The following is a 115343-nucleotide window of genomic DNA, read 5'->3' on the forward strand; positions in this document are numbered from 1 at the left end:
GCGAAATCGCTGACCGAAATCAAGTTTCTTGCGGGTCCATTGAGCACAAAATGGGCATTCATGGTAATGCGACTTGTGTGATGAATTTTGATGGCGCGAAAGGTTTTCTTATTGGAGAGCCAAACCGTGGTTTAAACTGCATGTTTACTTTTATGAACGCTGCTCGTTTGGGGACCGCATTGCAAGGTTTAGCGCACGCTGAATGGGCATTACAAAATTCTGTGGCGTATGCAAAAGACCGTTTGCAGATGCGTGCCTTATCTGGGCCTAAAGCACCTGACAAAGCCGCTGACCCTATTATAGTGCATCCAGATGTTCGCCGTATGTTATTGACTCAAAAAGCGTTTGCTGAAGGTGGACGAGTCTCTAATTCATTATTGTTCTATGCTGGTTGATACCATGAAGCGAGGTACCGCAGAAGAAAAAGCAGAAGCAGATGAATTAATGTCGTTGCTGACTCCGATTGCTAAAGCTTTTTTAACAGAGACAGGTTTTGAAGCGGCAAACCAAGGGTTACAAGTGTTTGGTGGTCATGGTTTTATCGCAGAGTGGGGGATGGAGCAAAACGTACGAGATTGCCGTATTTCTATGTTGTATGAGGGTACAACGGGCATTCAGGCGCTGGATTTACTAGGACGAAAAGTATTGATGACCCAAGGCGCCACATTACGACGCTTTACCAAAATCATTCATAAGTTCTGTAAAGAGCACAAGGGTGATAAGCGCCTTAAATCTTATATCACCGTTCTCGATAAATTGAATGGTGAGTGGGGCGATGTGACGATGAAAATTGGTATGAAAGCGATGCGCAATAAAGATGAAGTCGGTGCGGCGTCGGTGGATTACTTGATGTTCTCAGGCTATGTTGTTTTAGCGTACTTCTGGGCGCGTATGGCCGTCACGGCGCAAGCCAAATTAGATGCAGGCACAGATGAAGTGGGCTTCTATACCGCCAAATTACAGACAGCTACCTTTTATTATGAGCGTTTGTTGCCACGTACGCATGCCCATGTTGAGGCGATGTTGTCAGGCGCTGATAACTTATTGGCAATGGACGAAGAAAACTTCGTTTTCTTAAATGCATAATATGTAGCAAATTACGCCTCGCTCAGCTTTGCTTCAGTAGGAAGTTGGCTGAGCGAGACTCAATATTTTTGACGGGTTGAAAAGGGGAATATGATGAGCGAAGCAAAAGCAGTATTTGAATCTATGTTAGGTCGATTTGATGCCGATGAAGCCGATGACATGGAGGCGACATTTCAATTTGACTTAGACGATGCGGACAGCTATCACTTAACTATCGCGGATGGCGAATGTGAAATGGGAGAAGGGGAACATGATGATCCTACGGTGACTCTAAGTATGGATTTAGATACCCTAAAAGCTGTCATGAGTGGTGAACTAGACGGTATGGCGGCTTTTATGCAAGGTAAAATTAGAGCCGATGGTGACATTATGTTAGCAACCAAGTTGACGCAAATCTTTCCTATTTAGGTTTGATTGGATGCGCTTGAATGCTCTGAAGCTCAACGGCAGTTTGCACAGTTGAGCTTTTGCGTTTACTTATTCTCCTAAATAAAAAAAACAAATGGAGCGTTTATTATGTCAATGGATACTACTCGTCATAGCACGGCCGATGTTGGAAAAGTACACTGGAAGTTACTTGCCAACGTCGCTTAATCCTAATGGCTATCAGTCGTTAACGGATGTCCTTGCTGCGGCTGTCAGCAAATATGCTGACCTACCTGCTTTTACGAGCGTTGGTAGAACATTAACGTATCGTGAGTTGAATGAAAAATCCGATCAGTTTGCCGCATATCTTCAACACGAAACGGATTTGATGCCTGGGGATCGCATTGCGATTCAATTGCCTAACGTAATTCAATATCCAGTCGTTCTTTTTGGAGCGATGAAAGCAGGGCTGATCGTGGTGAATACGAACCCTTTGTATACTCCAAAGGAGCTTGAACACCAATTTAATGATTCTGGCGTTAAAGCCTTGGTCGTGTTTGCAAACATGGCACATAACGTCGAAAAAATCTTAGCCAAAACCTCGATCAAACATGTCATTATTACTGAAATTGCTGATTTTCACTCGCCGTTAAAACGTTTGTTGGTCAACTCAGTTGTTAAATATGTTAAAAAAATGGTGCCAGCGTACCATCTTCCTAATGCGCTTGCGTTAAATGACGTACTGGCAAAAGGTAAAGATAAGCAGGTTGCTAAAGTCGCTTGTAAACCAGAGCAAATTGCGGTGTTGCAATATACTGGAGGGACGACAGGCGTTGCTAAGGGCGCCATGCTGACGCATGCTAATTTGATCGCTAATATGAACCAATTAAGCTCGCGTTTAAGTTCGATTGTTGAGCCTAAAGTTGAGGCTCTATATTGCACCGCTTCCGCTGTACCATATCTATGCCTTCTTAATCCATGGTTTGACATTGTTAGAAAATGGAGCGCACAGCGTATTAATCCCAAATCCACGAGACTTGCCCGGTTTTATTAAAGAACTAAAAAAATGGCCATTTACAGGCTTTGTTGGTTTAAATACTTTGTTTGTCGGGCTTTGTAATAAAGCCGATTTTCGTGCGTTGGATTTTTCACACTTAAAACTTACCTGTTCAGGCGGTATGCCGCTCACCCATGCGGCAGCCGATGAATGGCAAAAAGTGACTGGATGCAAAGTGGTAGAAGGGTATGGTTTAACAGAAACCTCTCCTGTTGTGTCTTTTAATCCTATTGGTAAAGAACGTATTGGTACGATTGGTGTGCCAGTGGCTGAAACAGAAATCAAAATTCAAGATCAAAACGGTGAAGCATTACCGCAAGGAGAAGCGGGCATGCTGTGCGTGCGTGGTCCACAGGTGATGAAAGGCTATTGGAATCGCGAAGAAGCGACGCGCGATGTCATGACTGAGGATGGCTTTTTAATTACAGGTGACATTGCGGTGCAGCATCCAGATGGCTATTTGCAAATTGTGGATCGAGCTAAAGATATGATCATTGTCTCAGGTTTCAATGTGTACCCAACAGAAGTAGAAGATTGCCTTTCTTCTCACCCATCCATTCTTGAGTCGGCAGCGATTGGCGTGCCAGACGATAAAACGGGTGAAGCGGTTAAAGCTTTTGTGGTGTTAAGAGCCAATGTTGATTCATTGGACGAAAAAGCACTACGGGCATACTGTAAAGAGAACTTAGCTGCTTACAAAGTGCCTAAGTTTGTTGAAGTGCGTAAAGAGTTACCTAAGACGAACGTTGGGAAAGTGTTGCGTCGTGCCTTGCGTGAAGAAAAGCAAGTCTAAGGCTTGCTCAAATACAGGTCAGGAGGGCAATAATGACACAAATGAAGCGCAAGCTAATGCATAGACGTTGTATCGAATCCTATGGTTTTTTGCGCGAGGATGGACTGTGGGATATTGAAGCAACTATGCAGGATTTGAAGACTTACGATGTCAATCGTGAATTTGATGATAGCTTGGTCCCAGAGGGCAGTCCTTTTCACGACATTAGTGTGTGTTTGACATTGGATGACACCTTTTTAATCAAGGAGGTGTCGGTTTCCATGGAGGCTTTCCCTTTTCCAAACTGCGCAGGTGCGATGCCAAGCTTTTCTGTTTTAAAGGGCACACGCATTGGGCCTGGTTGGAATCGTTGGCTCAAGCAAACCTTTAGTGGAAAAGTGGGTTGTACTCATGTGTTGGAGTTGTTTCCCGTGATTGCAACGACTGCTTTTCAAACTATGTGGCAACCTCTAGGAGAGAAGTACCCACAGCACGTCCCTGAAGCCTTGATTAAATTAGTGAATTCTTGTCATGGCTGGTCTGAAGACGGGCCTATGGTGCGTAAATTGGTTGAGGAACAGGTGCTTGATTTACCATCAGAGGAGCGCCAGTAATGAGTGATTTTGTTACTGAAAGTATTGAGTCAGGTATACAAGTTTTGTGTTTGAACCGAACCGATAAAAAAAACGCCATTACCTTAGACATGTACCAAGCATTGACGAATGCATTGCGTAGCGCAGAACACAACGATCAAGTAAAAGTTACCTTGTTATATGGCCTTGGAGGGGATTTCTCTTCGGGGAATGATATTAATGAATTTGTACAAATCGCCCAAACACCTGAAAAAATGGAAGCGATTATGGCTTTCTTACAGGTATTGAGTAGCTATAAAAAACCCCTTATTGCAGGTGTGGAAGGTCGTGCGGTTGGTGTGGGGGCGACCATGCTGTTGCATTGTGATTTGGTACTGGCCTCCCGCGAAGCGCGGTTACAGTTTCCATTTGTGCAGTTAGGCTTGGTGCCAGAAGCCGCATCCAGTCATCTGTTGCCTCAGTTGGTTGGCTATCAAAAAGCTTTTGAAATACTTGTGTTAGGAGATGTGGTTGGTGCAACACAGGCCCATGAAATGAGGCTAGTAAATCACTTATGCGAAGAAGGAGAAGCCTACAAGTTGGCTTTATTCTATGCTCAAAGAATCGCCGCTTTACCTGTTGAAGCGGTGGCTTTAAGTAAAGATTTACTGAAATTTAGAGGGCAAAATGATGTGCAGATGGCATTGATGCGAGAAGGGCGTATTTTCAAGGATCGATTACGATCTACTGAGGCACATCAAGCCTTTGCCGCATTTTTATCGCGCAATAAATAAGTGGCGTGTAGCGTATGACAGAAAGCTTCACTTTTTAGTGGGGCTTTTTTTTATCTTAGGCGCTAGACTGAAAGATCTAGAGGAGGGAGGAAAATCAGTCTTTTTTGTTAGCTAAAAATATTGTGAGGTTTATGTCTGAATATTTTTGTCAGTTAACTGGCGCTTTTTTGTTATTGATGAAAAGCATTCCCAAACTACTATAGAGGGTAAGTAAAGCGTTCTATTGATAGGGAATGTTTGCATGATATGGATCTGGCAATATGGGTCAGTCTAATGCATGAAAGAAAGCTTAATAATAAATACGAGGGGCTTATGAAAATCTTAGTATCTGTAAAGCGAGTGATAGATTACAACGTCAAAGTTCGCGTCAAAGCCGATCATACGGCGGTCGATCTTACCAATGTCAAAATGTCCATGAACCCTTTTTGTGAAATCGCTGTGGAAGAGGCCATTCGTCTAAAAGAGAAAGGCGTCGCCTCTGACGTTGTGGTGGTCTCTGTGGGGTCGAAATCTTGCCAAGAAACCTTACGCACGGCATTGGCTTTGGGGGCTGACCGCGCGATTCAAGTAGAAACTGAAGACGGTTTAGACTCTTTATCGGTTGCCAAGTTAATTGCTAAGGTGGCCCAAGAAGAAGCCGCTGATTTAGTGATTATGGGTAAACAATCTATCGATTCGGATAATAATCAAACAGGCCAAATGCTGGCGGCTTTATTGGATTACCCGCAAGCAACGTTTGCCTCCGAAGTGGTGATTGAAAACGGTGAAGCGCAAGTAACTCGTGAAATTGACGGTGGTTTGCAGACATTGGCGATTACTTTACCTGCGGTGATTACTACGGATCTGCGTTTGAATGAACCACGTTTTGCTTCTTTGCCTAATATTATGAAAGCGAAGAAAAAGCCATTGGATGTCAAAACTCCTGCCGATCTTGGTATAGAAGTTGGCTCTAATGTCAGCATCGTATCGGTTACGCCTCCGCCACAACGTGCTGGTGGTATCAAAGTGGACTTCTGTAGCGGAATTGGTAGACAAACTTAAAAATGAAGCGAAGGTGGTGTCATGAGCATTTTAATCCTTGCCGAACACGATAATAAATCTTTAAAACCTGCGACATTAAATACCGTGACCGCAGCCACTCAGATTGGTGCCGATGTGCATTTATTGGTGGTTGGTTTCGAATGCCAAACCGTTGTTGAGCAAGCGTCGCAAGTGGCTGGTGTCAGTAAAGTATTGGTGGCTGATAATGCCGTTTATGAGCATCAATTGGCTGAAAATGTCTCCAAATTAGTCGTTGATATAGCCAGTGGCTACGGTCATATCTTAGCGCCTGCAACCACGACAGGGAAAAATACCTTGCCACGTGTGGCTGCGCTTTTAAACGTGGCGCAGTTGTCTGACGTTATTAAAGTCGAATCCGCAGACACCTTTGTTCGTCCAATTTACGCAGGTAACGCCATTGCTACGGTAAAAACTACGGATACGGTAAAAGTATTGACGGTTCGTTCAACCGGTTTTGATGCGGCAGCAAGCACAGGTGGCAACGCTGAGCGTGAAGTACTTTCGCAAGTGATTGCCTCTGATCGCAGTCGCTTTGTGAAGGAACAGCTAGCCGAATCTGACCGACCTGAATTGACGGCCGCCAGTGTGATTATTTCAGGTGGTCGTGGTATGGGGAATGGTGAAAACTTCAAATTATTGGAAGGCGTCGCAGACAAACTTGGCGCTGCCATTGGTGCATCACGTGCTGCTGTGGATGCTGGTTTTGTACCTAACGATTTACAAGTTGGCCAAACAGGTAAAACCGTTGCGCCGGATCTTTATATTGCCGTTGGTATATCTGGTGCGATTCAGCATTTGGCGGGCATGAAAGATTCCAAGGTGATTGTTGCCATCAACAAAGACGAAGACGCGCCCATTTTTCAAGTAGCGGATTATGGCTTAGTAGCGGATTTGTTTGATGCTGTGCCTGAGCTTGAAAAAAGCTTGTGATTTTTAGAAAACAGTCAGTTTAGCTGAGTCATCTTACGTCTAAACTGCCTTTAAACACCGGATGACGGTGAACGAAAATACCATCGTCATCAAAATAAAAATAATGGGAGACCAGCATGATTTTCGAAGGACAAGCAATCAAGGTTGCAGTCGATGATGCCGGCGTGGCAACTGTCACTCTGGATTTGGTCGGTGAATCGGTCAATAAGTTCAATAGTCTTACCTTGAATGAATTGGCCGAAGCCGTTACTGCACTCAAACACATTGATGATTTGCAAGGCGTTATTTTTGCCAGTGCGAAAGACGTTTTTGTCGTAGGAGCAGACATAACTGAGTTTACTACTTGGTTTGAACTCGAAGAGGATGAATTGTCCGATAAACTTCGCCTTGCTCATACTATTTTCAACGACATTTCGAATCTATGTTGCCCAACGGTTGCTGCCATTAATGGTATTGCGCTTGGCGGTGGTATGGAGTTGGTGTTGGCCTGTGATTATCGAGTGATGGCGGATTCTGCGAAAATTGGTTTGCCAGAAACACAATTGGGTATCTACCCAGGTTGGGGTGGGACGGTTCGTTTGCCTCGTTTAATCGGCGCGGATAATGCTTGCGAATGGATTTGTGGTGGCGCTCAAAAACGCAGCGAAGAGGCGTTCAAAGATGGTGCGGTTGATGCAGTAGTCCCGGCAGCAAAAGTCAATGAGTCGGCACGTCATCTTATCCAACAAGTGCTCGATGGTAAGTTGGATTACCATGCACGTCGTGATGAATTGCGTGCTCCTATGGTGTTTTCACCTATTGAAAAAATGATGATCTTCGAGTCCGTTCGTGGTGTGGTTGGGGCTAAGGCGGGTAAACATTATCCTGCGCCTATGGCTGCCATCAAGACTATCGAAAAGGGCATTAGTCAGGATATGGAAAAAGCCATAGAGACAGAGATAAAAGGCTTTGTTAAATTGGCCAAAGGCCCTGTGGCTAAAGCGCTTGTGAATCTTTTCTTAAGTGATCAACAGATTAAGAAAACCGCAGGTAAGTACGCAAAAAATGCCACGCCAGTCAAACAAGCTGCTGTTCTGGGAGCTGGGATTATGGGGGGGTGGCTTATCAGTCCGCCTCTAAAGGCACGTCAATCATCATGAAAGATATTCGCCCTGAAGCCTTAGAGTTAGGTTTGAGTGAAGCGAATAAACTGTTTAATGGTCAGGTAGAACGCGGACGTTTAACAACAGATCAAGCCTTTAAAGCCATGAATGGTATTATTCCAGCGTTAAGTTATGGTGAATTTGAGCACGTTGATTTGGTCGTCGAAGCCGTTGTTGAAAACGTTAAAATCAAAAAATCAGTATTGGCGGAAGTTGAGACCAAAATTTCGGATGACGCCATTTTAACATCGAATACTTCAACCATTTCTATTACAGAATTGGCGAAAGATTTAAAACGTCCAGAAAACTTCTGTGGTATGCATTTCTTTAACCCTGTACATCGTATGCCATTGGTAGAAGTGATTCGAGGTGAAAAAACCAGCGATGCGGCCATTGCGAAAACCGTAGCCTATGCTCAAGCCATGGGCAAAACACCTGTCGTAGTCAATGACTGCCCAGGTTTCCTTGTAAACCGTGTATTGTTCCCTTACTTCGCTGGTTTTTCCTTGATGATGCAAGAAGGCGCTGATTTCCAAGTAGTAGATAAAACCATGGAGAAATTCGGTTGGCCAATGGGTCCGGCTTATTTGCTTGATGTGGTGGGAATTGACACGGCGTATCATGCCGATCAAGTGATGGCAGAAGGCTTCCCTGATCGTATGAAGCATGAAGGCACCAATGCCGTAGATCGTCTATTTGAATTGAAGCGTTTTGGTCAAAAGAATGGTCATGGCTTCTATCGTTACGAGGCAGATCGTAAAGGTAAGCCGAAGAAAGTTTTTAACGATGAAATTAATGACTTGCTTGCGCCTGTAGTGAGCTCTCATGCTGAATTGACAGAAGACGATATTGTGGCTCGTATGATGATTCCACTTTGTATCGAAACGGTGCGTTGTCTAGAAGAAAACATAGTCGCGTCAGCTGCAGAAGCGGATATGGGGTTAATTTATGGTATTGGTTTCCCTCCATACCTTGGTGGTGCCTTGCATTACCTAGACCAAATGGGACTGCAGGCTTTTTGTGATCTTGCAGACAAATACAGCCACTTAGGTAAGTTGTACGAGCCAACCGCGAAGATGCGTGACATGGCCAGTAACAACGACACTTTTTACGGCGCATAACTTCCCATAGGTTAGAGGAGAATTTTCATGAAACTGAATCCAAATGATGTCGTTATTATCGACGCCGTTCGCTCACCAATGGGTAAAACGAAAAATGGCGTATTCCGTAATGTACGAGCAGAAAATTTATCGGCAGCGTTAGTCAAAGCTTTGTTTAAGCGCAATCCAACGGTAGATCAAAAAGATGTGGAGGATCTTATCTGGGGGTGTGTGAACCAAACTCTAGAACAAGGCTTTAATATGGCTCGTGCCGTGTCTTTGTTGGCTGGATTGCCGATTACGAGCGCCGCTCAGACGGTGAACCGCTTATGTGGTTCGTCTATGTCTGCCATTCATACGGCGGCTCAAGCGATCATGACAGGCCAAGGTGATGTGTTTGTTGTTGGGGGTGTCGAGCACATGGGCCACGTGGGGATGATGCACGGCGTGGACGTTAACCCCGCACTGTCCAAACATATGGCAAAAGCCTCGATGATGATGGGGGTAACGGCGGAAATGTTAGGGAAAATGCACGGTGTGAGCCGTGAGGCGCAAGATGCTTTTGCCGTGCGCTCCCATCGTTTAGCCCATGAAGCGACGCTACAAGGTCGTTTTGCCAATGAGATTGTTTCTATAGAGGGTCATGATGCGGAAGGGAATAAGATCCTAGTGGAAGTGGATGAAGTTATTCGCCCAGAAACTTCGCTGGAATCTTTAGCAAGTTTGGCTCCTGTATTTATGCCAAAAGTCGGTACTGTGACCGCGGGTACTTCTTCTGCTTTGTCTGACGGTGCATCAGCTATGTTGATGATGTCGGCGAAGAAAGCACAAGAGTTAGGTTTAACGCCGATTGCCAAAGTACGTAGCATGGCGGTAGCGGGTTGTGATCCGGCGATTATGGGTTATGGTCCTGTTCCAGCAACGAAAAAAGCGCTAAAACGCGCGGGTTTGACGATTGCCGATATTGATATTGTCGAGCTAAACGAAGCCTTCGCTGCCCAGTCTATTCCAGTATTAAAAGATCTTGGTTTGCTGGATCTTGTTGATGATAAGGTGAATTTGAACGGTGGCGCGATTGCGTTGGGTCATCCACTTGGCTGCTCTGGGACGCGTATCTCAACAACTCTGCTCAATGTGATGCGCGAGAAAGACGCGACGATTGGCCTTGCGACCATGTGTATTGGTATGGGGCAAGGTATAGCAACGGTATTTGAGCGTGTGTAAGCCGTTTATTTTTACTTGCTTCGTGATGTCGTAAAAGGCTGCGATTAATCCTTAATGGTAATGTCTGTCTTTAGCCCCACCTAAATGTGGGGCTTTTTTTGCTCTGGCGTTTTGTATTAAGTTGACGGATGATAAGCGCAATTTATTAGGTGACAGCAATAGGATCGGAAGAGGGCTTTCTCGTGAAAATAGCGGTATTAGATGATTATCAAGATGCAGTCAAAGATCTTTCATGTTTTCGCATTTTGCAAGGCCATGATGTGCATGTGTTTAATGAAACCTTTAGCAAGACGGATGATTTAATCGATAAGTTAAAGGATTTTGAGGCACTTGTTCTGATACGGGAACGCACGGTGATTACGGAAGCTTTATTGGCCAGCTTGCCTAATTTGAAATTGATTAGTCAAACGGGAAAAATCAGTAATCACATTGATGCCAAACTTTGTCATAAGTACGGTGTGGCGGTGGCTGAGGGGGTGGGTTCGCCTGTTGCCCCTTCTGAGTTATGTTGGGGGTTAATTATGTCAGCCTGTCGACACATTCCTGAGTATGTTGCGCAATTTTCGCAAGGGAACTGGCAACAGTCTGGCTCTTTGGGGTTAGGACGAGTGTTGAATGGTTCTGTCCTAGGGATTTGGGGCTACGGAAAAATTGGACAGCGAATCGCACAATATGCCAAGGCTTTTGGTATGAAGGTGTTGGTTTGGGGTAGTGAAAGTTCTAGATCGTTAGCGCAACAACATGGATTTACTGCGGCAGCATCCAAAGCCGAATTTTTCCAAAGTGCAGATATTGTCACGCTGCATTTACGACTTAACGATGCGACCAAAGCGATTGTGACTCAGAAGGATTTGGCATTAATGAAGCCAGACTCTTTATTGGTAAACACCAGTCGAGCTGAGTTGATTGAAAGCGATGCCTTGTATCGTGAAATGTTGTCTAACCCGAGCAAACGTGCTGCAGTGGATGTTTTTGAAATAGAGCCTGCGACGGCTGCTAATCAACTGTTGTTATCTCTACCAAATGTGCTTTGTACACCGCACATAGGATACGTTGAAAAGGCCAGCTACGAATTATATTTTAATATAGCCTTTGAAAATGTCGTAGCTTTTGCCAATGGGAAGCCACAAAATATAGTATTGGTGTGAAACGTGAAATCGTTTCTTTTTTTGGTGATTTTTTAAACGCATAGGATAGAAATTATGAAATCTTGTTTGTCTGCATTGGTTGCGATAGTGCCTCTTATGGTTTCTTCTACGCAATTGGCGGCAGAGGACACCACCGAGTTACCCGTTTGTGAAAGTAAGGACATCACATCTTTTTCTTACATGGAAAACCTTCAGCCTAATTCTGATGTGGATGTGGGAGCGATTTATAAATCCAAAACACAAGAAGTGATCACTTTTGGTAAAAAGAACAAACTAGAAGAATTCCAAATAATAAGCCAAGACGCATCGTTTACGCCCAATAATTTTGGCGCTCAAATCAATATGAATTACACGGTGAGCTACAAGCCTAATTATGATGCATTCAATGCTTTTCGTAAGTTTGCCGACATGAGTACCGTTTCCACTTATCGCGTTGGCATGGAGAACTGCCCAACAGATAAGCCATAATGAATAAAATGACCTTGCTCTTTAACTGCGGTTAAAGAGCAAGGCTGTCTTTTTTAAGACGGTTCGTTTCTTACTCTCAGTAAAACATTACACTTTAAAATTTCCGACTTCGTTATTGAGTGTTTTATATAAATCCGTTATTTGTTTTGACTGTTTATTGATAAGGCTTGAGACGTCTTTTACGCCATCGGTCTGTTCTTTTAACAGCATGAGACTTTGATTGATATTATTAGACAATGCGGCTTGTTCATCGGTGGCTTGGGCTGTTTGGGATGCCAGCTGTTGTACTTTTTCAAATGAATGGTTCAAAGCATCAAATATGTTGATGACGTTATCAAAATTTGATGCTGTATTATCGGCATTGTTACGGCTGTTCTGAGTGGAAGTAGAGGATTCTCTGACATTACGTTTAAGCTGTTCTATGATGGTTTCTATTTCATCTGTGCTGTTTTGTGTTCGGGTCGCGAGCGTTCTCACTTCGTCTGCAACAACGGCAAATCCTCGACCTTGTTCACCTGCGCGTGCGGCTTCAATCGCAGCATTTAAAGCCAGTAAGTTAGTTTGCTCGGCAATATTTCGAATCACTTCGAGGACGGAAGATATATTTTCAGAGCTTTTCTCTAACTCTTGTGCTCTTTGTAATGACTTTTCAATATCATCAATTAAGCTAGAAATGGCTTTATGGGATGTGTTTACGGCTTGAATTCCTTGATTGGTTAATTGGCTAGACGTCGTTGCTTCCGTCGCGGTATCTCTTGCTACTTGCGCCATTTGTTGATTTGATAGATTCATTTCTTGGCCAGCGCTGATCATGGAGGTCGAAGCATTTACCAATGCTTGAGTGATATCGCTTGTCGTTTCAGAGGCATTTTTTAACTCGGCGGTCATGTTGCCTAGTGACGATGATTGTTTGTGTATATTGCTGATAATAGACCTAAGTTGCTCAACAAAATTATCGAACTCTTTGGCTAGATCCCCAAGTTCGTCTTTTGCACTTGAGTTTATTCGCTGAGTTAAATCACCGTCTCCTTCGGCAATCTCTTTAATTCGACGTCCCATGTTTTCCACATTGTTGGTGATTTTAAGTGGAATAAAATAACCAAAAATGAGCGCAAGAATAAAGGCGATTGATGTCACTATCATGGCTATTTTTTGGTTACGAGCAATGTTTTGTTTGGTTTGATCTTCAATGTGTCTTGAGTGGTTTCTGACCGATTCTCCCGCTTTGTCCAAAAGTGTGCGAATGGCGGCAAATTTCTCATCCGCTACTATGATTTCTTGAGGAAGTTTCTGTGAGGTTTGAATATTGGGGGAGTTTAGTTGAATTAGACTCTCTTGATACCATTCATCAAAAAGTACATCAAATTTACTATAGGGTTTCGTTAGTTCTGATTCATTAATAAGGTGACCACGATAAGCTCTGAACCTTTCTAAGGTTTGAGCCGCATTGAGTTTAAACTCTTCTTTGTTTTTTTCTTTATCCCCAACCCCATTAATGATTTTTTGTTGCGCTAGTCGTGCTTGATATAGGTCTCTGTCTGCATTTAATACCTCAGTGATGGCTTCTACGTAGTTATTAAGCTCCGAAGCTGAGTTTATTTGATCTTTTACATTGTTGGTGTGTGTGTGCAGATTTTCTCCCGCTTCATCAAGCATATTACGGATAGTATGGAATTTCTGATCTAGCTCTATCATTGCCTGTGAAAATTGAATGCTGCCTTTTGATGTGGCAAGTAGACTTTTGCTGGATGAAACCCATTCATCATAAAGTGAATTGAAAGATTCGAACGGTGTTAGCAGATCTTTTGGCTCATCGGCAAGGTACTGTCGATAAAGTTGGAAACGATCAAAAACTTGTTGGGCATTTTCGTTAAAGTCTGCTTCATTCTCTTGCTTTGGTCCTTCCCCATCGAGCATTTTCTCTTGTGCAAGTCGTGCTTGATAAATATCACGATCTGCATTGAGTACTTCTGAAATTGCCTCAAAATAGTGTTCTGCCTGTAATTTCATACTGCTCTTTTGCATGGTGCTCATGAGCATCATAAAAATAAACAGCGCGATTAAAATGACGGAGAGAAAGATGATGGGAAGCATCATCTTGATTCGAATAGAATGGATGCGCATTTATATAGTCCCTTACAATCTGATAAGTTCTTTACAGTCTAGGAAAGGATATTTGCAAGCGCAAAAATATAAATGAAGATTTTTTGTTATAGAGCAAAATTTATCGCGGGATGTCGTATTTGATACTGAAAATCCAGGGTAGATGAACAGAGAATAGGCTCATATTATCTACCCTGAAAGATTTTTCTACTCCATTTCATCAGTAATCCAAGGTGGAGAAATGATCTTAGAGGGCTGACGTTGCATGATGATTTTACCTTGACGAACGGACAGTAATACATCGCCTTGCTGACGTAAAACGCTGTAATCATCGTGCCCATCCAGCATTATAAAGTTTGCGGCATTGCCAACTTCTATTCCGTAACCTTGTAAGCACAAGGTACGAGCACTGTTGTCAGTGATCATGTCTAATGCCCGAGCGTAGTCTTGATATCCCATCATTTGGCAGATATGCATGGCGTAATCTAAGGTGCGAAGCAACTTACCATTGCCTAATGAATACCAAGGATCAAAGATAGAGTCCTGTCCTAGGCAGACGTTGATATTGGCTTCTCTAAGTTCTTTGACTCTCGTGACGCCACGGCGTTTTGGGTAGCTGTCAAAACGACCTTGCAAGTGAATGCTTTCCGTCGGGCAGGATATAAAGTTAATACCGGCGTTTTTTAATAAACGGAATAGCTTCGAGCAATAGGCGTTATCATAAGAATGCATCGCGGTGGTGTGGCTTGCAGTGACTTTGGATCCCATATCATGGAATAACGCTTCACAGGCAAGGAATTCTAAAAAACGAGAATTGGGATCATCGATTTCGTCGCAATGCACATCGATTAATCGATCGTACTTTTTGGCCAATTCTATAATCAGTTTGACAGATTTTTCACCCAATTCTCGAGTGTATTCGAAGTGCGGAATGCCACCAACCACATCGGCGCCAATGTCCAACGCTTCTTCCATCAGTTTTAAGCCATTGGGGTAAGACAACATGCCGTCTTGGGGAAAGGCTACCACCTGTAAATCAATTTTGTCTTTTAGCTCATCACGAAGCGCGCAAAGCGTGCGAACACCGACTAGGGTCGGGTCAGTGGTATCCGCATGAGTTCGAATAGCCTGTACGCCGTTTTGTACCAAAAGCTCTATGGTGGATAAGGCGCGACGTCGAATATCCGCTTCATTCAACATTGGCTTACGCTGACTCCAGCGTTCGATGCCTTCGAATAAGGTGCCGCTTTGGTTCCATTCTGGTTCACCAGCGGTTAACGCTGCGTCCAGATGAATATGTGGCTCGACGAAAGGAGCGCAAACGAGTTTTCCATTTGCATCAATATGGTTTTCTACTGAGACTAACCTATCGTTCTGAGGTGTTATCTTGCTGAAAATACCCTTTTCAATCTGAATAGAGAAAAGCTCTGAGCGGTGACGTAAACGAGCATTGATAATATGCATGATGCTTTCCTAAATCGTGAGTTAAGTCATGTTTATCTTAGTAAAGCATGCTTTATGTTGAATGAGTACTACTGCGTTTTCGTCATGTCGTGACATGGGAAATTAAGTCTTTTCTGTCTTAGCCTATTGGAATATTAGGTTTTATTTATTAGCAACTTGATCTATGAAGGGCTATAACTATTAGGACAAGAGAGAAGGGGCTGTGATTTTTCGTTATAAAGCTCACATAAAATGCAAAGAAAGTCAGTCAGGATAACAGGAGAATAATATGTCTAGTGAAGGTAAGTGTCCTTTTAACCACGGTGCAACGAGCGCAACAAGCGCTTGGCAATTTGCAGGTCGTGGGACCTCTAATAAAGATTGGTGGCCTAACCAGCTAAACCTAAAGATTTTGCATCAGCACTCAGCGAAATCTAATCCTATGGGTGAGGATTTTGATTACGCTAAAGAATTTAACAGTTTGGATTTAGACGCTGTGCGTCAGGATTTGTATGCTTTGATGACGGACTCACAAGATTGGTGGCCAGCAGATTATGGTCATTATGGTCCATTCTTCATCCGTATGGCATGGCATAGCGCGGGTACTTATCGTACAGCGGATGGCCGCGGTGGTGCGTCATCTGGTACACAACGTTTTGCGCCATTAAACAGCTGGCCTGATAACGTCAATTTAGACAAAGCTCGCCGGTTGCTTTGGCCTATCAAGCAAAAATATGGCCGTAAGATTTCTTGGGCAGATTTAATGATTTTAGCGGGCAACTGTGCATTGGAATCCATGGGATTTGAAACCTTTGGTTTTGCTGGTGGCCGTGTTGATGTGTGGGAGCCAGAAGATGATATTTACTGGGGCGCCGAAAAAGAGTGGTTAGAATTAAGTGGCGGTGAAAAAAGTCGTTACTCAGGTGACCGAGAGCTTGAAAACCCATTAGCAGCGGTACAAATGGGTTTAATTTACGTTAACCCAGAAGGTCCAGATGGTAAGCCTGATCCGTTAGCGTCAGCGCGTGATATTCGTGATACGTTTGCGCGTATGGCGATGAATGATGAGGAGACTGTTGCCTTAGTCGCGGGTGGTCATACATTTGGTAAAACTCATGGTGCAGGTGATGCTGCTCAAGTTGGGGTAGATCCTGAAGCCGCTGATATTACTGAGCAAGGTTTTGGCTGGCGTAACAGTCAGGGTCAAGGTAACGGCGTAGATACCATTTCAAGTGGCTTAGAAGGCGCGTGGACACCTAACCCAATTCAGTGGGATAACGGCTACTTTGACACCTTGCTTGGTTACGATTGGGAGCTGACTAAGAGCTCCTGCCGGTGCCACGCAGTGGAAACCTAAAAATGGTGCCTTAGCGGATGCTGTGCCGGATGCTCATGATGCATCGAAACGTCATGCTCCGATGATGTCTACAGCGGATATGGCATTAAAAGTAGATCCGATTTACGCGGAAATTTCTAAGCGTTTCCACGAAAATCCAGATCAGCTTGCGGATGCGTTTGCACGTGCATGGTTTAAGTTAACACACCGTGATATGGGACCAGTGTCTCGTTATTTAGGGCCTTTGGTTCCTCAAGAAGAGTTGATTTGGCAAGATCCGATTCCAGCAGTCAGCCATGAATTGGTCAATGAGCAAGATATTGCAGGTTTGAAGGCGAAAATATTAGCGTCAGGTTTGAGTGTCTCTCAGCTGGTGTCAACAGCGTGGGCGTCAGCGTCTACTTATCGTGGTTCGGATATGCGTGGTGGTGCAAACGGTGCTCGTATTCGTTTAGCACCGCAAAAAGACTGGGCTGTCAATCAGCCTGAGCAACTTGCTAATGTCTTGGCAACATTAGAAGCCATTCAAGTTGAGTTTAATAAAGCGCAGTCTGGCAATAAGCAAATTTCTCTTGCAGATCTTATTGTGTTGGCAGGTTCTGTTGGTATCGAGAAAGCGGCGAAAGCCGCAGATTTGGACGTGACAGTGCCGTTTACTCCTGGTCGTGGTGATGCCACTCAAGAGCAAACGGATGTGGACTCTTTTGCTGTTCTTGAGCCTATTGCGGATGGTTTCCGTAACTACCAAAAAGGCCGCTACACAGTGTCAACGGAAGAGTTGTTGTTAGACAAAGCGCAGCTGCTCACACTATCAGCACCAGAATTAACGGTGTTAGTAGGCGGATTGCGAGTACTAGGGGCTAATGTCGCACAATCCTCTCATGGGGTGTTGACACAGCAGCCAGAAACGTTAAGCAATGATTTCTTTGTGAATCTATTGGATATGGGAACGAAATGGTTCGCCACTTCTGAAAAAGAAGATGAGTTCCAAGGCCGTGATCGTAAAACGGGGAAAATTAAATGGACAGCCACGCGCGCCGATTTGGTGTTTGGTTCCAATTCTCAACTTCGTGCTATCGCTGAAGTATACGCTTGCTCCGATTCACAAGAACGCTTTGTGAAAGACTTTGTTGCTGCATGGACGAAAGTAATGGAGCTGGATCGTTTTGATCTAGTGTAATTTCTTGAGGGTATTTTGCCCTCTGGTTTAGTGTTGCCAACAGCCAGCCTCCGCTTTCTTTAGGATTGCGGGGGCTTTTTATTATTGGTTTAAACTTTAGTGACTACAAAAAACAACGGTTAAAAGGTGGTGCTTTGTAGAGCATTAAGATAAATTCCCTCAAATGCAATAATTATGGCGATTGTGTCGTTACTAAAGCTGACTAAACTTTGCAGGAAGCAGGATGTCGCTTGCTTAAATTTTTATTTGATAGGTAGAGCTTATGAAGGTATCCCATAAAGTTGTTTTATGTGCTTCCGTTGTCGTTGTGTTGGCGTTCTCGATTTACTCTTGGTTGCAATACTCAAGTCTTCGCGCCGCACTGTTTGAAAAAACCATGACCAGCACGCAAGAAAGTAGTAAAGCGTTGGCGTTACAGGTGGATAATTGGCTTAAAAATAAAATGGATTTAATCGAGTCAATCTCACAAACAATCGATGCCGATTTCAGTCCTGAGACCATTCAAAAAGCCTTTGATTTACCCATTTACCAAAAAGAATTTTTATTACTATTTGGTGGTTTGGACAGTGGTGGCCCTCGTTTTACGAACGATCCTAATTGGAACCCACCTGGTTGGGATGCTCGCAAGCGTCCTTGGTATGATATGGGGAAAAATCACAAGCAAGCTGTGTTGACCGAGCCTTATGTTTCTACAGAAGGGGATATTCTAATTTCTGTGATAGCCGATTTTTCGGACCGGGGGCAATTTAAAGGGGCATTTGGCGGAGATCTGAGTCTCAAAACTGTATCAGATGCGGTGAACACCCTGAATTTCAACGAGACCGGTTATGCCTTTTTGCTAAATAAATCTGGCAAGATCATCAGTCATCCCAATGCTGATTTGAATGGCAAATCTATAGCGGACTTATTGCAAGGAGGCGTGCCAGCCTTGAGTAATGGGTTGTTGCCAAATACGCTAGCAGATGGCACATCGGTTTATGTGTCGTTTAGTCCATTACCGAATTTATACGGGGCTGATTGGTACATTGGCGTGGTACTGGATGAGGCTAAATTATTTGCTGACGTGCGCTCCTTTGGCTGGATAGCCTTATGGAGTACCTTGATTGCCGGTTTGCTAGTTTCGATTATCTTGTATGTTGTGGTTACTCGTCTGTTGGAACCTTTGCGAGCTTTGCGTGAGTCTCTACAGGAGATCAATGGCGGAGAAGGGGATTTAACCAAGCGATTAGACATTATCAGCAATGATGAATTTGGTGCCGTATCGAGTGAGTTTAATAAGTTTGTTGATTATTTACAGCAAATGATACGTGAGGTAAAAGGGCGGTCTTTACGTGTCCGTGAAAATACTGATAAAACGGCGGCTTCCTCTGCACGTTCATCCTCAGAGCTTTATACTCAGTTAAACGAACTGGATCAATTAGCGACGGCGATGCATGAAATGTCAGCCACGGCTCATGATGTGGCGGATAACGCTCAAACGGCAGCCAGTCGCGCTAATCATGCCGATGCAGCAGCGAAAGAAGGCTCTCTTGTGGTGGAACGTACGACGGCTTCGATTTCACAGTTGACCGATAAAATGGGCGGTGTAGTCACGACCATCAATGAGTTAGTCGTATACAGCAATAATATCGAATCTATTTTGACGGTGATAACCGATATTGCTGATCAAACGAACTTATTGGCTTTGAACGCCGCGATTGAAGCGGCCAGAGCGGGCGAGCAAGGTCGAGGGTTTGCCGTTGTTGCGGATGAGGTGAGAACATTAGCATCGAAAACACAAGAATCGACCGAACAAATTCAGAAAATGATTCAGCAACTTCAAAATGGCGTGAGAGGGGCTGAGAAAGTCATTCTTGAAAGTCGAGAAAGTGCCAACGCTACTCAGCACATTGCGAATCAGGCGAAAGCATCGTTAGAAGCCATTCGTGCCAGTATTAACGAAATTAATGAAATGACGGTACAAATAGCGGCAGCAGCGGAAGAGCAAAGTGCAACGTCGAACGAAATTAATCGTAACACGACGAATATTCGTGACATCAGTCAGTCAGTTTCTGATGCGGCGACTGAACAATCTGCTTTGTGTGAAACCATGGTAGAAATTACTATTGAGCAAGCAAAATCCTTGGATAAGTTTAGGGTGTAACGCGAGTTCGATCTGTTTAAGGTGGGTTGGGCTTTTGTCCCCAGCCTGCCTTTTTTATTGCGCTTTCGTTGATGTTTCTATCGCTCTTTACTCTTTTACACTTCCTTTGCTATATCATTTTACTTAATAATTAATCCTGAACACCTTTTTGTCATCTTGTTTTCTTATACTGGGTTTTGTATCTGAAGTTATTTTTAATACCATATTGACGAGCACAATAGTCGTGAAAAAGTTTCATTATGAAGTTTGAAGGTCTTAACGCCATCGCCCTTTTGGAGGGGATAAAAGGCGTATTGGCGTTATTTCTTGTGGTTAGTGTGAATGTTTTGGCAGGACGGGATCTTCATCAATTGGCTGAGCAGTTGATGGCTCAGTGGTCTATTTCCACGACCAATCATTATGTGTCTTTAGTCCTTAGTATGATCGAAAGTGTTACTCACAAGAGCCTAGTGTTGGTGACAGCAATCGCGCTGCTGTATGCCTGTTTTCGTTTTGTCATGGCCTATGGGCTTTGGCATCGACTACGCTGGACCGAATGGTTCGCTTTTATTAGTGGCTCACTTTACATTCCCTTTGAACTGTACGCCCTCTACCAGACTCCCAGTTTTATTCACGTCTCAATACTCTTGTTTAACCTCGTTGTGGTTATGTATTTGTATTGGGTTCTAAAGCGTGGTGCCAAGTCACCTAAAAAGACCTAACTAGGTCTGCACGAGATTTATTGGAATAAATATTTCAATAATTTAAGGTTCTATCTTTAAATTCATATCCCCTATCTTTTTGTTTTTAATGGGTTTGTTTGTTGTTGTCGTTGATGTTTTTTTATTTTTAACGAAGACTTTTAATAATTTCCCACAAAAATACACTTTATCTATTGAATTAAATGAAATAAATATTCTATTATGGTTTCATTGTTGGAATATCACAGACGATAGTGAGACGATCATGACGGTAAAGAAAATGCGTGTGGGGTTGGTGGGGTCTGGCTATATGGGCAAAGCCCATGCGATAGCCTACCGCAATGCGATAGCAGCATTTGCTATTCCACAAGGTCAATTACAGTGTGAGATGCTAGCGGACGCGACATCAGAGTTGGCAGAAATGAAGGCGCTGGAATTGGGCTTCAATCGCTCTACAGGGGATTGGAAGTGCTTGATTAATGATCCCGATGTTGACGTTGTGGATATTTGTGCACCGAATTTTTTACATAAGGAAATAGCGTTAGCCGCTATTGCCGCAGGTAAGCATGTTTACAGTGAAAAACCGTTAGCATTGAACGCGGATGACGCCAAGGAAATGACTGAAGCGGCCGAGCGTGCTGGTGTTAAAACACTAGTGGGCTTTAATTATATCAAGAACCCAACGGTGCAATTTGCTAAGCAATTAATCGCTCGTGGTGATATTGGTGAGGTGGTGCATTTTCGCGGTGTGTTTAATGAAGATTATCTTGCCGATGCTAATTTGCCATTTAGCTGGCGTTTGCAGAAGCGGTTTGCAGGAACCGGTGCGTTGAATGACTTGGCCTCGCATCTTGTGCAACTGGCGACACATTTGGTGGCTCCCATCATATCGTTGTGTGCCGATCTCAAAGTGGTTCATCAATATCGTCCTATATATCAAGCGTCAAACGATGACAAAGCAAGCGTTGGTGAAGTAGAAAACGACGATCAGGCTCATATGATGGTGCGCTTTGCTAATGGTGCTCAAGGTACGTTAGAAGCATCACGAATCGCATGGGGAAGAAAAAATGGTTTGTCATTTGAAGTCACAGGAACCAAGGGAAGCTTGATTTTTGATCAAGAAACCTTATCAGAGTTGTCTTTGTATATTGCTGAAGGCCATCCTCAAACTCAAGGTTTTAAGCGTATTTTAGTGGGACCTGAGCACCCTGATTATCAGGCATTTTGTGTGTCTGCAGGTCATGGCCTGGGCTTCAATGACATGAAAGCCGTTGAAATTCGAGACTTATTTCAAGGTATGGTTAACGACGCACCCCTATGGCCAGATTTTCGAGCCGCCACTCAGGTCAATATTATTCTCGACAGCGTGGTGGAGTCTTTTGAAAAAAGAGCCTGGGTTGACGTAGAGCAATACGATGTCAGGGCGCAGCCTTAACCATAGGTTCAGCAAGATTAAGCGACAATAATCATTATTGAGGTTTTTATGTCACATTTACTGAGTAAAAACAGACTAAGCAAAAAACACCATGTTAATGGTGAAACACAAACCCAGTTAGTGACGCCAGAAAGTGCCCATTGGCGTTATGTGGGATTTGAAGCGCACCAGCTTAAAGCTGGTGGGTCGGTTGTTATTCAAACCGGAACCGATGAAGTATGCGCGGTGATTTTGTCTGGTAAAGTCAACGCGAGCACTCAAAAAGAAGCATGGGAAAATATTGGCGACCGCATGAGTGTGTTTGAACAGAAAGCCCCTTATTCTGTGTATTCCCCAGCACACGATGAAATTCGGATCGAAGCCATTACCGATGTGGAAGTGGCATTTTGTAAGGCGCCAGGTAAGGGCGGCTTTCAAGCTAAGTTGATCACGCCTGAGCAATGCCAATACGAAACGCGAGGCGTAGCCAGCAACACTCGTCATGTGTGCAATATCTTATTTGGCAACGAACCCGCTGACAGCTTGCTGGTGTGTGAAGTGATTACACCAAGTGGCGGCTGGTCGAGTTATCCACCTCATAAGCATGATACCGATGCGGCGCCTGCGGAAACACAATTGGAAGAAACCTATTACCATAAGATTGATCCACCACAAGGCTTTGTCTTTCAACGAGTTTATACCGATGACAGAAGCATCGATGAAACCATGGCGGTGGAAAATGGTGATCTGGTCATGGTGCCAAAAGGCTATCATCCGGTTGGCGTACCCCATGGATATCAGTCCTATTATTTGAATGTCATGGCGGGGCCAAGTCGGAACTGGATTTTTCATAATGATCCGGATCATGCTTGGATTATTGAACGAGATAAAAAATTATAAATGATTTTAATTTTTGGGCGACTACTGTGCTCGCCAATACTTTGTTAACAATATCTACAAGTCTAATAGTCGCCTTGTATAAAAAATAAACCTAAGGATAAAACTATGCTTAATTTTGCGTTATTCGGTGCGGGTCGAATCGGAAAGATGCACGCTCAAAATATTCAGGCGTTTGCTCAATCTAACTTAAAATATGTCTTTGATGTCTATGCGCCGGCGGCAGAGTCCGTTGCGAAAGCCACTGGTGCCAAGGTGGCTGACAGTGTAGAAGTCGCTTTGGCTGATCCTGATGTGCATGCGGTATTGATTGCCACCAGTACGGATACCCATGTGGAGCTGATTATTAAAGCCGCCAAAGCGGGTAAAGCCATTTTATGTGAAAAGCCGATAGATCTAGACACGGCTACAGTAAACGCTTGTTTAGAACAAATTAAAGATTGTCACGTGCCTATTCAGATTGGTTTTAATCGACGTTACGATCCAAGCCATGCAGCTGTTGTCAAAGCCGCGCAAGATGGCAGTATTGGCAAGTTAGAGCAGATCATCATTACTAGTCGAGATCCGGGTATGGCGCCAGTAGAATACCTCAAATCGTCCGGTGGTATTTTCCGTGACATGATCATTCATGATTTTGATATGGCGCGTTTTGTCTTGGGTGAAGAGGTTGTGGAGCTGCAAGCGTTTGGCAGCGCCATGGTGGATGAAAAAATCACCGAGATTGGCGATGTGGATAGCGTGATGGTGATTATGAAAAGCCAATCTGGCCGCTTGATTCATATCAATGGTTCACGTCGCGCGATATATGGTTACGATCAACGGGTTGAAGCGTTTGGCTCAGAAGGCATGGTGATTTCTAATAACCAAACACCAACCTCGGTTACCCGCTACACTAAAGACACAACGCAAGTAAAAGATCCGCTTTATAACTTCTTTATTGATCGTTATGTGGATGCTTATAATTTGCAACTCACGTCTTTCATTGAAAACGTCTTGGCGAAGAAACCTGTTTCTCCAAGTTTCGAAGATGGGCGTCGTGCACAAATACTTGCTGATGCAGCACAGAAATCTCTGGAAACAGGGCAGAAAGTGACCTTGAGCTGGTAATTTCTAAACCGTGATCATTAGAATGTAAAAGGGCGAATAGCCCTTTTTTATTGTCAGTTTTAACGTCATGTTGTTGAGTTTATTCAAATTCGGCAATAGACTGTTCGACTTTTTGTCTGAAGTCATCAGGAAAAGGAATGGCGGCTTTGGCGGCTTTGGAGAAGCATACATAGGTGACATCGGCTTCAACGACGGTGGTGTTCGTTTCTACATTGATGATGGTCTGTTGCATGGTGACGCTACGATTGCCGATTTTAGCGTAGCGGGTTTGTACTTCGAGCAGGTCTCCAAAATTCGCTTCGGATTTAAAGTTGATATTTATATTCACCACAGGCCAGACCAGATCTTGCTGCATCCAGTCGTCTTTATCGAAAAACTCATCAAAAAACGCCCAACGGCCTTCTTCAATAAATTCTAAATACCGAGCGTTGTTGACGTGTTGGAACAGATCTAGGTGATAACCACGTACTTTGATTCTTATTTTATTGAGCATGTTGTTTTTCCCACATAAAATTATCAGTCAAGAAGGTTACGATTCTTCAAAAGGGAAACAAATAACAAAATCGCTCGATTTTACTAACAGGGACTTTTATGAGTGGTGATGTATTTTGGCGTATGGTGTGATGAAGTGGCAGCGAAACCTTGTATTGATGATGTCTTAGGTATTGAATTGATCGTATAAGCGCAGGATGACATTACAAAAAAAGAGGAGCGTAAAATGTTAAGAAAAGACAAAACGGGTTTGGTGGTGATCGATGCTCAAGGAAAGCTAGCGACGATCGTTCATGACAGTGAGGTGTTTATCGTCAATTTAGTGAAGCTGGTAAAAGCCGCCAAACTATTGGGTTTACCCATTTTGTGGCTGGAGCAAAACCCAGAAAAATTGGGCGCAACGGTGCCTGAGTTACGCGAAGCGTTGGATAGAGGTTGAAGTCCCATTGCTAAGTATTCCTTTAGTGCCTGTGGTGAACCTGCTTTTGTCGAGGCAGTGAAAAAAGCCAAGATGAATTCGTGGCTTATTACTGGTATTGAAACGCATATTTGTGTGTATCAAACCGCGTTAGGCTTGCTGGATTTAGGTTATGACGTGGAGCTGGTCAGCGATTGCGTGTCATCTCGAACTAGAGAGAATAAAGACATGGCGCTTGCCAAATTAGCCCGCAAAGGCGCGGAAGTGACCAGCCTTGAAATGTGCTTGTTTGAACTGATTGGTGATTGTCGAGCGGATGAGTTTAGAGGGGCGCTTAGTCTAATTAAGTGATTGACCCCTCCTGTAGGGTGGGGTTATTTTGTGTTTAATTTACCTTGATTGGTCTGCTTTGTGGTTTAATCCAAAGATTCGTTTTCCTTGTAATTACCTTTTCCCTTTAGGCAGGCCGCATGAACATAGATAAATCGAAAAAACGTATCGCAAAGAAAGTCAAAATGGGTTTTAAAGGTTATCCGCAACTTTCCATTGCTTATTTCGGTGACACAAAAGAGATCGCTACAGAAGTCGTGGTGACTTTTACTGCAGAAGAGGGCGCAGAGCCGCAAGCACAGCGTTTTGCAGGACAAAGTGATGTACGCGAAGACGAAGTGATTCAATCGGCCTTAGTGAAAATCATGGAACGCACCGATGCAAAAACGGTATTAGAAGTAGAAGGTGTTTCAATTAAGAGCTAAGACTCTTTTTATTTTTTAAATAATAGGCAGTAGATGCTTGACCTTGGAGTATGCTCCAAGGTCTACACTCTTGTTATAGACTCATAACAGGAGAGATTTATGCGTCACTCATCAGGTAAACATACAGAAAATTGCCAATCTCATTCTTCATGTCAGTGTCACCTTTCTAGTCAATCACAAGCTCATGTTCATCGAGGCTCATTATCATCAAGAGACGAGCGGATCTTGTTGTACAGCGCCAAGTGACGTTTCCTCTTGTTGCGCAAGCGATGATAGTGGCTCAAAAGAAAATCAGTGTTGTTCTTCCAGTGAGGAAGACGACAGTTGCTCTGCCTCTACTAATACAAATGACGATGCCTCTGTAGCGCAAGAAGCCGGAAAGCAAATGTATAGTTGGCGTGTCAGCGGTATGGATTGCGCCAGTTGTGCGCGCTCTATTGAGAAAGCGGTTTCTTCCGTAGAAGGTGTAGTAAGTGCCAATGTGGTTTTCTCTACTGAAAAACTTCGAGTGTCGGTGAATGCTGATGTGTCAGACAAAATTCAAAACGCTGTAAAAGGCATTGGCTTTGACTTAGTTTCTTTGGGTGACAGTGCTGCCAAGCAGCAGAGCCAAAAGTCTACCCACTCTGAACAACAAATGACGTCATGGTTTTCTCGCCAAAAATTAACCGAATACGGTCCGATCGTCGCTTTGGCTGTGCTGATGTTATTGAGCTGGGGGATAGCCCAGTTTAACTCTGTGTTTGGCGAAACGGCTTTTATTGTCACGACCTTGGTTGGCTTAGTCCCCATCATGAAAAAGTCATGGCGCATGATGCGCAGCGGTTCGCCTTTCGCCATTGAAACCCTAATGAGCGTGGCGGCAATCGGCGCGTTATTCATTGGTGCTACGGCAGAAGCGGCCATGGTGTTGTTGCTGTTTATGATTGGCGAGAGCTTGGAATCCTTTGCGGCGAATCGTGCGCGTAAAGGCGTGAGCGCTTTAATGGCTTTGTTGCCGGAGGAAGCGTTGATTATCAAAGATGGCGAGCGCCAAAAAATCGCTATTGTGGATTTACGTCCAGGTGATGAAATTGAAGTATCACCGGGTGAACGCTTGCCGGCGGATGCTGAGCTGTTGTCCGGTATGGCAAGCTTTGATGAAAGCGCTTTGACGGGGGAATCTGTTCCTGTTGAGCGTTCATCTGGTGAAAAAGTGCCAGCAGGGAGTCTGTTGGTCGATAAGGTGGTGCGGCTCAAGGTAGTGTCAAAGCCGGGTAAAAACGCCATAGATCGAATTTTACAGCTTATTGAAGAAGCGGAAGAGCGCCGAGCACCACTTGAGCGCTTCTTAGATAAATTCAGTCGTATTTATACGCCCGTGATCATGCTGATTTCTGTCTTGGTGATCTTGATTCCGCCTTTGGCTTTCGCTCAATCTTGGGATACGTGGATTTATCGCGGTTTGGCTTTGTTACTGATTGGCTGTCCTTGTGCCTTGGTGATTTCGACACCAGCAGCGATAACCTCTGGGTTGGCAGCGGCAACTCGTCGAGGCGCTTTGATTAAAGGGGGCTTGGCGTTAGAGCAGCTTGGTCGAATCAAAACCATCGCTTTCGATAAAACGGGTACGTTAACCGAAGGTAAGCCAAGCGTGACAGATGTGGTGACTTTTCATAACGTTAATGTGAATGATGTATTGGCGGCAGCAGCGTCCGTTGAGATGGGATCGCACCATCCTTTGGCGAAAGCCATTGTGCATTACACCGAACAGCAAGGCGTTGCTTTCGTTCACGCTGATAATCGTAAAACCTTGGCGGGCGTTGGTGTGGAAGGGGATTTTGCGGAAAAGAAAATCAAGATCAGTTCCCCCAGTAAGCTGGATCAGGCTTTAGACGATTCGATTCAACAGCAAGTGATGGGCCTTGAAGAAGAGGGCAAAACAGTCGTTATTGTACTGGAAGACGGTGAGCTAACGGGTTTGATCGCATTACGAGACAGATTGCGTGATGATGCGAAGGCGGCATTGAAAGACTTGGCGGATCTGGGGATTAATGGCGTGATGCTAACGGGGGATAATCCCCGTGCCGCGGCGGCCATTGCCGCAGAGCTGAACATAGATTTTCGTGCGGGTTTATTACCAGAGGACAAGGTCACTGCAGTCACTGAGCTTAACCAACGACAAGCCACCGCCATGGTGGGCGATGGCATCAATGATGCGCCCGCGATGAAAGCGTCTACGATAGGTATTGCCATGGGGAGCGGTACAGACGTGGCGTTAGAAACCGCCGATGCCGCCTTGACCCACAATCGTTTACAAGGCTTGGCTGAGATGATTCGTTTATCCCGCGCGACGAACGTGAATATTCGTCAAAATATTACCATCGCCTTAGGCTTAAAAGCGGTGTTTTTAGTGACAACTTTGTTAGGTATAACGGGGTTGTGGTTGGCGGTGTTGGCGGATTCTGGTGCGACAGCATTGGTGACAGCGAATGCTTTACGCTTGTTGAGAAAGCGCTGAGTAAGGCGTGGTGGTAGTGCCCTAAATGAACCGCCAGTCATAATTATTTCATTTATGTTAATGAAATGGGTAAGAAAAGATTAATAAGCAGCATTGGCGATTTAGTTTTGCGTTGCAGGCTCATTTTTATAGAAAGTTGGTGATAGGATTTCGCACCTTGTGTTTGATGTTGGTCGTAGATAAGGCGATTTGTGCTGGTTTCAATGCATCACAATGCAGTCTTTTTCTGCGGTTAGCCTATATCAATGTCTGATGCTGGTGAAGTGCTTTCAGCCTGTCTTTTTGAAGACAGCCGGTACGTCCTATCATCCAACTATAAAATAATAGATGTTGTTTGCTTTATGAAAAATCAAAATACAGCTCCTGAGAAATCCCTGTCTGCTCCGTTCGTTTATCCGAACATGAAAATTGCGTTTATCCTATTGATTACCTGTTTTGCTGCATGGGGTGTTGCGGCCAACATGACCGATCCATTGGTAAAAGTGTTTAGCAAGATCTTCACCATGAGTACCTTTGAATCCGCTTTAGTGCAGTTTGCCTACTACGGCGCGTATTTTTGTTTAGCGATTCCAGCCGCGTTTATCAATGCGCGTTACTCCTATAAAGCAGGTGTATTGACAGGGTTAGGTTTGGCTATTTTAGGTGCCTTGGCGTTTTATCCTGCCAGCGTGTCGATGACCTATGGTTTCTTTTTGGCGGCCTTATTTATTTTGGCGGCAGGCTTGTCTATTTTAGAAACCTCGGCGAACCCTTTTGTGATGACCATGGGGCCAGAAGGCAGCGCAGCACGTCGTTTGAACTTGGCTCAGGCGTTTAACCCTGTTGGTACTAATATCGGTGTCTTTCTTGCGGCGACCTTGATTCTTCCTAATCTAAACACAGCGTCCGCTGAAGAAAGAGCCAGCATGGCACCAGAAATGCTGTTGAGCATTCGCGCAGATGAATTAAACAGCGTGATGACACCTTATGTTGGTATGGCGTTCGTGTTGATGATTATCTGGGTACTTATCTATTTCATGCGTATCCCTAAATCAGAGAACAAGGTCAATGTTGACGAGGTTCAGACGATTGATTTCATGGCGACTTTAGGTCGGTTGCTGGCAAGAAAGCAATACCGCTGGGGTGTCGTGGCGCAGTTTTTTAATGTGGCCGCGCAAACCTGTACTTGGACTTTTACGATTCAATACGTGCAAGAAACACTGGGCGGTACGGAAGCCAGTGCGTCTGATTACCTACAGTACAGTTTGATTATTTTCTTGATATCGCGTTTTGTGATGACCTGGTTGATGGGCTTTTTCCGTCCCGCTGTGTTGTTGAGCATTTTGGCGCTATTGGGTACGGCTTTGTGTTTGTACGCTGTGATGGTGCCAGACATTTCAGGTGTTTGGGCAATTGTGTCTATTTCGGCTTGTTTGTCTTTGATGTTCCCAACTATTTACAGTATCGCATTGGATGGTCTTGGTAGTGATACTAAGTTTGGTTCAGCTGGTTTAGTCATGGCGATCCTAGGTGGTGCGGTGATGCCACTAGTCCAAGGTGCAACCATTGATGAGTTCGGTGCGATTATTTCTTATGTTGTGCCTGCAGTCTGTTTCTTAGTGGTGGCAGCGTACGGCATGTTCTCAGTGAAAAATACCACGGTTTAATCACTGATAAAAATATCTATAAAGAGCCTCGCTAATGCGGGGCTTTTTTTTGCCTGTGACTTTGTGCCTTAACTTCCTTATCATCCGTTAAGCTGTTGAGGGAGTAGGTTTGTTATGTATTTGTCGAACAGAGCGGAAATATTAGAAGAAGAAAGCCGAGTATTTGCCCATTCTGTGACGCAGTGCGAGTTGCATCATCACGATGCACATGAGTGTTTGTGGGTAGTGAAAGGCCGTATTCGCGTGCAAGTCATGGATGAGATATTTGCTTTACAGGAAGGCGATGTTTTATTTATCAATAAAGCACTGCCTCACGCCACGCAATCTACCGAAGAAGATAATTTGGTGCTCTGCCTGCAACATCATTTTGTTGGCGTGGCTTTGGATAGTCGGCCGGTGAAGGCATGGAGTTTGGTTCAGCAAAATATGTTTCCAAAGATTAAGCAGCTGATGGCGCATCTTTGGTGGGAGCAGCACTATAAAACAGATTATTGGCAACAGGCGCAAACGAGCTTACTTGCTCAGCTTGGTTTGCTGTTTTCTCGTTATTTTCCTGTAACGAGTGTCAATAAAATAGACTCTATGGAATCCACTTTATTAATCAATGATTTGTTACGTCAGATTACTTTGCGCTATCAAGAGCACATTTCTCTGTCTTTACTTGCCGAAGAGCGAGGTCTGTCGGAAGCCTATTTAAGTCGCTATTTTAAAGCCAAAGTAGGCGAAACATTTTTGCGTTATCTGACACTTTATCGGTTAGAAAAGAGCTTGTCAGATCTTGCTCAAAAACCGAAAAAAACCATTTCAGATATCGCTTTAGATCATGGTTTCCCATCTGTTAAAGCCTTTAATATGGCGTTTCGTCGAGAATATGATTGTACGCCAACCGCGTTTCGACTTAAGCGCGAATCGGTGAATTTAGTGGATATTGGTCAAGCCTATGCGGGGGTCGATGTCGTGCTTTTGAAACAGCGAATAATGCCGTGGTTGGATAAGCAATTCTTGTATCTTTAGCGGTCTCTTTTAAAGACTGCTAGTTTGAGAGGACTGGTAAGGTCAAAAAACGGCTAACGAGTAGGTCAAAAATCGGATAGCACCTTTAAGATTAATTCCCATAATGAAACCAAACAATAAATACAAAAAAAGGATTCGTTATGAAGAAGTTGTCGTTTTTCGATAAGGTTAGCTATGGCTTTGGTGACTTAGCCAGTAATGTGGTGTTTACTGCGGTTGGCACCTATTTGATGTTTTTCTACACCGATGTATTTGGTATTTCTGCGGCTTTGGTTGGGACATTATTCTTTGTTACCCGAATGTGGGACGCCATATCCGATCCCATTATGGGTATGATAGGCGATAGAACCCAAACTCGGTTTGGTAAGTTTCGACCTTATTTACTCTATGTGCCTATTCCTTTAGCGATTGTCGCTGTACTCACGTTTACGACACCTGATCTGGATGAATCCGGCAAGATCATCTGGGCGTTTGTCACCTATATTCTATTGATGACACTGTACACAGCCATCAATATTCCTTATTCCTCCTTACCAGCCACCATATCGGATAGCCCAGTTGAGCGTGGTCAAATGGCGTCATTTCGAATGGTATTGGCGTTTACTGGAGCTTTGTTGGTCAACGCAGGCACCCTACCATTGGTGGAGTTTTTTGGTGGCGGTAATAAACAGCAGGGCTTTCAATACACCATGATGTTGCTAAGTGTCATTATGGTGGTGATGTTTTGGCTATGCTTTTCTCGTGTTAAAGAGCGCGTTCCCATGATTAAGCAAAACGCTTCGTTGAAAGACGATTTTGCCGTGGTGATTCAAAATCGAGCTTGGTGGGTGACTATTTTAATGGGCATTCCGCTGTTTACTTTTACCATCATGCCCTTTGCTGTGGGCATGTATTATTTCACCTATATTGTGGGCGATGTTAGCAAGGCGGGTCTGTTTTTTACCATGGCAAGCTTGGGCATGATTGCTGGATCTGCCCTGATGTCGCAATTGGTGAAACGTTATTCAAAGCGCAACTTGGTGATAGCGGGTGCGCTGTTGAGTATGGGGTTGATTAGTCATGTGTACTGGGTTGATCCAGCGGATGTGTATGTAATCTACGCCATTATCTTTTTTAACCAATTAGCGAAAGGCATTGCCGCATCGTCTATCTGGGGATTGGTTGCAGATACCGCAGACTATGTAGAGTGGAAATCGGGCCGTCGTGTGGTGGGGTTGTCGACCAGTTCTGCGACCTTTTCCCATAAATTCGGTATGGGGTTAAGCGGAGCCTTGGTGGGTATCGGTTTGAGTTTTGCTGGTTATCAAGCAGGTGTTGAGCAAACGGCTGAGTCTGCTCAGATGATTTTACTTTTCATGAGTTTGATACCGGCGTTCGGTGCGGGCTGTATTGCATTTATAGCGTATTTTTATCCGATAACGCGAGACATAGAAGACACCATGCAGTCTGAGTTACGAGTGACTCGTGAAGCCAACCAAGCAAATTAAGAAATATGGAGGTTTTTTTTATGAATGAATCATTCCGTAACGCACCGTTTTTTCTAGATGACGAAGAGCTTGCTTGGGTGGATGAAACATATTCAGAGCTGACGTTAGAGCAAAAAGTAGGGCAGCTATTTAACCTTATTGTGAGGGCAAATTCGGCGGAGGAGTTGTCTCTTATTGACACCATTCAACCCGGTGCCATTACCAAGTTTGTTGGTCGAGATCTTGATACCGAAGTAAAGATGATGAATCAGCTGCGCAGTCATTCTTTCATTCCGCTTTTGGTGAGTGGTGACCTTGAAGGCGGTGGCATGAGCTTTCCTTTCGGTGCTCAAGTACCAAACCAGCTTGGTCTTGCTGGGTTAAAAGATGAGAGTGCGGTGGAGTATTGTACTAAAGTGATTGCGCAAGAAGCGAAACTGCTTGGCGTTAACTGGTCATTTACTCCTGTTGTCGATATTAATGCTAAGTTTCGTAGCGCAGTCGTAGGAACTCGATCTTACGGTAGCGATGTTGATGTTATCGAAAGTATGAGCCGCTCGAATATTACTACTTTCCAAAAAAACGGTATTGCAGCAACGGCAAAGCATTGGCCGGGAGAAGGCTTTGACGATCGTGATCAGCATTTAGTCACGACAGTAAACCCATTAACTATGTCTGAATGGGAAGAGCGTTATGGACGACTTTATCGTAGTGCGATTGACAGCAATGTGATGTCGATTATGTCGGCGCACATTGCGTTGCCTGAGTACGTAAAATCCCATGATGACAACCCTGAAGAATGGTGGCGACCAGCCAGTGTAAGCAAATTACTTAATGAAAAACTGCTGCGTGGTGAGTTGGGCTTTAATGGCTTAATTGTGTCAGATGCGTCTGTGATGGCTGGTTTGAGTAGCTGGGCGAAACGTGAAAACGTGGTGGCTGAGGTTATTGAAAACGGTTGTGACATGTTGTTGTTTTGCAAGGATCCAGTCGAGGATTATGCGTTTCTGTTAAAAGCGGTTCGTGACGGTCGAGTATCGGAAGCTCGTTTAGAGCAAGCTGTGATGCGTATTTTGGCGATGAAGGCGGCGTTGGGTTTGCATGAAAAACAACAAGAGGTCAGTGTCAGCCAATTTAATGATCTTCTTGCATCGAATTACGCAGATCGTATTCCTGAGCTAAATCGTCGCACGGTGCATTTAGTGAAAAATCGCCATGGTATTTTGCCGATTAATTTAGAACGTCACAAACGTGTGTTGATTATTTCTACAGGTATACGGCATGTTTTTAGTCCTGAGCCTGCACCATTGAATGTGGCTAGCATGCTGAAAAGTGAGGGCTTTGATGTCACAGAGTTTCAAGCAGGAATGGCATTAAATGTGAAAGAGTATGATTTGTTACTCTATCTTAACGCCGATGAGTCCATGTTGGTGAAGTCGCATATTTATATTGATTGGATGGCATTACATAATGGTTTTGGTAATGCCATGTATCGTCCTTGGGTGGATATTCCAACGGTGATGGTGTCCTTTGGTCATCCGTATCTTTTGTATGATGCACCTAAAGTACCTGTCTACATTAATGCTTATAGTCCTTTATTGGAGGTTCAGAAGGCCGTCGTGGAAGGCTTGTTGGGACGATTAAGATTTAATACTGATGCCGCTATTGATCCGTTTTGTGGGTTAGAGCAACTGCGTTATTGATCGATGGGTGTTTTGATGAAAAGAGCTTGTGTGTTTTATGCATACAGGCTCTTTTTGTTTGCTGACTTTGTGTTTCAACTCGCTTATGATGATCCATTGTGGTGCAAAGCCACCGCTCTGATTGGAAGAGTGAGCGCTATAAACACAAGGAAGGTTTCTTGCCGGAGCAAATTCTCCTTCCATTATACTTTTTACACACTGGAAAAATCTCTGAATCAAGTCGTAGGTGACTCGCTTACTTACGGCTTTTTTCTATTTTAAGTAATGGGTTAAGCTAAGATAAAGAAAAGGTAGATTATGATGCAAAGACCACAAATAACCATTTCATCATTAGATGCTGTGAGACTTGAGAAAATACTGGATTCGCTCAGCTATGCGCAATTTCCTAACAAAGATGATTTGCAGGAGGAAATTAACCGTGCCGACATTGTTGAGCCACAAGAAATGCCAGACAATATTGTGACGATGAATTCGACTGTGACCTTTAAAGTCTTATCTTCAGGCAAGGCGTTTTCAAAGACTTTGGTTTACCCAAAAGACGCTAATGGCGCTGAAGATACTGTGTCGGTTTTAGCGCCTGTTGGCAGTGCCTTACTGGGTTTAAAAGAGGGCGATCAAATCGACTGGCCAAAGCCAAATGGTGATCTCCTGTCGGTTGCTATTATCAAAGTGGAGTATCAGCCTGAACGTGATGGTGAGTTCCAGCGGTAGGAATTTGTGCTTGTAGTATTGTTATTTTGACAATAAAAAATAACCCCTTACAATGCGTTGGGGTTATTTTTTAGGGTTGCTTGATATTGTTAGTTAACCTTAATTTTATGCTTTTCAGCCGATTGCTGAAGGCGCTCTTTAATGATGGGGGCAATGCTTTCAAGAGGCGCTGAATCAAGCATATCTTGGTGTCTACAAGGAATGCTATGTGTTTCTATCTTGCCCGTTATTCTTGAAGACCAAGCATTGGCTTGATGCTCTAGAATATTGCCCATTGAGCCATTCACACTTTCTTCTGCGATGAAGAAGAGTAGATCCCCATCGACTTTGCCTGGTTTAAAGCGGCCAGCTAGCTCAAGGTTGTTTTCAATGATGGCTTGTACTCTGTCCATAATGTCAGCTTGGCTCTTCTGCATGTCTTGTACAACAGACATAGAAGAGTCATCGTAGTCGCGCCATAACAGAGAGGCCAGCTCTTCTTTATTAATTGGCAGATTATCCAATGTGCTGATGTCGTAACCTAGGAACAGTAGGGCAGCTCTAACGATATCGGCTTCATTCTTAGGTTGCTGATAGTCAAGTTTATATGGGTAGCTGTCCATCATGCACAAGAAGGATACGCTTTCACCTTCGGCTTGTAGCTGTTCGGCAATAGAGTGTGCAACAAGACCACCAAAAGACCAGCCAAGAAGTCGGTAAGGCCCTTCTGGTTGTACTTGTTTGATTTGTTGTAAGTACTCTGCTGCCATTTCTTCAACGGAATTAGGTAAGCGTATTGCGTGTCGCAACCCTTTTGCCTGAAGACCATAAAGTGGCGTGGTTTTAGGCAAATGACGTAGAAGGCCAGCATAACCCCAAGATAATCCTAGAGCAGGGTGAATACAGAATAGAGCTGCATCGGTGCCGCTTGATTTAATTGGCAATGTGCTAATCATAGGATCCCAGTCGTCGCTTTGACTTAGGTGCTCTGATAAATCGGCAATAGTGGATGCTTTAAATAGCACGCCTAAAGGCACTTCAATTTGTAGGTTTTTTTGAATGTGATTTAAAATTCGTGTTGCAGATATGGAGTCTCCGCCGATTTCAAAGAAATTATCGCGAATCCCCACAAGTGTTAAGCCAAGTGTTTCGGCCCAGAGATTGGTTAGCATTTCTTCTAATTGGTTACGAGGTGGTTCGTAGCTGTTTGTTGCCTGCCAACTTGGTTGCGGTAGCGCCTTACGATCCACTTTGCCATTAGGTGTTAATGGCATTTCATTCAATAATATGAAGTGAGGTGGTACCATGTAATCTGGCAAGACATTGATCAGTTGTCGACGCAGTTCGCTGGTGTCTAAATTACTATCAACCGGCACAATATAAGCGACCAATTGCTTATCATCATTTGGTGACGCTTGGGCAATCACAATGGCTTGGATGACTTCACGGCACGCAAGCAAAGCGGATTCAATATCCCCAATTTCAATGCGGAAACCGCGGATTTTTATCTGATGATCATCACGGCCTTGATATTCTAGGACGCCATCTTGGCGCCAGCGTGCTTTGTCGCCCGTTACATACAGTCGGCTACCTTCTTCACCAAAAGGGTTTGCAATGAAACGTTCATTAGTAATATCTGGGCGTTTATAATAACCGCGAGCTAAGCCTTTACCTGCAATATATAAATCTCCTGTGACACCCACAGGAACGGGTTCTAATGCATGGTCTAAAACATACATCTGAGTGTTTAGTAGAGGGCGGCCAATGGGGGTGTCGTAGGTCTTTTGTTTCAACAAGCGGCATGATACTTGACCATATCGTCGTTTCAGTTGGGCCATAGACGTTGAGTACTGGATGTCCTAACTGAGACATAGCTTGTGCAAGTTGTCCAGGTAAGGCTTCTCCGCCGACCAAAGAGCGAATGCCTTTTAGTTCCTTGCTGTGAGCGGGTAATAAGGCTTGCCAAAGAGATGGTGTGGCTTGAAGTAATGTGACGCCTTCTTGAACTGCAAGTGTTGTTAATGCTTGTGGGTCTCGAACGGTTTTTCTATCTGCTATCACAACAGATGTACCAACAGTAAGAGGTAGGAATAGTTCAAGGATAGAAATATCGAATGAAATGGTCGTAACAGCCAAGAATTTATCTTTACTTGTAAGGTTGAATTCTTTTTGCATGGCGTATAAGAAATTTATCAAAGCACTATGCGGAATTTCTACACCTTTTGGTCGTCCAGTAGAGCCCCGATGTATAGATGACATAAGCGGGGCTGTTTCCGGAAATGGTTAGCTCAGTAGGATGACAAGCATTATTGTTTAATGAAATATCTGAATGTGGGTCGTCGATGAGCATTATTGGTGGTGAGACGTTAGGTAAATGTTCGATGGCCTCATGACAACTGAGTATTAATTTGGGCTGGGCGTCTTCGAGTATGCTGCGAAGGCGCTCCTCTGGAAAATCTGGATCCAGTGGTAAATAGGCAGCTCCGGCTTTTAGTGTGCCCAGTAACGCCACTAGCATGTTGCTATTACGAGTGAGCGCAATCGCTACCAAATCACCTGAACCTATGTGCTCACTGATCAGTTTGTTTGCCCACGCATTAGACAAAGCATCCAGTTCTGAATAGGTAAATTTACTTTGTTCAGAAGAGACCGCGATGGCAGTTGGCGTGCGAAGTACTTGGTCTCTAAAGGCTTCAACTATGGACTGTTGTGGAATCGAATAAGCGGTATTGTTCCAAGTATGCAGAATTTTATGGCGCTCATCCTCTGATAGTAATGTGGCTTTACTGATTGCGTCGTTTGGTGCAGCAAGCATTCCGTTGATCAGACGTTCAAATTGTGCAAGATGGTTTTCTAGTTCATGCTCTGTGTAGCGGTTAGGATTCGCATCGAATTCTACTTTTAGACCATTGTTGTCATGTCGATCGAAGATAAACACCGTTAAATCATCAATTAAAGCATTGCTTAAGTTATGCAAAGACGTTTTGCAATCGCCAAAGGTCAAATCGTAATCAAAAGGTTCAATGTTGACCCCTAAAGAGGCTATTTGTTGTCCTGCAGAAATGAAGTCAAGTTCGCGCTTGAGATCTTCATAGCGATACTGTTGGTGTCTTAGAGCATTCAGTACAACCTTAGACACTTGTTTGATGAGCTGTTCCAGTGTTATCTCTGTGGTTAAATGTAGGCGAATTGGTACGGCATTGGCCATCATTCCCTGGAATACTGCGTTGCAAGCGATTGGTTCTTGCCGTTACAGGCATAGCAAAAACTAAGTCATCAGCTCCTGTCACACGATAAAAATACGCCGCCACTAAAGCGATAAGGGTTTGCGGTAAACTGGCACCTACATGTTGTGCAAGCGTCGATAATGTATTAGTTAATGCCTGTGATAAATGCACATTTTTGCGCAGCTGTTTTTGATCGGATGGTGTGATTCTTTGTGAGAGCGAAGTGGTTTCTGGTAAGTTGATTAGATTTCCTAGCCAGTATTGCCGGTCTTTTTTGTAACGCTTAGAGGATTTATACTCATACTCACTTTCTATAAGTGCTTTTAAAGAGCCAAACGGGTTTTCTTCCTCGTTATGGTTGGTGAGTTTCGCTTGGTATATGTCAGTAAGTCTTTTGGTCAGTAAATTTCCTCCAAAGCCATCTAATGCAACATGGTGACAGCGGTGGTACCAGTAATAATGTTGTTCGCTGATTTTTATCAAAGCACTCAACCATAACCTATCATTAGGTTGGGTGAGTGGTTGTTGCATGTCATCTTTCATCCATTGCATGGCTGTCTGATGGGGATTGTTAGTAGAACTGACGTCAAAGACACAGAAGTAGTTATCGTCTGCTTCGTCGATGATTTGCATCAGTTGATCGTCCTTTTCGACGATACGAGTACGAATACACTCCGCTTCTTTAATTAATTGCTGAATGGCATCGGTAAAGCAATCGACATTAAGAGCGCCTTGTATCTCTATGTATTCAGCGATATTAAAGGCTGCATTTTTAGAAGAGAGTTTTTGAGCAATCCATTGTCCGCGCTGTGCGGTGGAAAGAGGTAAGGTTAGTGATTGTTTTAACGCAGTATTTTTTGAATCATAGGGGGGATTTTGGGTGTTAATCATCACTTGCTCCTGCAAAAAACATAATCCGTGTAAAGTACGTGATTAATTTGTACTTAATTTTTACATAACTTAACATGAATCAATTCATTGGTTAAGTGTATCTGAGATAATTTACATATATATGAATTTAATAAGTATGGGAAAATTTACCTACACAAGTTTATAACAGGTGGACTCGCTCTAAGATGAAAGAGCGATATTCTGTTCTTTTGTCTGGTTTGAGACCTGTATAAATAACAACATACCTGACAACGCACCAGCACAGGCTAAGCCAAGCCAAATCCAGTTATGATTAACCTCAGTAGAAGACAGTAGCCAACCTGTGCTGATATTGCCAGCAAAGGCATACAATCCGCCAATACAGGAATAGAGGCCATAGTGACTGCCTAATTCCTTTGGGGAACAGAACGTAGGCACATAAGCGCCTAATAGTGGAAACACTAGCATGGAGCCAACACTAAAAAAGATGGCGCAAATGATAAAAGGTAAGGCGGGAAGCCATGACACACTGCCCATCAGCCACAGATAGCCTGACCCCATTATCGTCATGCCCAATCCCATTCCTCGAGCGGTGCCTAAATGGGATTCTACAAAGCGGCTGACCGGCATTTGCATTAATACGCCCATGATTGACGACGTGGCAAAGACCCAGGTGATGATACTGACATCTTGGGTCACGACACGAATCTCATGAGGAATGGCAATGTAGAGCTGATGAAATAATAACTGATACATTGAGCCGCATAATACGAACTGCATGAAAGCTTTGTGCGTTAGCATTCGCCCCCACTGCTGCCAAAATGGTTGATTAGGTATGGTAGAAAGTGCTTTTTGAGAAGCAAGCTCAGGCAAGAATCGCCATTGAATGATCAGCAGTATGGTAAATAATCCGGCTGACATTAAACCGACTAAAGCAAAATCGATGTACAGTAAGGATAATCCTAGTAATGGCCCTAATAGCATGCCAGCTTCAGAGGTAAGGTTCTGCAATGCGAACACTTTACTTCGGGCTTTTTGTTCGGGATATTCTGAGGCCAAATACGCTTGGCTACTGGGAGTAAAGAGTGCACCAGCAAAGCCAGAACAAAATGCACCTAACAGTAATACAGGGATACTTTGACCGACACCCAACAATGCAAAACCAATAATGCGAACGGCGCAACCGAGAAGAATTAAGCGCTTGTAGCCTAATCGGTCGCCCAGTGTCCCTCCGACTAAAAACAGACCCTGTTGGCTTAATACTCTAAGTCCAATGATCACACCAACATACCAGCCATTGATACCTAGATTATGCTCTAGATGGTCGGCTAGGTAAGGTAACAACATATAAAAACCAAGGTTAAAAGTAAAACCATTGATAACCAAGACTTGACCCGCAGGTGACAGCAAGCGCCAGTCTTTTAAAAAGTGTCTTAAAGGCATATGGTACGTTTAGATTGTAAGTTGTGTGGTTGCAAGGTGGGCTTCTGTGGTGTGAAACCAGGTCGAATGGTTCTAATAAAGGGAATGCCATAACTGTCTTTGGTGACTTCGGCATTGACATCATAAAACCTCTTTCACCAAGGCAGGCGTTAGAATATCGCTTGGATGACCACTGGCCACCACATGACCATTTTTTAACACTAATAAGTTGTCGGCGTATTGGGCGGCTAGGTTAAGGTCATTGGAGCACCATTAATGTGACCCAGCTCTGTTGTTTGGTTTGTGTGTCCAAATGGTCTAATAAGACATGCTGAAAATGCAGGTCTAATGCACTGACAGGCTCATCCAACATCAGGATTTTAGGGTTTCTCATCAAGGCTTGAGCGAACAAAATCATCTGGCATTGTCCGCCACTCAGTTTATTCACTGGGCGGTTAGCAAGGTGTAATAAGCCAATTTTTTCTAGCGCTGTTAGAGCCTGTTTGATCAGCGAATTGTCTAATCGTAAGCCTAAAGCGTTTAATTGCCCCAATAACACAACTTCAAGCACACTGAGAACCCTATATCAAGCCGAATGTCTTGCGGCATGTAACCAAATTGCTCACGCCAGCGCGAAATTTGTTTACGTTTCAGCGAAGTATCACGGAAAGAAATGTCACCAGAGGTTGGTTGAATATCACCAAAGAGGGTTTTTAATAAGGTGCTCTTACCTGTACCGTTGAGGCCCAATAATAACGTGTACTTTTCCAGGTTCGAGTGAAAAAGACATGTCTTTAGCAAGGATTAGAGTATCCAACGTCACATTAAGCTTGTTGACTTGAAGCATGGGTTAGCGCCTCTTTCCTAGAATCAGCCAAAAGAAGAAAGGCACACCTATAATTGCGGTGACAATACCGATAGGGAATAGCGCGCCAGGGACGATGATTTTTGACAAAACAGAGGCGCTAGATAAAAGAAAAGCACCAATTAAAAACGACAAGGGTAAGAAAAAACGCTGATCTTCACCCACTAAAATCTTGGCAATATTGGGAGCGACAATACCGATAAAGCCAATGATACCGACAAAGCTGGTTACCGTGGCGGTCATTAAAGCGACAATGAAAAGGGTTTTTAGGCGTAATCGGCTCACGTTTACTCCTAAGCTCTTAGCTCTTTCTTCCCCTAATCGCAATGCGGTCAATTTCCATGCATCACGAATCAAGAAAAATATACAGACAGAAGTGATGCCAGCAATAATCGATAAGTTTGACCAAGATGCTTTGGATAAACTGCCGAACAGCCAGAATAAAATCTGCTGGCTTAATTCTGGGGAAGAGACAAATTGCACCAAGGATAACAAAGATTGAAATAGGAACAGTAAGGCGATCCCAGCAAGAATTAGCTGACCTGAGCTAATGTGCCTCATGGTGGCTAAAGCAAATAAAAAGGCAGCAGCCAGCATACAGCAGACAAAAGCGCCTAAAGGAACCGCCACATTTGCATTCAGTCCCAATGAACCAAAATAGAGAGTAAGTGCCGCGCCAAACCCAGCAGCGGCCGCCATGCCAAGCGTATACGGGCTGGCCATAGGGTTGTTTAATAGAGTTTGCATTTCGGCACCGCCAACGCCTAGTACTCCACCGACAATGACTGCCATTATGGCAATGGGTAAACGTAGACTGGAGACAATGACTTTGGTTGTGGGGTCGACTTCGACAGGGAAGCCAATTAAATGCAGTAGAGCATTGGCAACCTCTTTGACATTCAGTAAGGATGGTCCTGTCGCAATATCCAATACAAAAGAAGTGACTAACACAATGAGCAGAATGCCAATAACAGACCAGCGACGCTTTTCGCTTCGTCGCTGGTTTGAAATAGCATCAGAAAGTAGGTCTGATTGCATAAATTATCTATCTGTTGGAACGTATCCTGACAGATTTTACTCCGTAATGTTGACGGTGAAAGTACCCATTGGGGTAACCGGAAGGTATTTCTTATAAAAATCCAAATAGTTTTGTTCTGGGTTCACGTCTTTAAACAAGCTTGGGTACATGGATTTTGCCATGAACTGAACCATAGAAGCATCAAGAATAGTACGAGAAGCTCCATGATACAGTCCAAAAACCCTGTTGTTTTCCACGGCTGGCATATGAGTCCAACCAGGGCGTTGCGTAAATCCTTTTAAGCGTGAAATAGCGAGTTTTCGATCAATTCCCTGTCCCATAGGAAGTGCATTACCCTCTATGCCAGATTCGGTGCCACTAGGAAAACCACCTCAGGCTTTGAGGCCAAGACTTGCTCTGGATTCATAGGTCCCCACCATTCAACAAAGGGCGCGGCAATATTATCACCACTTAACATGGTAATCAGCGCTCCCCACATGTTTTTGCCAAAGGTAAAGCTGTATTGCTCTGGTCCCTTATTGGCAAACTCGACGTAAGTGCGAGGTTTTGGTAAATTTGAAGCTTGTATTGTTTCTAGGGTGGATTCAATAGTTTGCTGGTAATCATCGGCTATTTCTTTAGCGCGTTTTCTTGTCCTGTTAACTGGCCAATGAGCTGAGTACTTTTGATATGGCGATCCAGCGTTTGCGCATTGTAATCCACAACCACAATTGGAATACCGGCTTCTTCAAGACGATCCACATCCGTTCCTAACCCCTGATATTGCCAATCCGCTAATAGAATGACGGTAGGTTTAAGGCTCAATATTTTTTCAATGGAAAAGGTTTGCGCCTCTATTTCACCTATGTCAGGTATATCTTTTAAAGATGGACGATACTCCGTGTAAAGATTCCAACTCGCTGGGCGCCATCCTTCCCAAGTATCTCGAGACAGACCTACTACATGGTCAAAGGCTTTTTCTGTACCGATTGCCATATAATCTTCAGCGTAGAAACCTAATATCACGCGCTTAGCAGGTAGATCTACCTCCACTTGCCTATCCAATACATCATTAATAACCGTTACTTTTGCTTCCAGTGAACCTGCAAAAGTAGATAAGCCTAATACCAGTGTAAGCAGCGAACGTAGAGCCATCAACCGTATCCTTTTATTGAGAATGATTTTTGTTTGGCATCTTACTGATAGGCCAGAAATTATCAAGAACTTTAATTAAGATTTGAGGTGTATTTAAGAATCATTACTTAATGGTAGATGGGGATGTCATCATGAATGGGTATTAAAGTCACATTTATTGATCGATGACAAAAAATTTACACCCTTTCAATGATGCTATTAATTGCAAGTGATTATCATTAGCTCTAATATATTGCATGATAATGGTTATCATTTGTGGAGGCTCTTATGGACATCACTTTCCCAGACTATGCTGATTCGTTAGTAACAAATCAATCTCAAAATGATGTATTTCTATTTAATTCAAATAGCAATCTTGTGCGGGGCAACGGTGTTAGCCAACGGCTTAGTGTTCCTATTTTATCCCCCAGTTTTCACCAAGAAGTACAGGCTCTTTTTAAAAGGGAACGTAACAGGGGGATAGTTAATCCTATTTTGGTTGGGGCAATCCCTTTTGACATGACGCAGCCAACTCAATTAATGGCACCGGACTGGTCGGAGCGAATAACCGCTTTAGGCTATAGCTTGTCGCCGTTTATAGATGAGGCGTTTTCTCACCGGGTAATGGAGCAAAATTTTACGCCAAGTCACGGTAATTTTGTGGCAATGGTTGAGCAGGCTTTGTCTATTTTTGACAGCAGCCCTTTGAAAAAAGTGGTGTTGTCAAAAATATTGACATTAACCTTAGATCGGGCCATTGATATCCCGCGTTTGTTGTCAAATATCATGGCACAAAACCCTAATGCTTATCATTTTAGCGTGCCACTTGAGCGGGAGGTATTAGTTGGTGCGAGTACCTGAACTGTTACTTCGCAAGCAGGGTAACAGAATTTTTTCCAATCCTCTTGCTGGTTCTGCTAGGCGTCTAGACTGTCCAGATAGAGACCGTCAGGCGGCCGAGACGCTTCTTAAATCTTCAAAAGATCAGTATGAGCATCGCCTAGTGGTAGAGGCCATTCGATCATCGCTCTCACCATTGATTGATCAGTTATCTGTACCGGAACACCCCAGCCTTATATCAACGCCAACGATGTGGCATTTATCAACACAGATAGAAGGCACATTGTCTGATACTAATCCGCCTTCCATGTTTGATTTAATAAAACATGTCCACCCAACACCGGCAATGTGTGGCACACCAACATTTGATGCGCAACATTACATTAGGTGTTTGGAGCCACACCAGCGTGGTTGTTTCAGCGGTTTGGTTGGCTGGTGTGATTTTCAAGGAAATGGCGAATGGGCCATAGCGATTCGTTGTGCGCAAGTGGCAGGCAATAAGGCCACTTTGTTTGCTGGAGCTGGTGTTGTGCCTGATTCAGACCCTGAAAGTGAGTGGTTAGAAACCAGCGCAAAAATGCGCACCATGCTGAATGCATTTGGAATAAAGGAAGATGTTATATGAGTATTGCATATACCCCTTGGCCTGAATCGTTTGCCAAACTGTATCGAGAAAAAGGTTATTGGACTGATCGGCCTTTGATTGACCTAATTGATAATGCACTACAAGACAACATCGCGGTCATTTGTGGAGAAAGATCACTGAGCTATCAAGAGCTTTGTTATCAATCTAAGCTATTAGCGGTTTATTTACAGGATCTTGGTTTGCGAACAGGCGATACGGCTTTGGTACAGCTGCCTAATATTGCGGAGTTTTATGTGGTATTTTTTGCGTTAATTCGCCTCGGGGTAGCGCCGGTTAATGCACTGTTTAGCCATAACCGAAATGAATTAACCGCCTACGCCGAACAAATAGCGCCAAAGATCCTCATCGCAAGTAACGAACACGCCTTATTTCAAGACAGTACCTTTTTTAAAGCGCTGACGATGTCTGCAAATGCATTGCAGCATGTTCTGCTCGTTGGTCAATCTGAATGGGCAGAATCCCTAGACGCTATTCTTCACTCATCCGCAAGTCGAGTATTAACACCATCACCCAGCGCGGCAGACGAGGTTGCATTTTTTCAATTATCCGGTGGTAGTACTGGGACGCCAAAGCTCATTCCCAGAACTCATAATGATTACTTTTTTAGTGTGCGTCGTAGTGCGGAAATCTGCCATTTAACGGCGGATACAAAGTATTTATGCGCCTTGCCTTGTGCGCATAATTTTCCAATGAGGCTCTCCAGGTGCGTTTGGCGTTTTTCATGTGGGTGGCTGCGTGGTTATGTCGCCAAGTCCTGATGCCAACACGTGTTTTGAGCTAATCGCCCGTCATCAAGTCACGGTTGCCGCTTTGGTTCCTCCAGCGTTGGCTTTGTGGTTACAGGCAGCACCGTCCAATAAAGCGGCTTTGTCTTCATTGCAGCTAATGCAGGTTGGTGGGGCTAAATTAAGTGAAAGTCTGGCTCGACAAGTGCCAGACGTACTTGGCTGCCAATTGCAACAGGTCCTCGGTATGGCAGAAGGGTTAGTGAATTACACGCGATTGGATGATGACCTCGACACAATAGTGACCACGCAAGGCCGTCCAATGTGTTCGCTTGACGAGGTGAAAGTGCTGAATGCAGAAGGTGAGGAGGTGGCGAATGGTGAGGTTGGTGAGTTAGCGACTCGTGGCCCGTATACCATCCGTGGTTATTACAATGCGCCAGAACATAATGCCAAGGTGTTTGATGATGACGGTTTTTATCATTCTGGTGACTTAGTATGTCGAAATGACAACGGTTATTTGACCGTTGTTGGGCGCGATAAAGATCAAATCAATCGTGGTGGTGAAAAAATTGCGGCAGAAGAAATTGAAAATCTGCTGTTGAAGCATGAGCTGATTATGCACAGTGCTCTGGTCTCGATGCCAGACACCATGATGGGAGAAAAAGCTGCGCTTTTATTGTGCCGAAAACCGCGAGTCACGGCATGAAAAGTCTCACGCTACGCAAATATTTAAGAGGGCTAGGTGTCGCCGACTATAAAGTGCCGGATCGCTTTGAGTTTATTGATTCCCTTCCTCTTACACCCGTTGGCAAACCAAACAAGGTCGCATTGCGCGAGGTGATTCGTCAGCGTCTACAACTTGCTCCTCAACAAGATAACACTTTATAAAAAAGGACCATTATGAGCATTCCAACAATATCTTCTTACCCTATGCCAACCTCTGATTCGTTTCCCAGTCAAAAAGTGAATTGGGTATTAGAACCAAAGCGTGCAGTATTTTTGATTCATGATATGCAGGCTTATTTTTTGCGTTTTTATGATGCCGAGTCAGACTTAATAAAAACATTGAAACAGAACCTTGCTGCTATCAAGGCTTACTGCCGTGCGAATGGCATTCCTGTTGTGTATACCGCGCAACCCAACAATCAAAAGCCTGAGGACAGGGCGTTGCTGAACGATATGTGGGGAAGTGGGTTAAACGATTTTCCTGAGTTACAACAAGTTGTCGAAGAATTGACGCCAGATGCACAAGATACGGTATTGGTGAAGTGGCGTTACAGTGCTTTTCATCGTTCTAATCTTCAAGAGCTGATGCAGTCTTGGGGCCGTGATCAGCTATTGATTGGTGGTGTTTATGCGCATATCGGCTGCATGATGACGGCCGCTGATGCGTTTATGCGTGATATTCAACCTTTTATGATAGGGGATGCACTTGCTGACTTTAGTGAGGAGGAGCATCGACAGGCATTGGTCTATACCGGCGGTCGAACGGGTCGAGTGATAGCCACTAAAGACGTGCTTATTGCCACTGATCTAGCCAATAATCTACTGCATTATGAGCAGTTTAAAGCGCAAATTTTTGCTTTTTTGGACGAAGAGGATCTACAAGATTTTGATGCTGACGAAGAGCCTCATTGACTATGGGCTGGACTCTATTCAAATCATGTCTCTGGTGTCTAAATGGAAGGAGCAAGGGATTCATGTCTCTTTTCAAGAGCTTGCAGCGTCAGCAACACTTAATGGTTGGTGGAAGCTCATTCAAAGTAAAAGTGAGAGTGCCGCATGATCAATCCGCTCGATTTTTCTGGAAAGACAGTTTGGGTAACGGGTGCTGGCAGAGGAATAGGGTTAGAAGTTGCTAATCAATTTGTTTCTCTGGGTGCCAAGGTGATGGGTTTTGACTTGTCATTTGATAACGCCTTTTATGATTTTGATTGTGTAACGCTTGATATTAGTGATGAGGATGCGGTTTCACATGCGGTTAAAAACGTACTGTTAGATTTTCCCACACTCGATGTGTTGGTAAATGGAGCGGGAATATTGCGTTTGGGGAGCTTAGAAGAGACCAGCTTTGCAGATTTCAAAGCGTGTTTTAACGTCAATGCTGGTGGCGCGTTTTTAATGATAAAACATACCATGCCGACGTTTAAACGTCAGCAGGGTGGGGTGATTGTTACCATTAGCTCGAATGCTGCAAAAGTGCCGCGTCAAAATATGGCGGCTTATTGTGCATCAAAAGCCGCGTTATCTGCGTTAAGTCATACGGCTGGACTAGAGCTAGCGCCTTATGGTGTACGGTGTAATTTAGTCTGTCCAGGTTCTACCGATACGCCTATGCAGCGCATGTTGTGGACCCATGAGGATGCCGAGCAAAACACCATTAAAGGCTTTCCTGAACAATATAAGCTTGGTATTCCATTGGGAAAAATCGCTCAGCCCACCGATATTGCTCAGGTCGTTCTATTCTTTGCCTCAGATATGTCTAACCATATCACCATGCAAGATGTAGTGGTTGATGGTGGAGCGACGTTGAATGCTTAATCCTAGTCTTATATCTGGTAATAATGACATTAATTTTATTACAACCTTCCTTGATAAATGAACATTTTTACAAATTAATATAAAATGTATTGATAATGAAAATGATTCGCAATAACATTGCATTGTTGTGAGCTATTAAATTATATTAGGAGTGATACAGTTTTATGTTTGCCAAGAAAAAACTAATAGTCAGTATGCTGGCTGCTATTCCAATGATGAGCTTTGCGGTAAGTGAAGATAATGAAGTTAATTTGTCTGAAGATACTGAGCAGCTAGATACACTGGTTGTTACAGCAACAATGGAAGCTAAAAAAATTGAGGATATTCCTGCTTTTGCAACAGTAGTAACGAAAGATGATATTGCCAAATCTACTGTAAGCAGTGTTGCTGATTTACTCCGAGACACAGTAGGCGTTAATAATTTTAGCGACGAAACTGGTCGTGACTCCATCCGGATTCGAGGTTTGGATGGCGGATACACCGTTTTATTGGTAAATGGCAAACGTGTTTCCGCTGGCAGTGCTTTTGATAAAGGCAGTGATACTGATTTCAACAGTGTGCCGTTGAATTCTATAGAGCGAATTGAAATTATCCGTGGCCCAATGTCAGTATTGTATGGTGCGGATGCTATTGGTGGCGTGGTAAACATTATTACTAAAAGACCGCAAGATGATGCTGGTTGGACAGGAACTGCCAGTGCGGAAATGCGTAAAATTGAGTCTGGTGAAGGCGGTGACCAATATCGGTTAGGTGTGTCTGGAATGGGAGCTATCAGTGATAAGATGGCTCTTTCTGTGAGTGTCGAAGATTTAAGACAGAAGGCTTGGTTTGCCAATGACGAAGATGTCTCACCGTTACGTGAAAAGAAAAATGCACAAAACTTGGTTTCTACTTTGACTTGGAATGTTGCAGACAACCAAGAAGTTGATGTGGATTTTGGTTATAACCATGATGAACGCCCTTACCAAACTTTTAATACAAAAGGTGCTACACGTGAGCAAGAAATTACACGTAAGGATTTAGCTATAACTCATAAAGGACAATGGGATTGGGCAAATACTACTGCTTATATTAAACGTGAAGAAAGTGATATATATGACTATAACTCTCAATATGACGAGCCAGAAGCCCACTCTGGTATAGAGGCAAATAACACTTATGCAAAAGGTTATGCGAACAAACTAATTGGTGCGCATGCTCTTATGGCTGGTGTGGATTACCAAAATGAACAGTTAAAAAATAGTTATACGCTTTTGGATTCAGGTGAATATAACGTAGATCAGTACGGTGTTTTTGCTCAAGATGAAATATCGTTGACCGATAAGCTCGTTTTCACTTTAGGTGGGCGTGTAGATAATCATGATATTTATGGAAATAACTTTTCGCCAAAAGCTTACCTTGTGTATGACGTGACCAATTCACTGACTTTAAAAGGTGGAGTTACCAAAGCCTTTAAAGCCCCTGAGGTGAGTAAACTAAGCGAAGAATATCGAACTGTAAGTTGCGGCGGAGCCTGTACTTTGTCAGGTAACTCAGATTTAGAAGCTGAAACTAGTGTGAGTTATGAATTTGGTGCTGACTATCATTCGAAAAAATTCAATGCAACGGCGACGGTTTTTCGAAATGATATCGATAATTTGATTGAACGTGAAGTTGGCTATGATAGTAATGGCGATGCCAATTCTGCAAAATGGATTAATGTCGCAACAGCCATGACACAGGGCCTTGAATTAAGTGCATCAACGCCACTTACTGATGATCTTCTTTTAAAGGCTAATTATACTTATCTAGATACTGAAGCCGAAGATTCTGCTGGGGTAAAAACCGAATTGACTGGCCGTCCAGAGCATCAAGCAAGTTTGTCATTTGATTATCAAGCGACCGATATATTGGCAACCTATATTTCGGTTAGTTACATATCTGGTATGCAGTATTCTACTTGGGTTTCTGGTGTGGGTGATGTTTACAGTACGTTGCCTTCGTATTACCGTACTGATATTGGTTTGACCGCTGATGTTGCTGAAAACCTAACACTTCGAGCTGGTATTAAGAATATTGGTGATGTTCGTTTAGACGAAGAAGATACTGGTTATACGACTTATGAGTTAGGTCGTAATTACTTTGTTAGTGCTGCATACAACTTTTAAAAAGTTTAAATGATTAAAAAGGTATAAATGATTAAAAAAGCGTATATGTTTTGGCATGTACGCTTTTTTTGTTTGCCTAGCGAAGCTGGCAAACCCGTCAGGTTGAAAGAAACCTGTCTCACCCCGACTGGGGGGAGAGAGTCCGAATCGCGAGGACGTTGCTGGCCAACGGCAGGGCTGAAGGAAGCCATAGGAGGTGAACGGTACACTACGAAAGTGAACCTGATTCGGCAATGTATGGGTAGGTGAGTGTGCAAAATGGCGTGAAGTCTAATGTTCAGTCAGATCTATTTTTTGCTTGAGAGCAGGATAGTTAACAGTGAGCCAGCACAATAAAATGTGCATGAGCCTCGTAAGTACGGCTCTAGTAGAGATTTTTATTAGTAAAAAAGCCTCCACATAGGAAGGCTTATATACATTCGTTTAATAAGACTACTTAACTTTCCTCAATTATGTTGGGGTCATTCAGAGGGCTAGTTCTTAGTGTTTTTAAGCAAGCTAATAATATTACTCCTAATCCCATAGCGACGGCACCAAAAGTAAAAATACTCCCTAATGACGAGAGTAGTTTTCCTAATGCACCGATAGAAAGTGTTCCTATAGAATCACCAGAGGCATCTTGAGCCGTCCATATGCCATTTATGCGACCTAAATAATGGTCAGGAGTATGGCCTTGTACAAAGCTATATTGTAGTAATGAGGCAATAGATACAAGGTAACCAAAGGTTACCAGAAGGATGAGTGCAAGAGGAAAATAGGTCGTACTGCCAATTCCCATTAAACAGAGAAAAGCTGCGAGGCTGATAAGCATCATTACCAAACCTGGTTTTGCAATATGATTTGCCCAGCCACTAATGATAGCACCCATAGTTGCGCCCAATGGAACCGCTGAATACATTAAGCCTACTGTCCAAGCACCACCACCATATACTGTGTCGGCAAGAGCGGGGAAGAGTACACGGATTGCCGTTGTTAAGGTAACGAGTGTTCCCATGATGACAACGCTGGCAACAATTTTATTGGTAAATAGGTAAGAAAAACCATCCCATAATGATTTCAGCGGATTGTGAGTTGTTACTTCTTTCGGCGGCATCGTTGGTAAAGATAGAAGCGCTATTAAGGTTATGCCAGTTCCGATGGCTGCAATCATATAGTTCCAAGCTACATCAGAAACAGCAATAATAATACCGCCGACAGCAGGAGAGATAACTGTTGCTAAACGTACACTTACCATACTAATGGCGCGAGCTTGCATGAGGTTTTCTCTGCCAACAATAAAAGGCATACAAGCCATTAATGCCGTCACACCTAGAGCTCCGAAAAAACCATCCCAGATAGAAAGAACGTAAATCGCCCATAAAGAAGGATCAGGTAACCAAGCGTTGATTGCCATGGCGACAAAGCCTAAACCACACGTTCCACGAGCTAAAAGAATGAGTTTTTTGCGTTCATATATGTCCGCTAAAACCCCACCTAATAAAAGTCCTACGAACATTCCGATACCCTCTAAAGCCATGACAATGCCAACCTGTAGGCTATCATTGGTTAAAGAGTAAACTTGTACTGGGATGGCGACTGATAGCATGCCTAATCCTAGAATGGATATTGTACGAGCAATAAAAACATTGCGAAAATTCTGGTGTGTTGCCAATAGGCTAAAGTCCACGAACATTGATTTTTTTGGGTGTCGCTCACGTTTTTCTCTCTTTTATTTAAGGTTATTAGACAAACTCTGCAGATGAATTTGATTGGTTATTTGGTGTGTCTTTGGATGAATTATTGAGCAGTCTGTCTAATAATGGGCCTAACGATTTTAAGTGCCCAGGCGACAGAATGTCTTCATGACTGCAGTTTGGTAAAGGATAGAAATAAGAGTGCTTAGCATATGTTAGCCAATTTTCTTTAGGGTTGATGTAATCCGGTAAGGACTTTTCGGCAATAAAAATGCTTAATTTGTCATCATAAAATGGCGTTGATGCTTTTTTGAGTAAGCGAACGGCATCTTTGTAGTTGGCAAAGATTTGTTCTAACATCTGGTCTTGCTCTTGCTGAGCCGAATGATCAAGTTTTTCTTCCGTTCCACCAATTGCGTTACTTAATAATTGTGCTTGCTCCCGCTCTGCTCCCATTGCTGCTTCCTCTCCTTTCGGATCATCCCAGTCATGTACTTCGGCTGGGTAGGTGTCTAATAGGCCGAGAAAATTAACCTGTTCTCCATACTCTCTTAGTTTTGCTGCAACACCATACGCGACGGTGCCACCGAGTGAATAACCTAGTAGATAATAGGGGCCATGTTCTTGCTCACGACGAATAATAGTGAGTTGTTTTTCAATTAATTCTTCTAAACTCGTACTGCTAGCTATAAGTCCGTTGGGTCTTGGTGATTGCAGGCCAATGATAGGTTGAGTGCCCGTTAAGTACCGTGATAAAGCACTGTATTGCCAAGCAAAACCAGATCCCGGATAAAAACAGAATAATGGTGCACCTTGTCCCTCGCGAAGATAAATTAAATCGCTAAAGCCACTATTGGTATCCATTAAATTTTGGTTGCCCTCAGCCAGAATTTCCGCCAATTTTTCTCGGCCGTGCTGTAGTGCATTTTTCTCTAAAAGGTGAGCAAGCTTGGTAACAGTAGGAGTTACCATGATTTGCCCAACAGTGATGGAGTGTTTCAGTTCGCGACGGATATCAGCAGCCAACCGCATCGCAAGTAAGGAATGCCCGCCAAGAGCAAAAAAATCGTCTTCAGCGCTAATGTTTTTGACACCTAAAAGTCGTTCAAAAATAGCGGCTAAGTGACTTTCCAATCCAATGGAGGGGGAACGTAAAGACGTATTTCTTGCGCTATTTTCTAGTAGGTTTGGTTCTGGTAAAGCATTTCGGTCCAGCTTGCCATTGGCGCTTAGTGGTAATGACTCTATACACACATAAGCCACTGGTAACATGTGACTTGGAAGTTCGTCTGATAAGGCAGATTTAATGCTTGTTTCATCGTATTGCTTTATAGGATCTAATACCAAGTAGGCCACTAACTGTCGATTATCCTGCCCTGTGGTATTCTCATTACTGCTTGTTAGTGTTTTGGCAACGACAACCGCTTGTGACACACTGTCTTGTTGTAAAAGAAGTGTTTCTATTTCACCAAGTTCAATGCGCTGTCCACGGATTTTGATTTGGTTATCGACTCTTCCTAAATATTCCACATCACCATTTTCTAACCAACGAACAATATCTCCAGTACGATACATTCGATCACCCGGTTGCCCAAATGGATCGGCAATAAAGCGCGTGCAATTTAATTCTGGACGATCTAAATAGCCAATGGCTAATTGCACGCCACAAAGATAAAGTTCACCAGTGCTACCTATTGGTACAGGACGTAAATATTGATCGAGAATACGAAGTTGGGTGTTCCATACAGGTTTACCAATCGCGACTCCTTGCCCCTTAGAAAGTATGTCTTCATAAGCGGATTTATAGGTCACATCAACAGCGACTTCAGTCGGGCCATAAAGGTTATGCAGTTTTGCACCAAAGTTTGCTTTGAAAGCGAGAGCTTGAACTTTTAACAAGGCTTCACCACTGCAAAAGACGTGTTTTAAGCTTGAGCAGGTTTTTGTGTTACGTCTGTTACTCTGTTTGCTATCGGTGAAAATAGCGAGCATTGAGGGGACGAAGTGCAAAGTGGTAACAGAGAATTTATCGATTGTTTCCATGAGCAGTTCAGGATCACGATGTGCTTCTGGCGGAGCCATTACTAAGGAGGCACCAATCATTGGAGTCCAGAAAAACTCCCAAACCGATACATCAAAGCTGCAAGGGGTTTTTTGCAATATGACGTCTTCAATAGAGAGCTTATATTCATCCTGCATCCATAAAATACGATTGATGATGGCTTGATGGGAAACGAGAACGCCTTTTGGCCGGCCTGTAGTACCCGATGTATAAATCAGATAGGCAGGATGCTTACCAGTGATAAGTTCAGTAGCTATGGGGGATGTGTCTGTGTTGTGGTCGTCTATGAATAATTCATCAAATAGCAGATATTTAACGTCATAGTTTGGCCCTTCAAAGCGTATTTTTTGCTCACTTTGAGTAATGAGTAAAACAGGCTTTGCGTCGTTAAGCATGTAAGCAAGTCGATCATCTGGGTAGCCGATGTCTAATGGTAGATAGGCCGCTCCAGCATCAATGATTGCCCAAATTGCTAAACTAAGATTGCAGCTTCTTGGTAAGGCAACAGCGACAATATCGCCTGCTTTCACGCCTTGGTTACGTAAACTACGTGACAGTTGTAGGACTTGCTGGCGGGCTTCTTGATAGTTTAATTGATGGCTTTCGTCAGCAAGACATGGTGCCATTGGTGTCGCTTTGGCCTGTTGTGCTAGGGCCTGTTGTAACGTTAAGTCTGGGATGGAATGCTCTGTAGTATTGATGGACTCAATGAACTGTGATTCTTGAATACTAATACTTGGGTATTGGCATAATGGGCGTTCTGGCTCTTGAAGTGCCGTTTCTAGTGTTTGCTGTATTCTATTCGCAAGGTTCTTTACTTCCGAATCGCTCAGAGCGCCACGATTTTCAATTAGAAATGAAATTTTATCGCCGGGTAAAACCAATAGTGCTAAAGGATAATGGCTATAGCCACGGTTATGAATATTGCACACATTGAGTGGTTTACCATCTTTACCTTCTAATTGGGTGTCGAGATACTCATTATCTGGGTAGTTTTCAACGACGAGAAGAGTGTCAAATAATGTTTGATTGCCAGTGATCTGTTGAATGTCAGCAAGGCCAAGGGTGTCGTGTTCCAAAAGTTCAATATGACGCTCTTGCATAACAGGTAACTGTGCCCATAAGGATTTGGTTGGATCCAATGTTACCCGTATCGGTAAAGTATTTAGGAACAAGCCTACTTGATTTTCAATATCAGCCACATCGCTGCTTCGTCCTGAAACCGGAGAGCCAAAAATAATATCTTCTCTACTTGATAATAGGCTCAAAGATTGTGCCCAAAGAGCTTGCATGAACACATTCAGTGTTACGCCGCGTTCTTTTAGTTGAGTCGTAAGTTGACTACTTGTTTGATGATCTAATGAGAACTCAAATTCGCTAACCTCATCCTGTTCTTGCTCAAACAATATGCAGGGGTGAGACTGATACATCACCTGTTGCCATTTATGCAAGCTGGCTTGTTGATCTCGATTATATAACTGCTTAATAACTTCTGCATAAGAGGTTTTACAAGGGGGGAGACGTTGAGTGTTTTGTTGGTAAGCTTCTAACAGGCTTTGTAAGAGCAGCGGCGTTGACCAACCATCAATGACAAGATGATGAACAATTAAAATAAGCGCTGATTCTGATGCTTGTGTATGAGTTGGACCTTCCGAGATGAGGTCATTTTCTCTTTTCCTAAATATACAAGAGCTGCATGAATCATTCCCGCAAAGATATCTGTTTTGCGTGGTACTTGAAGTAGTTCTTGTTCTAGCTGAATTAAGGCTTGTGTTTGGTTTTCATTAGATAAATGACTGAGGTCATGGGTGCTCAGAGGCCAATTTAATTGTTTTGTATTAGGAATAACAAAAACAGGCTCAGTTAACAGCTCATGATTGAATGCGCCAGCTAACTGTGGATAACGAATTAATAGAGAGTTTAGTGCATTTTGTAATCTAATATGATCAACTTCGCCTTTAAAGTTTAATCTTGTAAACGCGTTATAATTGCCCGAACTAGAATCCATCAAGGTCTCAAATAACATGCCTTTTTGTAGTGGTAAAAGTGGTGCAACGTCGGCAATGTTTGCAATGGTCTCATAGTTATTGGCTAGTAGCTTATGCTGTTCCTCTGAAATGTCCCAATGAACTTGCAATGGTGTGTTGGTTGGTTTTTGATGGTGTATTGTTTGATTTATTTCTGTTGCTAAGGCTTTTGGAGTTCGCAGCTTGAACACTTGGCTAGGACGAAGTGTGTAACCCATTTGTCTCAGCTCTGTACAGAGCATAATGGCGCTAATGCTGTCGCCACCCAAGGTGAAAAAATCATCAATTGCGCTAACCTGGCTAATTTTTAATACTTTCGAAAAGGTTTCGCAGAGGCAATTTTCATTGTCATTTTCGAGATTCTATGAACAAGGACGACGATGTTTTAGCGTCTATTTTAGGTAAGGCTTTTTTATCAACTTTGCCACTGACGTTGCGAGGAAAGGCTGTCATGACATGTATTGCAGACGGCACCATGTAGTCAGGGAGGGAGCTTCGTAATTCTGATAGCAGTGTTTGTCCGAAAGACGATTGCTTATCGAAAGATATGCTAGGTGCGGCACAATAAGCGAGTAGCCGATGACTATTGTTTGCAGCTTCTGCAATAACGATGGCACTTTCTACACCATCAAGTAGAGATAACGCATTTTCTACCTCGCCTATCTCAACTCTGTAGCCTCGAATTTTTACCTGATCATCACCCCGCCCCACAAATTCTATATGGCCGGTTTGGCTCCAACGAACGAGGTCTCCAGTGCGATACATACGAGATTCAGTGTTACTGAAAGGATTAGCAATAAAGCGAGTAGCACTCAGTTCGGCTCGTGCTAAATATCCTTGTGCCAAGCCAGCACCAGAAATATATAACTCACCGACAACACCTATGGGGACTGGCTGAAGATAGGTATCGAGAACATAAGTTTGGGTGTTGGATATTGGTCGTCCAATGACTGGTCTGTCGTGTTGTGCTAAGTCTGCTCGTAATGTGTCGACAGTATATTCTGTCGGCCCATATAAATTATGAGCGGTTAGAAGAGGGAAGCTTTTTAGCTGTTGCCAAAGAGCTGTAGGACAGGCTTCACCACCTATGAGTATCAAACTTGGCTGGTGTTGAGAAAGGCGAGAGGTTGGGTTCATCAGGCCGTTATTTAGTAGTTGAGCTAATAATGAAGGCGGTAAATCCATTGCATCAATTTGAATATCGTGGACTTCTTCTACAATTGCATAGGCATCACGGCGTGTTTCTTCATCGAAAATATAGAGTTCTTCGCCTTGGATGAGCCAAAAAATCTGTAACCAGGATGAGTCGAAAGAGAATGAATGAGTATGTGCCGCTCGAAGAGCGCGATTTGGGTAGCGTTCTTTTACGATCTGTTGTGCTGGTTTGTAAATAGACTCTTGATGAGAGAGTAATAAGTTCAACATGGCGCCATGGGTATTCATCACGCCTTTTGGCCTTCCCGTACTACCTGACGTAAAAATAACATAAGCAATGTCATTCCCGGATGGCGTTGGACGGTCTGTTTTGGTAAGCGGTTGTTCGGACTGTTGTTTCAACTCTTCGATAAACGTTATATCGTCAATCAAGATGGTTGGGATATTAAGTGATAGTTGAACGCTGGAGTGACTCAATAATAAAACGGGTTGCGTATCTTCGCACATCATGTCCATGCGTTCTTTTGGATAATCTAGATCCAATGGCAGATAAGTTGCTCCAATATTGAAAATCGACATCATGACGATGACAGTATCTGCGCTACGAGGCATAGCACTGGCAATAACGGCATTTTTGCTAGTAAACGATTGATTTAATAAAAAATGACTAAGACGGTTTATTGCCCGCCCCAACTCCTCAAAGGTCAAGCGAGTTTCTTGTTGTTGATCGGGATTGCGGCAGACGAGAGCGGTTGCATGGGGTTTTTGTGCAACCTGTTGCCAGAAAATATCTAAAATATTGTTGGTGTTTTTCGGTGTAAGTTCACGACCTCGCCCCCATGCAATTACGGTTTGGTACTCATCTGTTGGTAGTATTGAAAGTTTGGCCAGTTCTGTTTCTGGGGCTGATAACCAATTTTCTAACATGCTGATCAATCGATGAGAGTGTTGCTCCAATGTTGTTTGATCATATCGTTCGTCATTGGCCCTTAATTCAAAATACGTTCTGTCAGCTTCAACTATGATACTAAATTCAAAGTCATCCACTGGGCCTGTTGCTAGATGATGAGTGATACCTTTCATTCCAGCAAAATCGAGTTCATAGTCGAATTGTTTGTAATTGATAAGAGTGTTGTAAAGTCCTGAGGATGTAACTTTTTTTAAATCTCGCTGAATTTGTTCTGCGCTGTAGTGCTGGTGACGACGAATTGTTTTTAGGGATTGCTTGAATTTTTTTGTTAACTGAGGCCATGTTAGGTTGTTATCTACAGTAATGAGCATTGGCAACACATTGACCATAGGCGCGACGGAAGAAATAGCGACAGAGCCTAAGCGACGCATAAATGGCATACCAATAACTTGTTCTGATTGTCCTGTGAATCGATAGAGATATGCTACAACAAGACTCATTAACAATTCGGCAGTGCTAGTGTTTTTTTGTTGAGCGAATGCGTTTAGTTTTAGCAAATTGTCAGAGGATATAGGTGCGATGGAATGAAGCAAGTTCGACGAGCGCTTTTCATTGGTAACAGCCTTGTTTGTTAGGCTGACCGGAGAAGGTAACGCAGCGCAGTAATCTGACCAAAAACTTTTGTCGTTCAGATAGTTTTTGGAAGCTTGATAAGCTTGCTCCTCTTCAATCACTTTGGATACTGAAATAAAAAATGAGCTATCAAATGTTTGCTCTGAACATAAAGCTTGGTAAATATCGGCAACACGTTTAGTTAATGCGGTAAAACTGAATCCATCCAACATAATGTGATGGTAGCGCTGATACCAAAGCCAAATTATTTTTTCTTCTTCTTGAATACATATCAAAATTTGCCTTTGTAAAGTTAAATTGTCGTTGTTCTTAAGAGGAAGATCGTTATTCGTGTCTTCTTGCATAAGTGCAAACGCTTTTTTACGCCCATCTTTCGATTGGGTAAAATCCAGCTTTTCTACTTTTAGGGGAAGTGTCGCAACAGTATACGTTGTAATGGATTGCTGAAGGTTTTCAAGGTAATGAGCGTGGACAGTATCTGCGTCAGAAATAGCTGTACGAATTGCCTGCTCAAGGTAGTCAATATTGATGTCACCTTTTATTTCTATGCAGTGAGAAATGGTGTAAATGTTTTTGTCTTCAGATACTTGATCAGCTAGCCAAATACCTTGCTGTGTCTTGGTCAGTGGGAAAGTTTTAGGTTGCATAGTGAAAATCCTTATCAGCCTTCTAGCACTGAGTGTTTAAAGGGGTTAATTGCTGTCCAATGTTGCTCTACATAGTCAATGCATTCGGCTCGCGACATTGGGCCAATAATTGTTTGCCAACCATTTGGAATGGCAGCGAATTCAGGCCATAAACTGTATTGTCCATGTTGATTTTGCAGTACAAGAAAATTGAACGCTTCATTATCGAACGGGTTGAGGTGTTGAGTGCTTTTCATATATTTCTTTCCTTGTATTACTCGATAAGCAATTTTTATAGAGTGGATAAATTATTAGGTGCTGAATGCGAAACTGAGGCTTTGCAGTAAGCTTTGTCGCCAGCATAGCCAGTCATGCCCGCCCCGAAATTCTTCGAAACGAACATGATGGCCTGTGTTTTTTAAGGTGTTTGTCATTACTTTGCTGACTTCTAACATGTCCTGTTCATAGCAGCCTGCTGCTATTACAAATCGTATAGGCGTTGAGCACTTACCTTGTGCTATGAGTCTCTTGAATAAGCTCACCTTGGCCTGGTGTAGAATCTACGTTTGGCCACCAAAAAGAGCCAGACTGGCTGATGGCACATGCAAACCGATGGGGACGTTTTAATGCACCATAAACAGCACACAGACCGCCGAGGCTTTGTCCTGTAACGATTGTTTTGTGTGGGTCATCGGTAATTAAAAATTGTGTACTTACCCAAGGTAGTAACTCTTGCTCAATGGCTTCCCAAAAGTCGGTATTGCAACCAAGTTCTTGGTAGCGAGATGACGAGTTGATCGAGTCAATAAACACATACAAGGCTGGAGGTAATTCACCGGTTGCAGTAAGAGTGTTTAAATCAGAACAAATTGGCATCTGTGTTGCCCAATATTGACCATCAAAGAGCAATACTACGGGCAGGTTATTTTTTGTATTAGTGCCAGTTTTATGTAGCCAAATCCGACGCGAGTTATTTAATATTTCACTATGCCATAGGCTAGTGTGTGTGGGAGCTTGTTGTATTTCCTTAGCATTTCGCTGAGTGTTGTCTTGTTTGCCATTTTTTAAAGAAATGGCAGACAAGCTAATATTGTTTCCATTGCTATGAGGCGGTATTGGATTTAAAGCGTCGGCTTGCGCACTTATTCCCATTAACTTAATCCACCATTGACGAATAGCCTGTGGATCCTTGTTGTCTGGTGGCGTTTGTTCTTTGCTTGCTGGCATGAGAAAGTAACTGCCTAGCCAATCTTTTGGTAATGATGTTTCCCAATACCAAACGTCCGTTCCCTTGATATGTGAAAAACATGTTAGTTGTTTCGTGGGGTGTGGTGTTTTTGAATAAAGATCGATATATACCGCTTCAATATTGGAATTTGGTCCAGCACTATCTTTCCATAGGAATGTAGCCAAGCAGTCTTGATCGCTTACATTCGGCTGTAGTAAGGGAGTACCTATTTTTTGAATATGTTCCCACCATAACGTAGAGCCTACGTCTTGAGTTTGTAGTAGCGAGTTCATGGGGTGATTAGTATTTGTCATGATTCTCTTCGGCATGGAAAAGTGACGTTATCTATCGTCTTTAGCGAATAACTTTGTTAGACGTTTTATCAAGTTGCTGGAGCTATAATAATCAAGACGAAAGGTGTCATTACCAACAGCATAAATAGAGTTAAGACGTACTGGTGAGGTTTCAGCTAGATAAGTGTTTTCTTTAACAACGCTTTCTTGAGGGGGTTCTGCTGCGAATAATAATAAGGTGTTCCCCGTTATCGCATCGGGAAAGCGCTCGCCACTGGCAATAACAATATCATTGCGTTTGCCCATACTGATGTCGCCACGAACTGAATCTGGAATAGTTGCTAAACTAAAGCCAAGTTTTGTTAGGAGTTGCCCTTGGGCTGATTCTGGCGTCCAGATATTTGCTCCTGTTCCGTCTTGGTAATAGACTACGGCCGTTGTTGGTTGAGGAGGTAGCAATGCGTTTGCTTTGAACTGCTCAATTTGTTTATCAAATTCATTTACCAAACTACTGGCATTACTTTCTAGACCAATAAAATTACCTAACTCCTGAGCGAGTTCCATCCAGCTTTTGTCACCATAGTTAATGACCGCAGTTGGTGCTATATCTTTTAGTTGATCGTATAGCTTAAGTGCGGAATCGCCACCCGTTGCTGAGATGATTATTAAATCAGGGTTGGCTTGAATAACTGCTTCCGCATTATGCTCTGTTTGATAAAGTGATTTTACGCCACGGCTTCTTGCTAATTCGCCCCATTGAGTGAAAAAACCATCGTCATCGGATATGTTGGTGTTCGGGATGGTTGCTCCTGTTCCTACAAGAGGGGCTCCGATTGCCAATAAAGTTCCGGTAATGCTGATACTGGTGGAAACAATGCGTTTAGGTGGTTTGTCTAACGTCACAGGACCTTTGCTCGTCATCAAAGTTCTTGGCCACCCGGAAGCTTCTTTATGTACTTCATCTATCTTTAATTGCGTTCTTAAATCAGTATGTTGATCATTTTCTGCTTTGTCATTGCAGGCTGATAGTAACGAGCATACTGCAATTAAACAGAGTGAAAGAAAGGTTTGTGCTGTCTTCTGTAGCATTTGGAAATCCTAAGTGAAAAAGATGGCAAAGTGGGAAAAATAATAACACATATGATAATCATTATCATATGTGTTATTTTATATTTACATTTTTCTTAATCTTCTATCGTTTGAATTATTAGAAGGTTAGTGATGTTGTATTTTTAAATTTTTGTGAGCAGAGGATAAGACGAAAAATGCTGGCTGACATGATAGAGATTAGATCACTGTTGCAGTCTAGAGGAGTGGCCTATGATGGTATTGGTACCGCTGAATGGTGGGAAAAAATCGCCAATTTAGGAACTCCATTGTTTTTAGAGGATGGCGGTTTAACTAGAAAAGTGCTGTTTTTGTGGCGAGACCCGCAAGGCGATGAAATCGCATCAACTGCAGCGAGTGTATTGCTTGATGTCAATTCCATCACGGATCATCACAGTTGGACGCCTGTTTGTTTGCAGCGGCACTCAGGCACAGATGTATGGTTTGGTGTATTGGAGGTACATTCGCAATGGCGCGGAAGTTATTCATTTATTCCTATTGAAAGACACCAGTTGCCCGATGTAGTACGAGATCGTGGTGATGGCTCTTTGATAGCACAGCGCTCTTGGTGGATTGATGTTGCAAAGCAGCAAACTTTTGATCCATTCAATCGATTGCCTCACGTCAAATCTGGTTGGGGATTGAGGCTCGCCGCTACATATGCCTAACGCCCCCTTAGAGTTGGGGTGGCAAGAGTGGGAGCAGGGAAGTCTTAGTATGGTTAACAAAGATCGACTTAGTGTTATTGACTGGGACTCTTCAGATTTGACCAATCGAAGATCTTGTTGGTTGTTTTCTACATCCATCGGTCATGCGCCATTGGTTATTCTACTTGATGGCGAAAATTGGGGAGAGGCGAGTGGTACCTTGTCTGTATTGCAGTATTTAACCGATATAAGGCAAATCGCTCCAGCGCATTATTTACTGATCGCTTCCATCGATTCGAAAACTCGTTGGCAAGAGCTAGGGTGCTCACATTTATTTTGGTCTGCTGTGGTGTTTGATTTATTGCCTAAGGTTTCAGCATTAATGGAAGTAGATGGTCGTGGTATCTCTGATCGGCTGGTGGCGGGACAAAGTTTAGGTGGGCTCTCTTCTTTATATGCGAGTGCTTATTTTCCTATGTTTTTTTCAAAAGTTATTAGCCTGTCAGGCTCATTTTGGTGGCCTAACAAAGCCTTGATGCTAGATGCTGCCGCCGTGCCATTTAATCCTGTACCTGCTAATAGTATTACCGAGCAGATTTTGCAGGATAAAGTTGATGTCTCGCACCTGAAAATCTATCAAAATGTAGGTTCAGGAGAGAGGGGAATGTGCCATCTTAACAACGCTACATATCAAGCGATTCATCAAAAAGGTGGAAACGTTAAGTTCGAGCTAGTTCATGGAGGTCATGACTGGTTATCTTGGCGCTCAGGTTTAATAAAAGGCTTGTTATTTTTAATGCCAGCACCCCTCCAACATTAGCCACGTCCTTTGGGAATGACTAATGGCGTGCCCGAAACAGGGTCTTCAAGAATAAGGCAAGGAAGTCCAAAGACTTCGTGGATGAGAGTCTCATTGATAATATCATTTGGGGCGCCAGTTGCGACGATCTTGCCCGCTTTCATAGCGATTAGATTATCTGCGTATCGACAAGCATGATTTAGGTCGTGTAGAACGGCGACCATAGTGTGTCCCTGTTTGCGGTTTAAGTCTTGAAATAAATCCAGTAGTTCAATTTGATGGGCAATATCCAAATACGTTGTTGGTTCGTCTAATAGGAGTAATGGTGTTTCCTGTGCCAGCGCCATGGCTACCCAAACTCGTTGCTTTTGTCCGCCAGACAATTGATCAACATTTTGCTGAGCCAATTCAGAAATGTTTGTGGCTCGCATGGCGGCATCCACGGCTTTTTGGTCTTCTTCTCGCCAAGGTTGAAACCATTTTTGATGTGGAAAGCGCCCACGAGCGACTAGGTCAACGACTTTGATACCATCTGGAGCAATCGCACTTTGTGGTAATAGCCCCAGTACTTTTGCCACATCACGGGTCGGTAGTTGATGAATATTTTGGCTGTTGAGTAATACTTGTCCTGATTTGGGTGGCAACAGTCGACTTAGCGCTCTTAATAAGGTGGATTTTCCACAACCATTTGGGCCGACAATAATGCTGAATTTTCCCTCAGGTATATCGATTGATAGATTTTCGGTGATAATGTTTTGGTCGTAACTTAGCGTGATCGATTGGGTTGATAATGACAGTGCAGACAAAGCTTGAGAAGCCGTAGTGTCTTGCTTTATTTGTTTACGTGCCATGGTTGTCGTCGTCATTATTTTCCTTCCCGAATAATCAAATATACTAGATAAATGCCACCCAAACTGACCGTGATGAGTCCCACCGGTAAGGTTGAGTCTTCCCAAATATGCTGCGCGATAAAATCAGCGCTTAATAGTAGTAAGCTCCCAACTAGAGCAGATGAGCCTAACGAAACCCCAGCGCTGTTTTCTAGTCGTCTTGCTATCTGAGGGGCGGCTAAAGCGATGAAGGCTATCGGTCCTGTTATCGCGGTGGCCACCGCTGTTAGGGCAACACCAACAAACATCAGCATAAGGCGGGTTTTATTCACTGAAATCCCTAATGCCGCCGCGGTATCGTCTCCCATTTCAAGTAGCTTCATACGCGTGTTGAGTAAAAACGCACAAAAGATAAAGGCCGTAATCAACATGGCTGCTGGTAAAATGCGTGACCAAGTCATGCCGTTCAGTGTGCCTGCACTCCATAATGCCGCGGTCATTGCCGTTTCCAGCGATACGCTGAGTATTAGCCATTGGTTAAAGGCTGAGAGAGTGGCGCTAATAGCGATACCCACAATGATTAATCTAAAACCAGAATGCCCTCCTTTATAGGCAAAAATATAGACGAGAAGAGCAGAAAAAAGACCGCCAAGAATAGCGCCAAACACACTTAACCAATAAAGATTGCCGAATAAAGCAATAGACAGTAAAACCCCTGTAAAGGCACCCACATTAAAGCCTGTTATGTCAGGGCTGCCCAAAGGATTGCGAACCAAGGATTGAAATACAGCGCCGCTAATGCCTAGCGCAGCGCCGAGGATTAAAGCGGTAAACAATCGTGACGCTCGCCATTGCCAGACAACAATGGATTGATAAGTGTCTGCTTGCCCCGTGAGAAGTAACCAAATGTCGTGGGTGCTTTCGGTAATGTGTTTACCAAAAAATAGTGTGGCGAACACCATGGCAAGCGTAAAAATACAAATCATGTGTTTTGGATGATGGCTGACAAAATGGCTAATGTTTAGGGGCGGTATTCGATCGATTCTCATAATCCTGAGGCTCCTTTTCTACGCACTAAATAAATAAGAATAGGAGCACCGATAAACGCCGTGACAATAGAGACTCTTAATTCACCAGCGATTAATACTCGTCCAATAATATCAGCGAATAACAGCAAGGTGGGCGTTAAAATACAGCAAAATGGCACAATCCAGCGTTGATCTGGTCCCACCATCCAGCGAGCAATGTGTGGCATCATCAGGCTAACAAAACCGATAGGGCCAGCGGCAGCGGTTGCCGCACCACAGAGTAAAGTAACGGCAACTAGGCCGAGTAACTGAATCCGTGCTGGTTTGCTGCCAAGGGCCGTGGCTAAAGAATCACCCAGACCAAATGCATTGAGGGCAGGGGTAATTGACATAGCCAATAAACAACCACCCATGACAATAGGCGCTATAAACAACGGCACAGATAGCGAACGAATATCTAAACTACCAATAGCCCAAAAACGCATCTGATCAAATGCACTAGGGTTAAAGAGTGTCAGACCAGAACTAATGCCACCAAATACGGCACCAATGGCAACACCGGCTAATGTGAGTTTTAGTGGATCTGATTTTCCGCCCCCCATACTACCAACAAAATACACGAATAAGCTGGCTAAAAAAGCGCCAAGGGCCGCGTAGCCAAAAAACTCAGTGAGTTGAGTCGCCCCCAAAAAGACGATGGCAATCGCAATGGCTAAACTGGCGCCTAAATTTACCCCTAGAATGCCAGGGTCCGCCAAAGGGTTTCGGGTAATTGCCTGAATCAGTGCGCCAGATGTGCCAAGCGCCATGCCGACAAACAGCCCATTTAATGTACGCGGTAAGCGCCCTTCAATGATGATGGTTTTCGCCAGCCCATGCTCTTTGCCTGTAAAAATGCCCCATAGCGTGTCGATGCTAATGGGTTTTGCTCCAATGCATAGGCTGGCAACCATGATAATAAGCAAAAATAATAGCGAGACGAGTAGCCAAGCATATCGCCTGTTCTTTGATGCTGGTGTTGTATTATTGGTCATGGTGATTATGTCCAAACAAGGCCTGTAATCGTTTTAGTAAGTTGGTGGCACTGTAATAGTCCAAACGAAAAGTATCTTCCCCAACAGCGAAAACTTGCTTTAAGTGAGTCATAACGTGAACCATGTCTAAAATCCTGTAGACCAAAAAGAACGCGTTATTATATAGATGAGAACGAGTTGTTTATACTATTGATAACCATTTCTATTTATTTTTTGAATATTTTACACGTTAAAACACCAAAAATTAATGCTGTAAGGGCTAACGAGGTTGAGCTTAGATAGTTTAGGGAAGTCGCTCAATTTTACTTTGCCATTTTTAAATTTAGGTCTGATGCCGTTAATACGGATTTTTTTGATGTCAGCGAATCGGCGGTGATTTCAAAGCGCTTCTTTTTTGAGCCAAAGCCGTTGCAGTGAAGGATTTTGGGCTGAGCAGACATGTTGATGATGAGGAGGGTGCATTTGCCTTCTTTTTTTGCGCTATGGCAATAGATTTGCACAAAGGGATCGTTGCTTTGCACATCGAAAACGTTTTCTCCCATAAGCTTCCCCCACAACCAACTAACCCAATAATCAGGGTTGGGTTTCAGGGTTTGCCGATTGATAAGAGCGTAGTCACCCCCAATGAGGCTTTGTCTTACCATGACTTTTTGCCCGATTTTCGCCCCTCTTCCTAATTGATCCGCCCACCAAAAAGAAGACACAAAACGATCGGATAGCTTGGCTTGTCCACCACATTGAGCAGAACCTGTTTCCCGGTCCAGAGTTGTGCGCTTGGTTGATACTTATTGCGCAATTGTTCTAATTGTCGAGAGTATTTTTCATAGTCCATAAGAGAGTTGGGCGACAAAATATTATTGACCGTGGCAGCGCGGGTCTTGACCGGTGACCGGCTGCTTTGGAATGGATAATAATGCCAATCAACGATATCAAGGGTTTCTGTTAGATATTCTAAAAAAGGAGCGGAGAGGTTACTCAGGGGTTTGATGGCCTCTCCAATTCTCGGCCAAAAGGCGCTGCCTGGGCCGGATATTTTACTGGTTGGGCTGTGCTGTCGCACACATTGAATGAAGGTATCGTAATCTTTCGCTAGGTTTTTTGCGCTTGGCTGTGAGGTGAAACCATGAAATGCCCAATAGGCATTGAGTCTCATTACCCAGTTCGCAAATGTCGATTTGTTGTTGGTGAGCTTGGCTGTATTTTAATAGATCAATGACTTCCGTTGCGTCCCAACGTCCTTGTTTACGGCGTTCAAAAAGACCGTATTTTAGCGTGAATATCAGGGCTAAATCATGGCGTTGGCAAAAATGATGAAGGTTATTCCACATGGTTTGGCTAAGTAATAGGCCATCATGTTGCTTTTCAGAAAGAGGTTTTTGGCTGGTGAAATATTCCACCTTGTCTGCTTCCGACCCACCAACTCGAATGTAGGCGGCCTCGAGTGCATCCACGAGTAAATCTAATTTAGATTGATTCAAGTCCAGAGGCGCGACACGTTTGGTTCCTAATCCTTGCTGTGTGCCTGTGCTGCCTTCCCACCAAAATCCCCCAGCTAAGACCGAGATATCGATTGAAAAAGACAGATATCTTGTGTCAATTTTAGTAATAGGATGAGTGCTGGTTAAGTTGACGACAAGAGATTTATTTTGGCGATTACTGTATTGTCCTCGATTCCAAGGGCGAATTAGTCTATTACTAAACAAGGTGTGTTTTCCCTCATAAACCGTTTTGGGGGCGATTTTAATAGACTGCGATAAAAGTATGACATTTGTGTGATGGTAATAACGATCACACCGTTTTAGATTCTGTATAAAGGTATTCGTATGAAGTTGTTCGTTTGGGGAGTTGTGTTTCTGTTGGTGGGTTGTACTAGTGCTCCAAAGGACATCGATCCTGTGACACAGTTTCAAGTTGAACGTTACTTAGGGACTTGGTATGAAATCGTGCGCCAAGACCATGCTTTTGAGGAAGGCTTATCTAACGTAACGGCAAGCTATTCCATGCGAGAGGATGGCGGTGTTGCGGTGTTGAATCGTGGCTATTCTGCAGAGGATAAAGAGTGGCGAGAAGCAGAAGGCCGCGCATACTTTGTTAATTCTTCCGATGTGGGTCATTTGAAAGTCTCGTTTTTGGCCCCTTTTACGGCGCATATGTCATTTTTGAATTGGATAAAAAAGACTATCAATACGCCATGATTTCGGGTCCAAGCCGAGACTATTTTTGGTTATTGTCACGCACGCCAACTATGCCGGCGGCGGTTAAAAATCGATTGTTAGCGCAAGCCCAAGCTTTGGGGTTTCCAATGGATAAGTTGATTATGGTCACGCATTCAAAATAACGAGCAAGTAATGGTTTGTTTGGCGTCTTCACTGGAACAAACGGCAGCGTAAGCAGCGGGACTTTGAATAAGGGCATAATGTGCGTCAGAATTTCGACAATAGGCGACAAAAGCCTCGTACTGCTGATTAAAATCAGCTCTTGTTAGGTCAAAATCGATGAAGGCGTCATTGTCCTCCCTGTTTTCTTCTATTGAGTCTACTCTTGCTCGTTGAATCAAATAATTTAGTTCATTGTATCGATGGCGTATTTGATGGCAATAAGCGCTATTAGGTAAGGTTTCTGCACACTCAGTTATCGCGATTTCTAATTCTGTTTTTTCTTCTTCATAGCGGCTTACGTCATTCAGTGTCTGATTGGATTGCCGTTGTGTTCTTTGTGTATTAAGGGATAGAGCATCCAGTCTATCTTTTGCTTGATTCAAACGCTCCTCTTTCACTAAGCATGCCTTACCGAAGGCGATCAGATCACTGCTATGGGCTAAGCTTATGGTGGTTAACCCTATCAAAACAATGCCAACACGAAGAACTGGGCGACACATAGGACTTTTCTGCTTGTTTTTCATATGTCATTAAATCTTTAGATCAAGTATAAGTGAATGAAAGGTTTTTTATTTTACAGTGTTGTTTTGGCCGATTTTTTAGTTCTGTTTTTGTCGTAAGACAAGCTGAGTATACACGTGCTTATTGGGGGAAATATGAAAAAATCCGTATTAGTGAATGATAATGCAACAGGCCTTTCCATCTCGCTTGATCGCGGTCCTTTTCAGAATAATGGTGCGTCACCTTGGTATGCGTATGTTGGGGTTGGCACCTCCGCGCAAGCGTTGAAGTTCTCTTTTGATACGGGCAGTAACTTTATGTGGGTGACCTCAAGTCTGTGCAAAGCCGATACTTGCCATCATTATGGCGATCAACAATTTGTCTACCAATTATCGTCCAGCTTTTCATGGGTAGATCAACAGACGATGGCAGTGGACTTTGGCCCGTGGGGCAGCATGGCGGTTAAAACAGGCAAAGATATATTGACATTAACGCCTGATGCACTGGGGCAAATCGATAGTGGGCCGATATCTTTGACCTCCGACCTGTATTTAGCGCAAGCGTATCAAGGTGTGCAGTTTTATGAGTTAGATTGGGACGGTGGTATTGGCATTCCCAGTACAACAGAAGTATCGGATGCACCTTTTGCTGCTTTTGCTTACCGTGGGATAGAGACGCAACAGGCGAGTGAGCCGACTTCATTTCATTTTTTTCAAAGTCTGGTTGAGCAAGGAATCGTCAGCACTGAGTGCCCTTATGTGGCATTTTTAACTGACATGGATGAGGGGCATGGGCAGGTTGAATTTGGACACTTAAATCAAGATTACCGATACAGTAGAGAATATTTATTTTTGCCATGGGACAAATACAGTGTGCCCTATCTGTGGACTAGCAAAATAACATCTCTTGCCTTGGGGGAAACACAAATTATTGCTCCAGAGTCCACGACTAATCCACCTTATTTTTTGGCACTAGACTCTGGGTCTTCTCAATTTAAAGGAGACTTTGATGTCATGACAAGGCTTTATAATCTTGCTTCTCATACCAAAGACAACCTCATTATTGAGATTGGTCAAACGGATTTGGGTGAAGTTGGTAAATTAGTGGTGACCTCAGAAATGTATGATGTCCTGATTGAAGCAGGCCAGCAAAAGGGCAAAGTGGTCACGCAATTCCAGCCAATGGAGGGCGCTGATTACATTGCTTTAGTTGGCTCAGTACTCATGGATTATCTTTATACCGTGTATGAATTTAATGTGGTGGAAGCGGCGGGCAACGTCTCCTTGCTTCCTGTCGGTATGTGGGTTTTTAACAAATCTACTGGGCCTAAAGTTATTACGACAACGCAAAGTAAACCGGCACGAATTTTTCACTCTTAGCGTAAGGAGAAAGTAATGGCATTGGTATTGAATGGAACATGGGAAAACAGTTATGGCTCCACTATGGTGTTAGACGTTGATGAAGAGGGATTCATTTTTGGTGAATATCGTTCTCATACGGGGTCAACGGGCACGTATTTGGTGATCGGACATTGTTCTCCAAGTGATCCAACGAGCGATGTTGGGCAGCCGCTTGTATTGTCTATTTATTGGCGCTCCATTGGCGGCGAAGAACCGGATGATGGTTCACATTGGGTATCTACCTATTGCGGTCAGCTTGATAACAATGGCCATATGACGGTCATTAATTCTTTGGTAACAACAACAAGCTTCCAAGCCTTTTCCCCAGGCGATTATATTGACAAGCTTATATTCACTAAGCAATCCAGTTTGAACCGACCATCAGCAAAAAATATCGCTTTACTGGCTCAACCTAAAGTGCCAATTGCGAATCCGATTAACGGCGTGTGGTCAGATAAAGAGCAGGGTATTGAATTATTCTTGTTTTTACAGGATCAAGAATACGGCGTGGTGAATGGTTGGCTTTCTTATAACAACGAGATAATGAGTATGCTGGGCTTCACGGATATATTAGTTGATAACAATATATTACAGAGTATTAGCGTAAGTGGTTATATGCTGAATACGAATCAGCCTATATCACTTATTGGTCGTATTAGCCAAAATGGTAAGGCGTTAGTGCTTTCTCGTTGGTTATCGAATTCAACTACAGCCGAAGAGGCGTATTTTCAAGCCAGTTCGATGAATTGGGAACTCACTAAAAACTAATTCTTAGGTTTCTGTTTAAATGTGAGGGAGAACAAATGAATCTAAGTCATGTTTATAATAAAGAAGAGCATGATCAAACGATAATTGACTGCTTTTTGCAGATGTGGCGCTATTCTGCCGATTTGATGTTTATCATGGCGGTAGAAGAGGGTGATGAGTTCTCTCTATACGATAATAATCCAGCCTCTAAAGCCGTTATGGGCCTAGAAAAGGGGGCGGAAATACACAGACTTAATTTGCGTGTTCAGTTTGGTGATGAGATGGCTGAGCAAGTGTATGCAACGTACCGTGAAGTCATCATTAATCGAACTCCTGTGTCCATCGAGCAAGCGGGAATGCGAGGCGATGGTAGTCGTATTTATTTTGATACCTTGTTTGTGCCGATATTTGATTCAAACGGGAAAGCCGTTTTTGTCTGTGGTGTAAGTCGCGATATCACTAAAATTAAAGACGCCGAAACGGTGGCATTACAGGCCAATGAAAAATTACTTGAATACAGTGTTGCACTTGAAAGTATTAATCAAGACTTAGATCGCAAGGTGCAAGAGCGGACAAAGGAATTAGAAGACGCAAAACGTGCTGTAGAAGAGGCATTGGAAGCAAAGTCTTCTTTTGTTGCTCGAATGAGCCATGAAATACGTACACCGATCAATGCTGTGATTGGGATTTCAGTCACCTGAGTTTGAAAACGCCTTTAAATATGGAACAGCAGGATTACATTAATAAAATACTCACTTCCGGTGAGGTATTGTTAAGTTTGGTTAACGACGTACTGGATTTTTCGAAAATTGAAGCGGGGAAAATGGGCATAGAAGAAGTACTATTTTCACCTCGTTTGATTGTCGAGCATGCAATCAATATGAGTGCACTCAAAGCGAAAGAGAAGAAGCTCACATTAACCGTGGATATCTCTCCTACCTTACCGACCATGTTGCTGGGAGACCCATTACGTATTCAGCAGATTTTGGTCAATTTGGTGAGCAATGCAGTTAAGTTTACCGAGCGAGGAGGAGTTTGTGTTCGTTTGTATGCTGATATTGATAGTCGCCGTTTTTCACTGCGCAGTGATGTCATTGATACGGGCATTGGTATTGCCAAGACATTTTCTGATCAGTTGTTTCAATCTTTTCAACAAGCCGACGACAGCATTACTCGAGAATTTGGAGGAACAGGTCTAGGGCTAGCGATTTCTCGTCAGTTATGTGAGCTGATGGGCGGAAAAATTTGGGTGAATAGCACCGTAGGACAAGGTTCAACGTTTAGTTTTACGGTCCCACTTTCTGTGCCTACTAACAAATTGACTCATGATGAAAATGGCATCGTTGAAGGTCACACTGCGCCGAATTTATCCCAATACCATATTCTGTTAGTCGAAGATAATATCATTAATCAAAAAGTTATTCTGGGGTATTTAGGAGATACTGGTATACAGGTTGATGTAGCGGAAAATGGCGAAGAAGCGATTCGTATGGTTAACAACAAAGATTATAATCTTGTCTTCATGGACATTCAGATGCCCGTGATGGATGGTCTTACAGCGACTCGTAAAATCAGAAAGCTTTCTCACTCTAAATATAGTTATCTTCCAATTGTTGCTATGACGGCTCATGTATCTCAAGAAGCAAAAAAACAGTCTGCCAGTGCAGGAATGAATGCACATTTGGATAAACCAATAAAAAAAGCGGATTTATACAAAATTTTACAAAAACATCTAAATGTAAAGGAACCGCATGGAGCCTCACAAGTGGCTAGCTTAGAGCTTGGTAATGAGGCAGACGCTCATCCTGACCTATTGTCTAATTTATCTGCAATCGATACATTAGATGTATATGAAGCCGTCAAAAATTTAGGTGGTAAGAAAGATCTATATATTGATTTAGTGACGGCCTTTCATAAAAAATATCAAGATGTTTGTTTAGAAAAAAGATCGAGGGATGAATTTTTTTCTACATTACATTCCTTGAAGTCTAATTCCGCTTATATTGGTGCTTTTACACTGTCTTCGTACTGTTTGGCATTAGAGAATGAGCTTCATAATGAAGTAGTTCACTCTAAAATATTCCCATTGTTGGTGGGAACATTTCGAGAGTTACTTGATCAATTGGGAGTTGTGTTAATACCTTATGCTTCTTTTATTGCTGCTAATGTTAAACACGTGGTTTTTTCTGAAGCTGAGCTTTTAAAGAAATTAGAAGAGATTATTCCTTTTCTGAAAAACTCTGATTTTTTGGTGGAAAGTCATTTTAGTGTCCTACGTCAGATGGTCAGAGGGACGAAATATGCTTTCGACATAGAGCACGTAATTTCTGATGTACAAAATGTCGAGTTCGAGGACGCGGAAGTAAAAGTCTCTCAACTCATTTTAGCGCTTCAAGGTGATTAAAGGCGATGGCAAAAGAACAAAGAGTTTTAGTCATTGATGATGAAAAAATCAATCTAAAAATAATTGGCGATATGCTTAACGATGATGTCCATGTTATGTTGGCTAAAAGTGGTGAGCAAGGGATCAGAAAAGCCATTCAATATCAACCAGATTTGATTTTGCTAGATGTTGTCATGCCAGAGATGGATGGTTTTGAAACCATGAATCGCCTTCGTCATAATGTACACACAAGCGCCATACCTGTGATTTTTATTACGGCTTTGAACGATGCGAGTCATGAAGAAAAAGCACTATTAATGGGCGCAAGCGATTATATTCAAAAGCCATTGCATACAAATATTGTACAAGCTCGGGTACGATTACATTTAGAGTTGGTTAAGCAGCGTAAATTACTAGAAAAATTGGCCAACATCGATCCATTAACTGCGTTAGCCAATCGTCGTAAATACCAAGATGTTATTGCTCATGAATGGCAAAAAGCCATTTATAACCAAGATTGTATTTCTTTATTGGTCATCGATATTGATAATTTTAAGCAATACAATGATTGCTATGGTCATGCAACCGGTGACACAGTATTAAAACAAGTGGCAGCAGCATTGGCTAATCAAGTTACTGATAAAGGGCTTGTGGCACGCTACGGTGGAGAAGAGTTTGTTATTGTTTTGCCTGGTTATTCGCAGGAAGCCTCTGTCGAAATCGCGCGTTATTGTATGCAAGATGTTGAATCATTAAATTTAGTTTACAGTCATGAAGAGTTCAGTGGCAAAGTGACTGTGAGTGTTGGGGGCGCCACAAAAAAACCAACGGATAAGTGCGACATCGACGTTTTTTTCAACATGGCTGATGAGATGCTTGGTTTGGCTAAGAAAAGCGGTAAAAATAAAATATTATGGAAATTACCTGGTGATCTACATCTTATTGCTAGATGATCGTAACAAAAAATCGGTTAAATATAATGAATAACTCCTACGGGTTAGAGATGCACCCGTTGCGTGATACGCTGTATGCGGAACTACATTCACGTCCTTTTCAGGTGCTGCCCAGTCCAGCCAGAATTAGTTACCTTGCTGTTATTGTTAGGTCAGATCAAAAGCAAGCAGAGTTTGAACACTTTTGTTCACTGTATGATTATTTTAATGGCACACCACCAGAAAATGACAGTGTATGTTTTGAGGTAGATTTTGGTCCTTTTAAGGTTCGTCGTGACAAGCACCTTGAATTTATTTCTTATATGGTCATCCACACTGAAGTCGATGCGCAGCTAGGCTTTTTTGATCAAAATGCCTTGGCTTATTTGCCGCTTGAGTGGTTATCAAGTATGCCAGGCACCACCATTGCTGCTTTTCATGTGTCTGTTGAGGATGCCCGAACCATTCCTGAACCAGATCTGGCTCTTGTTAAAAGCCACTTTGAAGGTATGCGTTTAGTTGGTAGTCGACCTCAAAATGGTGATGCCCAAGTCTGGACAACGTTTCAATTGCACAGTGATGGCTGTGGGCGCTTCTTGATTTACAACAAGCGCATGAGTGATAGCCAGCTGGGTCGTATGGTTCAACGTGTTGTTGAAATAGAAACCTACCGTTTGATGGCGCTATTAGCCTTGCCCATGGCACGTAAATATAACGCAGAATTGGTCGTCATGGACGAAGAGTTAGCTCAGACTACCGCCAGCTTGTCAGATGCGACAGAACCACTAGATGAGCAAGCCCTGTTGAGTGAGCTAATAGACATGGCGGCTTGGGTTGAAGCGACACGATCAAAAACCTCTTTCCGATTCAGTGCCACGAGGGCGTATCACGAGTTGGTTTTAAAGCGTTTAGCTGAGTTAAAAGAAGACGAAGTCTCGGGGCATTTAACCATTACCGAATTCATGACCCGTCGTTTAACACCAGCAGTGAGAACCTGTAATACGGCAGGCAATCATTTAGAAAGCCTTTCTACTCGCATTGATAGAGTGTCAGATATGATGCGCACCCAAGTAGAAATGTCGATTCAATCTCAAAACCAACAACTGCTCACTTCCATGGACCGTCGTTCAAAAATTCAACTTGCCATGCAGCATACGGTTGAAGGTTTGTCTGTTGCTGCCATCAGTTATTACAGTGTAGGGTTGTTGAAGTTTTTGATCGAAGCCGTGTATGACAAAGGCGTGAGTTTTGATAAAAGCCTAGTGGTTGGTTTGTCGGTGCCTCTTGTTGTCGGCAGTGTGTGGTTAGCGACGCGAAAAATACATAAACGCTTTTTGTTGTTGGCTAAGGTCAAAGAAGAAAAGTAGCCGCTGTTTCGTTTTTTTATTAAACACACATAAAAAAGGTTTTCTATTGTTACCGTAGAAAGCCTTTTTTTGTGATTAAATATTTGTCTTCATCAAAGTTTTTATCAAACCGTATTATGAATCTCTGCAACGAAGTCGTAAGAATCTCCCGAAACCATGAGCGAGTAAATTCAATCGGTGTGCCGTCTTGCGTCACGGCGGTACGTTCAATGTAAAGCACCGCACTGAGTTCAGGAATATCCAATAAATGCGCTCTTTGTCCATCAATGCTAATGGCTCGTAATCGTTGGAAAGCGCGAACAGGGCGGCAGCCCTGTTGTTCTAATAAGTCATAAAGCGACCCTTCCATGGCAAAGGGGTTCACAATGTAACGGCTGGGAATGGTAGCCAGTTCAAGCGCCATAGGTTTTCCGTCGGCATAACGCAAACGATAAAAACGCACCACTTCTTGTTCAGCCGAAAGGCCCAATGCTTTGCATTCATCTTCGTGCGGCATGCCTAAAGAACGATCTAGCCATTTAGACGTGATGGTTTTGCCTCGTGCTTTCATAACCTCGGTAAAGCTTCTAAGGTGGTTGAGGGGTTGTTCGACCCGCTCACTCACAAAAGTGCCAGCGCCTTGACGTTGCGTCAATACATCTTCTTTTACCAACTCATCGATGGCTCGTCGTACCGTCACTCTTGATACATCTAAGTATTTGGCAAGATCTCGCTCTGGTGGCAGTGTATCGCCACCAAGCACTCGGCCTGCAGAAATAGACGCCAGAATGGCTTTTTTTAGCTGAACATAGAGAGGAATGCCTTTTTCTCTCAATGCTTCAGCCTTGCCAAATAACTCATTAACCCGATTGTGGTTCATAGTTCCTGTCCTAAACGGGAAGGGGTTCCCGTATTCGTACTCGTTCTTGCTAAGTAAGGGCAAAGTATATTTCCGCGTTAAAGTGGTATCGACGCCGTAGAGTGGGCGTTGACCCTCGTTAATGCCTTGCCTTGGTGATCAAATAAATACAAGCGATTGGGTTGAATGCCAAAGGTTATTTTGTCACCGGCTTGGTGTTGGTTGTCGCCATCCACTTTAAGTACCATTTCGCCTTCCTGACCGATGTCGACATATAAATAAGACAACTCGCCAAGGTGTTCTATTAAAGTCACTGTGCCTTCAACGGTATTATTTTCACAGTGGAGAGCAATATGTTCTGGGCGCAAACCTAGCTTTACTATATCGCCTTTATTCAAAGACGACGAATCGATCGAGGCTTGAATAACGCGGCCAGATTCTAGCATAATTTGCGTGTTTTCTGGGTCGGAGTGATGAATTTTTGCGTTTAAAAAGTTCATTTTAGGCGAACCGATGAAACCGGCAACAAACTGTGTTTTAGGATGGTGATACAAATCTAATGGTGCGCCGACTTGTTCGACACGTCCTTTGTTCATGACGACGATTTTATCGCCCAGTGTCATGGCCTCCACTTGATCATGGGTGACGTATACGACAGTGGCTTTCAGTTCCTGATGAAGCTTGCCAAGCTCGACACGGGTTTGCACACGTAACGACGCGTCTAGATTAGACAAAGGCTCATCAAATAAGAAGACTTTTGGGTCACGGACAATGGCACGGCCGATGGCAACACGTTGACGCTGACCACCAGACAATTCTCTCGGTAATCGCTCCAATAAGTGATCAATCTTCAGCTTCTTCGCGGCTTCCATAACCTTGTTGTTCACAAACGCTTTGTCTTTTCCTGAGATTTTTAAGCCAAATGCCATGTTTTTAAACACGTTCATATGAGGGTACAAAGCATAAGATTGAAACACCATAGCGATGCCGCGCTTGGCGGGAGAGCGTCCATTAACGCGCTCGTTATCTATGTATAAATCGCCTTCGGTGATGTCTTCCAGTCCAGACAGTAAACGTAACAGAGTCGATTTACCGCAACCCGATTCGCCAATCAGCACGACGAATTCGCCATCTTTAATATCTAAGTCGATGCCATGCAGAACATCCACATCACCAAAGCGCTTTTTAATATTATTCAGTTTTACACTAGCCATAATTCTATATCTCCAACGGAGGTCTTTGCACAATCATTAATGTGCAAAGCTATTTCATAAATATTATTTAACCGCTCCGCTGGTTAAGCCGCGGATCAATTGTCTTGAGAAAATGGTGTATAGGATCAGTACAGGAACGATCGCCAAGGTTAGCGCTGACAAAACCGAGTTCCAGTCCGTCACGTATTGACCAACAAACTGCTGTACGCCAAGGGTTATAGTGCGAGTCTCTTCACCCGGCGCGAGTATCAGTGGGAACCATAAATCATTCCAAATGGGGATCATGGTAAAGACCGCGACGGTGGCCATCGCAGGTTTCAGTAGTGGTAAGATGACACAAAAGAAAATCTTGTACTCGCTAACGGAATCACAGCGTGCGGCTTCCGTGAGGCTCTTTTGGAATAGTGCGCACAAACTCCGAGAGGATGTACACAGCCAGCGGCAAGCCTTGGGCGATGTACACAAGTACCAAGGCAGTGAGCGTATTCACCAGATTCAGGTTAACCATTAGGCTTAAAATACTCACTGTCCCAAGACGGATAGGAATCATGATACCCATGGCAAACAAAAAGGTGATGAGTAAATTGCCCTTAAATTTGTATTCTGTTAGCGCCCAAGCGGCCATTGCACCTAATAAAAGCACCAAGCCGACCGCTACAATAGTGACAATCAAACTATTCCATGAATACAGCCCGAAATCTGATCGGAGTAGTACTTGCTCAAAACCCACCAGAGTGAAGGAGCTGCTGTCTGGTAACCCCAGCGGATCACGGAAAATAGCTCGGCGTTCCTTAAAGGCATTGATCACAACGACAACAATGGGGAAGAGCGCAATCACGGTATAGGCTAATAATACGGCATGTATGGTAATGCTTTTAGGTACGTATCCTATTCCTGAGGAAGGTATGAAACGACTTAATAATTTCATTATGGCCTCCTTAGAACTGGAATCGCTGAATGCGACGTTGAATGAAGAAGAGGAACAACATAACCCCCACCAAAATGATCAAAAACATCAGTGTTGCTACCGCGGCCCCCATGGAAGCGCTGCCTTGTTGAAGCTGGAAGCCAAAGAAGGTTCGGTAGAAGAAAGTCCCCATTAGATCGGTCGAAAAGTTGGGGCCAGCAAGAGCGCCTTTGACAGCATATATCAGCTCAAATGCATTGAAGTTCGCCACAAACGTCAGGATAGATACCATGGCAATAGTGGGCAAAATAAGGGGAAGTTTAATATGCCAAAAAGTCTGGAATGAATTGGCACCATCCACCACACTGGCATCGACAATGTCATCAGGAATATTGAGTAAGGTGGCATAAATCAACATCATCGGAATACCGACAAACTGCCACACTGAGATAAAAGCCAAAGTAATCAGCGCACTGCTTTCTTTGCCTAGCCATGCATCGAAATATTGACCTAAGCCAATAGTATAGAGAAAGTCTTCGGAAATACCCCAAATAGGGCTTAACAAAAGCTGCCAAACGAAACCAATGATGACCACAGACAGCATAGTCGGCATAAAGATAAGTGTTCGATAAGTGCCGGATAAACGCAATTTAGGCGTACTTAACAAAACCGCTAAAATCAGACCAATGGGGTTTTGTACCAGCATATGAATCGCGAAAAAGGTGAAGTTGTTACCGAGTGCGTTCCAAAAAGCTTGCGACCAAGTATCGTCAGTGATCAAGGTAATAAAATTCTGTAAACCGACAAAGTGGCTTTGCCCTTGTTGCTCGTTGTATAAGCTTAAGACGAGCGTATCGAGCAAAGGGTAAACGCTAAAAACAACGTAAATAAGCAACCCAGGTCCAAGGAAAAAGACCAAATGCCACGGAAAAGGTTTCTTTTCGTCATGTTGGTTGGATGGATTCATAGTTCATCTCAATATAATGTGCCGTTTAGATAAAAGCCTCTTAGTTAAAAGGTCGCCCAAGTGGACGACCTTTTACGGAGTTATTTTATTGCTGAGGTTTGTACCATTGGGCTAAACCGTCTTGCACTTCTTTGGCGGCCGCTTCTGGTGTCATGGTGCCATTGATGACTTGAGCGCTGACGTTCCAAAGTTGGTTTTCTAGGTTTGGTGTGCCACGAGACAAGATCTGGTAGGAGTTGCGAATGGTTGATTCGCACTGCTGACGCCAGCTCATAAATTCTTGTGCCACAGGGTCTTTAATGTCGATTTGATGGTTAGACAGTGGGAAAAAACCTGGTACTTCATTAGCATACAGCGTGGCGAATTCTTTGCTGGCCATCCAATTTAAGAAGACTGTTGCGGCTTCTTTGTTGGTGGAATTTGCATTGATCGCAATGCCCATATCTGTGTGGTCACTGATGTAGCAAGTGTCTCCCGCTTTCGCCACTGGAGGTGGAAACGCACCAAATTCAAAATCCGCTTGATTGTTGAACGTCTGAATATCCCAAGACCCTGCTGGGTAAATAGCCGCACGACCTAAGGTGAACAGGTTCTGTGAGTCGGAATATTTTTGTGCTTCAAAACCTCGACCTAGATACGGTTTCCACTGGGCAAGTTCTTTCCAAGTATCGACGTAGGCTTGGTCGGTTAATTTTTCTTTACCGCTTAATAGCGCTTTGCGGCCTTTTTCACCTTTCCAATGGTTTGGTCCTATATTTTGGAAACCCATTGTCGCCGCTTCCCACTGATCGGCCGTTCCCATGGCTAAGGGGGTATAACGACTTTCGGACTTAATCGTCTCCAGTGTTTTGAAGAATTCATCCCGAGTGTTGGGAATAGACAGATTCAGTTCCTTGAATATTTCTTTGTTATAAACAAAACCGTGAATAACCGAGGCAACTGGCATACAGAACTGGTCTTTACCATCGTCCGTGACCCATGCGCTTTTTGCTACGTCAGAGAATTGCTTTAGACCTTCTAGGTCATTTAGGTTGGCGAGATAACCGTCTTTATAAAGGTCTAATGCCGTATCGAACGGACGACAAGTGATTAAATCGCCAGCAGAGCCAGCTTTCAATTTTGCTTGTAAGGCCGAGTTGTATTCGGTTGGTGGGGTAGGAGCAAAGTTAATTTGTGTATCCGGATGGCTTTTATTGAAAGCGGGAATGATGACATCAGACCAGATGTTAGCGTCATCGCTGCGCCAGCTTTCGATCGACAAGCTGCTAGCGGCCTGAACAGCACTTGTGCTACTCATTAGTATAGCGGCTAGGCAGGTTAACTTTGATACTGTTTTTGTGGGTGTTTTTGTTGCGGTTCTTGTTTTAAGTGAAGCGTAACGAACATTAAACATGAGTACTCTCCGATTGTTATTTCCAATTGTGCTGAGGTTGCTTTTTTTATTAGGTTTTTGCTGACCTCTGTACGACGACTGAGCTTCTATCATCGTAAAGTGGCCTGTCTAAAAAATAACATTGGTATTTTTTAGGTATTGCTAAGTTTTGAAAATTAGCACCAATTTCCCCCTCAAGCAAATAAATATGACAATTTTATGGAAAATAATGTCATGTTAGGTTTTAATTGGTTTTATATTGGTTCTATTTTGGTTTGTTTTGAAGAGTAAAGAGGGGTTCTATGCAGGTCATTATTCTCCCGTCCACGCACGATGTTGCTTTATATGCGGCTGATCGTGTTGTCGATGTGATTAATACTAAGACAAACCCTGTTTTAGGGTTGGCGACAGGATCAACGCCCATTGCTTTGTACGAGGAGCTGGTAGCACGTTATCAAGCTAAGCAAGTATCGTTTCGACAGGTGATCAGTTTTAATCTGGATGAGTACATTGGTATCACTGACAGTCATGAGCAGAGTTATCGTACGTTTATGAACCAGCATTTGTTTGATCACATTGATATTGCCAAGTCGAACACGCATGTGCCTTTGGCAGAGAGCAAAGATGCGATTGTCTTAAAGAAAAGTGCACAGGATTATGAAGCAAGTATTCAACAGGCTGGTGGTATCGATTTGCAGATTTTAGGAATTGGCTTGAATGGTCACATTGGCTTTAACGAGCCGACTTCTAGCTTTGCTTCTCGAACGCGTATTAAAACATTGTCAGAATCAACCGTTGCAGCAAATAAGCGGTTTTTTAAAGCGGGTGAATACCAACCGCAATTAGCTTTAACCATGGGGATTGGGTCCATTTTGGACAGTCGAGCGGTGCTGTTAATGGCAACGGGAAAGGCAAAGGCTGAGGCGGTAAAGGCCATGATTGAAGGGCCACTTTCTGCTATGTGTCCGGCGTCGGCACTGCAACTGCATGAGGCAACGACCATCGTATTGGACGAAGACGCCGCGAGTTTGTTAGCGCTAAAAGACTACTACCAATGGTGTGAGCTAAAACGCCAGCAATTGTATGAAGGAAGTTTGACATGAGCGGTTTATATATAGGAGTGGACGGAGGAGGCACATTCTGTCGAGTTCCGCTTGGTGGATAGCGATGACCATATATTGGGTGAAGCGGTTGGTGGTTCCGGTAATCCTCGAATTGGCATTGAGGCGGCATGGCAAAATATTATCAATGCCTGTCTTGAGGCCTGTCGTCAAGGCAATATTCCACCTCAGGCGTATGCAAAAATTACCCTTGGCTTAGGCTTGGCGGGTGCCAATCAGCCGTTAGAGCAAGAGCTGGTTATTGCCCAAAAGTCTCCATTTGGGCAGCGCTATTTATTAACCGATGCGCACGCGGCTTGTCTGGGGGCGTTTAATGGTGAAGACGGCGCGTTATTGATATTGGGCACGGGTAGTTGCGGTGTGGTGTATCAAAACGAAAGATTCAGTATCGTGGGTGGCTGGGGCTTTCCATTATCTGACCAAGGAAGCGAGTCCTCGTATTGGCTTGTCCGCATTGGAATATTCGTTAGCAGCGTTAGATGGTATTTCTCCTTCGACACCCTTTACCGACAGCATTAACGCTGAATTTTCGTTGTCAGCAGAAGAGTACGTTTTGTATCAGAACCGTGCGCCATTGCCGAAAGAATACGGCGCTTTTGCTGTTCAGGTGTTTCAATTTGCTCAACAAAAAGACCCCATTGCGCTGAAAATTATTCAACAGCAAGTAGAGTGGGTAAGTCAGTATTTAGACGCTTTAATAGCGAAAGGCGCCCAGAAGATTGTTTTAGTGGGTGGTGTCTCAGAAGCCATTTTAAGTTATTTGCCAGAGCGCTTTTTAACGTATTTTTGTCCTCCGCAAGGGGATGCCATGGCGGGTGCGATTTTGATGGCTAAGGCTCAGATAGGAAGGAAGGCAATATGACGGAGCATACAGTGACAAGGGTATTTGCAAAGCGTCTGTTTGATGGCGAGCACTGGCTCACGAATCAGCTGGTGACCTTCAAAGGGCAGATGATTGAATCCGTTGAGTCGGCCACGATGTCAACCAATGGGGAGATAGAGATGCTTGATGTATTGGTACCTGGCTTTATTGATGTCCATGTAAACGGCGGAGGCGGTGCATTGTTTAACCATACGCCGACGATAGAAGCATTAGAGCGTATGGTGGCGGTGCATGCTCAATTTGGCACGGTTGCCATGATGCCGACCTTAATATCGGATGATTATGACGTTATGTCACAAGCTCATCATGCGGTTTGCCAAGCGTTAGAGCAAAACATGGCGGGGATTTTAGGGATGCATTATGAGGTCTTTACCTCAATCCCATTCGCAAGGGGGTTCATAATGAATCTAAGTTACGCAAGCCGACCGAAGGTACGTTATCGACTTTATTAAATGTCAGCCGTAGTGGAAAACTTATGGTGACATTGGCGCCAGAGCAGGTGCCAGAAGGTTTTATCGAATGGTTGGTTTCCGAAGGGGCGATTGTGTGTATTGGTCATTCTGCGGCAAGCTATGATCAAGCAAGGCAAGCCGTGATGAGTGGTGCTCGCGGTTTTACGCATTTGTTTAATGCCATGACGCCGTTAGTAAGTCGTGAGCCTGGTGTGGTGGGTGCCGCTTTACAAACAGATTTACCGACTTGGTGCGGCCTCATTGCCGATGGACATCATGTCCATCCTGCCTCGATGCGTGTCGCCATTGCGGCGAAAGGGTCTGAACACATGCTTTTGGTCACCGATGCCATTCAAAGTGTGGGGTCAGATGAAAAAGAAATGCCATTTTTGGGTAAGAGAGTACTGCGCAGTGAAGGCAAAGTGACCACCGAAGACGGCACGCTTGCAGGGTCGGATTTAGACATGGCAACGGCGGTACGCAATGCGATTTCTTTAATTGGGCGAACACCAGCGGAAGCCTTACAGATGGCGTCGTTAAGACCCGCAGAATTTCTCGGTCTTGAACATCAGTTTGGTCGCATTAAACCGGGTTACCGAGCGAGCCTTGTTGCCTTAAATGAAGACTTCGTTGTGAAAGCGACATGGATAGATGGGCAGAAGGTATGGGGATCGGTCATGGCGTAATTTAAATAAATTGCAATAAAGCTATCTATCTTAGAGTTATGTCTATACTATGGCTTTTCCAGCTAGAAAGAAGTCTATAATTATTAACTCTGCAATACGTTGTTTTATTCATAAAATCCTCGTCCTGAAAGTTTCTAAGTACCAGTCTATTTTTTTGCAAAATCGGTCTATAAAAGACCATTCAAACTTCAGGAAAATATTTATGTCTAATACAGTGAAAGGAACCGTTAAGTGGTTCAACGAAATTAAAGGTTTTGGTTTTATTGAGCAAGAGTCTGGCCCAGATGTGTTCGCACATTTTAGCGCCATTGCTAGCTCAGGATTCAAAACTTTGGCTGAAGGCCAACAAGTAGAATTCGTTGTGACTGCTGGCCAAAAAGGTCCTCAAGCAGAAAATATTACAGTACTTTAATTAGCTACTAAGCCTATTTAAAAAAGGGTAAGTTCCTCGGAGCTTACCCTTTTTTTTGTGCTTGGCATAATGGATTCTCTCTAATTGATCTTATTCAGTGTATTTGTTTCTCTTATTTTCAAGCTTAGGTTTACTGATTTTTTAAAAAAGTGAAACCTTTTTGAATTCACACCGTATCTCCTTATGACCATGGCGAATTGTTATGGATAATTAGATCGGAGAAAAACAATGAAATTATTAAGTCTTGTTTCTATTGCGACAATTGTGACGCTTGCTGGCTGTTCTGCTGGTGGTATGAAAAGTGCCGATGAGAACACTAACCCAATGGTGGGTGGTGCTTCGATGTATGCGAGCAAAAATATCATAGAAAATGCCGTGAACTCAAAAGACCATACGACGCTTGTTGCGGCAGTTAAGGCTGCCGGCTTGGTTGAAACTCTACAAGGCCCTGGACCCTTTACCGTCTTTGCGCCAACGAATGCAGCGTTTGATCAATTGCCCGAAGGCGCGGTGGAAAATCTCCTAAAGCCAGAAAATAAAGCCGATTTGGCTAAAGTCTTAGCGTGCCATGTTGTCAAAGCGGATACTTTATCTGGCGCGATCAAAACGATGATTGATGACGACAAGGGCAAACATCCAGTGCCTACCATCGGTGGATGTACATTAATGGCGACTTACATGGGCGATAAAATCATGCTTGAAGACGAAAATGGTCGAGTGGCCCACGTGACGATTGCCGATGTTAAGCAGTCTAATGGTGTCATTCACGTGGTTGATGCGGTACTTTTGCCTAAGCAATAAAATGTTGATAGTACTTAATCGGCAGCGATTATTGTGTCGCACCCAAACCATGCTTGATCTCTATATCAGATAGAGATCAAGCATGGTTTGTTATAGTGGTGTGTTTTTTTGTGTTGAAGCCATTAGGGTTGCTAATAAAATACAACCGCCACCAATCATTTGAATGGTATTTAAGGATTCTCCTAGCCAAACAAAGGCAAATAAAGCACCAAAGGCGGGTTCAGATCCAGTGAGCAGGGCGACTCGTGATGGGGTGGTGTGTTTCACGCCAAAGTTTTGTGCAAACAAGGCGAAGACGGTGCAGAAGAGTGCGAGATAGAAGGCCGCTAGCCAAAAAGCTATGTTGGTTGGAAAGAGTTGCTCTATCGAATGACCGTTGCTTAAAAAAATCATTAAAGCACCAAAGGGTAACCACACTGGCCTGAATGCTTGTGGTGCTTAGTGCCGAGAGTGCTTTTCCTTTCAATAGCGTTTTTGTTGTGACGACCATGCAAGCACGCAAAAACGCAGCGAGTAAAATACAGTAATCGCCCTTATTGAGACTCTAGAGAAAGAATGTCAAAAGCGTTTGAGCTTGAGTTTTGTGTGGTCAGTAAAAAGACGCCGAACAATGATAGTAGGGCAAACAAGATGATATTTGCACTGGGTAACTTTCTCTCAGTGATAGCTTCGACAAATGGCGTGATTAGTACACATAAACTGATTAAAAATGCGGCTTTTGATGCTGTTGTGTGAAAGACGCCATAGATTTCCGCTAGGAAAATACACAATAAAATCCCCCCTGTCGGTATGGCGTATTTCCAGTCTTTTGCTAACCCTGCCCGCCATTCTTTTATGAAAACAGGAGCCAGTAGCATTGAGGTTAAAGCAAACCGAATGACGATAAAAGCAAGCACACCAGTGTAGAGCAAGGCTTCTTTGGTGATGCCATAACTGGTTCCCCAAAAGAAAGCGGTTAATAAAAGTGATAATTCCGCCATAGGAAGTTTTGCTAAAATGAGTGGCATGTTAAATGTTTTTGATAGCATGTTATTCTCGATAAGAGGATGAGTGACGTTAGAAAGTATGCTAGCTTGTGCCTGTGTAAAACATAATTGGCCAAATAATCAAAAGACTTATGACTCATGGACACAAATAAACTGATTGCCCTATTACCTGATATGGCGGCTTTTGTAGCTGTGGTTGAAACGGGCAGCTTTACTAAAGCGGCGCTGAAGCTTGGTGTGACACCATCAGGTGTTAGTCGACAAGTATCTCGAATGGAAACAGCCTTATCGGCCGTGTTGATAGAGCGCACCACCCGACAACAAGCCATTACCTTGGTGGGTAGAGCTGTATACGAGCAGTGTCGCCAAATGTTAGACAGTGCAAAAGAAGCTGTCATTGCCTCTGAAAATAATGCCAACGAGGCTGTGGGGCGTTTGCGTATTGCTGCGCCAGACTCATTGGCAAGGCAAGTATTAGAACCCTTGTTAGTGGAATTTATGGCCCTGTATCCAGCGATTTCTCTGCAAGTCCGGGTGACGGATTTGCGCGTTGATCCAGCGTATCAGAATGTGGATTTGGTGTTTTATGTAGCCGAAAAGCCCTATGAGCATTTGGTGTGTAAAACCTTGGGTGGGGTTCGCTCTATTCTTTGTGCAAGTTCACAATATTTGGCAGAGTACGGCATACCAGACTCGCCAGAGGACTTAGTAGATCACCTGTGTTTGCCGCTTGGTTTGTTTGATGGTGATAATATTTGGTCGTTTACGCAAGGCGACCACAAAGTCGTGGTGACAGTGGATGGACGTTATATCAATAACGATGCCGAAATGCGATTAAAGGGAGTAAAGCAAGGCTTCGGCATTGCCCCTTTTCCGGATTTTGTTGTCTGGGAATCGCTAGAAAAAGGCGAAGTTGTTCAGGTGCTTGCCGATTGGCAGTTGAACAGCGATTTTCAAGGGGGCATTCACATGCAGTTTCCTGCGATGCGGTTTATGCCCAATAAACTGCGAGTGTTTATCGATTTTATGGAAAAACGCTGGGCAGCCTCCATTTAAATCTACCCTTATTTTAAGATTTCTTCGTTTCTTAAAGTCAGTACTTCATAACCTGTCGATGTTACTAAGATGGTATGTTCCCACTGCGCAGATAATTTCTTATCAGCGGTCACAACCGTCCAGTCGTCTTTTTTTGTCTTGGTTTTGGCTTTACCTTGGTTGATCATGGGTTCAATGGTAAAGGTCATGCCTTCTTCCAATGTCATGCCTGTTCCTGCTTTACCGTAATGCAATATTTGTGGCTCTTCGTGCATGTCGCGGCCAATGCCATGACCACAATATTCTTTGACCACCGAATAGCCTTTGCTTTCTGCTAAGCTTTGAATCGCGGCTCCTATGTCGCCTAAAGTTGCGCCAGGTTTTACTTTTTTGATTCCAACCCACATCGCTTCATAGGTGGTTTTGACTAATCGTTTAGCAATAGGGTTCGCATCGCTCATGACATACATTTTGCTGGAATCGGCGATAAAGCCGTTCTTTTCTAGGGTGATGTCCAAATTGACGATGTCTTTTGCTTTGAGCCTTTGGTTGTCACTTGGAACGCCGTGACAAACGACTTCATTGATTGACGAGTTAAGCACAAATTCATAGCCGTATTGACCTAGACTCGCCGGTCTGGCATTGAGTTCATGACGAATGAAGTCTTCAACTTTGTTGTTAATTTCTAAGGTTGAAACGCCTTCTTTGACAAAATCATCGAGCATATGAAATACGCGGGCTAATAATTTGCCAGACTCACGCATGAAGTCGATTTCAGCTGGGGTTTTGATCTGTACTTGCATGTTATTTGACGGCTTTCAATGGTGTTTCTGTGTTGGCATTAGCCAGTTCATTGGCGATCAATTCAGAAAAGGTGAGGGTTGGGTTAAGCTCGGCTAAGCGTCCCATTTTTATCCAAAATTCGGCTTGCGCATTGATAGAGCGAGACATGACATGGCAGCTTTTGCGGATGTCATCGTGAAGTTCGTCGGAGATTTTAATAATGCCCATGAATATATGATCCATATATGAATTGTATGTAAATCATATATTCATGGGTGTGGCTTTTCAAGTGCTATTTATGGATTCGCTTTTAGTGGAACAAGTCTTTTATCAGCTTGATGCCTTGGTCTTGGCCGCCTTTGTTGTACGCATCTAATAACGCAGAACCCAAGATGGCAATATCGGCTTTGCCGGTTAGCTGTTCTATCTGTTCACGGTGACGTAAGCCAAATCCTACGCCCATGGGGGCGCTAGCATGAGTTTTAATTTCTGCTAGATAATCGTCCAGTACGTTCACCTTGCTCTTGCCTTCATGGACAGAGTGTCCAGTCACGCCAGATCGTGCAACACAATACAGGAAGCCACTTGCTTGGCCTGCCAGCATGGCTAAACGATCTTTTGGTGTCGCAGGCGTTACCAGCCAAACGGGATCGATGCCGTTGGCTTTACAAGCCGCTTGATAGGTTGCTGCTTGTTCAATTGGCAGGTCCGGTAGGATTAAGCCTAGAATATTTTCCTCTGCTGCGCGTTTGGCTAGCTTGTCTAAACCAAAGCGATACATGGGGTTTAGGTAGCTCATCAACACAATGCGGCTGTCAGGAAGTTCTTTGCTAACTTGCCAAGCTGAGACAAGCACGTTTCTACATCCAATTTATGTTCTAGCGCTTTATGGCAGGCGGCAACAATGCTTGGGCCGTCGGCAACGGGATCGGAAAAAGGAAATTGCACTTCAATGAAATCGACGCCTTCCTGCATCAGTCTTTTCATCCAATCTAAGCTTTCCTCAACACTTGGGTAACCGTAAACCACATGCGTCATCGACAAAATAGGCTTTTGTTGGCGTTTCTGATGAATAAAATCCGCTAACTGGCTCATGCGTTTTGCTCCTTATGGTCAGCGTGGTTGGTTGGGTAAGAAGCAAGATAATCGGTCAAAAACTGCGGGAAGGTTTCGTCTTGCACCGCTTTTGCTACGTTAAAGATGTCTTTGTCACCGCGACCTGAAAGGTTGATGACAATCTTTGAGTCTTTTGGCAAGTTCGGTGCGTCTTTAAAAGCACCTGCTAATGCATGGGACGATTCTAGCGCAGGAATGATGCCTTCTTTTTTCAGTAGAAGAGTGCAAGCGGCAATCACGTCATCGTCCATGGCGTAGGTCATCTTGATGCGACCAATTTCCGCCAAATGGGCGATGATAGGGGAGACTCCAACATAGTCTAAACCCGCTGCGATAGAGTGTGTTTCTTGCAGCTGTCCAGCGTCATCTTGCAAAAACATGGTCGCAAAACCTTGTGCGATACCAGGCTGTCCAAGATTGTGAGATAAGCGAATAGAGTGCTCGCCAAGCTCCAAACCTTTGCCGCCCGCTTCGACGCCGACCATTTCCACGTCTTTGTCATCGAGGAAAGGCAGGAACAAACCACAAGCGTTTGAACCTCCACCAACACAAGCGTATAGGCGATCCGGGAATTGACCGAATTGTGTGATACTTTGCTCGCGCACTTCGTTGCCAATCACAGATTGAAAATAGGCCACCATTTCAGGGAAAGGCGCGCAACCACAGGAGGTGCCAATTAGGTAATGACTTTCTTCGTGGCTAGAAGACCAGTCACGTAGCGCTTCATCTAATGCATCCCGTAGAGTTTGTGCGCCAGTAGTGACGGGCACCACGGTTGCGCCAAGTTGTTTCATCCAGAAAACGTTTGGATACTGACGCTCAATGTCTTTTGCGCCCATGTAAATCGTACATTCAAGGCCCAAGCGTGCCGCGACAAGGGCAGTAGCGATACCATGCTGACCCGCGCCTGTTTCGGCAATCACGCGCTTTTTACCCATACGCTTAACCAACAAACCTTGGCCAATCACGTTGTTCATCTTGTGTGCGCCACTGTGGTTTAAATCTTCACGTTTAAGGTAAATTTGTGCGCCGCCAAAGTGTTCGGTCAAATTCGCACAAAACGTCAGTGGCGTAGGGCGGCCAGAAAACTGCTGCCATTGTTTATTCAGCTCAGCGAGAAACTCTGAGTCGTTTTTGGCTTCTTCGAACGCATGTAAAATTTGCTGTTGGCTCGAATAAAGGATTTCAGGAATATAGCTACCGCCGTATTGCCCGTAGAAACCGTTCTCGCTTTGCATGACTTGCTCCTAAATCTCTATTTATTTAACTATACCGTTTAGTTAATTTAATGCGATCATGAGTGTTCGTCAAGTGCTGTCGAACTTCTTTTTTATGTATAATCTACGAGTCGGGTTTGTGTTGGGTAAAGTGCTTGGTGGTTTTTGTAGGGCATTAGTGAAGCGTAATGTGCCGATTTTTGGTTTCTATACGGTAATTATTGTAAGACTAAGATTTTTAAGGGGTGACTCCCTTTAATTATTTGAGAGGACGTTATGGCAAGAGGAAGACCCAGTAAAAAAGCCCACATAGTAACCGTGGCATCAAGCTTGTTTACTGAGCAGGGTTATCAAAGTACCAGTATTGACCAAGTGGTATTGGCTGCCGCGGTGTCGAAACCGACGGTCTACAGTAATTTTCCAACCAAGCTTGTGTTGTGGGAAACCGTATTGATGTCACTCACCGAGCAAGCGCAAGTCAAAATGCAGGCACGTTTAGAAAAGTTGCAGACGAAAAAAGACGCGACTCTGATTTCTGGGTGGATTGTATTATGGGAGCTATGGATCAATAAACCAGAGCACCTTGCCGTGTATCGTATTTTACTGGGCGAGCAACATAAAATGGCAGCCTCTACCTTTGCTTTGTTTGCCGAATTTGAAGCGGTATTAGAGTCTACATTGCAGGTATGGGTTGCCCAATATTCTCTTTCGACGATGAATTTTTTTGCATTAAAAGCGGTAAGTAGAGAAGCGTTATTAATGCCTGCATTGATGAATCAGTCAATGATGAATAAGACGGACTTGATGCGTCAGCTTGATAGTTTGATGAAATAGCTGAACTTGATGTCGCCCTTTGTTCACCGAGCAATATCGTAGCACGACCTACACAAAACCATGTAGGTCGCGCCTTTAGGCCGACAAAAAGCCGATTACACAAACCAAGCCCTCGTCGCGCTAAAGGCGCGACCTTGTATCTCTTCTTGATGAGTGTTTAGCTAGCACTTATCGCATCGGGAAATCGGTGAGCCTCGTGCGCGACAAAACATATCCCTCATTAAACCGCTGCGCTTTGCTCTTCAATGACTTCTTCTACACGTCCTTTTTCTGCCCAGTACATAAGGCATATTGCTAGTGAACCCATAATTACGAAGCCGCCAGAGATTGGCATTAGGGTGTTGTTGTACATTTGGCCTATGACGGTGCCGATACTCATGGACATAATGGACGACACTGAACCAATAACAGCAGAGGCAATGCCTGCCACATGTCCCATGGGTTCCATTGCAAGAGAGTTGACATTACCGAACAACAAGCCAAAGCAGAAAAACAACACGGATGCGTAGACTAAGAACATCCATAAGCTGATGGTGACGAAAGCGTGTAAAGCAAAGAAGGCAATAGATGCAATAACAACAACGCAAATAGCACGGAAGGCGATGTATTTCGCACCGTGTTTTTCGACAATCCGTGAGTTAATCAGTGAAGAAAACCCAAGCACCAGAGCCAGCACGCCAAAGTAAAAAGCGAATAGGTTGCCCGTTTCAAATTGCACTTGGAAAATTTGCTGCGAGGAATTCAAATAGCCAATAAAGCTACCGAAGAACAATCCCATGCAAATGGTATAACTGGCGGTAATTCGATTCGTCACCACCTCTTTAAAGCCCTCGTAGAAACCTGTTCTTGTAAAAGGGATACGGTTGGATTTGGGTAAGGTTTCTTTTAAACGAAACGCAATCCAAACTATTAGACATACAGCGTAAACCAGATACATCTCGAAAATACCACGCCAGTCATCGACAAACATAATGGCTTGTCCAAGTGTGGGGGCAATGGCAGGAACCAAAACGAAAATCATCATTACTAATGACATGATACGAGCCATTTGCGCGCCGTGGTACAAGTCACGAACCAAAGAAATGGCGGAGATATATGGGCCTGCTACACCTAAACCTTGGATAAAGCGACCTAACATGAGCACTTCTAAACTGTCGGCTTGATAACAGACCACAGTGCCTACTAGGTACAAAGCAAAGCCGCTAAAGAGAATAGGGCGTCGACCTAAGGCGTCGGACAGTGGGCCACAAATCAGCTGGCCCATTGCTAAACCTAAAAACAACATGCTAATGAGCAATTGTGGTTGGTTTGCTGTCGCCGCGCCGAGCAATCGTCGCCAATAATGCCTAAAGCGGGCAGCAAAGCATCAATAGAGATGGCCGTGATAGACATTAACAAGGCAACTAGAAGGGTAAACTCCTTCGATCCCATGCCGGATGAAGAGGTATCGTTATGAGCATTTTCCATATGGTGTTCCTAAGAAAACATGACATTGTTGAGGTGGTGACTAAACGCACTCCTCAAATAATAGTCGAGCATTATACTCAGGCTTTGTGATAGCGAGTTTTCTGTTGTGTGCACAAAATGAGGAAATGTGTGCTTTCCCAAGGGAGGGGCAAAATAGACGCGTTTTGATAAAAATTCCGATATGTCTTTGTCTTGGTTAAAGCCATCTTTTAAAGCGTTTGTCGTGTAATTTTGTGTAATTGACATTTGTTTAACTTCGACTAACTTTAGTAAGGATTTTGTCAGTTTTTGATAGGGATTGAGAAAGCCAGCATTAAAAATAACGATGTAATTTATGGATACAAGGAATTTATCATGAAAAAAGAAGCGGCAGCATTATCACTTTCTGCGTTATCGACGGCACTGTTGGTGACCGTATTTGTTGCAACTCCCCAAAAAGCCTTGGCGTGTGCTACGGAACCTTATATCGGCTCTGTTTGTGTGATGGCAACCGATTACTGTCCGAGAGGATACAGTGTGGCGGCTGGACAAACAACTCTCATTTCTAATAACCAAGTGTTGTTTGCATTACTTGGTTATAATTTTGGTGGCGATAATAGAACTACTTTTGGTTACCCTGATTTGCGCGGTCGAGCGCCGATTGGCACAGGTCAAGGAGTAGGATTATCCGATTTTTATCTCGCTGACATGGTAGGTCAGGAGACGCGCTCATTAACTATTTCTCAAATGCCCAGACATAATCATTCCGCAACCTTTGTGCCTAGTGGTGGTGCCAATGCGGGATCAGCATCTGGAACCATCTCTTTACCCGTGACAGGGTCGGCAAAAATCGCGACCTCTGCTTCGGGTACAGGCTCAATAACGCCATTTGATCATGCTGTGTTGGGAAAAGCGGCACAGGGTTTGGGAGGCGTGACACTTTATAGCCCAGCGGGTACCACGGCAGATCTTCATATTGGGCCTGAGGGTGGGGTGACCGGAACAGCGACTGGGCCGGTATCTCTTCCTGTTAATTTAGCGGCTGGCGTAAATGGTACGGTCAATGTCGCTACTGCAGGTGGAAGCCAAGCCTTTTCTGTTGTCGCCCCTCGAATCGCCCTGACCTTCTGCATCGCTACGACAGGCATATACCCTTCTCGCCCATAATACCTTGAAGCAGTTTTGTTAAATTATTCGAATATTTTTGGTGTCAGAAATGACATTTTTTATGGTCTTATAAGGAACTTACCATGAAGAAAAAGACAGAAGCGTTATCCCTTTTTTCGTTATCTGGTGCATTGTTAGTGACCGCCTTTGCTGCTACATCACAAACAGCAGTTGCCTGCCCTACGGATCCATATCTTGGTTCTGTTTGTGTGACTGCCGCCTCTTATTGCCCTATAGGTTATGTTGCGGCGGCTGGGCAAACGAGTGCAATTAATGACAATCAAGCATTGTACTCCTTGCTAGGAACCAGATATGGCGGTGATGGTAGGAATACTTATGGTATTCCTGACTTACGTGGTAGAGCGCCGATTGGCACAGGTCAAGGACCAGGACTAACGAATTTCAATATCGCTGCTATGGTGGGGCAAGAAATACATACATTGGCTATTTCTCAAATGCCCAGGCATAACCATGCCGCAACCTTTGTTCCCAGTGGTGGTGCGAGCGCAGGGGTCGCATCTGGCACCATCTCCTTGCCTGTGAATGGGGCGGCAAAAATCGCGACCTCTTCTTCGAGTGCTGGTTCAATAACACCATCTGATCATGCTGTGCTGGGTAAAGCGGCACAGGGATTGGGAGGCGTGACACTTTATAGCCCAGCGGGTACCACGGCAGATCTTAATATTGGGCCTGAGGGCGGTGTGACTGGAACGGCCAGTGGGTCAGTGTCATTGGATGTTAATTTAGCGGCAGGCGTAAATGGTACGGTTGATCTAGGGTATACGGGGGAATCCTATAGGAGGGCAAACCATCCCCTTTGCCGTTGTCGCTCCTCGGATCGCTTTGACTTTTTGCATTGCCACTGAGGGCTTGTATCCACAACGTCCATAGTGTTTGCAGCGGGGGATTCAATCGAGTTGTCCCGCTTTTTGAGTCTTAAACTCTTACTCAGGGGTCTTAGGTATATAGGGGGCGGTGTGGCTTTTTAACTGGATGGTTGCCGAATATAAGTTTATGAATATTTTTTACTTACTTACTATCATCTTTGAACACACTTGATCTAAAATGGGTAAAGAAATTGCAAATTTTGAAAAGTGTTTTGCTTTTTTAATATTGAGGCTGAAGGTTAGGGATATGGATGTTGTTTTCACTATTTCTTGTACAAAGGTAGGTTTCACACTTCTTTCGCTGAGCCGTTCGGTTCTGCTTATTTTTTCAATTCTGTATTTTCAAATTTTAGTGCTTTTTCATTAATTACATATTTAACCTGTTTCAGGAGTCGCTATGTTGTCTAGTGTGTTCTGTGTTCGTGTAACATTTGTTGTACTGATGGCCGCTGCTATCTCAGGTTGTGGCAAGTTTGCTTCTCAATCGTCTAGTGCAACGTTGGACTGCGATGATCGTTACACTCGTTGTGCAGTGCTTTCTGAACAACAGAATAAAGTAGAAAAGACCGTGCAAAATGAAGAGGTTCCCAGTGTTGCTTCCCCATTAATTATCTTGCCGCCTACTGTTGCCCCCATTTTATTTGATTTTGATCGTGCCACAGCAAGTCGTCTTGTGCTTGATGAAGCGGCGGCATTTTTGATTATGTATCCTGAGTCTCATCTTACCTTGCATGGTTATACCGATCCGATAGGGCAAGAGGCTTACAATCAGGCGTTGTCTTATCAGCGTGCGGCGTATGTTCGCGAGCGTTTATTAATGCTGGGGGTATCGGCTGCACAAATAAGCGTACAAGCGCATGGGGAAAGTGGCCTACTGGTGAAAGAAATACCGAATACTCAAGTCGTCTCTAAGGATGATTTGGTGAAGCAATATGCCGCAAATCGTCGCGTTGAGTTTGAATTTAGTCTGCCAAACACGACGACATTATCTAACTGATTTTAAATACATTATTCTAAGGAGAAATCATGGCTGTTCATCCTGTGTTTACTAAGACCATGTTTGCTAAAACAGCAGTGGCCATTCTTGTTGCGACTGCGGTAGCAGGTTGTTCGGTCTCTCCCTCGCGCTTGAGTGACAATGATGTCATGGCGAATGCGGTTGAGAACCAAACCTTGTTAGCAGAGGATTTTGCACCGGTTACTCAGGCTATTGATCTTAATGAAGCCTTCGCTCGCACCATTAAGCATAATCGTGATGCACGCTTAAAGGCGTTTGAAGCGGTTGTGTCACAGGGACAGTTAGCAGTCGATCAGTTTGATATGTTGCCTGATTTGGCGGTTCGAGCGGGTTACGCCTATCGCAATAACTATGCGGCGTCAGCGTCAGTGAGTTTTATCGGTGATAAGCCTGCGGCTTTAGGCTCTAACCCAAGTTATTCTGTGTCCTCGGACAAAAGTACCTTTACTGGCAGTGTGGGTGCCACATGGGATGTACTGGATTTTGGTTTGTCGTATTTTAGAGCTAAGCAGCAGGCCGACCGTTTCCTGATTTCTAAAGAGCGGGAACGCAAAGTAGTGCAGACCATTATGCAGCAGACGCGTAATGCCTATTACCGTGCGGTGTCAGCTGAGCGTTTGCTGGCTAAAATTGATCCCCTTATTATCCAGTCTCGCGCCGCGTTAGCGGACTCGGCTCGTATCGAACAAATGCGCGCTCAGTCGCCTATGGAAGCGTTAACCTACCAAAGAGCGTTATTAGAATCGCTTCGCACCTTGCAGGACTTGCGCAAAGACTTAATGCCAGCAAAGGCAGAATTGGCGACGTTAATGGGTCTAAATCCAGCAGAAAGTTTTGAGTTGGCCGATGTTGGTACACCGGATTTCCAAGTGCCTGAATTAGATTTGGATATCAGCACGATGGAGCGCACGGCTTTGGTTCGTCGTCCTGAATTGATTGAAGCTCAATATCAAGAACGTATCACTAAAGAAGAAGTGAGTTCCGCCTTTTTGACCTTGTTTCCAAGTCTAAGTTTAAGTGCAGGTCTAAACTACGACGGTTCCGACTACCTAAAAAACAATGATTGGGCGAGTGCCGGTGTCGGCGTGAACTGGAATTTAATGAATGTTTTTCGTTACGGCAAAATTGATCAGCTTAATAACTTAAAAATGGCCGCGACAAAGCAGCAAGCGTTAGCGGTTTCTATGGCGGTCATATCTCAGGTGCATATTGCCAATATTGAGTACGCCGAAGCGCAGAACTCCTATGATTTAGCAACTAACTATTTAGACGTGGCGAATCGTATTCAAGATCAAATTCAGTCAAGTCGTGTCGCCCAGAATGTCGGTGAGTTGACGGTTATTAGTGAACAAGTGAATGCCTTGTTGGCGGAGTTGCGCCGTGATGTGGCTTATGCTGATTTGCAGAATAGCTTTGGTAAAATTTTAGTGTCTATGGGCTTAGACCCTCTACCGAATGGTTTTGGCGGCATGAAATTAGAAGAGCTTGCGAATGCGTTTGATTCTATGTTCGGTCGTTGGTCACAAGGTGATATAGAAGCCGTGAGTGAAGAACAAATGCAAGCCGCTTATTTGGCTAAACAAGCAGCTGAGAAAGAGGGCTAGGTTATGTTGTGTAAAGTGGGCGTCGTTGCTGTGGCCATGCTGTTAGCGAATCCGCTGATGGCAGAGACGCTCAATGCCCGAGGTCTGCTTGTGGCAACACACAGTGCGACGTTATCCAGTGAATTAGCGGCCTTAGTGGTGGGGTTGCCTAAAAGAATGGGTGAATCTTTTAAACAAGGTGAAACACTGGTGGCGTTAGACTGTCGTTTGTTTGATGCCCAACAAGAGAAAGTCTCTGCTGAGGTCAAGGTTGCACAAATTCGTTTGGAAAACACCAAACAACTGAATCAGTTACGCTCAATCGGTACCCTTGAGGTGGCGATTGCTGAGTCGGAATTGCAAAAGGTAATGGCTGAGCAACGCATAGCGCAGCTTAATGTGGAACGTTGCAATATTAAAGCGCCATTTGATGGTGTCGTTGAGCAGGTTGACATTCATCGTTTTGAAGTTGTGCAGCAACAGCAAGCCCTGCTTAAAGTGGTGGGGCGCGCCCAGTTGGAAGCCGATATTATCGTGCCAGCTGAATGGATGGCTTGGTTAAAAGTGGGTAGAAAACTGCAGTTACAGGCTGAAGAAACACAGCATACCTTACAGGCGTTTGTTAGCCATATTGGTCCCAGTGTGGATCCAACCAGCCAAACGGTGCAAATACGCGCGACGATAAAGAGTGTACCGTCCAGTGTGTTACCTGGTATGAGTGTGTTGGCCATGTTTGATGAGGTTGCTTTTGGCAAATAGAAAAACAGAGTAATTAGTGTTTGCAGCGTTTCAATAATTAAATGGTTTTTTAGTCATAAAAGCCTATGGATGAATAGGCCACTAGGAAAATATACCCTTAGAGGTGGTGATCATGAAGAAGCAATATACCAACCAGTCAAGTAAGCAATCTACCAAAAAATCGTCACCCATTAATAAAAAGCAAGCGCGTAAACCGCTTATTTCGGCCCTAGAGCCTCGACTTTTACTGGATGGTGCCGCGGTTGCTACGGCGGTGGATATATTGACCGACTCTCAACTTCATGATGCGTTTCAAACCGACGCAAATCAGCAAGATACAGATACTTCTGTGGTGATGGCTCCCACTGAAGTCAGAGCGGCTGATCCCACCTTGAATAATGGTAAAAAAGAAGTGGTCTTTATTGAAGACAACGTGGCGGATTACCAGACACTGATAGACGGTATTGGTGCTGGAGTCGAAGTGGTATTGCTTGATTCCACTCAAGATGGCCTCGCGCAAATGGTACTATGGGCCGAGAGCAATAGTGACTTCGATGCGATTCACATCATCAGCCATGGTGCCGAAGGTCAGGTTAACCTAGGGGGATTTAGTCTAGACAATATTACCGTCAATACCCGTTCTGCTGATTTAGCCCAACTGGGCGCGGCATTAAATAAAGACGGTGATTTGCTGCTTTACGGCTGTGAGGTTGCGAGCGGTGAAGGGCAAGAATTTATTACTGCTTTAGCCCAAGCCACCCAAGCGGATGTGGCGGCGTCTGATGATTTGACTGGTGCGGCTGCGTTAGGCGGGGATTGGGATCTTGAAGCTTTTAGAGGTTCAGTAACGACTGAATCTGTCGTGAATGCGGTTAGTGCGACCAATTTTTCTGGCATTCTGGCGGATGCTACCCTTACATTTGAATCGGGCACAGGAAGCATCTCGGGGCAAAACACCACAGCGATGACTTTTACTGAATCCACAACCAGCACAGCATTCACTTTTACAGCCAAGCTGGTTGACGGCACCGACGACATCGTAACGTTGGGCAGCGTCTCTGGGCAAGCTCACAACGGGGAGGAGAGTGTTTACTTTGGCGTCAACGATCGGGTTGATACTGCAACCATGACCATCCAGAGTGGGGGAGTGTTTGATCTGATTTCGTTTAATCTGAGCAATCAGGGTTCAGGCTCCAGTAATGGTGACGATACATTCGATATCACCACCAGCAAAGGTGGGTCATTTACCACGGAGAGCATCTCTGTAGACTCATCTAATCTTACTTTGATTACGATGCCAACGACAGCAGATTTTCAGGGAATCACTTGGTTTACGATTTCCCCGCATACGGGCAATGCAGCCTATATGGAAATCGATGATATTGTATTAACTAATATTATTTCCTCTGTGAACACTGCCCCCACCATCACTGGTGCACCTTCAGATATTACCGTCACCGAAGACACTGCTTCCAATGTAGATTTGTCCGGCGTGACTGTTGCCGATAGCGATGGCGATAATCTTACTGTCACCTTGACCGCATCGGCTGGTACGTTAGCCGCTTCATCTGGTGGCAGTGTAACCGTGAGCGGTTCCGGCACAGGCATACTGACTCTCGCTGGCACAGCCGCTAACATCAATAGCTATTTAGATACCACGTCAAATGTCCAGTACACAGGTGCGAGCAACGCCAGTGGTGACAATGCGGCTACCTTAACAATTAAGGCAAATGACGGCACTGTGGATTCTAGTACGGCCACTGTGAATATTGATATTACCGCAGTTAACGATGCGCCGACTCTTTCCATCGCCGATGCCTCACAGGTTGAGGGCAATAATTCGTACAACTATATGACTTTCACGGTCACGCTCAGCGCTGCGTCGGATCAGACTGTGACAGTGAACTGGAGCACAGGCGATGGTACGGCCACTTCGGGCATAGATTATGCTAACAATGGCGACGTTCTGACCTTCGCTCCCGGTGAGACCAGTAAGACCTTCGACATCCTCCTCGGTTATGACACAGATTTTGAGCCTCAATGAGACCTTCACTATTACTCTGTCCGATGCGAGCAATGCCACCATTGCTGATGACACGGCAATTGGCACTATCATCAATGATGACCCAAATCCGAATCCGCCCGTCATCAATAATCTGGATGGCGATACACATGTCTGGTCTAATGGTACCTACACTTTTCTGGATGATTTTAATGGTTCAACCGGCATTGCTACAGTCACAAGTGTAGATAATAACTGGGACGGTGGTTCGTTGGTTATACAGCGTACTGCCACAGGCAGTACTGCAAGTGGTGCTTGGGATGGTGATAAATTTGACTTTAACAGTATTTATTATACCGCCACAGCAACAGATGCGACCAGCGGTACGCTGAAATTTTACAGTCAATCCGCAGGGCAGAGCTTTGCCAGTTACACCAATGTGAATGGTGTAATGACTATCACCTTTAACGCCAATGCCACCTCAGAAATGGTGGGCTGGATTTTCAGTGGTGTTACCTATCAAAACGATACACCAGCGGGCGATGTAAGTATTGGTTTTACTTTGACGGATGGCTCAGGTGGCACCACCACGGCGACGACAACAGTCACCAGCGATACTATCTACGTGACTAATACCGAAGACACCGCAACGATTGATGTGTCTGATGGCATTAGCTTCAGTGAAGCGGTGGCTATAGCAGCAGCTGACACTACTGGTACACAGACACTGGTGTTAAGCAGCGCGTTTAGTGGTACCACACTGGCGGATGATTTAGCGATTAATGAAAGCTTGATCATTGACGCGGATGCAACCAGCAACGTCAGTATCTCCGGCAGCACCATAACGTTGGCAGCAGATACAACCTTGACCTTAACGAACGGCAGCAATGATAATCTCAATATTTCCAGCGACGTTTATGGATCAGGAAATATAGCCAAAACTGGCGACGGTAAGCTGACGTTATCAGGTAGTAACTCCTATGAGGGTGCAACTACAGTAACGGGTGGTACCTTGTCTATTTCCAGTGATAGCAACCTAGGCAGCGGTCAATTAACCCTTAATGGCGGTACGTTAAACTTAGCTACATTTAACGGTACCCTGGATAATGACATCGTTCTGGGAGCGTCTGGCGGAACTGTCAGTGTTACCAATGGCGGTACGGCGGTGATATCCGGTGTCATTAGTGGCGATGGTAATCTGAGTAAAACGGGTGGCGTAAAACTCACCTTATCTGGCAACAATACGTATACAGGCACAACTTCAATTGCTGGCGTTGGTGGTTTGAGTATTACCGGTGACAGTAACCTCGGTAGTGGTCAGGTGATTCTGCAAACGGCAAACACTGTACTGACGATTACGGGTGAGACTACGATTGATAATGCGATCAACGTCAATGAGGATGCCACTATTTCGGCTCCAAATTGGAATCCGGTCACGTTATCTGGCGCGGTATCTGGCTCAGGCGCGATAACCAAAGTGGGTAACGGAACACTGACATTATCAGGAAGCAATACCCATACTGGTGCAGTGACAGTTGCTGAGGGAACGTTAGCTTTATCAGGCGGCAGTTCTATTGGCGATGACAGTGCAGTAACAGTCAATAGTGGCGCTACTTTGAGTCTGATCGGTGGTAACGAGACTATAGGATCCTTGTCAGGATCGGGTGCGGTTTCACTGACCTATGGACTAACAGTGGGCAATGCCAGCAGTACAACGTTCTCTGGTGTGATTTCCTCAACGAACACCAGCGGTATCACTAAGGTCGGTTCAGGCACACTGACCCTCGGTGGCGCCAATACCTATACCGGTAGCACAACGGTAGCGGCAGGTACCTTGTCTATTTCCAGTGATAATAATCTGGGTACGGGCGACGTTATCCTGAGTGGCGGTGCCACTTTTGACACAGCGAATTCAATACTCACTATTGATAATGATTTTAAGATTGAAACCGGCGGTGTCACTTTTAACCAGACTGGCAGTGGGCACCTCACGCTTTCTGGTGATATAGCAGGTGATGGGAAGTTGATTAAGGCAGGATTGGGTACTATGACCCTATCTGCTAACTACGATTCCTTTGGGGGTGGTGTACAAATCAATAATGGTACCCTTAACGCTAAGGCATCGACTGATGGCCTGGGTTACGGAGCTGTGACCTTGGCTGGTGGAACACTTGCGTTTAGCGATGCTGGCACCGTTGGTAACGATATAACAGTCAGTAATGATGCGACGATTTCTAATAGCACGGATGTCACGTTATCTGGCATGGTGTCTGGCACAGGTACGTTAACTAAATCGGCCAACGGCACCTTGACGCTCAGCAACAGTAACAACTCCGGCGCGACAGGTGGTTTGACTGTAAGTGCCGGCGTGGTCGATGTAGCTACCGACGGCATGCTGCTAGGCGGCACGGTAACATTGAGCGGCGGTAAACTTCAGGTGACTGGTAACCAGACATACGACAACAATATTGTTCTGGTTGGGACCGCTGAGATTACGACGCTTAGCGGAAGTGGCGGCGTAGAAGCATTCTTAACTGGTATCATCAGTGGAACTGGTGATCTGATTAAAAGCGGTAGTACCACATTAGTGCTATCAGGTGATAACACCTACAGCGGAACGACAACAATAGCCCAAGGCGGCCTTCAAGCGAATCATGCCAATGCTCTTGGCAGCACCGTGGGCGGCACAGTGGTGAGTAGCGGCGCATCTTTAGCTCTTTCTGATGTATCTATTGCCGAGAATGTAAGTATTATCGGGACTGGAGTTGGCAACCTTGGAGCCTTACTGAGCGTAGGGACTAGCAGCAGCAGCGGTACTGTCACACTTGCAGGCAATTCGTCGATCGGCGTACTGTCGGGCAGTTTAACTATCAGCGGAACTATAAGTGACGGCTCTTCCAGTTTCAGCCTAACCAAGGTTCGAACAGGTTCTTTAGTGCTGAGTGGCGACAACAGCTATGACGGTGGCACTGTGGTATCGGGTGGTGAATTATCCGTTACCGGTGATTCGAATCTTGGGACAGGTGCGCTGACACTAAATTCAGGTACGTTATTTGTAACGGGCGATGGCGCGAATATTGATAATGCCATTTCTATATTGTCTAACGGAGGCGTTGTCAAAGTTGATACTGGCGTCGCCGCCACTTTATCAGGCATTGTTTCAGGTACGGGAGCCTTGACGAAAGCAGGTGCAGGCGTTTTAACCTTGAGTGCAACCAACACCTATGACGGAGCTACCAGTATTACTTCGGGAACTTTAAGCATAACCGGTGATAGCAATCTGGGTTCAGATACGGTAATGCTGAATGGCGGCACTCTGTCGGTGACAGGTAGCGGCGTGACTATTGACAATGCGTTCGCCATTGGCAGCAACGGAGGTACAGTCAACTTTGCCAATGCCGCCACTTTATCTGGTGCTGTTTCTGGCACAGGTGTGTTAACCAAAGCGGGTACAGGTGTGCTTACCTTATCCGGCGATAATGCCAACTACTCCGGTAATATTGCCCTCGATGAGGGTGTCATTATCGCCGCTCACAATAATGCCTTGGGTAACACTACAGGCTCGACAACAGTGGCTAGCGGTAGCACGTTGCGCGTTGGGAACGGCTTAACTATTGCCGAGAATCTTACTATTAGTGGTGTAGGTATCAATTCTGCCTATGGTGCTCTAAAAATCAATGAAGGGACTGGTTCAGCCACTGTGACCGGTGATATTACCCTGGCTGCTGACAGTCTGATAGGCGCATTTAATGCGGGTGATAGTCTGACGTTAAGCGGGGTTATTTCAGGTGATTTTGACTTGACCAAAGTGGGCGCGGGTACGTTATCTCTTTCTGGTACAAACACCTATACAGGGACGACGAATGTCAACGCTGGCAAATTAGCTATTTCCGCAGCCAGTAACCTGAGCCGTGCGGATATTACTTTGACAACTTCAACATTGGTGTCTACAGCCGATATTACTTTATCGAATAATATTGTCTTAGCGGGTACTTCTGGCTCTGTCGATGTGGCTTCAGGTAAAACATTGGCCCTAACAGGGACGATTTCAGGCACAGTCGGACTCAATAAAAGCGGAACGGGTACGCTGACGTTATCTGGTAATAACAGCTACCAAGGCATGACGAATATTCTTGGTGGTACCGTTGTCGCGGCCCATGATAATGCTTTAGGTTCCACGGCGGGTATGGGTATGACATTGTTGTATTCAGGTAACTCTTTGGTGTTGAGCGATGGCGTCACACTGGCTGAAAACCTGACTATCATGGGTACTGGCGTTGATGGTAATGGCGCTCTACAGTTGCTTAGTGGAACAGCTGCTTTGACGGGGAGTGTAGCGCTGAGCAATGCCTCAATTAATGTCTCCGGCACTAACTTAACTATCGATGGCGTCGTAAGTGGTTCTAATAGCATTACCAAAACTGGGACAGGTGTTTTAACCTTGTCTGGTACCAATACCTACACAGGTTCAACGACTATTAATGGCGGTACTTTAACTGTCACGGGTATCATGAATGGTTCAGGTGCTGGGGTTGTCACCGTAAACGCTGGCACACTTGAGGGTACAGGCACAATTAACAGCGCTGTTGTGGTGAATGAAGGAGCTACATTGTCGGCTGGCGTTGCTGCGAATACAGGAACACTGACGATTAATGGTAATGTGACATTTGATGACGGGGCTTTGTCAGCCACTATTAACAGCGCCAATGACTACGATAAGGTAGTGGTAAACGGTGCAGTTGATCTGCTTAATAACTCGACTTTATCGCTTTCTGGTGATTATGTTGTACCAGCGGCTGCAGAAGCTCAGAGTTTTGAACTGCTTAGTAATGATGGTTCAGATGCGATTATTGGCAGTTTCTCTAGCCTCACTGAAGGTACCGCTAAGACATTCAACGGTGTCGATTTAGCGACATCTTACGTCGGTAGCACAGGTAATGATTTCCTATTGACGGGTCCAACCATCGCGAGTGTGATAGGCGTCTCGGCAACGACCGACGATGGCCACTACAAAGTAGGTGATGAAATTGAGATTACCGTTACCTTTAGCAAGGCGGTGACGGTTGATATCACTAACGGTACCCCCCAACTTACCTTGGAAACGGGCACGATAGATCGTGCTGTGAGTTATACCTCTGGTTCTGGTACCAATATTCTGACCTTTGTTTATACCATCCAAGAAGGAGATACCAGCTCAGATCTGGATTATATCAGTACAGCGGCTTTATCTTTGAATGGTGGTACCATTAAAGATGGCACTAACAGCGCCATTTTGACTTTGCCAACACCTAATACCAGTAGCTCGTTGGCCGCTAATAAGGCGATTGTCATCGATACTACCGCACCAGATGCGCCTGGGGCGCCAGACCTGAAAGCATCAGATGATACTGGTTCTTCAAACAGCGATAACGTTACAAAAAATACATCAGGTTCATTCCGAGTGGCTGGTAGTGATGGCGACACTATTACTTTGTATGACACGGATGGTACAACAGTATTAGGAACTGGGACAGTAAGTTCTGGCTATGTAGACATTAGCGTGACCGATTTAACTTCTGGTACCCATATCTTAACCGCTAAAGCAACGGATGCGGCGGGTAACGTGAGCGTAGCCTCGTCTGGTTTAACGATCACGATTGATACCGCAGGTCCGATATTGTCTAGCTCGTCTCCTGCTGATGACGCAGTGCAAGTGACACAAAGCGGCGACATTATCCTGACTTTTGATGAAGACATTACTAAAGGCTACGACACGATTACGTTAGTCAATGTCACCACTGGTGAAACGGTTGAGACGTTTGATGTTCTGAATGGAGGCAATCTAACGTACTCCGGTAATACCTTGACGCTAAACCCGACCAATGATTTGGAGGAGGCCACTACTTACGCCATTCGAGTGGACGGCAATGCGGTACGTGACATCGCTGGTAATACGTATGCTGGTATCAGCGACGATACCACACTGAACTTCACCACTGGCGTGACCGACTCTGTGGCACCAACGTTCTTGTCGATTCAGCGCACCAGCGATGCGGTGATTACTGGCTCGACAACAAGTTTTACCTTAACGTTCAACGAAGCGGTGAATGTCACCGCAGCGGACTTTGTACTGGCGACAACGGGTTCCGTAGCTGGCACCATCGGTTCTATCTCGGGATCGGGTACGAATAGCATTACGGTGAATGTCACGGGCGTATCTGGTGTGGGATCACTTGGTTTGAATCTGGCCTCTGACCATGCCGTCAAAGACCTAGCGGGTAACATTTTAGCCACAGTGGAACCGGCGGACGATGAGGTCTACACCGTTGATACGGTAGCACCGACGTTAATCTCAATAAACCGCGTAGACAGTGCCATGACAGAATGCCGACTCCGTACAGTTTATCGCGGTGTTTAGCGAAACCGTAACAGATTTGGGTATTGATGATTTCGAATTAACCGGAACGGCAACCAACGGTGCAAGCATTAGTAGCGTCACGGGTACCGGCAATGGTTTTGTGATTACCGTTTCTGGTGTGACAGGCGATGGCACTTTGGGCGTGCAACTGAAATCTGCCGCGACCGTTACCGATATCGCTACAAATGCCTTAACGGCAACCACAGCCAGCGCCGTCACTGAGCAATATACGATAGACAACTCTGCACCGATGGCTACCGCGATTATCACGACAAATGCCGCCTTAAGTACGGCCGATTCGGTGACTTTTAACGTAACTTTTAGCGAAGCCGTTACCAATGTCAGCATGGATGATTTTGAAATTTCTGGTGATGTAACCGGCACTATTTCAGCCGTATCGGGTTCGGGTTCTTCTTATACCGTCACTGTTAGTAATATTGTCGGTGATGGTGCCCTTGGCTTGAACTTTAAGTCTGGCCAAAACATTACAGACATCGCTGGTAATGCGTTGGCTGGGACAGAACCGACAACGGACGAATCTTATACTATCGACAATACCTTACCGACTGTAACGTCTATCGGTCGTGGCATGGTCAATCAGGTAGCCGCTGGTACGGCAACGGATGTGGTCTTTACCGTGGTCTTTAATGAAACCGTGTCTGGCTTAGCAACGGGTGATTTTGCCGTCACGGGTAATGCGGCCAATACAGGTGTGAGCAGCGTTTCCAGTGCCGATGGTAAAGTGTTCACAGTTACGGTGAGTGGTGTCAATGGCAGCATTGGCCAAACGGTCGGATTGAGTTTCACTGGCTCCGTAAATGATACAGTTAATCAAGCTTCTGCAGCGCAATTTACCGCTGGCGAAAATTATACTATTGCAGGCACCTTACTAAATGAAGGCGCGTTAAGCCAAGCGCAGCTTGATGCCATTGTCGATCTAAACCGCGAAGGCACCTTGCTTGAGCAATCCGTTGCCGATGCCAAACAAGTGGTTATCATTGACTCCCGTGTGCCAGGCTTAGTCGAGCTAACCAAACAAGCGAATCCAGAAGCGGATATTTGGTTGTTGGATGGTTCACGCTCTGCCACCGAGCAAATTACCGAAATCCTTTCTAATTACAGTGACTTGGATGCGTTACACATTCTGTCCCACGGCGGTGTAGGCGAAATCTATCTTGGCGCAGAAACGGTTTCAGCGCAGGCTATCAACCAAAACAGCACTACTTACGCCGCCTGGGGCAACGCCCTAAGCGACAGTGGCGACATCTTACTCTACGGCTGTAACGTCGCCCAAGGCGACACGGGTATGGCTTTTATCAATCAACTTGCCCAAGTGACAGGTGCGGATATCGCGGCGTCTGATGATTTGACTGGTTCTGCGGTGCTTGGTGGGGATTGGGAATTGGAGAGGTCGGCTGGGAGTGTCGAAACGGCAACACTTGACGCCTCAGATTATTCTGGTGTGTTGACCACAGTGGGATCAAGTGTGGCTATTTCGGTGGGAGGTAGTGAGGTTATAGCAGCTAATCCTGTCAGTGCAGACGTTGAACATGATTTAAGTGGAGGAAATAACAATGCCCTTTTTGATGTAGACGCTGCGAACAGCACTATTACTATTACATATAGCAACTCTTTCGCAATGAGTATCAGCAGTTTTGATGCTGTGTTTTCTGGTGGTACCTTGGATCAGTTTACTAGTATAACTAGGACAGGGGGGACATCTCCTATTGCTGCTGATATTAGTGCTACCGTTAACGGCAAAACAATTACCTTTAACGTTCCAGTCGATCAACCAGGTGACGGTACTATTATTTTTACCTTTACCTCAACTGCGATTGGGGTAATAACGCCCCCACCATCACTGGCGCACCTGCAGACATTACTGTCACTGAAGATACCGCTTCTAATGTAGATTTGTCTGGCGTGGTCTTTGCCGACAGCGATGGCGATAACCTTACGGTCACCTTGACCGCTTCGGCTGGCTCGTTAGCCGCTTCTTCTGGTGATAACGTGACAGTGAGCGGTTCCGGCACGGGAGTATTGACACTTTCTGGCTCCGCAGCCGATATTAATAGCTATTTAGATACCACGTCAAATGTCCAGTATACAGGTGCGAGCAACGCCAGTGGCGATAATGCCGTTACGCTCACTATTAAGGCGAATGACGGCACTGTGGATTCCAGTACGGCTATCGTCAATATTGATATTACGGCGGTTAACGATGCCCCGACCGATATTGCGTTGAGTGATACGACATACAGCCATTCAGAAGGCGCCACCAATATTGTGGTGGGTAGCTTCTCGGCTACCGATGCGGATACAGGTGAAAGCTTCACTTATGCTTTGGTATCGGGTTCAGGCGATACGAATAATGGGCTGTTCAATATCAACGGGGCTGATTTACGCGTGACTGATCGTGCGAATGTACCTGCGGGTACTTACAGCATTCGTGTACAGGTGAGTGATGGCGATGCCACATTTGAGAAATCGTTCAGCATTACGGTAAGTGATGATATTGCACCGACTATTAGCGAGGTGGTACCTGCTGACGATTCTACAGGGGTGTCGGTCGCGGACTCGATTCAGATCACTTTTGATGAGGGAGTGCAGTTAGGTAATACTGGTACCATTACCCTTTATGACATTACAGGCAATGGTGCGAATAGTTTGACCATTGACGTGGGCAACCACAATGGGCAGCTTTCTATTGTGGGTAATAAATTGACCATCAACCCAACGAATAATCTGATGGCGACCAATCAGTACGCCATTCAGATAACGGCGGGTGCGTTAACAGACAGTTCAAATAATGCTCTGGCGGCAGTAAGCGATACAACAAGTTATAACTTTACCACGGGTACGGTAGACACTACCGCGCCAACCGTGGCTATTGTTGATGTAACTTCACCAACTCAGCCTAATGCGAGCACAGTGGCGATTAATTTTAGTGAGCAAGTGGTTAATGTCGACATTAGCGATTTTAGCTTAACGAAAGATGGCGCGGCTGTTGACATCAGTGGTTTAGTGGTCGCTGGCAGTGGCAGTGCTTATTCCATAGATTTATCCAGTGTTACCGCCGTTGCTGGTATTTATGTGCTTACATTGAATACCTCTGATATCACTGATACTTCGGGAAATGCCTTGTCCGCTGGTGACAGCGAAACCTTTATCATCGACACCACGGCACCAACGGGCGTAGCGATTGTTCGTGCGGGCGCAGAGACTCAAAACGGCAGTGCAGCCACCTTTACCGCGGTATTCAGTGAAGCCGTGAGTGGGGTGGATGCGGCTGACTTTACGTTAACTGGCACTGCCGCTGGAGGCTCTATCACGAGTGTGACACAAGTTTCTGATTCGGTTTATACCATTACGGTGAATGGCGTTAGTAGTGATGGTACTTTGGGGGTAAATTTAAAAGACTCTGGAACAGGGATCACTGATACGGCGGGCAATGCGATAAGCGCTGGTGTGACAGGACAACAGGTTACTATAGATAATACAGGTCCAAGTGTTGTTGCGATTAACCGAGATGGTGCCGTGTTAACCACTGCAGACAGTGCAACCTATACGGTGACCTTTAATGAGGCCGTAACCGGTGTCGATGTTAGCGACTTTAGCTTGTCTGGTGGTGCAACGGGTACGGTTGCTTCGATAACAGGCTCAGGTCGTACTTATCAGGTCACCGTGAATAACATCAGTGGTGATGGTAGTCTTCGTCTTGACCTTAACGCTTCTGGTACGGGCATTACTGATACAGTGAGTAACGCCATCGGGGCTGGATTTACCTCTGGTGATACATTAACGATTGATAATACCGCCCCTGTTGTGACGGTCTCTCAAGCTTTTAATCTTGATGAAGGCATGGTGGCTGATACCGTTATCGGCCAAGTTAAAGCCACAGATACGAACGGAGTAAGTCAGTTCTCGATTCAATCGGGTAATGACAATGGCTACTTTGCGATTGACAATAATGGTGTCGTGACGCTTACCAGCGCGGGTGCGGCAGCGATTGATTATGAAACCGCGACCTCTTATACATTGAATATCGTGGCGACCGATGCCGTAGGGCAAGGATCCAGTGCAGCGGCAGTTACTATCTCTATTAACGATGTCAACGACAATGCGCCTGTGTTTAGCTCTGCTGCAACAGCGACTTTGGCTGAAAATACGGCGACGACAACCGTTGTTTATGATGCCAATGCCACCGATGCCGATAGCACTTCCGCCCATAACAGCGTGACTTATAGCTTAAAAGCGACGGATGATCACAGCGCCTTCACTATTGATTCAACGACTGGCGAAGTGAAACTGAAAGCCGCGGCTGACTACGAAACTAAGTCTTCTTACAGCTTTACGGTAATCGCCTCTGACGGTATGCGCACTACAGAAAAAACCGTGACTTTATCAATCACCGACGTGAATGAGTCGCCATCAGTCACTTCTGGGGCTACAGGCAGTGTGAATGAAAATGCCGCAATTGACACGGTGATTTACACCGCGACGGCCACGGATGTGGACGCGAATGACAGCTTGACTTACAGCCTAACGGGCGATGATGCGGCCTTGTTGGACATTAATGCGACAACGGGCGAAGTGACGTTGAAAGCGTCAGCCGATTACGAAACGAAAGCCAGCTATAGTTTTAATGTGGTCGCGACGGACAACGGCACAGGTAATCTGACCGATACGCAAGCGGTGGTTGTGAGCATCAATGATGTGAATGAAGCACCAGTGATGACGTCTGGAGCAACGGGCAGTGTGAATGAAAATGCCGCCATTAACACGGTGATTTACACGGCGACGGCCACGGATGTGGACGCGAATGACAGCTTGACTTACAGCCTCACGGGCGATGATGCGGCCTTGTTGGACATTAATGCGACAACGGGTGAAGTGACGTTGAAAGCGTCTGCGAACTATGAAACTAAAGCTAGCTACAGTTTCACTGTCGTGGCGACGGACAACGGCACTGGTAATCTGACCGATACGCAAGCGGTGGTTGTAAGCATCAATGATGTGAATGAAGCGCCATCAGTCACTTCTGGGGCTACGGGCAGTGTGAATGAAAATGCCGCAATTGACACGGTGATTTACACGGCGACGGCCACGGATGTGGACGCGAATGACAGTGTGACCTACAGCCTCACGGGCGATGATGCGGCCTTGTTGGACATTAATGCGACAACGGGCGAAGTGACGTTGAAAGCGTCTGCGAACTATGAAACTAAAGCTAGCTACAGTTTCACTGTCGTGGCGACGGACAACGGCACTGGTAATCTGACCGATACGCAAGCGGTGGTTGTAAGCATCAATGATGTGAATGAAGCACCGGTGATGACGTCTGGAGCAACGGGCAGTGTGAATGAAAATGCAGACGTGGCAACGGTGATTTACACCGCGACGGCCACGGATGTGGACGCGAATGACAGCTTGACTTACAGCCTAACGGGCGACGATGCGGCCTTGTTGGACATTAATGCGACAACGGGCGAAGTGACGTTGAAAGCGTCTGCGAACCATGAAACTAAAGCTAGCTACAGTTTCTACTGTCGTGGCGACGGACAACGGCACTGGTAATCTGACCGATACGCAAGCGGTGGTTGTAAGCATCAATGATGTGAATGAAGCGCCATCAGTCACTTCTGGGGCTACGGGCAGTGTGAATGAAAATGCCGCAATTGACACGGTGATTTACACCGCGACGGCCACGGATGTGGACGCGAATGACAGCTTGACTTACAGCCTAACGGGCGACGATGCGGCCTTGTTGGACATTAATGCGACAACGGGCGAAGTGACGTTGAAAGCGTCTGCGAACTATGAAACTAAAGCCAGCTACAGTTTCACTGTCGTGGCGACGGACAATGGCACAGGTAATCTGACCGATACGCAAGCTGTGGTTGTGAGCATCAACGATGTGAATGAAGCGCCATCAGTCACTTCTGGAGCTACGGGCAGTGTGAATGAAAATGCCGCCATTAACACGGTGATTTACACGGCGACGGCCACGGATGTGGACGCGAATGACAGTGTGACCTACAGCCTAACGGGCGATGATGCGGCCTTGTTGGATATTAATGCGACAACGGGCGAAGTGACGTTGAAAGCGTCTGCGAACTATGAAACTAAAGCCAGCTACAGTTTCACTGTTGTGGCGACGGACAACGGCACAGGTAATCTGACCGATACGCAAGCGGTGGTTGTGAGCATCAATGATGTGAATGAAGCACCGGTGATGACGTCTGGAGCAACGGGCAGTGTGAATGAAAATGCCGCCATTAACACGGTGATTTACACGGCGACGGCCACGGATGTGGACGCGAATGACAGCTTGACTTACAGCCTCACGGGCGATGATGCGGCCTTGTTGGATATTAATGCGACAACGGGCGAAGTGACGTTGAAAGCGTCAGCCGATTACGAAACGAAAGCCAGCTATAGTTTTAATGTGGTCGCGACGGACAATGGAGCTAGTAACTTTAATTCAGGTAATTTAAGTGTTAGCCAAGCCGTTGTTGTGAGCATTAATGATTTGAATGATAACGCGCCAACGGTGAGTGCAGGTGTAGCGACAGCGACGCTTGTGGAAGCGGGCGGTGTCAATAATACCAATGCCGGTACGAATAGTGCGACCATAACGCTGACAAAGGGCGATGTCGATACGGTTGGTGTGGTTCGTTATGATGCTCAGTTTCTAGCGAATAGTGGCTGGACAACCACTGACAATGGACAAACTTATTCCAGAACGGGGACTTATGGTACTGCGACAATAACGACTTCTACAGACATTATTCGCTATGTTCTGAACAATAATGCGACTAGTACGCAAAGTTTGACGAGTGGGCAATCTGTTACAGATAGTTTTACGATTCAAATAACGGATGGCAATGCGACAGCAATAACCGCGGCGGTGTTTAACATCACGGGCGCCAACGATGCGCCAATCGTATCGGGTACTGTGGCGAATATGTCAGGAACGTCGGGTCAGATATTTACTCCTGTTACCTTACCAGCGAATTTATTTAGCGACCTTGACGCCAATGACCAGTTGGTATGGAGTATTGAGAATCTACCAACAGGCCTGGTGTTTAACGCCGCGACTCGCACTATATCTGGAACACCTCAGGGTGGTTTTGAAGGTATCAATACATTGCAGATTGTCGTTACTGATATCAATGGCGCTCAGGTTAAAGTACCGGTAACACTGACTTTGAATCCTGCGCCAGTGGTGGCAACTGCCAGTCCAGTGGTTGACGCGGCGCCAGCCGTACCTGTTCAAAACACCGGTTTTACGGCGCCTGATATCGTGACATCGTCTAGTGCTTTGCCAACGGGTGTGGTGGAAACGTCTGGAGGCTCAAGGGGCTTTACTGAGGTGACGGCATCGGCTGGCGCCAGTCCAGCTCAGTCTGTCGCTGAAGCGTCAGTAAACACACCAAATGTAGGACAAGCTACTGGCACAAATACGGTCGTGGTGTCTGAATCCCGAGTGGCTGTAAATGTGGGCGCCGATGGTCAGGTTCAGGTTACAGAAACCAGTGGTGCATCGACCAATACAACAGGCTTAACCGTGGCAACCATTGTTCCGCAAGGGGAGCGAGTTTCTATTACCATTGCGGATACGTCTACCGTTGCTCGATACAGTGGTACCTTGGCAGACGGGACACAGCTACCAGATTGGATTGAAATCAACCCAACAACGGGTGAAGTCACAATGACACCACCACCAGGGCAAGGTACGATTACGTTAAAAGTGAACGCGGTGGATGCTGATGGCAATGTGCGGATATTGGAGATAGAGGTGGATTTGGAACGTTTACCTCAAACAGCACCAGCGGACACAGTGACTAATGTAAGCCCTGTATTCATGTCGTTGGATGATCAATTGGCCGTTGCTGCGGAGCAGTACGATGATTACGGGAGCGGCTTGATGAAGCTGTTGGCTTCTTAACTTATGTCTGACAATGCAATTGCTCAATTGTTACAAATAGAGCAGCAAGTCCGTTGTTGTGAAACAGCGACGGACTTGGGTTTTATTTTAGTTAACATAACTCGACATTTAGTACCTTATCAACAAGCTGTGTATTTGTCCGGGACGGAACTAGAATCTTTAAAAACAAATGCGATCAGTGATATCGCTTTGGTGGATCGAACCACGCCATTTAGTGCGTGGTTGGAACAGGTGTCAGCGGTGGTGAATGCCTCCGATCAGGTGAATAAAGTTCACACGATAGAGACAAAAAAATTGCCAGCAGCACTGTTGAACGATTTGAACGATTTTACGGTTCCGTATATGTTGTGGCTGCCTTTGCTGATTCCTTCTAAACCCAATCAAAGGGTAGGGGTGCTTTGGCTCGCAAAGTCTCAGCCATGGACAGAAAAAGAGATAGGTCTATTACAGCATTTGGCTTCCAGCTATGCCCATGCTATGCAGGTATTTGTCCAACGCTCTGGATGGGGAGTCTGGCGACGTCGCTTATTGTCTAAGAAAGTGAGCTTAGTAACAGCGGCTGTGGTGATCTTGCTGGGTTTTGTTCCAGTGCGTTTAACAGTGCTAGCCCCTGCCGAGATTATT

Annotated in this window: 96 protein-coding genes and 10 pseudogenes (2 of these 106 only partly in view); 63 read left to right on the forward strand and 43 right to left on the reverse strand. The window is 44.5% G+C overall.

From position 1 onward, the window contains the following. The 11 genes and pseudogenes from ONZ52_RS12960 to ONZ52_RS13010 all read left to right on the forward strand — a co-directional run. Positions 1-1086 (forward strand): annotated as a pseudogene (locus ONZ52_RS12960) (acyl-CoA dehydrogenase C-terminal domain-containing protein); it begins 722 nt to the left of the window's first position. 93 nt (positions 1087-1179) lie between these two features. Then, the gene (locus tag ONZ52_RS12965) at positions 1180-1494 is read left to right on the forward strand and encodes an SCP2 sterol-binding domain-containing protein (protein ID WP_265219063.1); all 315 of its coding nucleotides are present in this window, start codon (positions 1180-1182) and stop codon (positions 1492-1494) included. A 142-nt stretch (positions 1495-1636) separates the two neighbouring features. Next, positions 1637-3302 (forward strand): annotated as a pseudogene (locus ONZ52_RS12970) (AMP-binding protein). 32 nt (positions 3303-3334) lie between these two features. Continuing rightward, entirely contained in the window at positions 3335-3895 is a 561-nt protein-coding gene (locus tag ONZ52_RS12975) for a DUF2889 domain-containing protein (RefSeq protein WP_265219064.1), read from the forward strand. Then, positions 3895-4647 carry an enoyl-CoA hydratase-related protein gene (locus ONZ52_RS12980; protein WP_265219065.1) on the forward strand — a complete coding sequence of 251 codons (753 nt, stop codon included), beginning with the start codon at positions 3895-3897 and terminating at the stop codon, positions 4645-4647. Before ONZ52_RS12975 ends, ONZ52_RS12980 begins: the two co-directional genes overlap by 1 nt. Positions 4648-4959: 312 nt before the next feature. Then, positions 4960-5713: pseudogene (locus tag ONZ52_RS12985) on the forward strand (electron transfer flavoprotein subunit beta/FixA family protein). Then, a complete protein-coding gene (locus ONZ52_RS12990) occupies positions 5710-6639 on the forward strand; it encodes an electron transfer flavoprotein subunit alpha/FixB family protein (RefSeq protein WP_265219067.1) in 930 nt (309 codons plus the stop codon). The pseudogene ONZ52_RS12985 and the gene ONZ52_RS12990 overlap by 4 nt, the downstream one beginning before the upstream one ends. 116 nt (positions 6640-6755) lie before the next feature. Continuing rightward, a pseudogene (gene fadB / locus ONZ52_RS12995) lies at positions 6756-8902 on the forward strand (fatty acid oxidation complex subunit alpha FadB). A 27-nt stretch (positions 8903-8929) separates the two neighbouring features. Next, the gene (gene fadA / locus ONZ52_RS13000) at positions 8930-10105 is read left to right on the forward strand and encodes an acetyl-CoA C-acyltransferase FadA (protein WP_265219068.1); all 1176 of its coding nucleotides are present in this window, start codon (positions 8930-8932) and stop codon (positions 10103-10105) included. Positions 10106-10287: 182 nt separating this feature from the next. Beyond that, positions 10288-11253, forward strand: coding sequence for a D-2-hydroxyacid dehydrogenase family protein (locus tag ONZ52_RS13005; protein WP_265219069.1), 966 nt, complete (start codon positions 10288-10290; stop codon positions 11251-11253). A gap of 54 nt (positions 11254-11307) precedes the next feature. Next, the gene (locus tag ONZ52_RS13010) at positions 11308-11721 is read left to right on the forward strand and encodes a hypothetical protein (protein WP_265219071.1); all 414 of its coding nucleotides are present in this window, start codon (positions 11308-11310) and stop codon (positions 11719-11721) included. Between the two features lie 87 nt (positions 11722-11808). On the opposite strand, the gene ONZ52_RS13015 is transcribed toward ONZ52_RS13010, so the two are convergent. Together ONZ52_RS13015 and codA are read right to left on the reverse strand one after the other, a co-directional pair. Then, positions 11809-13845, reverse strand: a complete 2037-nt coding sequence (locus ONZ52_RS13015; RefSeq protein ID WP_265219073.1) for a methyl-accepting chemotaxis protein — start codon at positions 13843-13845, stop codon at positions 11809-11811. A 186-nt stretch (positions 13846-14031) separates the two neighbouring features. Further along, positions 14032-15288, reverse strand: coding sequence for a cytosine deaminase (gene codA / locus ONZ52_RS13020; protein WP_265219074.1), 1257 nt, complete (start codon positions 15286-15288; stop codon positions 14032-14034). Between the two features lie 268 nt (positions 15289-15556). Between codA and katG the strand changes: the two are divergent. From katG to iolG, 6 genes and pseudogenes are all read left to right on the forward strand, one after another. Next, positions 15557-17783, forward strand: a pseudogene (gene katG / locus ONZ52_RS13025) (catalase/peroxidase HPI). A gap of 262 nt (positions 17784-18045) precedes the next feature. Beyond that, the gene (locus ONZ52_RS13030; protein ID WP_265219075.1) at positions 18046-19926 is read left to right on the forward strand and encodes a methyl-accepting chemotaxis protein; all 1881 of its coding nucleotides are present in this window, start codon (positions 18046-18048) and stop codon (positions 19924-19926) included. Positions 19927-20165: 239 nt separating this feature from the next. Beyond that, complete coding sequence (locus tag ONZ52_RS13035; protein WP_265219076.1) at positions 20166-20627, forward strand: DUF2127 domain-containing protein; 462 nt, start codon at positions 20166-20168, stop codon at positions 20625-20627. 244 nt (positions 20628-20871) lie between these two features. Continuing rightward, the gene (locus tag ONZ52_RS13040) at positions 20872-22041 is read left to right on the forward strand and encodes a Gfo/Idh/MocA family protein (protein WP_265219077.1); all 1170 of its coding nucleotides are present in this window, start codon (positions 20872-20874) and stop codon (positions 22039-22041) included. 48 nt (positions 22042-22089) lie between these two features. Further along, entirely contained in the window at positions 22090-22920 is an 831-nt protein-coding gene (iolB, locus tag ONZ52_RS13045) for a 5-deoxy-glucuronate isomerase (protein ID WP_265219078.1), read from the forward strand. Positions 22921-23025: 105 nt separating this feature from the next. Beyond that, positions 23026-24024: an inositol 2-dehydrogenase gene (gene iolG, locus ONZ52_RS13050; RefSeq protein WP_265219079.1), complete on the forward strand. Its 999-nt coding sequence runs from the start codon at positions 23026-23028 to the stop codon at positions 24022-24024. Between the two features lie 79 nt (positions 24025-24103). On the opposite strand, the gene ONZ52_RS13055 is transcribed toward iolG, so the two are convergent. Next, the gene (locus ONZ52_RS13055) at positions 24104-24517 is read right to left on the reverse strand and encodes an acyl-CoA thioesterase (protein ID WP_265219080.1); all 414 of its coding nucleotides are present in this window, start codon (positions 24515-24517) and stop codon (positions 24104-24106) included. Positions 24518-24742: 225 nt separating this feature from the next. Here ONZ52_RS13055 and ONZ52_RS13060 point away from each other — a divergent pair. The 8 genes and pseudogenes from ONZ52_RS13060 (at position 24743) to rnk (ending at position 34729) form a co-directional block, all read left to right on the forward strand. Next, a pseudogene (locus ONZ52_RS13060) lies at positions 24743-25285 on the forward strand (hydrolase). 119 nt (positions 25286-25404) lie between these two features. Continuing rightward, positions 25405-25689, forward strand: a complete 285-nt coding sequence (locus ONZ52_RS13065) for a hypothetical protein (RefSeq protein WP_265219081.1) — start codon at positions 25405-25407, stop codon at positions 25687-25689. Positions 25690-25873: 184 nt separating this feature from the next. After that, positions 25874-28189: a zinc/cadmium/mercury/lead-transporting ATPase gene (locus ONZ52_RS13070; RefSeq protein ID WP_265219082.1), complete on the forward strand. Its 2316-nt coding sequence runs from the start codon at positions 25874-25876 to the stop codon at positions 28187-28189. 341 nt (positions 28190-28530) lie between these two features. Beyond that, a complete protein-coding gene (fucP, locus tag ONZ52_RS13075) occupies positions 28531-29835 on the forward strand; it encodes an L-fucose:H+ symporter permease (RefSeq protein WP_265219084.1) in 1305 nt (434 codons plus the stop codon). A gap of 114 nt (positions 29836-29949) precedes the next feature. Then, on the forward strand, positions 29950-30849 hold the full coding sequence (locus ONZ52_RS13080) for an AraC family transcriptional regulator (protein WP_265219086.1): 900 nt from the start codon (positions 29950-29952) through the stop codon (positions 30847-30849). Between the two features lie 140 nt (positions 30850-30989). Next, on the forward strand, positions 30990-32336 hold the full coding sequence (locus tag ONZ52_RS13085) for an MFS transporter (RefSeq protein WP_265219088.1): 1347 nt from the start codon (positions 30990-30992) through the stop codon (positions 32334-32336). Between the two features lie 20 nt (positions 32337-32356). Then, positions 32357-34018, forward strand: a complete 1662-nt coding sequence (locus tag ONZ52_RS13090) for a glycoside hydrolase family 3 protein (RefSeq protein ID WP_265219089.1) — start codon at positions 32357-32359, stop codon at positions 34016-34018. Positions 34019-34315: 297 nt separating this feature from the next. Next, complete coding sequence (rnk, locus tag ONZ52_RS13095; RefSeq protein ID WP_265219090.1) at positions 34316-34729, forward strand: nucleoside diphosphate kinase regulator; 414 nt, start codon at positions 34316-34318, stop codon at positions 34727-34729. Positions 34730-34818: 89 nt separating this feature from the next. On the opposite strand, the gene ONZ52_RS13100 is transcribed toward rnk, so the two are convergent. The 11 genes and pseudogenes from ONZ52_RS13100 to ONZ52_RS24745 form a co-directional block, all read right to left on the reverse strand. Continuing rightward, positions 34819-36504, reverse strand: a complete 1686-nt coding sequence (locus ONZ52_RS13100) for a thioesterase domain-containing protein (protein ID WP_265219091.1) — start codon at positions 36502-36504, stop codon at positions 34819-34821. Positions 36505-36556: 52 nt separating this feature from the next. Beyond that, positions 36557-36967 (reverse strand): annotated as a pseudogene (locus ONZ52_RS25415) (AMP-binding protein); the annotation flags it as partial. Further along, positions 36909-37919: an AMP-binding protein gene (locus ONZ52_RS13105; protein WP_265219092.1), complete on the reverse strand. Its 1011-nt coding sequence runs from the start codon at positions 37917-37919 to the stop codon at positions 36909-36911. The gene ONZ52_RS13105 and the pseudogene ONZ52_RS25415, both read right to left, overlap by 59 nt. Continuing rightward, a complete protein-coding gene (locus ONZ52_RS13110; RefSeq protein ID WP_265219093.1) occupies positions 37840-38826 on the reverse strand; it encodes a condensation domain-containing protein in 987 nt (328 codons plus the stop codon). The genes ONZ52_RS13105 and ONZ52_RS13110 overlap by 80 nt, the downstream gene beginning before the upstream one ends. 180 nt (positions 38827-39006) lie before the next feature. Continuing rightward, positions 39007-40248 carry an MFS transporter gene (locus ONZ52_RS13115; protein ID WP_265219094.1) on the reverse strand — a complete coding sequence of 414 codons (1242 nt, stop codon included), beginning with the start codon at positions 40246-40248 and terminating at the stop codon, positions 39007-39009. Positions 40249-40486: 238 nt separating this feature from the next. After that, positions 40487-40798 carry an ATP-binding cassette domain-containing protein gene (locus ONZ52_RS13120; protein ID WP_265219096.1) on the reverse strand — a complete coding sequence of 104 codons (312 nt, stop codon included), beginning with the start codon at positions 40796-40798 and terminating at the stop codon, positions 40487-40489. Then, positions 40768-41028 (reverse strand): ATP-binding cassette domain-containing protein, encoded by a 261-nt coding sequence (locus tag ONZ52_RS13125; protein ID WP_321160310.1) that lies wholly within the window; start codon positions 41026-41028, stop codon positions 40768-40770. The genes ONZ52_RS13120 and ONZ52_RS13125 overlap by 31 nt, the downstream gene beginning before the upstream one ends. A gap of 49 nt (positions 41029-41077) precedes the next feature. Beyond that, positions 41078-42130: a FecCD family ABC transporter permease gene (locus ONZ52_RS13130; protein ID WP_265219098.1), complete on the reverse strand. Its 1053-nt coding sequence runs from the start codon at positions 42128-42130 to the stop codon at positions 41078-41080. Positions 42131-42166: 36 nt separating this feature from the next. After that, positions 42167-42451, reverse strand: a complete 285-nt coding sequence (locus ONZ52_RS24735) for a TroA family protein (protein ID WP_321160311.1) — start codon at positions 42449-42451, stop codon at positions 42167-42169. A 17-nt stretch (positions 42452-42468) separates the two neighbouring features. Beyond that, positions 42469-42609 carry a hypothetical protein gene (locus ONZ52_RS24740; protein ID WP_321160312.1) on the reverse strand — a complete coding sequence of 47 codons (141 nt, stop codon included), beginning with the start codon at positions 42607-42609 and terminating at the stop codon, positions 42469-42471. 131 nt (positions 42610-42740) lie between these two features. Next, complete coding sequence (locus ONZ52_RS24745) at positions 42741-43265, reverse strand: TroA family protein (protein WP_321160313.1); 525 nt, start codon at positions 43263-43265, stop codon at positions 42741-42743. Positions 43266-43532: 267 nt separating this feature from the next. Here ONZ52_RS24745 and ONZ52_RS13140 point away from each other — a divergent pair, with 267 nt between their 5' ends. The 9 genes from ONZ52_RS13140 (at position 43533) to ONZ52_RS13165 (ending at position 50146) form a co-directional block, all read left to right on the forward strand. Next, positions 43533-44105: a chorismate-binding protein gene (locus tag ONZ52_RS13140; protein ID WP_265219099.1), complete on the forward strand. Its 573-nt coding sequence runs from the start codon at positions 43533-43535 to the stop codon at positions 44103-44105. Then, positions 44092-44709 carry an isochorismate synthase gene (locus tag ONZ52_RS13145; RefSeq protein ID WP_265219419.1) on the forward strand — a complete coding sequence of 206 codons (618 nt, stop codon included), beginning with the start codon at positions 44092-44094 and terminating at the stop codon, positions 44707-44709. Before ONZ52_RS13140 ends, ONZ52_RS13145 begins: the two co-directional genes overlap by 14 nt. After that, positions 44706-45488 carry an AMP-binding protein gene (locus tag ONZ52_RS24750; protein ID WP_321160314.1) on the forward strand — a complete coding sequence of 261 codons (783 nt, stop codon included), beginning with the start codon at positions 44706-44708 and terminating at the stop codon, positions 45486-45488. Before ONZ52_RS13145 ends, ONZ52_RS24750 begins: the two co-directional genes overlap by 4 nt. Then, positions 45472-46164, forward strand: coding sequence for an AMP-binding protein (locus ONZ52_RS24755; protein WP_321160315.1), 693 nt, complete (start codon positions 45472-45474; stop codon positions 46162-46164). Before ONZ52_RS24750 ends, ONZ52_RS24755 begins: the two co-directional genes overlap by 17 nt. After that, positions 46161-46346 carry a hypothetical protein gene (locus ONZ52_RS24760; RefSeq protein ID WP_321160316.1) on the forward strand — a complete coding sequence of 62 codons (186 nt, stop codon included), beginning with the start codon at positions 46161-46163 and terminating at the stop codon, positions 46344-46346. Before ONZ52_RS24755 ends, ONZ52_RS24760 begins: the two co-directional genes overlap by 4 nt. 12 nt (positions 46347-46358) lie before the next feature. Next, the gene (locus ONZ52_RS13155) at positions 46359-47096 is read left to right on the forward strand and encodes an isochorismatase family protein (protein WP_321160317.1); all 738 of its coding nucleotides are present in this window, start codon (positions 46359-46361) and stop codon (positions 47094-47096) included. Beyond that, positions 47074-47244 carry a phosphopantetheine-binding protein gene (locus ONZ52_RS24765; protein ID WP_321160318.1) on the forward strand — a complete coding sequence of 57 codons (171 nt, stop codon included), beginning with the start codon at positions 47074-47076 and terminating at the stop codon, positions 47242-47244. Before ONZ52_RS13155 ends, ONZ52_RS24765 begins: the two co-directional genes overlap by 23 nt. Next, a complete protein-coding gene (dhbA, locus tag ONZ52_RS13160) occupies positions 47241-47999 on the forward strand; it encodes a 2,3-dihydro-2,3-dihydroxybenzoate dehydrogenase (protein ID WP_265219100.1) in 759 nt (252 codons plus the stop codon). The genes ONZ52_RS24765 and dhbA overlap by 4 nt, the downstream gene beginning before the upstream one ends. Positions 48000-48163: 164 nt before the next feature. After that, positions 48164-50146 (forward strand): TonB-dependent receptor plug domain-containing protein, encoded by a 1983-nt coding sequence (locus ONZ52_RS13165; protein ID WP_265219102.1) that lies wholly within the window; start codon positions 48164-48166, stop codon positions 50144-50146. A gap of 436 nt (positions 50147-50582) precedes the next feature. Here the strand turns inward: ONZ52_RS13165 and entS are convergent, their stop codons facing one another. From entS to fepB, 8 genes and pseudogenes are all read right to left on the reverse strand, one after another. Next, positions 50583-51818, reverse strand: coding sequence for an enterobactin transporter EntS (gene entS / locus ONZ52_RS13170; protein ID WP_265219103.1), 1236 nt, complete (start codon positions 51816-51818; stop codon positions 50583-50585). A gap of 49 nt (positions 51819-51867) precedes the next feature. Continuing rightward, positions 51868-55566, reverse strand: coding sequence for an amino acid adenylation domain-containing protein (locus ONZ52_RS13175; protein WP_321160338.1), 3699 nt, complete (start codon positions 55564-55566; stop codon positions 51868-51870). After that, a complete protein-coding gene (locus ONZ52_RS13180) occupies positions 55488-56099 on the reverse strand; it encodes a condensation domain-containing protein (RefSeq protein ID WP_265219421.1) in 612 nt (203 codons plus the stop codon). Before ONZ52_RS13180 ends, ONZ52_RS13175 begins: the two co-directional genes overlap by 79 nt. Further along, a pseudogene (locus ONZ52_RS13185) lies at positions 56076-56231 on the reverse strand (phosphopantetheine-binding protein); the annotation flags it as partial. The gene ONZ52_RS13180 and the pseudogene ONZ52_RS13185, both read right to left, overlap by 24 nt. A gap of 25 nt (positions 56232-56256) precedes the next feature. Continuing rightward, positions 56257-59253 (reverse strand): amino acid adenylation domain-containing protein, encoded by a 2997-nt coding sequence (locus tag ONZ52_RS13190; protein WP_265219104.1) that lies wholly within the window; start codon positions 59251-59253, stop codon positions 56257-56259. Between the two features lie 14 nt (positions 59254-59267). Beyond that, positions 59268-59489: an MbtH family protein gene (locus ONZ52_RS13195; RefSeq protein WP_265219105.1), complete on the reverse strand. Its 222-nt coding sequence runs from the start codon at positions 59487-59489 to the stop codon at positions 59268-59270. 250 nt (positions 59490-59739) lie between these two features. After that, positions 59740-60774 (reverse strand): enterochelin esterase, encoded by a 1035-nt coding sequence (gene fes, locus ONZ52_RS13200; RefSeq protein WP_265219106.1) that lies wholly within the window; start codon positions 60772-60774, stop codon positions 59740-59742. Between the two features lie 27 nt (positions 60775-60801). Continuing rightward, positions 60802-61842 (reverse strand): Fe2+-enterobactin ABC transporter substrate-binding protein, encoded by a 1041-nt coding sequence (gene fepB, locus ONZ52_RS13205; protein WP_265219107.1) that lies wholly within the window; start codon positions 61840-61842, stop codon positions 60802-60804. A gap of 176 nt (positions 61843-62018) precedes the next feature. On the opposite strand from fepB, the gene ONZ52_RS13210 reads away from it, so the two are divergent. Together ONZ52_RS13210 and fes (ONZ52_RS13215) are read left to right on the forward strand one after the other, a co-directional pair. Next, positions 62019-62528, forward strand: coding sequence for an enterochelin esterase domain-containing protein (locus tag ONZ52_RS13210; RefSeq protein ID WP_265219108.1), 510 nt, complete (start codon positions 62019-62021; stop codon positions 62526-62528). After that, on the forward strand, positions 62521-63327 hold the full coding sequence (gene fes, locus ONZ52_RS13215; RefSeq protein ID WP_265219110.1) for an enterochelin esterase: 807 nt from the start codon (positions 62521-62523) through the stop codon (positions 63325-63327). The genes ONZ52_RS13210 and fes (ONZ52_RS13215) overlap by 8 nt, the downstream gene beginning before the upstream one ends. Here fes (ONZ52_RS13215) and ONZ52_RS13220 read toward each other — a convergent pair. The 6 genes from ONZ52_RS13220 to ONZ52_RS13245 form a co-directional block, all read right to left on the reverse strand. Beyond that, on the reverse strand, positions 63324-64172 hold the full coding sequence (locus tag ONZ52_RS13220; RefSeq protein ID WP_265219111.1) for an ABC transporter ATP-binding protein: 849 nt from the start codon (positions 64170-64172) through the stop codon (positions 63324-63326). The two genes, fes (ONZ52_RS13215) and ONZ52_RS13220, sit on opposite strands and share 4 nt — an antisense overlap. Further along, complete coding sequence (locus tag ONZ52_RS13225) at positions 64172-65185, reverse strand: FecCD family ABC transporter permease (RefSeq protein WP_265219112.1); 1014 nt, start codon at positions 65183-65185, stop codon at positions 64172-64174. The genes ONZ52_RS13220 and ONZ52_RS13225 overlap by 1 nt, the downstream gene beginning before the upstream one ends. Further along, positions 65182-66198: a Fe(3+)-siderophore ABC transporter permease gene (gene fepD, locus ONZ52_RS13230; RefSeq protein WP_265219114.1), complete on the reverse strand. Its 1017-nt coding sequence runs from the start codon at positions 66196-66198 to the stop codon at positions 65182-65184. The genes ONZ52_RS13225 and fepD overlap by 4 nt, the downstream gene beginning before the upstream one ends. Further along, entirely contained in the window at positions 66188-66322 is a 135-nt protein-coding gene (locus tag ONZ52_RS13235; protein WP_265219116.1) for a hypothetical protein, read from the reverse strand. Before ONZ52_RS13235 ends, fepD begins: the two co-directional genes overlap by 11 nt. Before the next feature lie 178 nt (positions 66323-66500). After that, entirely contained in the window at positions 66501-66902 is a 402-nt protein-coding gene (locus ONZ52_RS13240) for a hypothetical protein (protein WP_265219117.1), read from the reverse strand. Between the two features lie 330 nt (positions 66903-67232). Next, positions 67233-67901, reverse strand: a complete 669-nt coding sequence (locus ONZ52_RS13245) for a glycosyl hydrolase family 79 N-terminal domain-containing protein (protein ID WP_265219119.1) — start codon at positions 67899-67901, stop codon at positions 67233-67235. A gap of 120 nt (positions 67902-68021) precedes the next feature. Between ONZ52_RS13245 and ONZ52_RS13250 the strand changes: the two are divergent. Beyond that, a pseudogene (locus ONZ52_RS13250) lies at positions 68022-68536 on the forward strand (lipocalin family protein). On the opposite strand, the gene ONZ52_RS13255 reads toward ONZ52_RS13250, so the two are convergent. Beyond that, positions 68528-69100, reverse strand: coding sequence for a hypothetical protein (locus ONZ52_RS13255; protein WP_265219121.1), 573 nt, complete (start codon positions 69098-69100; stop codon positions 68528-68530). The pseudogene ONZ52_RS13250 and the gene ONZ52_RS13255 sit on opposite strands and share 9 nt — an antisense overlap. A gap of 132 nt (positions 69101-69232) precedes the next feature. Between ONZ52_RS13255 and ONZ52_RS13260 the strand changes: the two genes are divergently transcribed. From ONZ52_RS13260 to ONZ52_RS13285, 6 genes are read left to right on the forward strand one after another with little or no spacing between them, the layout of a single operon-like run. Further along, positions 69233-70456 (forward strand): pepsin-like aspartic protease, encoded by a 1224-nt coding sequence (locus ONZ52_RS13260; RefSeq protein WP_265219123.1) that lies wholly within the window; start codon positions 69233-69235, stop codon positions 70454-70456. A 15-nt stretch (positions 70457-70471) separates the two neighbouring features. Then, positions 70472-71245 carry an avidin/streptavidin family protein gene (locus ONZ52_RS13265; protein ID WP_265219124.1) on the forward strand — a complete coding sequence of 258 codons (774 nt, stop codon included), beginning with the start codon at positions 70472-70474 and terminating at the stop codon, positions 71243-71245. Between the two features lie 35 nt (positions 71246-71280). Continuing rightward, positions 71281-71925 carry a PAS domain S-box protein gene (locus tag ONZ52_RS13270; protein ID WP_265219126.1) on the forward strand — a complete coding sequence of 215 codons (645 nt, stop codon included), beginning with the start codon at positions 71281-71283 and terminating at the stop codon, positions 71923-71925. Positions 71926-71945: 20 nt separating this feature from the next. Next, positions 71946-73628: an ATP-binding protein gene (locus ONZ52_RS13275; protein ID WP_265219128.1), complete on the forward strand. Its 1683-nt coding sequence runs from the start codon at positions 71946-71948 to the stop codon at positions 73626-73628. A gap of 5 nt (positions 73629-73633) precedes the next feature. Continuing rightward, entirely contained in the window at positions 73634-74560 is a 927-nt protein-coding gene (locus ONZ52_RS13280) for a GGDEF domain-containing response regulator (RefSeq protein WP_265219130.1), read from the forward strand. Between the two features lie 26 nt (positions 74561-74586). Next, positions 74587-75906, forward strand: coding sequence for a DUF3422 family protein (locus tag ONZ52_RS13285; RefSeq protein WP_265219131.1), 1320 nt, complete (start codon positions 74587-74589; stop codon positions 75904-75906). 49 nt (positions 75907-75955) lie between these two features. Here the strand turns inward: ONZ52_RS13285 and ONZ52_RS13290 are convergent, their stop codons facing one another. The 6 genes from ONZ52_RS13290 to ONZ52_RS13315 form a co-directional block, all read right to left on the reverse strand. After that, positions 75956-76765 carry a GntR family transcriptional regulator gene (locus ONZ52_RS13290; protein ID WP_265219133.1) on the reverse strand — a complete coding sequence of 270 codons (810 nt, stop codon included), beginning with the start codon at positions 76763-76765 and terminating at the stop codon, positions 75956-75958. A 77-nt stretch (positions 76766-76842) separates the two neighbouring features. Further along, positions 76843-77958, reverse strand: coding sequence for an ABC transporter ATP-binding protein (locus ONZ52_RS13295; RefSeq protein WP_265219134.1), 1116 nt, complete (start codon positions 77956-77958; stop codon positions 76843-76845). A 63-nt stretch (positions 77959-78021) separates the two neighbouring features. After that, positions 78022-78423, reverse strand: a complete 402-nt coding sequence (locus ONZ52_RS13300) for a carbohydrate ABC transporter permease (RefSeq protein ID WP_321160319.1) — start codon at positions 78421-78423, stop codon at positions 78022-78024. Next, entirely contained in the window at positions 78326-78886 is a 561-nt protein-coding gene (locus ONZ52_RS13305) for a carbohydrate ABC transporter permease (protein ID WP_265219136.1), read from the reverse strand. The genes ONZ52_RS13300 and ONZ52_RS13305 overlap by 98 nt, the downstream gene beginning before the upstream one ends. A gap of 10 nt (positions 78887-78896) precedes the next feature. After that, on the reverse strand, positions 78897-79832 hold the full coding sequence (locus ONZ52_RS13310) for a carbohydrate ABC transporter permease (RefSeq protein WP_265219138.1): 936 nt from the start codon (positions 79830-79832) through the stop codon (positions 78897-78899). Positions 79833-79917: 85 nt separating this feature from the next. Continuing rightward, entirely contained in the window at positions 79918-81129 is a 1212-nt protein-coding gene (locus ONZ52_RS13315; protein WP_265219139.1) for an ABC transporter substrate-binding protein, read from the reverse strand. Positions 81130-81506: 377 nt separating this feature from the next. Between ONZ52_RS13315 and nagB the strand changes: the two genes are divergently transcribed. The 7 genes from nagB (at position 81507) to ONZ52_RS13350 (ending at position 85559) form a co-directional block, all read left to right on the forward strand. After that, positions 81507-82307, forward strand: coding sequence for a glucosamine-6-phosphate deaminase (gene nagB, locus ONZ52_RS13320; RefSeq protein ID WP_265219141.1), 801 nt, complete (start codon positions 81507-81509; stop codon positions 82305-82307). 54 nt (positions 82308-82361) lie between these two features. Then, positions 82362-82844 carry a glucosamine kinase nucleotide-binding domain-containing protein gene (locus ONZ52_RS13325; RefSeq protein ID WP_265219422.1) on the forward strand — a complete coding sequence of 161 codons (483 nt, stop codon included), beginning with the start codon at positions 82362-82364 and terminating at the stop codon, positions 82842-82844. After that, positions 82780-83187: a BadF/BadG/BcrA/BcrD ATPase family protein gene (locus ONZ52_RS13330; RefSeq protein WP_346433240.1), complete on the forward strand. Its 408-nt coding sequence runs from the start codon at positions 82780-82782 to the stop codon at positions 83185-83187. Before ONZ52_RS13325 ends, ONZ52_RS13330 begins: the two co-directional genes overlap by 65 nt. Further along, positions 83184-83660 carry a hypothetical protein gene (locus ONZ52_RS13335; protein WP_265219143.1) on the forward strand — a complete coding sequence of 159 codons (477 nt, stop codon included), beginning with the start codon at positions 83184-83186 and terminating at the stop codon, positions 83658-83660. The genes ONZ52_RS13330 and ONZ52_RS13335 overlap by 4 nt, the downstream gene beginning before the upstream one ends. A gap of 23 nt (positions 83661-83683) precedes the next feature. Then, positions 83684-84346: an N-acetylglucosamine-6-phosphate deacetylase gene (locus tag ONZ52_RS13340; RefSeq protein WP_265219144.1), complete on the forward strand. Its 663-nt coding sequence runs from the start codon at positions 83684-83686 to the stop codon at positions 84344-84346. Positions 84347-84548: 202 nt separating this feature from the next. After that, positions 84549-84758 (forward strand): cold-shock protein, encoded by a 210-nt coding sequence (locus ONZ52_RS13345; RefSeq protein ID WP_012069364.1) that lies wholly within the window; start codon positions 84549-84551, stop codon positions 84756-84758. 228 nt (positions 84759-84986) lie between these two features. Further along, positions 84987-85559, forward strand: a complete 573-nt coding sequence (locus tag ONZ52_RS13350) for a fasciclin domain-containing protein (protein WP_265219149.1) — start codon at positions 84987-84989, stop codon at positions 85557-85559. A gap of 90 nt (positions 85560-85649) precedes the next feature. Here ONZ52_RS13350 and ONZ52_RS13355 read toward each other — a convergent pair whose 3' ends face one another. Next, on the reverse strand, positions 85650-85952 hold the full coding sequence (locus tag ONZ52_RS13355; protein ID WP_265219151.1) for a DMT family transporter: 303 nt from the start codon (positions 85950-85952) through the stop codon (positions 85650-85652). A 140-nt stretch (positions 85953-86092) separates the two neighbouring features. After that, positions 86093-86587 carry a DMT family transporter gene (locus ONZ52_RS13360; RefSeq protein ID WP_265219153.1) on the reverse strand — a complete coding sequence of 165 codons (495 nt, stop codon included), beginning with the start codon at positions 86585-86587 and terminating at the stop codon, positions 86093-86095. Positions 86588-86683: 96 nt separating this feature from the next. Here ONZ52_RS13360 and ONZ52_RS13365 point away from each other — a divergent pair, with 96 nt between their 5' ends. Next, the gene (locus tag ONZ52_RS13365) at positions 86684-87601 is read left to right on the forward strand and encodes a LysR family transcriptional regulator (RefSeq protein ID WP_265219154.1); all 918 of its coding nucleotides are present in this window, start codon (positions 86684-86686) and stop codon (positions 87599-87601) included. 8 nt (positions 87602-87609) lie between these two features. Here the strand turns inward: ONZ52_RS13365 and map are convergent, their stop codons facing one another. From map to trpB, 4 genes and pseudogenes are all read right to left on the reverse strand, one after another. Beyond that, positions 87610-88383: a type I methionyl aminopeptidase gene (map, locus tag ONZ52_RS13370; protein ID WP_265219155.1), complete on the reverse strand. Its 774-nt coding sequence runs from the start codon at positions 88381-88383 to the stop codon at positions 87610-87612. 1 nt (position 88384) lies between these two features. Then, entirely contained in the window at positions 88385-88591 is a 207-nt protein-coding gene (locus tag ONZ52_RS13375) for a ParD-like family protein (protein ID WP_111609020.1), read from the reverse strand. A gap of 82 nt (positions 88592-88673) precedes the next feature. Continuing rightward, positions 88674-89458, reverse strand: a pseudogene (trpA, locus tag ONZ52_RS13380) (tryptophan synthase subunit alpha). Continuing rightward, entirely contained in the window at positions 89455-90717 is a 1263-nt protein-coding gene (gene trpB / locus ONZ52_RS13390) for a tryptophan synthase subunit beta (protein ID WP_265219159.1), read from the reverse strand. The pseudogene trpA and the gene trpB overlap by 4 nt, the downstream one beginning before the upstream one ends. Before the next feature lie 255 nt (positions 90718-90972). Between trpB and ONZ52_RS13395 the strand changes: the two genes are divergently transcribed. Continuing rightward, positions 90973-91530, forward strand: a complete 558-nt coding sequence (locus ONZ52_RS13395) for a TetR/AcrR family transcriptional regulator (protein ID WP_265219161.1) — start codon at positions 90973-90975, stop codon at positions 91528-91530. A 220-nt stretch (positions 91531-91750) separates the two neighbouring features. Here the strand turns inward: ONZ52_RS13395 and ONZ52_RS13400 are convergent, their stop codons facing one another. Both ONZ52_RS13400 and ONZ52_RS13405 read right to left on the reverse strand, forming a co-directional pair. Beyond that, entirely contained in the window at positions 91751-92794 is a 1044-nt protein-coding gene (locus ONZ52_RS13400; RefSeq protein WP_265219162.1) for a multidrug effflux MFS transporter, read from the reverse strand. An 8-nt stretch (positions 92795-92802) separates the two neighbouring features. Continuing rightward, positions 92803-92997: a hypothetical protein gene (locus ONZ52_RS13405; RefSeq protein ID WP_265219163.1), complete on the reverse strand. Its 195-nt coding sequence runs from the start codon at positions 92995-92997 to the stop codon at positions 92803-92805. A gap of 354 nt (positions 92998-93351) precedes the next feature. Between ONZ52_RS13405 and ONZ52_RS13410 the strand changes: the two genes are divergently transcribed. The 11 genes from ONZ52_RS13410 to ONZ52_RS13460 all read left to right on the forward strand — a co-directional run. Further along, on the forward strand, positions 93352-94143 hold the full coding sequence (locus ONZ52_RS13410) for a phage tail protein (protein ID WP_265219164.1): 792 nt from the start codon (positions 93352-93354) through the stop codon (positions 94141-94143). Positions 94144-94226: 83 nt separating this feature from the next. Next, positions 94227-95009, forward strand: coding sequence for a phage tail protein (locus ONZ52_RS13415; protein ID WP_265219165.1), 783 nt, complete (start codon positions 94227-94229; stop codon positions 95007-95009). 418 nt (positions 95010-95427) lie between these two features. After that, positions 95428-96027, forward strand: coding sequence for an OmpA family protein (locus ONZ52_RS13420; protein WP_265219166.1), 600 nt, complete (start codon positions 95428-95430; stop codon positions 96025-96027). A 29-nt stretch (positions 96028-96056) separates the two neighbouring features. Further along, the gene (locus ONZ52_RS13425; protein WP_265219167.1) at positions 96057-97652 is read left to right on the forward strand and encodes a TolC family protein; all 1596 of its coding nucleotides are present in this window, start codon (positions 96057-96059) and stop codon (positions 97650-97652) included. Positions 97653-97655: 3 nt separating this feature from the next. Continuing rightward, a complete protein-coding gene (locus ONZ52_RS13430; protein WP_265219168.1) occupies positions 97656-98390 on the forward strand; it encodes an efflux RND transporter periplasmic adaptor subunit in 735 nt (244 codons plus the stop codon). Between the two features lie 112 nt (positions 98391-98502). After that, positions 98503-100413: a DUF4347 domain-containing protein gene (locus tag ONZ52_RS13435; RefSeq protein WP_265219169.1), complete on the forward strand. Its 1911-nt coding sequence runs from the start codon at positions 98503-98505 to the stop codon at positions 100411-100413. Then, positions 100400-106768 carry an autotransporter-associated beta strand repeat-containing protein gene (locus ONZ52_RS13440; RefSeq protein ID WP_265219170.1) on the forward strand — a complete coding sequence of 2123 codons (6369 nt, stop codon included), beginning with the start codon at positions 100400-100402 and terminating at the stop codon, positions 106766-106768. The genes ONZ52_RS13435 and ONZ52_RS13440 overlap by 14 nt, the downstream gene beginning before the upstream one ends. Continuing rightward, on the forward strand, positions 106761-108680 hold the full coding sequence (locus ONZ52_RS13445; RefSeq protein ID WP_265219171.1) for a DUF4347 domain-containing protein: 1920 nt from the start codon (positions 106761-106763) through the stop codon (positions 108678-108680). The genes ONZ52_RS13440 and ONZ52_RS13445 overlap by 8 nt, the downstream gene beginning before the upstream one ends. Before the next feature lie 11 nt (positions 108681-108691). After that, the gene (locus ONZ52_RS13450; RefSeq protein ID WP_265219423.1) at positions 108692-112345 is read left to right on the forward strand and encodes a beta strand repeat-containing protein; all 3654 of its coding nucleotides are present in this window, start codon (positions 108692-108694) and stop codon (positions 112343-112345) included. Next, complete coding sequence (locus tag ONZ52_RS13455; RefSeq protein ID WP_265219172.1) at positions 112287-114719, forward strand: beta strand repeat-containing protein; 2433 nt, start codon at positions 112287-112289, stop codon at positions 114717-114719. The genes ONZ52_RS13450 and ONZ52_RS13455 overlap by 59 nt, the downstream gene beginning before the upstream one ends. A 3-nt stretch (positions 114720-114722) precedes the next feature. Next, a protein-coding gene (locus ONZ52_RS13460; RefSeq protein ID WP_265219173.1) for an HlyD family secretion protein crosses the window boundary here: on the forward strand, positions 114723-115343 show its 5' portion. Its footprint extends 252 nt past the window's final position; only the first 621 of its 873 coding nucleotides appear in the window; its start codon is at positions 114723-114725; its stop codon lies off the right edge, out of view.

It is taken from the genome of Marinomonas rhodophyticola (assembly GCF_026113935.1).
GTDB lineage: Bacteria > Pseudomonadota > Gammaproteobacteria > Pseudomonadales > Marinomonadaceae > Marinomonas > Marinomonas rhodophyticola.

Coding starts and splice junctions, on each gene's coding strand:
- ONZ52_RS13055 (WP_265219080.1), bottom strand. CDS start 24,517: ATGCTCAATAAAATAAGAATCAAAGTACGTGGTTATCACCTAGATCTG.
- ONZ52_RS13235 (WP_265219116.1), bottom strand. CDS start 66,322: ATGGTTCACGTTATGACTCACTTAAAGCAAGTTTTCGCTGTTGGGGAA.
- ONZ52_RS13360 (WP_265219153.1), bottom strand. CDS start 86,587: ATGCTATCAAAAACATTTAACATGCCACTCATTTTAGCAAAACTTCCT.
- ONZ52_RS13295 (WP_265219134.1), bottom strand. CDS start 77,958: ATGGCTAGTGTAAAACTGAATAATATTAAAAAGCGCTTTGGTGATGTG.
- ONZ52_RS13375 (WP_111609020.1), bottom strand. CDS start 88,591: ATGGGCATTATTAAAATCTCCGACGAACTTCACGATGACATCCGCAAA.
- ONZ52_RS13260 (WP_265219123.1), top strand. CDS start 69,233: ATGAAAAAATCCGTATTAGTGAATGATAATGCAACAGGCCTTTCCATC.
- ONZ52_RS13270 (WP_265219126.1), top strand. CDS start 71,281: ATGAATCTAAGTCATGTTTATAATAAAGAAGAGCATGATCAAACGATA.
- ONZ52_RS13040 (WP_265219077.1), top strand. CDS start 20,872: ATGACGGTAAAGAAAATGCGTGTGGGGTTGGTGGGGTCTGGCTATATG.
- codA (WP_265219074.1), bottom strand. CDS start 15,288: ATGCATATTATCAATGCTCGTTTACGTCACCGCTCAGAGCTTTTCTCT.
- ONZ52_RS13225 (WP_265219112.1), bottom strand. CDS start 65,185: ATGAGAATCGATCGAATACCGCCCCTAAACATTAGCCATTTTGTCAGC.
- ONZ52_RS13220 (WP_265219111.1), bottom strand. CDS start 64,172: ATGACGACGACAACCATGGCACGTAAACAAATAAAGCAAGACACTACG.
- ONZ52_RS13420 (WP_265219166.1), top strand. CDS start 95,428: ATGTTGTCTAGTGTGTTCTGTGTTCGTGTAACATTTGTTGTACTGATG.
- ONZ52_RS13030 (WP_265219075.1), top strand. CDS start 18,046: ATGAAGGTATCCCATAAAGTTGTTTTATGTGCTTCCGTTGTCGTTGTG.
- ONZ52_RS13430 (WP_265219168.1), top strand. CDS start 97,656: ATGTTGTGTAAAGTGGGCGTCGTTGCTGTGGCCATGCTGTTAGCGAAT.
- ONZ52_RS13070 (WP_265219082.1), top strand. CDS start 25,874: ATGTTCATCGAGGCTCATTATCATCAAGAGACGAGCGGATCTTGTTGT.
- fadA (WP_265219068.1), top strand. CDS start 8,930: ATGAAACTGAATCCAAATGATGTCGTTATTATCGACGCCGTTCGCTCA.
- ONZ52_RS24745 (WP_321160313.1), bottom strand. CDS start 43,265: ATGGCTCTACGTTCGCTGCTTACACTGGTATTAGGCTTATCTACTTTT.
- ONZ52_RS12990 (WP_265219067.1), top strand. CDS start 5,710: ATGAGCATTTTAATCCTTGCCGAACACGATAATAAATCTTTAAAACCT.
- ONZ52_RS13435 (WP_265219169.1), top strand. CDS start 98,503: ATGAAGAAGCAATATACCAACCAGTCAAGTAAGCAATCTACCAAAAAA.
- ONZ52_RS13315 (WP_265219139.1), bottom strand. CDS start 81,129: ATGAGTAGCACAAGTGCTGTTCAGGCCGCTAGCAGCTTGTCGATCGAA.
- ONZ52_RS13255 (WP_265219121.1), bottom strand. CDS start 69,100: ATGAAAAACAAGCAGAAAAGTCCTATGTGTCGCCCAGTTCTTCGTGTT.
- ONZ52_RS13140 (WP_265219099.1), top strand. CDS start 43,533: ATGGACATCACTTTCCCAGACTATGCTGATTCGTTAGTAACAAATCAA.
- ONZ52_RS24740 (WP_321160312.1), bottom strand. CDS start 42,609: ATGTGGGGAGCGCTGATTACCATGTTAAGTGGTGATAATATTGCCGCG.
- ONZ52_RS13265 (WP_265219124.1), top strand. CDS start 70,472: ATGGCATTGGTATTGAATGGAACATGGGAAAACAGTTATGGCTCCACT.
- ONZ52_RS12975 (WP_265219064.1), top strand. CDS start 3,335: ATGACACAAATGAAGCGCAAGCTAATGCATAGACGTTGTATCGAATCC.
- ONZ52_RS24750 (WP_321160314.1), top strand. CDS start 44,706: ATGAGTATTGCATATACCCCTTGGCCTGAATCGTTTGCCAAACTGTAT.
- ONZ52_RS13090 (WP_265219089.1), top strand. CDS start 32,357: ATGAATGAATCATTCCGTAACGCACCGTTTTTTCTAGATGACGAAGAG.
- iolB (WP_265219078.1), top strand. CDS start 22,090: ATGTCACATTTACTGAGTAAAAACAGACTAAGCAAAAAACACCATGTT.
- dhbA (WP_265219100.1), top strand. CDS start 47,241: ATGATCAATCCGCTCGATTTTTCTGGAAAGACAGTTTGGGTAACGGGT.
- fepD (WP_265219114.1), bottom strand. CDS start 66,198: ATGACCAATAATACAACACCAGCATCAAAGAACAGGCGATATGCTTGG.
- rnk (WP_265219090.1), top strand. CDS start 34,316: ATGATGCAAAGACCACAAATAACCATTTCATCATTAGATGCTGTGAGA.
- fepB (WP_265219107.1), bottom strand. CDS start 61,842: ATGCTACAGAAGACAGCACAAACCTTTCTTTCACTCTGTTTAATTGCA.
- ONZ52_RS13195 (WP_265219105.1), bottom strand. CDS start 59,489: ATGAAAAGCACTCAACACCTCAACCCGTTCGATAATGAAGCGTTCAAT.
- ONZ52_RS13405 (WP_265219163.1), bottom strand. CDS start 92,997: ATGGAAAATGCTCATAACGATACCTCTTCATCCGGCATGGGATCGAAG.
- entS (WP_265219103.1), bottom strand. CDS start 51,818: ATGTTCGTGGACTTTAGCCTATTGGCAACACACCAGAATTTTCGCAAT.
- ONZ52_RS13155 (WP_321160317.1), top strand. CDS start 46,359: ATGAGCATTCCAACAATATCTTCTTACCCTATGCCAACCTCTGATTCG.
- ONZ52_RS13395 (WP_265219161.1), top strand. CDS start 90,973: ATGGCAAGAGGAAGACCCAGTAAAAAAGCCCACATAGTAACCGTGGCA.
- iolG (WP_265219079.1), top strand. CDS start 23,026: ATGCTTAATTTTGCGTTATTCGGTGCGGGTCGAATCGGAAAGATGCAC.
- ONZ52_RS13210 (WP_265219108.1), top strand. CDS start 62,019: ATGCTGGCTGACATGATAGAGATTAGATCACTGTTGCAGTCTAGAGGA.
- ONZ52_RS13275 (WP_265219128.1), top strand. CDS start 71,946: ATGGAACAGCAGGATTACATTAATAAAATACTCACTTCCGGTGAGGTA.
- ONZ52_RS13115 (WP_265219094.1), bottom strand. CDS start 40,248: ATGCCTTTAAGACACTTTTTAAAAGACTGGCGCTTGCTGTCACCTGCG.
- ONZ52_RS13310 (WP_265219138.1), bottom strand. CDS start 79,832: ATGAATCCATCCAACCAACATGACGAAAAGAAACCTTTTCCGTGGCAT.
- ONZ52_RS13425 (WP_265219167.1), top strand. CDS start 96,057: ATGGCTGTTCATCCTGTGTTTACTAAGACCATGTTTGCTAAAACAGCA.
- ONZ52_RS13350 (WP_265219149.1), top strand. CDS start 84,987: ATGAAATTATTAAGTCTTGTTTCTATTGCGACAATTGTGACGCTTGCT.
- ONZ52_RS13105 (WP_265219092.1), bottom strand. CDS start 37,919: ATGATGGCCAATGCCGTACCAATTCGCCTACATTTAACCACAGAGATA.
- ONZ52_RS13130 (WP_265219098.1), bottom strand. CDS start 42,130: ATGCAATCAGACCTACTTTCTGATGCTATTTCAAACCAGCGACGAAGC.
- trpB (WP_265219159.1), bottom strand. CDS start 90,717: ATGCAAAGCGAGAACGGTTTCTACGGGCAATACGGCGGTAGCTATATT.
- ONZ52_RS24760 (WP_321160316.1), top strand. CDS start 46,161: ATGAAAAGTCTCACGCTACGCAAATATTTAAGAGGGCTAGGTGTCGCC.
- ONZ52_RS13165 (WP_265219102.1), top strand. CDS start 48,164: ATGTTTGCCAAGAAAAAACTAATAGTCAGTATGCTGGCTGCTATTCCA.
- ONZ52_RS13080 (WP_265219086.1), top strand. CDS start 29,950: ATGTATTTGTCGAACAGAGCGGAAATATTAGAAGAAGAAAGCCGAGTA.
- ONZ52_RS13340 (WP_265219144.1), top strand. CDS start 83,684: ATGGTGACATTGGCGCCAGAGCAGGTGCCAGAAGGTTTTATCGAATGG.
- ONZ52_RS13035 (WP_265219076.1), top strand. CDS start 20,166: ATGAAGTTTGAAGGTCTTAACGCCATCGCCCTTTTGGAGGGGATAAAA.
- ONZ52_RS13015 (WP_265219073.1), bottom strand. CDS start 13,845: ATGCGCATCCATTCTATTCGAATCAAGATGATGCTTCCCATCATCTTT.
- ONZ52_RS24755 (WP_321160315.1), top strand. CDS start 45,472: ATGTCGCCAAGTCCTGATGCCAACACGTGTTTTGAGCTAATCGCCCGT.
- ONZ52_RS13345 (WP_012069364.1), top strand. CDS start 84,549: ATGTCTAATACAGTGAAAGGAACCGTTAAGTGGTTCAACGAAATTAAA.
- ONZ52_RS13335 (WP_265219143.1), top strand. CDS start 83,184: ATGACGGAGCATACAGTGACAAGGGTATTTGCAAAGCGTCTGTTTGAT.
- map (WP_265219155.1), bottom strand. CDS start 88,383: ATGCAAGTACAGATCAAAACCCCAGCTGAAATCGACTTCATGCGTGAG.
- ONZ52_RS13290 (WP_265219133.1), bottom strand. CDS start 76,765: ATGAACCACAATCGGGTTAATGAGTTATTTGGCAAGGCTGAAGCATTG.
- ONZ52_RS13415 (WP_265219165.1), top strand. CDS start 94,227: ATGAAGAAAAAGACAGAAGCGTTATCCCTTTTTTCGTTATCTGGTGCA.
- fucP (WP_265219084.1), top strand. CDS start 28,531: ATGAAAAATCAAAATACAGCTCCTGAGAAATCCCTGTCTGCTCCGTTC.
- ONZ52_RS13285 (WP_265219131.1), top strand. CDS start 74,587: ATGAATAACTCCTACGGGTTAGAGATGCACCCGTTGCGTGATACGCTG.
- ONZ52_RS13455 (WP_265219172.1), top strand. CDS start 112,287: ATGAAACTAAAGCTAGCTACAGTTTCTACTGTCGTGGCGACGGACAAC.
- ONZ52_RS13400 (WP_265219162.1), bottom strand. CDS start 92,794: ATGGGCCAGCTGATTTGTGGCCCACTGTCCGACGCCTTAGGTCGACGC.
- ONZ52_RS13190 (WP_265219104.1), bottom strand. CDS start 59,253: ATGCAACCTAAAACTTTCCCACTGACCAAGACACAGCAAGGTATTTGG.
- ONZ52_RS13410 (WP_265219164.1), top strand. CDS start 93,352: ATGAAAAAAGAAGCGGCAGCATTATCACTTTCTGCGTTATCGACGGCA.
- ONZ52_RS24765 (WP_321160318.1), top strand. CDS start 47,074: ATGCTGACGAAGAGCCTCATTGACTATGGGCTGGACTCTATTCAAATC.
- fes (WP_265219110.1), top strand. CDS start 62,521: ATGCCTAACGCCCCCTTAGAGTTGGGGTGGCAAGAGTGGGAGCAGGGA.
- ONZ52_RS13280 (WP_265219130.1), top strand. CDS start 73,634: ATGGCAAAAGAACAAAGAGTTTTAGTCATTGATGATGAAAAAATCAAT.
- ONZ52_RS13110 (WP_265219093.1), bottom strand. CDS start 38,826: ATGATTAACACCCAAAATCCCCCCTATGATTCAAAAAATACTGCGTTA.
- ONZ52_RS13065 (WP_265219081.1), top strand. CDS start 25,405: ATGAACATAGATAAATCGAAAAAACGTATCGCAAAGAAAGTCAAAATG.
- nagB (WP_265219141.1), top strand. CDS start 81,507: ATGCAGGTCATTATTCTCCCGTCCACGCACGATGTTGCTTTATATGCG.
- ONZ52_RS13365 (WP_265219154.1), top strand. CDS start 86,684: ATGGACACAAATAAACTGATTGCCCTATTACCTGATATGGCGGCTTTT.
- ONZ52_RS12965 (WP_265219063.1), top strand. CDS start 1,180: ATGAGCGAAGCAAAAGCAGTATTTGAATCTATGTTAGGTCGATTTGAT.
- ONZ52_RS13085 (WP_265219088.1), top strand. CDS start 30,990: ATGAAGAAGTTGTCGTTTTTCGATAAGGTTAGCTATGGCTTTGGTGAC.
- ONZ52_RS13355 (WP_265219151.1), bottom strand. CDS start 85,952: ATGATTTTTTTAAGCAACGGTCATTCGATAGAGCAACTCTTTCCAACC.
- ONZ52_RS13305 (WP_265219136.1), bottom strand. CDS start 78,886: ATGAAATTATTAAGTCGTTTCATACCTTCCTCAGGAATAGGATACGTA.
- ONZ52_RS13010 (WP_265219071.1), top strand. CDS start 11,308: ATGAAATCTTGTTTGTCTGCATTGGTTGCGATAGTGCCTCTTATGGTT.
- fes (WP_265219106.1), bottom strand. CDS start 60,774: ATGACAAATACTAATCACCCCATGAACTCGCTACTACAAACTCAAGAC.
- ONZ52_RS24735 (WP_321160311.1), bottom strand. CDS start 42,451: ATGGGACAGGGAATTGATCGAAAACTCGCTATTTCACGCTTAAAAGGA.
- ONZ52_RS12980 (WP_265219065.1), top strand. CDS start 3,895: ATGAGTGATTTTGTTACTGAAAGTATTGAGTCAGGTATACAAGTTTTG.